Genomic DNA, 95,022 nt, shown 5'->3' with positions numbered 1-95,022 from the left:
TTATTAATTTAAATATTTAGACGATTGTGGGTTGTAAGGTTAAGTAAATAAGCGTATATGATGGATGCCTTGGCAGTCAGAGGCGATGAAGGACGTGTAAATCTGCGAAAAGCGTCGATAAGCTGATACAAAGCGTTATTAGTCGGCGATATCCGAATGGGGAAACCTAATATATGTAATTATATATTATCGTAATTTGAATACATAGAATTACGAAGTAAACCAGGGGAACTGAAACATCTAAGTATCCTGAGGAAAAGAAATCAACAGAGATTTCCTTAGTAGTGGCGAGCGAACAGGAAGAAGCCCGAGATGTATTTTATTTATCATGTTAGTAGAAATAACTGGAAAGTTATACGAAACAAGGTGATAGTCCTGTATATGAAAATATGATAATTATAGTCTCAATGAGTAGAACGAGACACGAGTAATCTTGTTTGAATGTAGGGGGATCATCCTCTAAGGCTAAATACTACTGACTGACCGATAGTGAACTAGTACCGTGAGGGAAAGGTGAAAAGAACCCCGGTTAGGGGAGTGAAATAGAACCTGAAATCATATACGTACAAGCAGTAGGAGCATTTTAAAAAAGTGTGACTGCGTACCTTTTGTATAATGGGTCAGCGAGTTATATTTTGTAGCAAGGTTAACTGTATAAGGAAGCCGTAGGGAAACCGAGTCTTAAAAGGGCGTTTAGTTGCAGGATATAGACCCGAAACCCGGTGATCTAACTATGAGCAGGTTGAAGGTTTGGTAATTCTTACTGGAGGACCGAACCGACTAATGTTGAAAAATTAGCGGATGACTTGTGGTTAGGGGTGAAAGGCCAATCAAACCGGGAGATAGCTGGTTCTCCCCGAAAGCTATTTAGGTAGCGCCTTGTGTAATTCATATTCGGGGGTAGAGCTCTGTTTCGGTTAGGGAATCTACCAGATTTACCAATCCGATGCAAACTACGAATACCGAATTTATGTTATCACAGGAGACACACAGCGGGTGCTAACGTCCGTTGTGGAGAGGGAAACAACCCAGATCGCTAGCTAAGGTCCCTAAGTTATAATTAAGTGGGAAACGAAGTGGAAAGGCATAAACAGCCAGGATGTTGGCTTAGAAGCAGCCATCATTTAAAGAAAGCGTAATAGCTCACTGGTCTAGTCATTCTGCGCGGAAGATTTAACGGGGCTAAATTATACACCGAAGCTGCGACAATAAGAAAGAATATTATTTTTATTGGGTAGGGGAGCGTTCTGTAAATCGTTGAAGATAAATTGTAAAGTTTATTGAAGATATCAGAAGTGCGAATGCTGACATGAGTAACGATAAAATAGGTGAAAAACCTATTCGCCGAAAGACTAAGGGTTCCTATCCAACGGTAATCGAGGTAGGGTAAGTCGACCCCTAAGATGAGGCTGAAAAGCGTAGTCGATGGATAACAGGTTAATATTCCTGTACTCATTATTATTGTGAAGGGGGGACGAAGAAGGTTAAATTATCCAAGTGATGGTTGTCTTGGTTTAAGCGTGTAGATGGATTATCTAGGAAAATCCGGATAATTATTAACATTAAGGCGTGATGACGAAGTACTTTATTGTATTGAAGTAATTGATACCATGCTTACAAGAAAATCCTCTAAACTTAAATAATATTGAATCGTACTCTAAACCGACACAGGTAGTCAGGTAGAGAATACTAAGGCGCTTGAGAGAACTCAGGTGAAGGAACTAGGCAAAATAGTGCCGTAACTTCGGGAGAAGGCACACTGATTGTAGGTAAGAAAATTTACTTTTTAAGCTGAAATCAGTCTAAGATAACAGCTGACTGCAACTGTTTATTAAAAACACAGCACTGTGCAAACACGTAAGTGGACGTATACGGTGTGACGCCTGCCCGGTGCCGGAAGGTTAATTGATAGAGTTATTATTTCATAAGAAGCTCTTGATCGAAGCCCCGGTAAACGGCGGCCGTAACTATAACGGTCCTAAGGTAGCGAAATTCCTTGTCGGGTAAGTTCCGACCTGCACGAATGGCGTAATGATGGTCAGACTGTCTCCACCTGAGACTCAGTGAAATTGAAATTGCTGTGAAGATGCAGTGTACCCGCGGCAAGACGGAAAGACCCCGTGAACCTTTACTATAGCTTGATATTGAATAATAAATATTAATGTGTAGGATAGGTGGGAGATAATGAAATATTGACGCTAGTCAGTATGGAATCAACCTTGAAATACCACCCTTTGATATTTATTATTCTAACCTAAATCCGTAATCCGGATTAGAGACAATGTCTGGTAGGTAGTTTGACTGGGGCGGTCTCCTCCTAAAGAGTAACGGAGGAGTACTAAGGTCAGCTAATCACGGTCGGAAATCGTGAGGTTAGTGCAAAGGTATAAGCTGGCTTAACTGTAAGAATGACAATTCGAACAGATGCGAAAGCAGGTCTTAGTGATCCGATGGTTCTGTATGATAAGGCCATCGCTCAACGAATAAAAGGTACTCCGGGGATAACAGGCTAATACCGCCCAAGAGTTCATATCGACGGCGGTGTTTGGCACCTCGATGTCGGCTCATCACATCCTGGGGCTGAAGTAGGTCCCAAGGGTATGGCTGTTCGCCATTTAAAGTGGTACGCGAGCTGGGTTTAGAACGTCGTGAGACAGTTCGGTCCCTATCTGCCGTGGGCGTTGGAAGATTGAAAGGATTTGCTCCTAGTACGAGAGGACCGGAGTGAACATATCTATGGTGTTCGGGTTGTCATGCCAATGGCATTGCCCGGTAGCTAAATATGGGAAAGATAAGCACTGAAAGCATATAAGTGCGAAACTTACCTTGAGATTAATCTTCCCAAAATTTTATTAATTATTTATAAAATTTTCTTAAGGGACGTTAAAGACTATAACGTTGATAGGCTGGGTGTGTAAGCATAGTAATATGTTAAGCTAACCAGTACTAATAAACACCCGTGAGTCTTAACCTTACAACACCAGAATCGTTTAAATTGATTATTAGATAGTACTTAATAAAGTAATCCTGGTATAAATAACGCAGTGGTACCACCTGAATCCATCCCGAACTCAGAAGTGAAACATTGTAGTGCCAATGGTAGTGTGAGGTCTCCTCATGTGAGAGTAGGTAAATACCAGGATAAGTTAAAGTTTATTTAATTTTTTTAAAATTATTATTTATAGAACATTTAAATAGATAAAATATGCCGGCTTAGCTCAAATGGCAGAGCAACTGACTTGTAATCAGTAGGTCACCAGTTCAACTCCGGTAGCCGGCATTTATGTGTTTTAATTATAAGTTTCTAAAATTTTTGTTAATATTAAAAAAAGGTGGGATACCCAAGTGGTTAACGGGAGCAGACTGTAAATCTGTCGTCATAGACTTCGAAGGTTCGAATCCTTCTCCCACCAAGATATTTTTATAAAAATATAATATTATAATTTAATATATAGCAGACATTGTATAATGGTATTACTTTAGCCTTCCAAGCTAAAAATACGGGTTCGATTCCCGTTGTCTGCTAAATAAATTTGTAAAATAAAAAAAATATGAATAAGATTTATATCTTTAGCTGATATAGCTTAGTTGGTAGAGCACATCCTTGGTAAGGATGAAGATCCCAGTTCAACCCTGGGTATCAGCATATATAAATATATATGTAATAAACATTTATTTATAAAATTTTTAAATAAAATTTTTTATTAATTTTATAAAACAAAAGATAGTAGAAGGATAATTACTAATGTTTCTTAAGTTACAAAAAAATTCTACTTTAGAATGGTTTCTTTCTTATTGTAAGATTAATAAATACCCTGCTAAAATGATTTTAATAAAACAAGGAGATATTTCTAAAAATTTATATTATATATTAAAAGGGAGTATAGTTGTTTCTATTAAAAATAGGAATGGCAAAGAAATAATACTTAATTATTTAAATGCAGGTAGTTTTGTTGGTGAAAATGGAATTTTTAAAAATTCTTATAAAGAAATTACATTAATTAAATTAAGAACAGAATGTGAATTAGCAAAAATCTCATATAAAAATTTTTTTAATTTAGTTAAAATCAATAATGATATTATCATGAAAATTTCTTTACAAATTGTAAATAAATTACAAATCACATTTAAAAAAATTAGTAATTTAGCTTTTTTAGATGTTACTCATAGAATTTCTAAAACATTATTAAATTTAGCTAAATCTCCAGATGCAATTACACATCCAGATGGAATGCAAATAAAAATAACTAGACAAGAAATAGGTAAAATAGTTGGATGCTCTAGAGAAACTGTTGGACGTACACTGAAAATTTTAAAAAATCGTAATTTAATTTACGCTCACGGTAAAACAATTGTTGTATATGGTACAAGGTAAGTTTATATTTTAAATTTTTTAAATATCTAATCCAATAGTATTATATACTTTTTCTAAAGTAATTTTAGCATATTTTTCTGCTTTTTGTGCGCCATCAATAATAATACTTTTTAGCAAAATTTCATTTTGTCTGTAAAAAAAAAATTTCTTTCTTAATTTATTTAAAAACAAACATAAATTATTAATAACAAATTCTTTTAAATCATAATAATTTTTATTATTAAAATTACATTCTAATTTTTGTATAGAAATTTCAGTTATATTAGATAATATAATAAGTAAATTAGAAATTCCTGGTTTATTTTTTAAATCAAATTTTATATTAGGTGGATTATCAGAATCAGTAATTGCATATTGAATTTTTTTTCTAATTGTTAAATCATTATCAAATAATGTAATTATATTATTTTTATTATTATCAGATTTAGACATTTTTTTTATAGGAGATAACAATGACATTATACATGAACCATAATTTTCATGTAATTTTTTTTTAGGGATTGTAAATATTTTTTTTCCGTAAATATTATTAAATCGATTCGCAATATCCCTAACTAATTCAATATGTTGAATTTGATCTTTTCCTACAGGTATTTTATATGTTTGATATAACAATATATCTGCAGCCATTAATATGGGATAATTAAATAATCCAACATTAATATTTTTATTCAAATAAATTTTTTCTTTAAATTGTGTCATTCTTCTTATTGCACCAAAATTAGTAAAACAATTTAAAATCCAATTTAATTGAGTATGTTGAGGAACATGAGATTGTATGAAAATAATACTTTTTTTAGGATTTATACCAGATGCTAAACATATAGATAAAACATCTAGTATATTGTTACTTAACATATTTTTTTTTTGAAAAATAGTTAAAGCATGTAAATCAGCTATACAGTAAATACAAAAATATTTTTTTTGTAATTTTTTCCATTGAGATAATGCCCCGATATAATTACCAATAGTTAATAAACCGGTTGGTTGAATACCACTAAATATTATTTTTTTTTTCATAATTATATTAATATAATTTATCCTTAATGTTTTAAAATTACATACGTAATTTTAATTTAATATTTTTAATAGTATCATAATATGATGATGAATTTTTAAATATAGTTGAACCTATTACAAGAATATCTGCCCCTGCAATAACAATTTTTTTTATATTGTTAATATTAATACCTCCATCTACTTCTAATAAAATATTTTTTTTTTTAATAATTTGTTTAATTTTAATAATTTTATTATAAATATGACTTAAAAATTTTTGCCCCTCAAAACCAGGATTAACAGACATAATTAAAATTATATCTAATTTATGAAAAAGATAATCTAAATAACACAAAGAAGTTGAAGGATTTAAAGCTAAACCAGCTTTACATCCATATTTCTTTATCAAAGAAATACTTTTATCTAAATGATAAGAACTTTCAGGATGTAAAGTAATAATATCAGCACCTGATTCTGCAAATTTAATTATTAAATCATCTACTGGTTTTGTCATTAAATGTACATCTATTATACATTTAATACCATAATTTCTTAAAGATTGTAAAACTAAAGGTCCAATAGTTAAATTAGGTACATAATGATTATCCATAACATCAAAATGGATTATATCAACTCCAGCTTTAAGTACATCTTTAATTTCTTTTCCTAAATATGCAAAATTAGCAGATAAAATAGATGCAGCAATTAAAACATTTTTCATTTTATAAAAAAAAATATAAACAAAATTTTATTATATACTAATAATTTAAAATAATAAATTTTTATTATTATTAATAGCATTAACAATAATTTTTTCAGAAATATTTTTATATATAATAACTTTACCAATTTTTATTGGTAAAACAATATTAATTTGTTTTTTTTTAATTTTTTTATCTCTATAAATATGTTTTAAAAATTTGTATATATTTATATTTAATGGTAATTTGATAGGTAATTTACATTGTTTTAATAAATTAATTATTTTTACTATATCTGAATCATTTAAAAAATTTAATTCTTTAGAAGTTAAAGCTGCAATAACAATACCTACTGCAACAGCTTCACCATGCAACCATTTACCATATCCTAATTCTGTTTCTATAGCATGAGCATATGTATGACCTAAATTTAATAATATTCTTTGATTATTTTCATATTCATCTTTATAAATAATTTTTGCTTTTAATTTACAACATTTATTAATACAATAAAATATTTTATCTTTATTTAAGTTAAATAACTCATTTATATTATTTTCTAACCAAGAAAAAAATTTTTTATCGAAAATAATACTATATTTTATAACTTCAGCTATCCCAGCTGAAAATTCTCTTTGAGATAAACTATATAAACAACTTAAATTAATCATTACAAGATTAGGTTGATAAAAACTACCAATCATATTTTTCCCTAAATCATGATTTACAGCTGTTTTGCCTCCAACAGAAGAATCTACTTGTGATAATAAGGTAGTAGGTATTTGTATATATTTTACACCTCTTTGGTATACAGAGGCAGCAAATCCAGTAATATCACCTATAACACCTCCTCCTAAAGCAACTAATGTTGTGTCTCTATTATGTAAATTTTTAAGTAATGTTGTAAAAATCATATTTACAGTCATTAATGTTTTATATTTTTCACCATCAGGAAGAACAATATAATCAATTTTAAGACCAATATTATTAAATTGATTAAATATTTTTTTAAAATATAAAGAAAAAACTTTTTGATTAGTAACAATCATAATACTATCGTTTTTCTTAAGAAAAGGGAAAAATATTTTTTTATCAAATAAATTAAAATTCATAATAATAGGATAATTATTTTTCTTTGTTGAAACTAAAATAGTTTTTTCCATATATAATATTATCCTTTTAATTTAAAAAATTAATTATATTAATTTTTTTCTAATAAGCTAATAAGCTGATTAGCAACAATTTTTGCACTTTGCTCATCTGTTTTAATTATAATATCAGCTATTTCATCATATAAATGATTTCTTTTTTTAGCTAAATTTTCTAAAATTTCTTTAGCTAATTTATTTTGTTTATTTTTTAATAAAGGACGTTTTTTATCTCTTTTAGTACGACTTAATTGTTTTTCTATAGTAGTTTTAAGATATACAACAATTCCTCTAGAAGAAAGAATTTTTCTAGTTTCTTTAGATTGAATAGAACCTCCACCTGTAGCTAAAATAATTCCTTGTTTTTTAGTAATTTCATCAATAATTTTTTTTTCACGTTTTCTGAACCCCTCTTCTCCTTCTACATCAAATACCCAATTTATATCTGCACCTGTGCGACGTTCAATTTCTTGATCAGAATCAAAAAAATCCATTTTTAATAAATTTGCTAGATGACGACCAATTGTACTTTTTCCTGCTCCCATAGGCCCTATTAAAAATATATTTCTTTTTTTTGCCATTTTTTTATTAATAATTATTATAATTGTGAATAAAATTCTTATTTTAAATAAAAATAAGACATACACTTTTATATAGAATTTTTTATATTCTAAATATTCTAATTAAATCATAAAAGTATTTTTTTATATAGTAAATAATTTATTTTAATAAAACAATATTTAAAATAATAAAATATTTTTTAAAAAAAAGATAAGATAATTATTTTTTATAATTATCTTATCTGTATCAAATTTAAATTTTAGATAAAAATTTATTTATAAGATTAATAAATTTATTTGGATTTTCTAATGTACCTTTTTCCGCTAAAATAGCTTCATCTAATAATAAATTAATAAATTCAGAAAAATATTCTTCATCTTTAATTATTAATATTTTTTTGATTAAAATATGATTAGGATTTAATTCAAAATTATATTTTATTTCTGGAGTTTTTTGTCCTGCAGCTGCAAATAATTTTGCCATTTGTGTACTCATTTCATTTAAATCAGTAGTAACAATAGCAGGAGTATTAATTAATCTACTTGTTAATTTTACTTTTTTTATTTTATTACCTAATAAATTTTGTATTTTTTGTAAAAAAGGTTTAAATTTTTCTTTTATTTTATCTTCTATAAGATTATTTTTATTTTTAATAAATTCATCTAATGAATCATCTTGTTTACTAATAGATTGAAATGTTTTACCTTTATATTCATTAATATAACTCATCATCCATTCATCAATATGATCTATTAATAATAATACTTCTATTCCTTTTTGAGAAAAAAATTCTAAATGAGGACTACTTTTAGCTGTAAGATAATTATCTGATGTTAAAAAATATATTTTTTTTTGTCCTTTTATCATTCTTTTAACATAATCATCTAAAGATATATCTTGTTCAGAATTATTATTAATTGTTGAAGCAAAACGTAATAATTTAATAATTATATTTTTATTTTTTATATCTTCTGCTGGACCTTCTTTAAAAATTAAACCATATTTTTTCCAAAAATCATTATATTTTTTTGGTTCTTTAGTAAGATTTATTAACATATGAAGAACTTTTTTTGTTAATGTAGCTTTCATATTACGAATAATACTATTTTTTTGTAAAATTTCTCTTGAAATATTTAAAGGTAAATCATTAGAATCAACTAAACCTCTTATAAATCTTAAATATTTAGGTAATAATTGTTCTGCATCCTCCATGATAAACACTCTTTGTACATATAATTTTAATCCGTTTTTATAATCACGATTACGAATATCCCATGGAATAGTAAAAGGAACGTACAATAAACTAATATATTCTTGTTTTCCTTCTACATGATTATGACTCCAAATAATTGGATCAGTACTATCATATGTTAATTGTTTATAAAATTCTTTATATTCATTTTTACTTATATCTGATTTATTACGTAACCAAAGAGCATGTGCTTTATTAACTTGTTCCCAATAATATTTTTTTTCTTTTTCATTATACATTTCTATTTCTATAGGCAAAGAAATGTGTTCTGAATATTTACTTATTATTGTTTTTATACGCCATGTATCTAAAAATTCATCATATTTAGGACGTATATGTAATATAATTTCAGTTCCTCTAAATTCTTTATTAATATTAGCTATATGATAATTTCCTTCTCCTGTAGATTCCCAAAAAACACCTTTATCTATAGATTTACCTGCAGCTCTAGTTTTTACTAAAACTTTATCAGCTACTATAAAAGCAGAATAAAATCCTACACCAAATTGACCTATTAATTGTGTATTTAATTCTGTTTTATTATTTGAAGATAATTTTAAAGCTTTAATAAAATCTTTAGTACCAGATTTAGCAATTGTACCTAAATTTTCAATAACTTCGTTGCGAGTCATCCCAATACCATTATCATTAATGGTAATTAATCTTTTTTCTTTATTGATAGAAATTTGTACTTTTAATATTGAATTATTTTCATATAAATCTGGTTTTGATAAAACTTCAAACTTTAATTTATCAACAGCATCAGAAGCATTAGATATTAATTCTCTTAAAAAAATTTCTTTATTTGAATAAAGTGAATGAATCATTAAATGTAATAATTGTTTTACTTCAGATTGAAAATTTAATGTTTCTTTTTTCATAATTATATTACTCTTTTTTATATAAATATTTAATAAATATATATATTTGTATTTTACAATATACAATATTAAAAAATAATTTTTATATATATCAAAATATTTAATTTAATACATAAAAATTTTTATATTTTATTTTTATTTTTAAAATAAATTATTATTTCTAATATAATCATTTCAAATCCTATTTTAGGATTTGGAGATAAATACAAATTTTTTTTTCCTGTATTTAAAATATTGTATAAAAATTTTAATTCAATTTCTGAAAATTCGTATAATATTTCTTTATAAAATAAAATTTCATTTTTTGTAAAATTAGAATTTATTAAAAAATTACCAAAATTGTTATTTAAAATTTTAATTTTTAAAATATGATGTAATAATGTCATTATTTCTGTTATAATATTATCCCAATTGACATTAAATGTAGATATTTTGTTAATTAAATTAAAAATTATATTATATTTTTGTGTTTTAAAACATTGTATTAATGAAAATAAATATTTTTTTTTTATCAATCCTAACATTAAATTAATATTTTCTATAGTTAATTTTCCCATAGATATTAATTGATCTGTTAAATTTAAAGCATCACGCATGCTACCATATGCAGCAATAGATAAAATTTTTAATGCTTTTTCATCATATTTAAAATTTTCTTTGTTTAAAATATTTTTTATTTGATTGAAAATTATATTTTCATTTATTAATTTTAAATGAAATTGAATACATCTAGATAATATTGTAGATGGTATTTTTTGTAATTCTGTTGTTGCAAATATAAATTTTATATATTTTGGAGGTTCTTCTATTATTTTTAATAATGCATTAAAACTATGTTTAGATAACATATGAAATTCATCAAAAATATATATTTTATATCTTCCTTTTATAGGAGGATAATAAATTATTTCTAATATTTCTCTAATATCTTCTACTTTTGTTTTAGATGCAGAATCTAATTCAATTAAATCTAAAAAAGAATTTTTTTTTATAGATATACAATTTTCACAATATCCGCATGGATTTGATGTTATATCTTGTAAACAACTTAAACCCATAGCAAATATTCTTGCTATTGTTGTTTTACCTACTCCTCTACTACCTGATAATATCCAAGCAGGATGAATTTTTTTAGTAAATAGACTATGTTTTATAGCTTGTATTACATGATCTTGACCGATAACGTCATTAAATGAATAAGGACGCCATTTAGATGCTAAAATATGAGAATTCATGTTTTGATTTTTTATAAAAATTAAACGATAAAACATGACTACCTATTTACACATATTATATTTACTACAGCTGCTTCTTTCCAGATCTGACTGGATTCATAAAATAATATTGTTTTAAATAGTCATGTTTACAGAAATTATACATAATTTTATTAATTAGTCAATATTTAATTAATTATTTATCACTTACTATACTAATTTGTTTTTCAATTAAAATTTTTGCATGAAATTGAAAAATTACAATATATTTTCCAATATATTTAAAACCTCCTTTAGGTAATTTTATTTCTTTTTTTAAAATATTAAACCCAATTTTTTTAAATTCTTTTAAAATATCATTTTTACCTATTGATCCAAATAATTTTCCATTTTTTCCTGTTTTAGCAGTAATTTTTATTTTATTTTTTATTAAATTAAATTTTTTTAATCGTAATTTTGCTTTATTTAAAATATCTAATAATTTAGATTGTTTTTCTAAAATTTTTTGTTTTAAAATAATAATATTACTTTTTGTAGCAATCATTACTTTATTTTTTGGTATTAAAAAATTACGTGCATATCCAGGTTTAACATCTACAATTTGAGATTTTTCTCCTATATTAGGAATAGAATCTAATAAAATTACTTTCATTATTTATACTCTTTACAAAAAAATTTTTATTTAAAATAATTATATAAATTATTTATGATGATCAGTATAAGATATTAAAGATAAATATCTTGCTAACTTTATAGCCCTAGTTAATTGACGTTGATATTTTGCTTTAGTGCCAGTAATCCGACTAGGAACAATTTTACCACTTTCAGTAATAAAATTTTTTAAAACTTGAATATCTTTATAATCAATTTCTTTAATACCTTCTGCAGTAAAACGACAAAATTTACGACGACGAAAATAACGTATCATTATATAACTCCAAATTTTTATAAAATAAATTATATTTTTTTTGTAAAAATTAATATTATATTGTTTTAATTATATCACTACGTTTCTCTTGATATTCATCTTTAGATTTTAAAATAAAAGATAAATTTTTTCTTTCTGTTTTTGTTTTAATAATAAGGTATCTTATAATATATTCATTAATTCTTAAATTATTTTCAATTTCTTTTATTATATTAATTTTTTTTAAAACAATATTAATTAAAATATAATGCGCTTTATGTAATTTTAATATAGGATATGCTAGTTGTCTTCTTCCCCAATCTTCAAATCTTGAAATATAACCATTATTTTTATGAATAAATTTTTTATAATATTCTATAATGTTATTTACTTGATCACTTTGATTAGGATTTATTATTAATACTATTTCATAGTAATTCATTTTTTTTCCTTATGGTTATAATTTTTAATATAAATTAAAAACAAGGATAAAATTTTATTTTTATATTAACATAATATAATATTTTTCAAAAATTTATATTTATTAATAAAATTAAACATTTTATGAAAGATAAAAATATTATATGGAAAGAATTTTTTCGAAAAGAAACAAAAAAAAAATATTTTATAAAATTAATACAAAAAATTTATAAAGATATTAATAATAAAAAAATTATTTGCCCTAAAAAAAAATATATTTTTAATGTTTTTAAAAAAATTAATTTTAATAATTTAAAAGTAGTTATCTTAGGCCAAGATCCGTATTATGGTATAAATCAAGCTAATGGTTTTGCATTTTCTGTTATGCCAAATATTAAAATACCTCCTACATTAAAAAATATTTATAAAGCAATAAAATTTGATATTCCTAATTTCATTATTCCTGATCATGGATACTTAATAAGTTGGGTTAATGAAGGAGTAATGTTATTAAACTCTATACTAACAGTAGAAAAAGGAAAACCACAATCTCATGCCAATTTTGGTTGGGAAATTTTTACAGATAATGTTATAAGAATAATTGATTCATATTATGAAAATATTGTTTTTTTATTATGGGGAATGTATGCAAAAAAAAAATATTTTTTAATAAAAAAAAAACATTTAATATTAACTACATCACATCCTTCACCTTTATCCTTTTATAAAGGATTTTATTTTTGCAAACACTTTTCTAAAACAAATAAATACTTAATTTTAAATAAAAAAGAACCAATAAATTGGAATATAAAATTAATAAAATAATATACATTATTATAATATAATTATTTTTAAATTTAAAGATAATTTAATAATAAATTTTAAAAATTAGTAATTAAAATATATTTTATATAAAATATATAAAAAATAATTTATAAGGTAAAATAATGAAAAATGTAGGATTTATTGGTTGGAGAGGAATGGTAGGTTCTGTTCTTATAAAAAGAATGATAAAAAAAAAAGATTTTAATAATATTAATGCTATTTTTTTTTCTACTTCACAATATGGTAAATTAATATCTAATTTTAATATAAATAACAAATTGCTGAAATTAGAAAATGCTTATAATTTTGAAAAATTATTTGAATTAGATATAATTTTAACATGTCAAGGAAGCGAATATACAGATAAAATTTATTTTAAATTACGTAAAATGGGTTGGAAAGGATATTGGATCGATGCTTCTTCTAATTTAAGAACTTCAGATGAATCTATCATTGTTTTAGATCCTATTAATTTACAATATATACAACAAAAATTAAATTCAGGTATAAAAACTTTTGTTGGTGGTAATTGTACTGTTAGTTTAATGTTAATGGCTTTAGGTGGTTTATTTAAAAATAATTTGATTAATTGGATTTCTGTTTCTACTTATCAAGCAGCATCTGGTGCTGGTTCAAAATTTATGAAAGAACTTATTTTACAAATGAAATATATATATCAAAATATATCTTCTTTAATCAATAATTCTTCAGTAAATATTCTAGATTTAGAACGAAAAATTTCAAAACAAATGTATTCTTCTAATTTTCCTAAACAAAATTTTAACGTTCCTTTAATTAATAGTTTAATCCCATGGATAGATAAAAAAATAAAAAATACTGATCAAACAAAAGAAGAATGGAAAGGACAATTTGAAACTAATAAAATTTTAAATACAAAGAAAGTTATCCCAATAAATAGCACATGTGTAAGAATACCTACTTTACGTTCACATAGTCAGTTATTTACAATAAAATTAAATAAAAATTTATCTATAAATAATATTAAAAGTATTATTAATGAAAATAATAATTGGGTTAAAATTATACCAAATAATTTTAATGACACTATTAATTTTCTTACACCTTCTTTTGTTAGTGGTAAATTAGATATTAATGTAGGAAGAATAAAAAAATTAAATATAGATAAAAATTGTTTTTCTATTTTTTCAGTAGGAGATCAATTATTATGGGGAGCTTCAGAACCTTTAAGAAGAATGTTAAAATTATTAATTTAATTTTTTTTGAAAAAAATTAACTTGTTTTTTTTTGTTAAAAGTAATAATTTATATAGAATAAAATAATCTAATTATTTTATTCTATATATAAAATTTTAATGTATTAAAATTATTAATATTATTAAAAAATTTTGGAGAAAAAATGAAATTTTTTACTAAAAAAAATTCAATATTTATTGTATTAATTTTAAGTATTGGTTTAAATATGTCTAATACAAATGCATCTACATTAAAAAATGTATCATGGTGGCAAAATAAAGAAAAAATTAAAAATATTACAAAAAAAAAAATAATAATTCAAAAAAAAAAACATAATATAAAAAACAAAAAACAAAAAAATTTTTTTAAAAATGACAATGATAAAATTGCATATTCTTTAGGAATAACAATAGGAAAATACTTAACACGTACATTCCAAATACAAAAAACATTAAAAATAGTATTAAATAGAAAATTTATACTTCAAGGTGTATCAGATGCATTAGATAAAAAATATAAACTTTCTAATAATGAAATTGATAGAGTACTTCAGTTATATGATGCTAATGTAAAAGCTTTTAGTCCTGATGAAATTCAAGAAGAAATACAAAATAATGGTAATATAGGTAAAAAATATATTCAAAAAATTTTAAAAAAAAAAGGTTTTAAAAAAACTAATACTGGATTAGTATATAAAATAAATAAAATTGGTAATGGTAAAAAAATTACTAATAATAATCAAATAATTGTTATAAAATATAAAGGAAAATTAATTGATGGTACTGAATTTGATAGTACTGAAAAAAATAAACCTTTATTTATATGTTTAAAACAAGTAATAACAGGTTGGAAAGAAGGTTTAAAGTATATAAAAAAAGGTGGCAAAATAACATTAATTATTCCTCCAAAACTAGCTTATGGTTTAGAAATTATTTCTGGTATACCATCTAATTCAACTTTAAGATTTGAAATAGAACTTCTAGATATAAAAAATTCAATATCTAATTAACTAATTAGAATAAATATTTGAATAAAATAAAAAAAATCTTTATAAATAAAAATTGTATATAAGTATAAATATATTTTATGAAAAAAATTTTAAGATCTTAGGTTTTAATATGACTTTTGTAATTTTTATAACAACAGCTCCATATAACACGCAAAATTCTTATTCTGCATATTTATTTACTAAAGCAGTAATAAAAGAAAAAAAAACAGTAAAAGATATATTTTTTTATCATGATGGAGTTTCTAACTCCAATAAAAATCTTCATTTTAATGAAAATGAATTCAATTTAATTAGTCATTGGAAAAAATTAAATATAAAATATCATATAAATTTATATTTATGTATTACCTCTGCTAAAAAAAGAGGTTTAATAATAAAAAATAATTCTTATAAAGATAATTTGTTAAATCATAAAAAAAAATATGATATTATTGATAATATATTTGAAGTAACTACTTTAAGTACATTTACAAAATCTATATTAACTTGTGATCGTTTAGTTCAATTTTAATGAATAAAATAGCATTTATATTTACAAAATCTCCATATGGAAATAGTATTGGAAAAGAGGGACTGGATTTAATTCTTTCTATATCCTCATTTACTGAGGATATAGCTTTATTTTTTATAGGAGATGGAATTTTGCAAATATATCATCAACAAAATACAAAAAATTTTTTATTAAACAATTATAATATTAGTTTTAATATCCTAAAACTTTGTAATGTTAATAATTATTACATTTACTCAAAATCTTTAAAAGATCTAGGAATAAAAAATAATAAAAAAAATAATTGGATCTTACCTATTAAAATTATAAATCCTTTAATGTGGAAAAAAAAAATTAATGATTATGATATAATTATCAATTTTTAATTAAATAAATATATTCTATATGTTATATACCTTGTTTAGTTCTCCAGCATCTTGTAATTTTTCTTTACTATTAAATTTCTTAAATAAGAATGATGAATTACTCCTTATACAAGATGGAGTATTAGCTGGATTAAAAAATAGTTTATATATTAAAAAAATTATTAAAATTAAACAAAAAATGAAATTATTAATTTTTGCTATAAATGATGATATATTAGCTAGAGGTTTAAATTTAGATATTTCAAATAAAATTACACGAATAAATTACAAAAAATTTGTTTATTTAATGATAAAACATAAAAAACAAATAGTATGGTAATTTTAAATTATAAAAAATTAAATTATTTTAGGTTAAGAAAACATGGCAACAATTAATCAATTAGTTCGTAAAAATAGATCTCGTAAAATTATAAAAACTAATGTCCCTGCTTTAAATTCCTGTCCACAAAAAAGAGGAGTATGCACAAAAGTTTATACTACAACTCCTAAAAAACCTAATTCTGCATTAAGAAAAGTATGTAGAGTAAGACTAACAAATGGTTTTGAAGTAACTTCTTATATTTCAGGTGAAGGACATAATTTACAAGAACATTCTGTAATTTTAATTAGAGGAGGAAGAGTTAAAGATCTTCCTGGAGTTAGATATCATACTATTAGAGGAACTTTAGATTGTACTGGTGTTAAAAATCGTAAAAAAGGAAGATCAAAATATGGTGTAAAAAAACCTAAATAATACTAATAAATATTATTTTTTTTAAATTAATTATATCAAATTTTATTAAATCATGGAGTAAATATTATGCCTCGCAGACGTATAGTTAGTCAACGAAAAATATCACCAGATCCTCAATTTGAATCAGATTTATTAGCTAAATTTATTAATATAGTTATGGTAAATGGTAAAAAGTCTATTGCAGAATTTATTGTTTATTCAACTCTAAATAAAATTACAAAAAAAATAGGAAAAAAAGAAATAGATATTTTTTTAAATGCATTAGAAAATATAAAACCTGTAGTAGAAGTAAAATCAAGAAGAGTAGGTGGTTCAACTTATCAAGTACCAGTAGAAATAAGACCTACTAGAAGAAATACTTTAGCTATACGTTGGTTAGTTAATTCTGCAAGAAAAAGACAAGAAAAATCTATGATTTTAAAATTAACTAATGAAATATTAGATGCTTTAGAAAATAAAGGAAATGCTGTTAAAAAACGAGAAGAAATACATAAAATGGCAGAAGCTAATAAAGCATTTGCTCATTATCGTTGGTAAAATAATTATAAAATTTAAATAATTTTAATTAAATAAAAATGAAACAATTAATTAATAATATATGTCGTGACTACATCAATATTTTTTATTAAAAATTATATTTAATATCATTTTAAAATTTTTATCTAATAAAATAAAGGAATAATATATGAATCGTATAACTCCTATAAAACGATATCGTAATATTGGTATTAGCGCACATATTGATGCTGGTAAAACTACTACAACTGAAAGAATTCTATTTTATACAGGAGTAAATCATAAAATAGGAGAAGTACATGATGGTGCAGCTACAATGGATTGGATGGAACAAGAACAAGAAAGAGGTATTACTATAACTTCTGCTGCTACTACAGCATTTTGGTCAGGAATGTTTAATCAATATAAATCACATAGAATAAATATTATCGACACTCCAGGACATGTAGATTTTACAATTGAAGTAGAACGTTCTATGAGAGTATTAGATGGTGTAGTTATGATTTATTGTGCTGTAGGTGGAGTACAACCTCAATCAGAAACAGTATGGCGACAAGCTAATAAATATAAAGTACCTAGAATTGCTTTTATAAATAAAATGGATAGAATGGGAGCTAACTTTATAAAAGTTATTAAACAAATACAAAATAATTTATTAACAGAAGCAATACCGTTACAATTACCTATAGGATCTGAAGATCAATTTACTGGTATAATTGATTTAATACAAATGAAAGCATTAAACTGGAGTGAAAAAGATCAAGGAATCAATTGTAATTATATTAATATACCTAAAAAAATGGAAAAAGAAGTTCAAATATGGCATCAAAAATTAATAGAAACGGCAGTAGAATCTAATGAAATATTATTAGAAAAATATTTAAATGGAAATAAAATATCTATAAAAGAAATAAAATCTGCCTTAAGAAAAAGAGTATTAAGTAATGAAATTACTTTAATTACATGTGGTTCTGCTTTTAAAAATAAAGGAGTACAAGCATTATTAGATGCGATAATTGACTATTTACCATCTCCTAAAGATATTCCCCCTATTCAAGGGATATCTGATGATAGTAAAAATATATTAACACGTAATACTAATGATAATGAATTATTTTCAGCACTAGCTTTTAAAATTGCTAATGATCCTTTTGTTGGTAATTTAACTTTTTTTAGAGTATATTCTGGAACTGTTAGTAGTGGAGAAATTATATATAATCCAATAAAAAAACAAAAAGAACGTATTGGTCGAATAGTTCAAATGCATGCTAATAAAAGAGAAGAAATAAAAAAAGTTTATGCAGGAGATATAGCAGCTGCTATTGGATTAAAAAATGTAACAACAGGAGATACATTATGTGATATGAATAAATGTATTATTCTTGAAACAATGGATTTCCCTGAACCTGTTATTTCTATTGCTATAGAACCTAAAACTAAAATAGATCAAGAAAAAATGAGTTTAGCTTTAAATCGTCTTGTTAAAGAAGATCCTTCCTTAAGGACATGGACTGATGAAGAAACTAATCAAACTATTATAGCAGGGATGGGTGAATTACATTTAGAAATAATTGTAGATAGAATGAAAAGAGAATTTAATGTATCTGCTAAAATTGGAAAACCTCAAGTTTCTTATCGTGAAACTATACAAAATAGTGTTTTTGATATGGAAGGTAAATATATAAAACAAACAGGTGGAAGAGGACAATATGGTCATGTTGTAATAGATATTTCTCCATTAAAATCACAAAAAAATAATACAGGTTACTTATTTACTAATGATATAAAAGGTGGTGTAATACCTAATGAATATATATCAGCTATAGATAAAAGTATTCAAGAACAATTAAAATCAGGTCCTATGGCAAATTATCCTGTAGTAAATATTGCTGTTAGACTTCATTATGGATCTTATCATGATGTAGATTCTTCTGAATTAGCTTTTAAATTAGCTGCAGCTATTGCATTTAAAAATGCTTTTAAAAAAGCTAATCCTATTTTACTTGAACCTATAATGAAAGTAGAAGTTGAAACACCTGAAGAATATATGGGAGATGTTATTGGTGATTTAAATCGTAGAAGAGGAATTATAGAAGGTATGGATAATATCTCTACCGGAAAAACTATAAGTGCTTGTGTGCCATTATCAGAAATGTTCGGTTATGCTACTGATTTACGTTCTTATAGTCAAGGAAGAGCATCTTATACTATGGAATTTTTAAAATATGCTGAAGCACCTAATAGTATTACAAAATTAATTATTGAATCTAGATCTAAACTATAAAATTAAAATAATAATTTTATATTTTAAAATTTATTAGAAGGATATTATCTTGTGTCTAAAAAAAAATTTGAACGTTCTAAACCTCATATTAATGTAGGTACTATAGGACATGTCGATCATGGAAAAACAACCTTAACAGCAGCTATAACAACTGTTTTGTCAAAAAAATATGGTGGTTCTGCAAAAGCTTTTGATCAAATTGACAATGCACCAGAAGAAAAAGCAAGAGGTATAACTATAAATACATCTCATGTTGAATATGATACAAAATATCGTCATTATGCTCATGTTGATTGTCCAGGACATGCAGATTATGTGAAAAACATGATTACAGGTGCCGCTCAAATGGATGGAGCAATATTAGTAGTTGCAGCAACAGATGGTCCTATGCCACAAACAAGAGAACATATTTTATTAGCTAGACAAGTAGGAGTACCTTATATTATAGTATTTCTTAATAAATGTGATTTAGTTAATGATAAAGAATTATTAGAATTAGTAGAAATGGAAGTACGTGATTTATTAACACAATATAATTTTCCTGGAGATACAACTCCTATTATTCAAGGTTCTGCTTTAAAAGCATTAGAAGGAGATAAAATATGGGAAAAAAAAATTATTGAATTAGCTCATTTATTAGATACTTATATACCTAATCCTATAAGAAAAATTGATAAACCTTTTTTATTACCAATAGAAGATGTTTTTTCTATTTCAGGTAGAGGCACAGTAGTAACTGGAAGAGTAGAAAAAGGTATAATAAAAGTAGGAGAAGAAGTAGAAATTATAGGTATTAGAAATACTATTAAATCTATTTGTACTGGGGTAGAGATGTTTCGTAAATTATTAGATGAAGGACGTGCTGGTGAAAATGTAGGTATTTTACTTAGAGGTATAAAAAGAGAAGATATAGAAAGAGGTCAAGTTCTAGCAAAACCAGGATCAATTACACCACATACAAAATTTGAAGCAGAAGTTTATATTTTATCAAAAGATGAAGGTGGAAGACATACAGCCTTTTTTAAAGGATATCGTCCTCAATTCTATTTTAGAACTACAGATGTTACAGGTACTATAGAATTACCATCTAATATTGAAATGGTTATGCCAGGAGATAATATTAATATGATTGTAACATTAATTCATCCTATAGCTATGTCTAATGGTTTACGTTTTGCTATTCGTGAAGGAGGTCGTACTGTAGGAGCAGGTGTAGTTACAAAAGTATTAAAATAAATATATTATAAAAGAAGATAAGGGAAAATTATATATTCCCTTTGATTCTTTTCTTTATATTAATGTTAATTATTAAATAAATTATTAGTAAAATTTATCTATATAATTTATATATATATTTTATATGAATATTCTTTGGTTAATATATAATGAATATTATAAAATCTAAAACAAATATAATAGATTTTATTAAATGGAGTATTAGTATAATTTTGTTAACTATTATTATAATATATAATATTATTTATCAAAATATACATTTATCTGTTCGTTTAATTTTATCTTTTTCTCTATTAATTTTTATTAGTTTTATTATTTTATCTACAAATAAAGGTAAAAATTTATTATCTTTTATATATGATGCACGTATAGAAACTTATAAAATTGTATGGCCTTCTTATAAAGAGACCTGGCATACAACATTAATTATAACTATTATTATTATAATAATGTCGTGTCTTCTTTATATATTAGATAATTTTTTAATTTATATTATATCATATTTAACTGGAACGAGGTTATGAAATGGATAAATCATTAAAAAAAAGATGGTATGTTATTCAAGCTCGTTCTGGTTTTGAACAACGTGTAGTAAAATCGTTAAAAGAATATATTAAAATACAGAATATGAAAGATTTATTTGGTAAAATTTTGATACCTACTGAAGCTATAATTGAAATACGTAAAGGACAAAAATATAGAAGTGATCGTAAATTTTTTCCTGGATATATATTAATACATATGATAATGAAAGAATTAAGTTGGTATTTAGTACGTAGTGTACCAAAGGTTTTAGGTTTTATTGGAGGAACATCTGATAATCCATCACCTATAAGTGATAAAGAAGTAAATATTATTATAGAACGTTTACAAAAAATTGGAGATAAACCTAGACCAAAAACAATATTTGAACCAGGAGAAATGATTAGAGTTAAAGATGGTCCTTTTTCTGATTTTAATGGAATAGTAGAAGAAGTAGATTATGAAAAAAATAGATTAAAAGTTTCAGTATCAATTTTTGGTAGATCAACACCTGTTGATTTAGATTTTAGACAAGTAGAAAAAGGATAAAATAATTTTATTAAAAATTATATGCTTTAAATATTTTTTATTGTAATTATTAATTAAATAGAGAAATTTTATGATTAAAAAAATTAAAACTTATGTGAAATTACAAGTTCCAGCTGGCAGTGCTAATCCTAGTCCTCCTATTGGCCCAGCATTAGGACAACATGGTATCAATATTATGAATTTTTGTAAAATTTTTAATTTAAAAACTAATAATTTAGAAAAAGGAATTCCTATACCAGTAATTATTACAATTTATGTTGATAAAACTTTTACATTTGTAACTAAAACTCCTCCAGTATCTGCATTAATAAAAAAAATTTTAGGAATAAAGAAAGGGGCTAATAAACCAAAAAAAGATCAAATAGGAGTAATTACACATGATCAAATTCGTAAAATTGCAGAAATAAAATATGTTGACATGAATGGAACTAATATTAAATCTATGATGTCTTCTATACAAGGAACTGCTATATCAATGGGTTTAACTATTAAGGATTAAAATATTATGATAAAATTAACAAAACGAATGAAATTCATGTATGAAAATATAAATGTTAAAAAACAATTTTCTATTGAAAAAGCTATTGATAAGTTAAAAACTTTAAGTAAAGTTAAATTTATTGAAAGTATTGATGTTGCTATTATTTTAGACATAGATCCTAAAAAAACTGAACAAAATATTAGAGGAATTATATCTCTACCTTATGGCACCGGAAAAAACATTAGAATAGCAGTTTTTGCCGATGGTAAAGAGGCAATACAAGCTAAAGAATTAGGAATAAAATTAGTTGGCATGAACGATTTATTAATAAAAATTACTAATGGAGAAAAAAATTTTGATATAGTTATTTCTACTCCAGAAGCTATGAATTTAGTTACTAAATTAGGACCTATTTTAGGACCTAAAGGATTAATGCCTAATCCTAAATTAGGTACAATTACAAATGATATAAACAAAACAATAAAAAAAATACGTGATGGACAAATTAATTTTCGTAATGATAAAAATGGTATTATTCATACTATTATAGGTAAAATTAATTTTGAAAATAAAAAAATTAAAGAAAATTTAAAAAGTTTATTAAAAATTTTAAAAAAATACAAACCAATACAATTAAAAAATAACTTTTTTAAAAAAATATATATATCTTCTACTATGGGTATATCTTTAAATATTACAAAAGATTGTATTGATTTGTTAAATTAACATTTTTCTTTACAATAAAAAATAAATATATTATAGTTATAGTTTTTAATAAAAAATTAAAATTTAATAATTTTATATTGTAGATTATAATAATTTTTGTTTTATAAAAATTTAGGAGTGCAATAATCTTATAATGTCATCAAATCTAAAAAAAAAAAAAATGATTGTTGCAAAAATAAGTAAAATAAATAAACGTGCTTTATCAGCTGTTATTGCTAATTTTTCTGGTGTTAATAATAACAATTTAAATAAATTAAGAAAAAAAAGTAAAGATAAAAATGTTATTATCAATATTATAAGAAATAAATTATTAAAATTAATTATCAAAGGTAGTAGTTTTGAATGTTTAAATCCTTTAATACATGGTCCTACACTAATAGCTTATTCATTTAAACATCCTGGTTCTGCTGCTCGTTTACTAAAAAAATTTAGTAAATTAGATGAAAATTTAATAATTAAAGCAGCATCATTTGATAATAAAATAATAAATAGTAAAAATATTAATTTTTTAGCTGAATTACCTACATATAAAGAAGCTATTGTACGTTTTTTACTAATTATAAAAGATATTTCTATAGGAAAATTTTATAGAATCTTAATTGCAGTTAAAAACATAAAATAAATTAATTTATTTATATACAAAATTCTTATTATTTTAGGAAAATAATATGGCTATAACTAAAGAACAAATAATAAAAGCTATAGAATCAATGTCTATTATGGATATAATGGATTTAATTAATTCTATGGAAAAAAAATTTGGTGTTTCTAGTATTATAACAAATAAACAAAATAATAATCAACAACAAGAAAAAAAAGAAGAACAAACTGAATTTAGCATATATCTTAAAGGTATAGGAAATAATAAAATTTCTGTTATAAAAACTGTTAGAAATATTATGAATTTAGGATTAAAAGAAGCTAAAGATTTAGTAGAATCAGCTCCTGTAGTATTAAAAGAATCTATTTCTAAACAAGAAGCATTAGATTTAGAATCTAAATTAAAAATTTCTGGAGCAGAAATAGAAATTAAATAATTTTATAAAAATTTTTTTATAAATATTTTTAAAATAAATATTAAATTAATTAAATTGTTTAATTTATCAGATAACTGAGGAACCATATGGTTTATTCTCAAACTGAAAAAAAACGTATTCGTAAAGATTTTGGAAAAAGACCTCAAGTTTTAAATATTCCATATTTGCTTTCTATTCAGATAGATTCATTTAAAAAATTTATAACAAAAGATCATACAGGACAAAGTGGTTTAGAAGCTGCATTTCAAAGTATTTTCCCTATTTTTAGTTATAGTAAACATGCTAAATTAGAATATGTAAATTATAGTTTAGGAAAATCACTTTTTACTATGAAAGAATGTCATTCTAGAGGCATGACATATGCGGTATCTATAAAAGTAAAATTAAAATTAATTATTTATGATAAAGAAAAATCTGAATTACCTATTAAAAATATAAAAGAACAAGAAGTATATATGGGAGAGATACCATTAATGACAAAAAATGGTACTTTTATAGTTAATGGTATTGAACGTGTAGTAGTTTCACAATTACATAGAAGTCCTGGAGTTTTTTTTGATAGTGATAAAGGAAAAACCCATTCATCAGGTAAAATATTATATAACGCTCGTATTATTCCTTATAGGGGTTCTTGGTTAGATTTCGAATTTGATTCTAAAGATAATATTTTTGTACGTATAGATAGAAGAAGAAAATTACCAGTTACAATCATTTTACGTGCTTTAGGTTATGATGTAGAAGAAATATTAAATATTTTTTTTAAAAAAAATATTTATAAAATACAAAATAAACATTTTATATTAAAATTAATACCAGATAGATTAAGAGGTGAAACAGCATTTTTTGATATTAAAAATAATAATATTACTTATGTAGAAAAAGGCAAAAGAATTACTTTACATCATATTAATCGTTTAAAAAATGATAATGTTAAATATATTAATATACCTATAGAATATATGGTAGGTAAAACTGTTATTAAAGATTATATAGATAAAATTACTGGTGAAGTAATTATTTCGGCAAATTATCCTCTAACAATAGATATTATCAATAAAATTTTTTGTAATCAAAATACTATTGAAACAATTTTTACTAATGATTTAGATCATGGATCTTATATTTCTGAAACATTAAAATTAGATAATACAACTAACCGTTTAGATGCTTTAGTAGAAATTTATAGGATAATGCGACCAGGAGAACCTCCTACAAAAGAAGCTGCTGAACTTTTACTTAAAAAATTATTTTTTGTTGAAGATCGTTATGATTTATCTCCTGTAGGAAGAATGAAATTTAATCGTTCATTATTACGTCAAAATATTATCGGTCCTGGAATTTTAAGTAAAAAAGATATTGTAGATGTTATTCAAAAATTAATTACCATTCGAAATGGTAATGGAAATATTGATGATATTGATCATTTAGGTAATAGAAGAATTCGTTCTATTGGGGAAATGGCAGAAAATCAATTTCGTATAGGTTTAATTCGTGTAGAAAGAGCTGTTAAAGAAAGATTGTCTTTAGGAGATTTAGAAACTTTAATGCCTCAAGATATGATAAATGCAAAACCTATTTCTGCAGCTCTTAAAGAGTTTTTTTGTTCTAGTCAATTATCACAATTTATGGATCAAAATAATCCATTATCAGAAATTACACATAAAAGACGTATTTCTGCTTTAGGTCCAGGAGGTTTAACTAGAGAAAGAGCAGGATTTGAAGTACGAGATGTTCATCCTACACACTATGGTAGAGTATGTCCAATAGAAACACCTGAAGGACCTAATATTGGTTTAATTAATTCATTATCAGTTTATGCAAGAACAAACGAATATGGATTTTTAGAAACACCTTATAGATTAGTTAAAAATGGATTTGTTACTAATAAAATTAATTATTTATCTTCTATAGAAGAAGGTAATTTTATTATCGCTCAAGCTAATACTAATATGGATAAAAATGGATATATCATTGATGATTTTATTACATGTCGTTATAAAGGAGAAGCAAGTTTTTTTAAAAAAAAACAAATTAATTATATGGATGTTTCTACACAACAAATTGTTTCTGTAGGTGCTTCTTTAATCCCTTTTTTAGAACATGATGATGCTAATCGAGCATTAATGGGTGCTAATATGCAGAGACAAGCAGTACCTACATTAAAAACTGAAAAACCATTAGTAGGAACTGGTATGGAACGCATTGTAGCTATAGATTCTGGTGTAACTATTATTGCTAAAAATTCTGGAATTGTAGAATATGTAGATTCTACACGTATTTTCATAAAAAATAATATTATGGATAATAACATAGATATTTATTATTTAGATAAATATATAAGATCAAATCAAAATACATGCATTAATCAAACACCATGTGTAAATTTAGGTGAATATGTAAAAAAAGGTGATGTATTAGCTGATGGACCTGCTACAGATTTAGGTGAATTAGCATTAGGTCAAAATATGAGAGTAGCTTTTATGCCATGGAATGGATATAATTTTGAGGATTCTATTTTACTATCTGAAAAAATTGTACAAAAAGATAAGTTTACTACTATACATATACAAGAATTATCTTGTATATCACGTGATACAAAATTAGGAGCAGAAGAAATTACATCTGATATACCAAATGTAAGTGAATCTTCTTTATCTAAATTAGATGAATGTGGAATAGTATATATTGGTGCGGAAGTAAAAAATGGAGATATTCTTGTAGGTAAAATAACTCCTAAAGGAGAAACTCAATTATCACCAGAAGAAAAATTATTACGTGCAATTTTTGGTGAAAAAGCTTCTGATGTGAAAGATACTTCTTTAAGGGTCCCTAACGGAATGCATGGAACTGTTATTGATATACAAATTTTTACAAGAGATGGAATAAAGAAAGATAAAAGAACTATAGAAATAGAAGAAATGCAATTTAAACAAATTCAAGAAAATTTATTAGCTGAACAAAAAATTTTTGAAAAAAATATACTTTTGAATATAAAAAATTTTTTATTAAAAAAAAATATTATTAGTGATAATATTAAAAATTTTGATATAAATTTTATTACTTCTATCCTTATTAGTGATGAAAAAAATCAAAAAAAAATTAATGATTTTATTAAAAAATATAGAGAAATAAAAAAAATTTTTAAAAAAAAAATAGAGTTAGAAAAAATTAAAATAACAAAAGGAAATGATTTAGCTCCTGGTATTTTAAAAATTATTAAAGTAAATTTAGCTGTTAAAAGACAAATACAACCAGGAGATAAAATAGCAGGAAGACATGGTAATAAAGGAGTTATTTCTAAAATTTGTCCTGTAGAAGATATGCCTTATGATGAAAATGGAATTCCCGTTGATATTGTATTAAACCCCTTAGGTGTTCCTTCTAGAATGAATATAGGACAAATTTTAGAAACTCATTTAGGTATGGCTGCAAAAGGCATCGGAAATAAAATTAATAATTTATTAAAAGAAAAAAAAAACATAGAAAAAATACGTATTTTTCTTAATAAAGCCTATAGTATAGGTAATAATATACGTCAAAATATAAATTTAAATAATTTTACTGATAACGAAATTCTTTTATTAGCAAACAATTTAAAAAAAGGTATGCCTATTGCTACACCAGTTTTTGATGGAGCTAATGAAAAAGAAATTAAAGAATTATTAAAATTATCTAATTTACCAATTTCTGGTCAAATAAAATTATATGATGGACGTACAGGAGAAATTTTTGAAAGATCAGTTACAGTCGGATATATGTATATGTTAAAACTAAATCATTTAGTAGATGATAAAATGCATGCTAGATCTACAGGTTCATATAGTCTTGTAACTCAACAACCATTAGGTGGAAAAGCCCAATTTGGAGGACAAAGATTTGGTGAAATGGAAGTATGGGCTTTAGAAGCATATGGAGCAGCATATACATTACAAGAAATGTTAACAATAAAATCTGATGATGTAAATGGTAGAACAAGAATGTATAAAAATATAGTTGACGGTAATCATAAAATGAATGCTGGCATTCCAGAATCTTTTAATGTATTACTTAAAGAAATACGTTCATTAGGTTTAAATATTAATTTAGAAAATAAATAATTAATACTTACTTTAAAGTATAACAAGTTACTTGTAATAATATAATTGAGGTAAGAAATTTGTGAAAGATTTATTTAATTTTTTAAAATCAAAAAATAAGATGGAAGTATTTGATTCAATAAAACTTTCTCTAGCTTCTTCTGATATGATAAAATCTTGGTCTTTTGGAGAAGTAAAAAAACCTGAAACAATTAATTATCGTACTTTTAAACCAGAAAGAGATGGATTATTTTGTGCTCGTATTTTTGGTCCTATTAAAGATTATGAATGTTTATGTGGTAAATATAAACGTTTAAAACATAGGGGGGTTGTTTGTGAAAAATGTGGAGTTGAAGTTACACAAACAAAAGTAAGAAGAGACAGGATGGGCCATATAGAATTAGCTTCTCCAATTGCACATATATGGTTTTTAAAATCATTACCTTCTAGAATAGGTTTATTACTCAATATGCCATTAAAAGATATAGAAAAAGTTTTATATTTTGAATCATATGTTGTTATAGAAGAAGGTATGTCATCTTTAGAAAGGAAACAAATTTTATCTGAAGAACAATATGTAAATTTATTAGAAGAATTTGGAAATGAATTTGAAGCAAAAATGGGAGCAGAAGCAATACAATATTTATTAAAAAATATTAATTTAAAAAAAGAATGTAAATTATTACGTAATGAATTATTGAATACTAATTCAGAAACTAAAAGAAAAAAAATAGCTAAAAGAATAAAATTATTAGAATCTTTTATATATTCAGGTAATAAACCAGAATGGATGATTATGAACATATTACCTGTATTACCTCCTGATTTAAGACCTTTAGTTCCATTAGATGGAGGTAGATTTGCAACATCAGATTTAAATGATTTATATAGAAGAGTTATAAATCGTAATAATAGATTAAAACGTTTATTAGAATTATCTGCTCCTGATATTATAATAAAAAATGAAAAAAGAATGTTACAAGAAGCAGTTGATGCATTATTAGATAATGGTAGAAGAGGTAAATCAATTATAGGATCTAATAAACGTCCATTAAAATCATTAGCAGATATGATCAAAGGAAAACAAGGAAGATTTAGACAAAATTTATTAGGTAAAAGAGTTGATTATTCAGGAAGATCTGTTATAACAGTTGGTCCTTATTTACATTTACACCAATGTGGTCTACCTAAAAAAATGGCACTAGAATTGTTTAAACCATTTATATATAGCAAATTAGAAATTAATGGATTTGCAACTACTATTAAATCTGCAAAAAAAATGGTAGAAAAAGAAGAACCAATAGTATGGGATATTTTAGATGAAGTAATTAAAGGGCATCCTGTTTTACTAAATAGAGCTCCTACTTTACATCGATTAGGTATACAAGCATTTGAACCACTTTTAATTGAAGGTAAGGCAATACAATTGCATCCTTTAGTATGTGCTGCCTATAATGCTGATTTTGATGGAGATCAAATGGCAGTACATGTTCCTTTAACATTGGAAGCACAATTAGAAGCAAGAATACTAATGATGTCTACTAATAATATTCTTTCCCCTGCAAATGGGGAACCAATTATCGTTCCTTCTCAGGATGTAGTATTAGGAATATATTATATGACTAAAGATAAAGTTAATGTAAATGGAGAAGGAATGATATTAACAGGTCCTAAAGAAGCTGAACGTGTTTATAATATTGGACAGGCAGATTTACATGCTTGTGTAAAAGTACGAATTAAAGAATATAATAAAGATTTAGTAACAAATAAATGGATTAAAAATAATATTATTGTAAATACTACTATTGGAAGAGCAATTTTTTGGAATCAAGTTCCTAAAGGCATACCATATTATATGGTAAATAAAACTTTAGGAAAAAAAGATATTTCTCAAATTTTAAATACATGTTATAGAATTTTAGGATTAAAATCTACAGTTATTTTTGCAGATCAAATTATGTATACTGGTTTTCATTATGCAGCTAAATCAGGTGCTTCTGTAGGTATCGATGATATCATTATACCTCATAATAAAGTTGAAATAATTAATGAAGCAGAATCTGAAGTTAATGAAATACAAGAACAATTTCAATCTGGTCTTGTTACTGCTGGTGAAAGATATAATAAAATTATCGATATTTGGGCTGCTGCTAATGAAAAAGTATCAAAATCCATGATGAAAAATTTATCTATTGAAAAAATAACTAATAAAAATGGTTCAACAATTAAACAAAGTTCTTTTAATAATATTTTTATGATGGCAGATTCTGGAGCTCGAGGTTCTGCTGCACAAATTAGACAATTAGCTGGCATGAGAGGTTTAATGGCAAAACCTGATGGTTCAATAATTGAAACTCCAATTATTGCTAATTTTAGAGAAGGGTTAAATGTTTTACAATATTTTATTTCTACTCATGGAGCTAGAAAAGGATTAGCTGACACTGCTTTAAAAACAGCAAATTCTGGATATTTAACTAGAAGATTAGTAGATGTAGCACAAGATTTAGTTATAACAGAAGATGATTGTTTAACTTTAAAAGGGATAAAAATTTCATCTATTATTACTGGGAAAGATATAAAAGAATCATTAAAAGAAAGAATTTTAGGTCGAGTAACAGCAGAAAATATTTATAAAAAAGATGGTAAAACAATTCTTATTTTTAGAAATACATTATTAAATGAAAAATATTGTGATATTCTAGAACATCATGCTATTGATAATATCAAAGTAAGATCTGTAGTTAGTTGTGAAACTATTTTTGGTGTATGTTCATATTGTTATGGACGTGATTTAGCTAGAGGACATATTATAAATAAAGGAGAAGCGATAGGAGTTATTGCTGCTCAATCAATAGGTGAACCAGGTACACAATTAACAATGCGCACATTCCATATTGGAGGTGCAGCATCACGATCAGCAGCAGAATCTAACATTCAAATCAAAAACAATGGAATTATAAAATTAGTAAATGTAAAATCAGTAATTAATTTTATTAAAAAATTAGTAGTTATTTCTAGAAATGCTGAATTAAAAATTATTAATAATTTAAATAAAATTATAGAAAGTTATAAAATACCATATGGAGCTATTATAACAAAAAAAAATGGATCTGATGTAAAATCAGGAGAAATAGTTTCATATTGGGATCCTCATACTATGCCAATTATTACAGAGGTAAGTGGTAAAGTAAAATTTATTGATATGTTAGAAGGACAAACAATTATAAAACAAACTGATGATTTAACTGGATTAACGTCTATTGTTGTATTAGATACTTCTGAAAGACCTTTTATAGGTAAAGATTTTAGACCTATGATTAAAATTATCAATAATAATAATGAAGATATAATAATATCTAGAAATGATATGCCAGCACATTATTTTTTACCTAATAAATCTATTATACATTTAGAAGATGGTAGTTACGTTAATGCTGGTGATATTTTAGCAAAAGTACCGCAAGATTCAGGTGGAACTAAAGATATTACAGGAGGACTTCCTAGAGTAGCAGATTTATTTGAAGCAAGAAAACCTAAAGATGCAGCTATTTTAGCTGAAATTAATGGTATTATTTCATTTGGAAAAGAGACAAAAGGGAAAAGAAGAATAATTATTACTCCTATTAATTCAAATATTAAACCACATGAAGAAATGATACCCAAATGGAGACAACTTAATGTTTTTGAAGGTGAATTAATAAATAAAGGAGATATTATTTCTGATGGTCCCGAATCTCCATACGATATTTTAAGATTAAAAGGTGTTAATGCTGTAACTAATTATATAATTAATGAAGTTCAAGATGTTTATAGATTACAAGGAGTCAAAATTAATGATAAACATATAGAAGTAATCATAAGACAAATGTTGCGTAAAGCAACAATAACTAAAATGGGAGATTCTGACTTTTTAGAAGGTGAACAATTAGAAATTTCTACAATTAGAAATATAAATAAAAAATTAAAAAAACAAGGAAAAAAAATAGTAGAATATAATCGAGATTTGTTAGGTATTACAAAAGCATCATTAGCAACTTCTTCTTTTATTTCAGCTGCTTCTTTTCAAGAAACAACTAGAGTTTTAACTGAATCTTCAGTTGCTGGAAAAAGTGATGAATTAAAAGGATTAAAAGAAAATGTAATTGTAGGAAGATTAATTCCTGCAGGTACTGGTTATACTTATCACATAAATCGTATTAATAAAAAGAAAATTAATAATAAATTAAATAACATTTCTTCTGCCGATTCTGCAGCTGCTAATTTAACTGAATTATTAAATGCTGATTCAAGTTAAAATAATTATAATATTATAAATAATATACATTATATATAATTTATTTATAATAAATTTTTATAATTTATACTAAATTAGTACTTTTGTTTTAATAAAAATATGCATATTATTAATAATTAATATCTTAATATTATACTAACTAAAGTTAGTAAATATTATTGATTTTTAAATATAAAAATTATTTAATAAATAATTTTATGATATATAAAAAAAATAAAAAATCTAAATTATGGTTAAAAAATAATTTTAAAGATTTTTATATAAAAAAAGTTAAAAATAATATTAATAAATTTAGATCAAGATCATGGTTTAAATTAGAACAAATAGAAAAAATAGATAAAATTTTTAAAAAAAATATGATATTAATTGATTTAGGTTCCTCACCTGGAGGTTGGTCAAGTTTTGCTTCATCACAAATTGGTAATAAAGGAAAAATTATTGCATTTGATATATTACCCATGCATTCTATTAAAAATGTTGATTTTTATCAAGGTAATATATATGATTCTATTTTTTTAAATAAAATTTTTAAAAAACTTAATAAAAAAAAAGTAGATATGATTATGTCTGATTTATCTCCTAATATTACTGGTATAAAAGAAATAGACATACCACATATTTTTCATTTAAATGAATCAGTATTAAATTTATGTTATTCTTATTTAAAAAATAATGGAATTCTTTTAGTAAAATTTTTTCAATGTAAGGAATTTAATAAATATTATAATAAAATTAATTCTATATTTAAAACAGTAAAAATTAGAAAACCTAATGCTTCAAGATCTCAATCTAGTGAAATTTATATTGTTGCAAAAGGATATAAAAATTAATATAAAATATATTATACATTTATAAGAGGTTACTCTTTGAAAGATATGGCAAAAAATTTAATTCTCTGGTTAGCAATTTCAGTTATATTCATATCAACTGTCCAGAGTATTAATTTAAATTCATTTAATAAAAAAGAAAAAATTTCATATACAACTTTTTTATCTGAAGTTAGAGAAAATAAAATACTTAAAATTAGTATTAACGGCAGGCAAATGCATGTCTTTAGAAAAGATAGAAGTAATTATATTACATATATACCAACATATGATCCATTTTTATTAAAGATTTTATTTTCAAAAAATGTTAAAATATTAGGAGAACCTTTACAAAAACCTAGTATATTATTATCTATTTTTATTTCATGGTTTCCAATGTTATTATTAATTGGAATTTGGATATTTTTTATACGTCAATTACAAAATAGTAGTAAAGGTGCTTTATCTTTTGGTAAAAGTAAAGCTCAAATGTTAACTCCAGATCAAATAAAAACTACATTTAATGATTTAGCTGGATGTGATGAAGCTAAAGATGAAGTTAAAGAAATAATTGATTATTTAAAAGAACCTATTAAATTTCAAAAATTAGGAGGTAGAATTCCTAAAGGAATTTTAATGATAGGTCCTCCTGGAACTGGAAAAACTTTATTAGCTAAAGCTATTGCTGGAGAATCACAAGTACCATTTTTTACTATTTCAGGTTCTGATTTTGTAGAAATGTTTGTAGGTGTAGGTGCTTCCAGAGTAAGAGACATGTTTAATCAAGCTAAAAAATCCTCTCCATGTATTATTTTTATTGATGAGATAGATGCAGTAGGAAGACAAAGAGGTGCAGGATTAGGAGGTGGACATGATGAAAGAGAACAAACATTAAATCAAATGTTAGTAGAAATGGATGGATTTAATAATAATGAAAATGTTATTGTAATTGCAGCTACTAATCGTCCAGATGTATTAGATCCTGCTCTTTTAAGACCAGGACGTTTTGATCGTCAAGTAATAGTAGGTTTACCTGATATTAGAGGGAGAGAACAAATATTAAAAATACATATAAAAAATGTTCCTATATCTAAAGAAGTAAATCTTAAAATTTTAGCAAGAGGAACACCAGGTTTTTCAGGAGCTGATTTAGCAAATTTAGTAAATGAAGCAGCATTATTAGCAGCCCGCCAAAATAATAATTTTGTTTCTATGTTAGAATTAGAAAAAGCTAAAGATAAAATTATGATGGGTACAGAAAGACGTTCTTTAGTAATGACAGAAAAACAAAAAGAAATAATTGCTTATCATGAAGCGGGACATGCGATTATAGGTAGGTTAGTTCCAGATCATGATCCTGTACATAAAGTAACTATTATTCCTCGAGGAAGAGCATTAGGCATAACATTTTTTTTACCTGAAATTGATATAATACATATTAGTCGCCAACAATTAGAAAGTAAAATTTCTACATTATATGGAGGAAGAATTGCTGAAGAAATTATTTATGGTGAAAAATATGTTTCAACAGGTTCAGCTAATGATATTAAAATTGCAACTAATATTGCAAAAAATATGGTAACACAATGGGGATTTTCTAAAAAATTAGGTCCTTTATTATATCTAGAAGAAGAAAGTGAAATTTTTTTAGGTAGATCAGTTACTAAAGCAAAACACATGTCTGATGAAACAGCTAAAATTATTGATCAAGAAGTAAAATATTTAATACAAGAAAATTATGATAGAGCTTTAAAAATTTTACAAAATAATATTGATATTTTACATGCAATGAAAGACACGCTGATAAAATATGAAACTATAGGATCAATACAAGTCGATGACTTAATGGCTAGAAAAGAAGTGAGACCTCCTGAATGGGATAAAAAAAAATAAAATATTTTTTAAAAATAAATAGTTTATGATATTTTATAAAATATAAATAGAAATAAAATATGAAATATCATAAATATTTTAATGTATTAAAAAAAACTTATCTAATTTTTTATTATTTTAAACTAAAGTTTAATATTGTTTTAGAAAATTTTTTTGTTAAAAACACAATAATAAAATAACATTATACATTTAATACCTTAGATTAAAAAATCTAGTATTATTAGATTAAATTTTGATTTAATCAAAAATTACATTTATTTAATACTTTACTTTGATAAGTATATAAATTTTTAAAATATTTAAAAATAATTTAAATATTATAATATTAAATGTTTATGAATATAAAATCTAAAAATTTTTATAAAGATAATACATAACTAAAAATATTATAGAAAATAAAAAAAAAATTGAATTTTGATTTTTTTACTTAAATATTACAAAATAATTTTTTATATTTTCCTAATTTAACTAAAAATCATATTAAATATAAAATATTTTAAATTTATTTTAAAATAAATAAAAATATAATTCTACTAATTGAATAATTTTTAAAAAAATTTTAATTAAAAAATTCCAAATTATATATTTTAAAATAAAAATAAATTAATAATATTAAATCATTTAGATAATAAATTATAAGATATAATCTATATTATAGTAAAATATCATTTATATAATTATAAAAAAATAAAATAATAAGAATTAAAATTTATATCATAATATTAATTTTTTTAATCAAAAATTATAAATTATTAATTTTTTAAAAATTAAAATTTAATCTCCATTAAAATAATAAAAATTTTTAAAAAAAAATTAAATTTAAACTAATTATTTTAATTATATATGAAATATTAAAAATTAATGTATTCAATATATAAAAAAATATTATAAAACTAAGATTATAAATTAAAATTTATATTGTAATTACTATAAATTAATATATAATTACATTTAGATAATATTTGATTAAAATATTTTTTTGGTTTTTTATGTATAAATTATTATTAATTTTATTTATTTTTGTATCAACTATGTTAATTAGCATTATCTTATTTCAAGATAATGATGAAATAGATATCAGTGCATCATCAAATGATATAAAATCTCCTTTTAATACAAATATGTCTAATAAAATATTAACAAGAAGTATTATTTTACTTGCATCTTTATTTTTTATTATTAGTTTAATAATAAACAATTTTAATGTAAAAAAATATGGAAAAAATAATATTACATCTTATAATATAAATAAGATATAAATAATATTTTACCGAGGTGGTGAAATTGGTAAACACGCTACTTTGAGGTGGTAGTGCCTTATTTTAGGCTTACGGGTTCAACTCCCGTCTTCGGTATTATTAAAATTAATATTGCATTATTTGTATTTTTATAATATGATATATTATCTTTTAAGACGCGGGATGGAGCAGTTTGGTAGCTCGTCGGGCTCATAACCCGAAGGTCGTTGGTTCAAATCCAACTCCCGCAACCAATATCAACGTTATATTAATTCCTTTATTAAATTTGTTTCATGTTTACTTTTTATATACAATAAAATAAATAATTTTTTTAAAAAAATTATATAAAATAATAAAGATACTTTTAGTAAAGTTATGTTATTTACATTATTTTAATATAATCTAGTTTTCTAATTTTAAGAATTTAATATTTAAGGATAACTAGGATGAATAAAGAAATATTAGCTGTTATTGAAGCTGTTGCTAATGAAAAATCTTTACCTCGTGAAAAAATATTTGAAGTAATGGAAAGTGCTTTAGCTAGTGCAACAAAAAAAAAATATGGACAAGATATAGAAATATTTGTTAATATTAATCGTAAAAATGGTAATTTTAGTACATTTAGAAAATGGTTAATAGTTAAAAAAGTAAACTATCCTACTAAAGAAATTACACTAGATGCAGCACGTATTGAGGATAATACTCTTAATTTAGGTGATTATATATATGATAAAATTAAGTCTATTAATTTTAACCGTATAACAACACAAACTGCTAAACAAGTTATTGTACATAAAGTAAGAGAAGCTAAAAAAGCTGTTACTATTGCTCAATTTAAAAAAAAAGAGGGAAAAATCTTAAATGGTATTGTAAAAAAAGTAAATAGAGGACATCTAAACTTAGATTTAGGGCATGGAGCTGATGCTATAATTTTGCGTTCTGATATGTTACCAAGAGAAAATTTTAGACTAGGTGATAGAATAAGAGGATTACTTTTTTATATTAAAGAAAATGTAAAAGAAACACAATTATTTATAAGTAGATCTAAAATACAAATGCTAATTGAATTATTTAATATTGAAGTTCCTGAAATAAGAGAAGGTTTAATTGAAATTAAAGCTGTAGCTAGAGACCCTGGTTCTAGATCTAAAATAGCTGTTAAAACAAATGACAAAAGAATAGATCCTGTAGGAGCTTGTGTTGGTATGAGAGGTGCTAGAGTTCAAGCTGTTTCTAATGAATTAAATGGAGAACGTATCGATATCATATTATGGGATTCTGATCCAAAAAAATTTGTTATTAATGCTATGTCACCTGCAGATATATCATCTATTATTTTAGATAAAAAAAAACATATGATAAATATTGCTGTAGAAAAAAATAATTTAGCTAAGGCTATAGGAAAAAATGGACAAAACATTCGTTTAGCATCTCAATTAAGTGGATGGGAATTAAATGTTATGACAAAAAATGATTTATATCATAAATATAAAAAAGAACAAAATAATCTTATAAAAATGTTTGTAACACATTTAAATATTAAATATGAACTATCAAAAATAATAGTTGAAAAAGGTAAAATATCTTCTATTAAAGAATTAATATTAATTCCCATAGATATGTTATCTGATATAACTAATAAATTTAATTTAAAAATTAATGATCTTAAAAAAATACAAGAATTAGCAAAAAAAATATATACTAATTTAAATTTAAAAAAAAAAGTATAAATAATGAATTTAAGAAAATTTATTAAAATTAAAAAAATAAACGATAAATTATTTAATTATCTAATAAATAAAAATATTTTAACTATTAAAAACTTAGCTAAATAAAGTATTAAAGATATATTCTAATAAAATAATTTATTTCAAATAAAAATAGAAAAAATAATTATGTTTACAAAAAATATTTGTTGGTTTAAAAAAAATAGTACGTAATTAATTTTAAAATAGAGGAGTAAGCAGCATGATAGATGCTGTTATAACTATAAAATCATTAGCTAATGAAATTAAAATTTCAGTTAAAAAAATAATTCAATATTTTTCTAATACAGGTATTTCTAAATTAGAAAATGATATAATTAATAAAGAAGAAAAAAAAAAACTTTTAACATATTTAAAAAATAAAAATTCTAATAAATTAGAATTTTTAAATATACAAAAAAATAATAATAATGTTACAAATTTAAAAAAAATTAAACAAAAAAAAATATTAATTAATAATAATAATAAAAATAAATTATTATTTTTAGATAAAAAAAATTACACTAAAGAACCATATAAAACTAAAACATTTAATGTTTTAAAAACAAAAAAAAAAAAATTTTTAATATCTTCTCATAAACATAATTATAAAAAAATAAATATTATTAAAAATAATATAGATTATAAAAAAAAAAAAAGTATAAAGTTAAATAAAAAAAAAATTTTTTATAATAAAAATTTAAATCATAAAAATACAGATAAAAATTTTTTTAAAAAAAATATATATAATAAAAAAAAATATAATAAAAATTATAAAAATTCTAAAGAAAATAATAAAAAAATTATCTTTAATAAATATAAAAAAAAAAAATTTAAATTATATCAAAATTTTAATAAACCAATTAAAAATATTAATCGTAATATTATTATTAATGAAACAATTAGTATAATTGAATTATCTAATAAAATGGCAGTTAAAAGTTCAGAATTGATAAAAGTTATGATAAATATGGGTGAAAAATATTCTGACATAAATCAATTATTAGATCAAGAAACAGCTCAGTTAATTGCAGAAGAAATGGGTCATAAAGTTATATTACATCATGAAAATGATATAGAACAATCACTAATCAATAATACTGATTTAAATAGTACACCTATTATTAGATCACCTATTGTAACAATTATAGGACATGTTGATCATGGAAAAACTTCATTATTAGATTATATTTGTTCAAGTAATGTTGCTGCTAAAGAAGCAGGTGGAATTACACAAAATATAGATGCATATGAAATAGTTTTTAATAATAAAAAAATAGTATTTTTTGATACTCCTGGCCATGAATCTTTTATCTCTATGAGATTAAGAGGAGTGCAAATTACAGATATCATATTATTAGTAATTGCTATTGATGATGGTGTTATGCCACAAACTATAGAAGCTATACAACATGCTAAAGCAATGAAAGTACCTATTATAGTTGCAATTAATAAAATTGATAAAAAGATTTCAAACTTTGAAAAAATAAAAAATGAATTAAGTCGATATAATATTATTTCTGAGGAATGGGGAGGAAGAAATATATTTGTTAAAATTTCTGCTAAAACAGGAGAAGGTATAAATAAATTATTAAAAATTATTTTATTACAAACAGAAATGTTAGAATTAAAAGCTATTAATAAAGGCATAGCGAGAGGAATAGTAATTGAATCCTTTTTAGAAAAAGGAAAAGGACCAATAGCTAATGTCTTAATAAAAGAAGGAATGTTAAAAAAAGGTGATATAGTATTATGTGGTTGTACTTATGGTAAAATAAAATGTTTAATAAATTATAAAGGATCAAAAAAATTATATGCTGGACCTTCGACTCCTATTAAAATTTTAGGTTTATCCGAATTACCATATGCTGGAGATAATTTTATAGTTGTAAATAATGAAAAACAAGCTAAAGAAATAGCACTATATAGAAAAAATAAATTACGTGAAGTAAAATTAGCCCATAAACAAAAACAATTTCAAAAATTATTTTTAAATTTAAATAAAAAAAATATTTACGAAATAATTTTACTAATTAAAAGTGATACTCAAGGATCTTTAGAAGCTATTAAAAATACATTATTAAATTTATCTAATGATAAAATTAATATAAAAGTTATTCATTGTGGTATTGGAGAAATAAATGAAACAGATATTTCATTAGTAATAACTAATTCTTCTAAACATATTATTATTATTGGATTCAATATAAAACAAAATAATATTATAAGAAATTTAACAAAAATAAAATATATTAAAGTTATGTTTTTTACAATAATTTATGATTTAATTAATTATATGAAAAAATATATACAAAATCTTTTAATGCCTAAATATAAAGAATTAATTTTAGGAAACGCAGAAGTTAGAAGTATTTTTACTATTCCTAAAATCGGTGTTATAGCCGGATGTATAGTAACATATGGATTAATTAAACGTAATAATCTAATAAAATTATTTAGAAATAATCAAATGATTCATGAAGGTATTATAGATTCTTTAAGAAGATTTAAAGAAAGTGTACATGAAGTACGTAATGGCATGGAATGTGGTATTAGTATTAAAAATTTTAATAATATATATATAGGAGATAAAATAGAAATTTTTGAAAAAACTGAAACCATAAAAAAATAATTTTTTAATTTTTAATTAAATTTATATAGGAGTTGTTTATTGTATCGCAATTTAAGAATTGCATATGAATTAAAAAAACAAATAGCAAAAATATTACAAAATGATCTCAATGATATAAGAATAAATAAATTTACTACTATTACTGATATAATATTATCTCGAGATTTTTCATATGCAAAAATTTTTGTAATTTTATCATATAAAGAAGAATTTCAAAATAAAAAAAAATCATTATTTATTTTAAATAAAATAACAGAATATATTAGATATATACTTCAAAAAAAAATAAAATTACGTAAAATACCTAAATTAAAATTTGTTTTAGATCATTCTTTAAAAGAAGGTAATTATATTAATAATATATTAAATAATATAAAATAAAAAATAAACTATAATAATTAATTAGTAATTATAATTTTTTGACAAAAAATGTTAAAAATAATAAAAAAACAAAATATAAATGGTTTATTATTACTTGATAAATCTATTGGTGTTACATCAAATAAAATTCTTCAATATGTTAAAATTATTTTTAATGCTAAAAAAGCTGGATATATTGGAACTTTAGATCCTTTAGCTAGTGGATTACTACCTATTTGTTTTGGAGAATATACTAAATTTAGTCAATATTTAGTAAATAAAAATAAAACATATTTAGTTACAGCTCTTTTAGGAGAAAAAACAAATACTGCAGATAAATATGGTTCTATTATAAAAAAAAAAAATGTTAATTTAACTATAGAAGAAATTTTAAAAAAAATCAATTTATTTAAAGGAGAAAGTAAACAAAAACCTCCTATGTATTCTGCAATTAAATATAAAGGTATTCCTTTATATAAATATGCTAGAGCAGGAATTAATATTACTAATTTAAAAAAAAAAACTATTAAAATATATCAAATTAAATTACTAAATTTTTATCAAAATAAAATAAAGTTACAAATTAATTGTTCAAAAGGAACATATATTCGTAGTATTATTGATGATTTAGGAGATCAACTAAATTGTGGAGCTCATGTAATTAAATTACGAAGAATAGCAATATCACATATTTCAATTTTACATAAAAATGTTATAACATTAGAACAATTAAAAATATTAATTATGAATTATAAAAATCATAAATTAAGTATTCTTTTAATAAAGAAATTATTATTACCTATTAATTATATTATATGTCATATACCTAAATTATATTTATCAAATTTATTAATAAAAAAAATAATAAATGGTAAAAAAATTAAATTAACATCTATAATAGATAAAACAAAATTTCAGATTTTTGAAAAAAAAATTCTTAATTTTATAGGCATATGTCAAATTAATAATAAAGGTTATATTATAAAATGTAAATTAATGAATTCTATAAAAAAATTTTATTAATTTATATATAAAATATAAATGGAGTTAATTATGTATTTAAATATAGAAAAAAAAATAAAAATCATACAAAAATATCAAATTAATATTAAGGATAAAGGATCTACACAAGTACAAATAGCTTTATTAACATCTAAAATTAATTATTTACAAAAACATTTTATTGTACACAAAAAAGATTACCATAGTCGTAGAGGCCTTCTACGTATGATATCACAACGTAGAAAATTATTAAATTATTTTAAAAGAAAAAAATTTAAAAGTTATAACATATTAATTGAAAATTTAGGGTTAAGAAAATAAATAAATTTTAATTATATCTATATACTTTATAAATTTATAATTAATTGATATTTTTAATATAAAAATTTATTGAAAGGATATTTATTTTGTTAAACCCGATTATTCATAGATTTCGTTATGGTAATAATACTGTAACTATAGAAACAGGAATGATAGCTAGACAAGCAACATCTGCTGTAATGGTAAGTATTGATGATACAGCTGTTTTCGTTACTTTAGTTGTAGATAATAAAATTAAACAAGAACAAAATTTTTTCCCTTTATCAGTGCATTATCAAGAAAAATCATATGCTGCTGGCCGTATTCCTGGAAATTTTTTTCGTAGAGAAGGCCGTCCTAGTGAAAATGAAATTTTAATTTCTCGTTTAATTGATCGTCCTATAAGACCTTTATTTAAAAAAGGGTTTTTAAATGAAATTCAAATTATAGCAACTGTTATGTCTGTAAATCCAGAAATTAATCCAGATATTGTTGCTATTATTGGTGCATCTGCTGTTTTAAATTTATCTGGTATTCCATTTAATGGAACATTTGGTACTGCACGTATAGGTTTTATTAAAAATAAATATATATTAAATCCTAATGTTAAAGAAATGAAAAATAGTTCATTAGATTTAATTATATCTAGTACTAAAAAAGCTATTTTAATGGTAGAAGCTAAATCTTATCTTTTAACTGAAGAACAAATATTAGATGCAATTATATTTGGTTATAATCAACAACAGATATTAATTGATAATATTGTTAAATTATCTTCTGAAGTAAAAAAAAAATCTTATGAATGGATTTTATCTCCTATAAATGAAAAGCTTAAACAAAAAATCATTTTTTTATCTAAAAAAAAATTAGTAAAAGCATATAATATTCAAGAAAAACAAAATAGAATTAACAAAATTGATTCTATAAAAATAGAAGTTTTTGAATTAATTAAAGAAGAAAAGAAATATGAAAATATTTCAATGCAATATTTAAATGAAATTTTTTATGAATTAGAAAAAAAAATAGTTCGTAAAAATATTATAAAAAATAATCTTAGAATTGATGGGCGTGAACATGATATGATACGCAGTTTAGATGTACGTATAGGTATTTTACCTAGGACACATGGTTCAGCTCTTTTTACAAGAGGAGAAACACAAGCATTAGTTACAGCTACATTAGGAACAACTCGAGATGCTCAATCATTAGATGATTTAATAAATAATAGAACAGATAATTTCTTATTTCATTATAATTTTCCTTCTTATTCTGTTGGTGAAATTGGAATATTAGGATCTCCTAAAAGACGTGAAATAGGTCATGGTAATTTAGCTAAAAAATCTTTAATACCAGTTATGCCTGATGTTAGCCAATTTCCTTATACTATTCGTATAGTATCTGAAATTACAGAATCTAATGGTTCATCTTCTATGGCTTCTGTTTGTGGAGCTTCTTTAGCTATGATGGATGCAGGTATTCCTATAAAAAATGCTGTAGCTGGTATAGCTATGGGATTAATTAAAGAAAATAATAATTTTATAATACTATCAGATATTTTAGGTGATGAGGATTATTTAGGTGATATGGATTTTAAAGTTGCAGGTACTAATAATGGAATTACAGCATTGCAAATGGATATGAAAATAGAAGGAATAACTTATAAAATTATAAAATTAGCTCTATTTCAAGCAAAATTAGCTAGATTACATATTTTAGAAGTAATGAAACAAGCTATTGCTAATCCAAGAAAAAATATTTCAGAATTTGCACCAAGAATTCACACATTAAAAATTAATCCGGAAAAAATTAAAGACATGATAGGAAAAGGTGGTTCTGTTATTAGAGCACTAACAGAAGAAACTGATACAATTATTGAAATAGAAGATAGTGGAATTGTTAAAATTGCAGCTAAAAATAATGAAAAAATAAAATTTGCAATTCGTAGAATAGAAGAAATTACAGCTGATATTATTGTTGGACAAATTTATAATGGTAAAGTAATACGTATTGTTGATTTTGGTGCTTTTATATCTATAGGTAATGGAAAAGAAGGATTAGTTCATATTTCTCAAATTACTAATAAACATGTTAGTAAAGTAAGTGATTACTTACAAGTTTTACAAAATGTATTTGTTAAGGTTATGGAAATTGATAAACATGGAAGAATAAGATTAAGTATAAAAGCTGCTATAAATAAAATTTAGTATATAAAAATATTTTTAAAAATTATATAAATTATTTTAATAAATTTGTTATTTTAAAAACAAGTTTTATAAATATAATAGTTTATAAAACTCAATTATTAAATTATAATTTACATTGAGTAATTTAAATATTTGTAATTATGTTTAATTACTATTAAAAACATAATTACAATTTAAATATTAATTTTCTAATCTATTAATTACTAATTTTAAAATTTTAAAATATATTTATAAGGAATGTATATTATATGACGAATATTACTTTTTCTAATTTTGGTTTAAATAAGTTTCTTTTAAAAGCTTTACATGATATAGGATATTTAAATCCTTCTCCTATACAAAAAAAATGTATTCCACATTTATTATTAAAAAAAGATGTTTTAGGAATAGCTCAAACTGGTAGTGGTAAAACTGCAGCTTTTATATTACCTTTATTAAATAATATAAATTTATCTGTAAAAAAAACACAAATATTAATCTTAACACCAACAAGAGAATTAGCAATACAAGTATCTGAAACAGTTTCTTTATTTTCAAAATATATAAAAGGTATTAATATTTTAGCATTATATGGGGGACAATCATATCAAATACAATTAAAAAATTTACGTTTAGGAACACAAATTATTATAGCTACTCCAGGTCGTCTATTAGATCATATTAAAAGAAAAACTGTTAATTTATCTCAATTAACTAGTTTAGTAATAGATGAAGCAGATGAAATGTTAAGAATGGGTTTCATTGAAGATGTTGAAAAAATATTAATAACAATACCAAAACACCATCAAACTTCATTATTTTCAGCAACAATGCCACAAAAAATCAAAAATATTACTAAAAATTTTATGATTCATCCATATGAAATTATTATAAAAACAAATATTAAAACTATACCAGATATAAAACAAACTTATTGGTTTATATATGGTAATAAAATAGAAGCTTTAATGAAATTTTTAGAAACTGAAAATTACGATGCAGTTTTAATTTTTGTTAAAACTAAAACTTCAACAATTGAAATTGCTGATATATTAAAACAATATGATTATAATAGTGCAGCATTAAATGGAGATATGAATCAACGTAATAGAGAACAAACATTAGAAAGATTTAGAAATGGTAATTTAGATATATTAATTGCTACTGATATCGCCGCAAGAGGATTAGATGTAGATAGAATTAATTTAGTTATAAACTATGATATACCAATGGATATTGAGTCTTATATTCATCGTATTGGGAGAACTGGACGTGCAGGAAGACAAGGTAAATCTTTAACATTTATTGAATATAGAGAAAAAAGATTTCTTAAAAATATTCAATTTAAAATAAAATGTAATATTAATGAAGTTTTTTTACCCAATTCTAACCTTTTATGCCAAAAAAGGTTAGAAAAATTTATTTTTAAAATAAAAAAAGAAATAAATTTTATAAAAAAAAAAGATTTGATTCAATATCAAAATATTATATCAACAATAATAACTAAAAATAAAATAGATCAAGAAATTTTAATAGCAATTTTATTAAAATTATCTCAATTTAAAAAACCTTTAGTATTACCTCCAGATCCTACTAAAACAAGTATAAGAAAAATATTTTATAAAAAAAACTTTATTGTTAAAAATAAATATTTTCAAAAACATAAAAAATATTCTAATAAAATGGATGTTTACCGTATAAATATAGGCAAAAAAGATAAAATTGAAATACGTCATATAGTTGGAGCTACTATTAATGAATTTCAAATCGATAGCAAAGATATAGGAAATATAAAATTATTTTCTGATTATTCTATTATTGAACTTTCTTCTTTAAGAAGAAAAAAATTTTTACAAAATTCTAAAAATATTCGAATTATCAATAAAAATATTAATTTTGAGTTAATAAATAAATCTAAAAAATTTTATAAAAATACTAAATTTAATTTTAAAAATAAATATAAATAAAATAATAACAAATTAAAAAATTAGTATTATAAGTAAATAAAATTTATAAATAAATATATATATTATAATCGTATAATATATACATTTATTGTTTAATAGAGAATTATTTAGATATAATTATTATAAAAATTTTAATTAAAATACTTATAAAAATTAATTAATCCTTTAGATGAATAATCATTTTTACTTATTGCATAATTATTTATTTTAATTTCTTTTATTAAAGAATGAGTAATTTTTTTCCCTAATTCTACACCCCATTGATCAAAAGAAAATATATTTAAAATTACTCCTTGTATAAAAATTTTATGTTCATAATATGCAATCAACATTCCTAAATTATAGGGATTAATTTTTTTTAAAAAAATAGAATTACTAGGTCTATTACCATAACAACAATAATATATATTTTTTTTACAATTATATTCTTTTATATTACCAAATGCTAATGCTTTTGTTTGTGCAATATAATTAGCAATAAGTTGAACATGATGATTTTTATAATTATTATAATTAGGTATAGCAGAAGCTATAAAATCACATGGTATTAATTTAGTTCCTTGATGTAACATTTGAAAAAATGAATGTTGTCCATTAGTTCCTACATCACCCCATATAATGGGGCTAGTTTGATATTTTATTTTTTCTCCATTTCTATCTATAGATTTACCATTAGATTCCATATTTAATTGTTGCAAATATAATGGTAAAAAACACATATTATCATTATAAGCTATTATAGCTTCTGTTTCTGTATCCCAAAAATTACTATACCAAATATTAATTAATGCCATAATAACAGGAATATTTTTATCTATAGGAGAATAAAAAAAGTGATTATCCATTTTATATGCTCCTTGTAATAATTGATAAAAATTATCAAATCCAATAGACAAAGATATTATTAATCCAATAGAAGACCATAGAGAAAAACGTCCACCTATTTCAGACAGTAATGATAAAATATTATTTTCATTTATACCGAATTTTATTGCCGCATTAATATTATTTGTAACAGCAATAAAATGTTTAGAAAAAATATCTTTATTAAAATTTATATTAATATTTTTAATAAACCATTTTTTTATACTTAAAGCATTAGTAATTGTTTCTAATGTATTAAAAGTTTTTGATGCAATAATAAATATACTTTCTTCTGGTTTAATTTTATTAATAATATTAATTAATTGATTAGCATCAACATTAGATAAAAAAAATAAATTTAATTTGTTTTTATAATTTTTTAATGATTCTGTAATCATTAATGGACCTAAGTGAGAACCACCTATTCCTATATTTACAATATTTTTAATTTTTTTATCAGTAAAACCTTTCCATTCTCCTGATATAATTTTATTAGAAATATTTTTTATTTTTTTTAAAGTTTTATTTATATTATTATAAATTTGATGATCTCTTAAAAAGAAATCAATGCTATTATTTCTTAAAGCTGTATGTAAAACAGACTTATTTTCTGTTATATTAATTTTTTCCCCATAAAACATTTCATGAATAGCATCAATACATTTAGTTTCTTTAGCTAAATTTAATAAATAATATATAGTTTTTTTATTAATAATATTTTTTGAATAATCAAAAAGAATAATATTTTCAAAATTAATAGAAAAATTTTCAAATCTATTATTATCTATTTGAAATAGATCATAAATAGTTATTTTTTTCATTTCTTTTACATGATTTTGTAATTTTTTCCAAGAAAAAGTTTTAGTAGGATTAATATTTTTCATATAATAAAACAATAATTTTTTAGGTAAAAAATTATATCATATTTTTTTATTTCTTTAAAAATTCAATTTTTATTTTATTTATGATAAAATATTTTTTTTAATAAATTTAGTTATATATGATTTTAAGTTATTTATTTATTTCTAATGAAAATATATTTATTAAAAATAAACATAATATTGTTATGTTACATGGATTATTTGGTAATAAAAAAAGTTTATATTTAATGGGTAAATTTTTATTTCATAAAACAAAATTTAAAGTTTTATTATTAGATATTAGAAATCATGGTTTATCTCCTCAAAATAAAAAAATGGATTATATATCTTTATCACAAGATGTATTGGATACATTGAATTTTTTAAATATTAAAAAAAATCTTATTTTTATTGGACATTCTATAGGAGGAAAAATAGCTATGAATCTTACTAAATTTATACCATTTAATTTTATTAAAACTATTATTATTTTAGATATAGCACCTGTTAAATATAAATTTAATAAAACAAATATTTTTTTTGCATTAGAAGAAGTATACAAAAAAAAAATATTTTTTAGAAAAGATGCGTTTAAATTACTAAAATCTTTCATTAACAATAAATTTATTATAAATTTATTGTTAAAAACATTTAAAAATGGAAAATGGGAATTTAATTTATCTATTATAAAAAATGAATATAATAATATATTAAATTGGAATCCACTTTTTTCTGTATGGAAAGGAAATATTTTTTTTTTAAAAGGAGAAAAATCAAATTACATAAATAAAATTAATTATACTAATATATTTTCTCAATTTCCTAATGCTAGAATATATAATATTCCTAATGTTGGTCATTTATTACATATTGAAAATATAAAATTAATATTTAATTTAATTAGAAAATTATGTTATAAATAATATTTTGAGATAAAAATAAAATGTCAAAGATAGGTATTTTTTTTGGTAGTGATACAGGAAATACTGAAAATGTTGCTTTTAATATACAAAAACAATTAGGTCATAATATTGCTTCAGTATTTGATATTGCTAAAATAGAAAAAAAAGATATTGAAAAATATAATATACTTATATTTGGAGTACCCACATGGTATTATGGTGAAGTTCAATGTGATTGGGATGATTTTTTACCAATTTTACAAAAAATTAGTTTTAAAAATAAAAATTTATGTTTATTTGGTTGTGGTGATCAAGAAGATTATGGAGAATATTTTTGTGATGCTATAAGTGTTATTTATAATATAGTTAAAACTAATAAAGGAAATATTGTAGGATATTGGCCAACAAAAAGTTATTATTTTTCGAATACTAAAAGTCTAAAAAATAAAGATTATTTTTTAGGATTAACTATAGATGAAGACAGACAATCAGAATTAACTAATTCACGTATCATAACTTGGACTAAACAAATTTCTAATGAATTAAATCTTTAATTATTTAAAATCAATTATATTATTTTTAATATAATTGATTTTAATCTAATTGTTATGATCTAAATGATAATATTTGATTAAAAATTATTTGTTTTTTATTAGAATTTTTTTTATCAAAATAAAAATATCCTTCTCTTTCAAATTGAAAATGTTTTTTTTTTTGTTCTTTTAATAAATTTTTTTCTATAAAACCATTATATATTAATAATGATTTCTTATTTATATAAGATAAAATATTATCTGTATTGTTAATACATTTTTTTTTTAATAAAGTTTTATATAAATAAAATAAAACTGGTTGAGAATTAAGACAAGATATCCAATGAATTATCCCTTTTATTTTTTGATCTTTTTTATCTATTTTAATTCCTAATGTATTTTGATAGTATGTACAATATACACAAATAATATTTCCATTACTGTTTTTAATAACTTTATTAGCTTTAATTACAAATGAATATCTTAATTTTACTTTTTTACCTAAAATTAATCTTTTATAATCTTTTTTTTCTTCTTCTGAAAAATCTAAAATATCTATATATATTTCTTTTGTAAAATAAATAATTCTATAACCCATATTTTTATTAAATGGATGATTAGGGATTAATAATTTTATTTTTTTATTAACAGGAAAATTATCAATAATAATTTTTAAAGGTCTAAGTATTGCCATTGCTCTTGGAGCGATTTGATTTAATTCTTTTTTTATACAAAATTCTAAATAAGATAATTGTATAATATTATTTTGTTTTGTTACTCCTATACGATAACAAAAATTTTTTAACGATAAAGCTGTATATCCTTTTCTGCGTAAACCAGAAATAGTTAATAAACGAGGATCATCCCATCCATCAACTATTTTATTTTTAATTAATAATCTAATATTTCTTTTTGAAGTTATTCCATATTCAATTTGTAATTTTGAAAATTCATATTGTTTAGGATAGTTTTTAACACTGATATTATTGAGTATCCAATTATATAATATTTTATTATCTTGAAATTCTAAAGTACATAAAGAGTGTGTTATTCCTTCAATTGAATCAGATATACAATGACAAAAATCATAAGTAGGATATATACACCATTTTTTACCAGTTTGGTGATGTTTTTGAAATTTAATTCTATACAAAACAGGATCTCTCATTATAATTATTTTTGATTTCATGTCTATTTTTGCACGTAAAGACATACTTCCTTCAGAAAAATTACCTAAACGCATATTATGAAATAATTTTAAATTTTCTTTTATTGAACGATTCCTATAAGGACTATCTTTACCAGGTACTGATAAAGTACCTCTATAAGATTTAATTTCTTGTATACTTAATTCATCAACATAAGCTAAATTTTTATTAATTAATTCTATTGCATATTTATATATCATATCAAAATAATCTGATGAATATTTAATTTTATGATCCCATTTAAATCCTAACCAAATCAAATCTTTTTTTATAGAATTAATATATTTAATATTTTCAGTTGTTGGATTAGTATCATCAATTCTCAAAAAACAATTTCCTCCATAAAATTTTGCTATAGAAAAATTTAAACATATAGATTTAATATGTCCTATATGTAAATAACCATTAGGTTCTGGAGGAAATCTAGTACATATAAAATTATATTTTTTATTTTTTAAATCATTGTGGATAATTTTAAAAATAAAATTTTTTTTATAAAAATTATTATTTCTACACATATTTATTTTACTCTTTTCACAAATTTAATTTAAATTTTATACTTAAATTAATAAATTTAAGTTGACGTTATACTTTATTATATTACATAATGTAAATATAATTATTGGCTACGTAGCTTAGTTTTGGTTAGAGCACAGCACTCATAACGCTGAGGTCATGGGTTCAATTCCCATCGTAGCTAAAAAATAATTAGCGAAAGCGGAAGTGGCGGAATTTGGTAGACGCACCAGATTTAGGTTCTGGCTATTTAGATAAAAATATAGTACGAGTTCAAGTCTCGTCTTCCGCATAAATAAAAAAATATGGGGTATAGCCAAGTGGTTAAGGCACCGGTTTTTGATACCGGCATCCCTGGTTCAAATCCAGGTACCCCAGGTAAAAATATACTTATTTTTTTCATTTTTCTAAAATTTAAAAATAAAAAAATTATTTAATTAATAAATTATGTTAAAAAATAAATTATATATTAAAACTTGGGGCTGTCAAATGAATGAATATGATTCTTCTAAGATAGCTGATATTATGAAAAATGAATTAAATTGTAAAATTACTACATCAGTAACAAATGCCAATATTTTAATATTAAATACTTGTTCTATTAGAGAAAAAGCACAAGAAAAACTTTTTCATCAATTAGGAAGATGGAAAAGTTTAAAAAAAAATAATCCTAATATCATTATAGGTGTAGGTGGATGTGTTGCTTCACAAGAAGGTAAAAAAATTTTAGAAAGAGCATATTATATAGATATTATTTTTGGACCTCAAACTTTTCATAGATTACCTAAAATGATATATAAGATACGTCAATTTAAAAAATATTTAATTGATATTAGTTTCCCTAAAATTGAAAAATTTAAATTTTTCCCTTTTAGTAAAACAAAAAAAGTAAGTTCTTTTATTACTATTATAGAAGGATGTAATAAATATTGTACTTATTGTATAGTGCCTTATACAAGAGGAAAAGAAATTAGTAGACCTTATAAAGATATTATTTTAGAAATTAAACATTTAGCTTCTCAAGGAGTGAAAGAAATATATTTATTAGGACAAAATGTTAATGCTTATAAATATTTCGATAAAAAATATAAAAAATATTATACATTTACAAAATTATTAAAATTAATTGCAGAAATAAAAAATATAAAAAGAATTAGATTTACTACAAATCATCCAAAATATTTTTCTGATGAACTAATAAATATATATAAAACAATTCCTCAATTAGTAAATTTTATACATTTACCAGTGCAAAGTGGTTCTGATAAAATCTTATATCTTATGAAGAGACAATATAATATTGAAGAATATACAAGAATTATAAATAAATTAAGAAATGTTAGACCATTAATACAGATTAGTTCAGATTTTATTGTTGGTTTCCCTGGAGAAAATGAAGAAGATTTTAATAATACTATTTCTTTAATATTAGATTTAGATTTAGATATGAGTTTTAGTTTTATTTATTCATCTAGACCTGGAACTCCAGCTAGTAAAATGAAAGATAATATTAGTATTATAGATAAAAAAAAAAGGTTACATTTACTTCAATATTATATTAAACAACAAACTAAAAAATTTAGTTTAAAAATGATTAATACTATTCAGATAATTTTAGTTGAAGGTTTTTCTTTTCAAAATCATAAATATTTTGGTAAAACTGAAAATAATAGAATAGTTTTTTTTACAAATTCTAAAAATTATATTGGTAAATTTGTTAAAATAAAAATTATTGATTCTAATATATATTCTTTATATGGAAAATTTATATCTATATATGATGATATATAGTATGTAATTATCTATGATTTATGAAATTAAGTATTATTTTAAATTATTATAATTTCTGTAAAAATAATGATCAAATACCATATAAAAATGATATTTTATATTGGTTAAAAATAATATTTATGAAAACTAATATAAAAAAAATTGAAATTACAATTTCTATTGTAGAAATAGATTATATTCAAAAACTTAATAAAAAATATTTTCAAATTTCTAAACCTACAAATGTTTTATCTTTTTTAGATAAAAATAATTTTTTAAAAAAAACATTATTAGGAGAAATAATTTTATGTAAGGAAATTATTGAACATGAATCTTTTTTACAAAAAAAGTTATTAAATGCTCATTGGGCTCACATGATTATACATGCATGTTTACATTTGTTAAAATATGATCATAAAAATATTCAAGAAACATGTATAATGCAAATAAAAGAAATTAATATACTTAATTTACTTGGTTATAAAAACCCATATGAATTATTATAATTAATATAAAATATTTTTTTTATAATAAAATGTTTTTAAAATATATTCAGGAATTTTTTTGATATGAAAAAAAAATATTCTCCTAAAAAAATAGAATCTTATGTACAAAAAAAATGGCATTTAGAAAAAACTTTTAAAGTAACTGAAGATTATAATAAACCTAAATTTTATTGTCTTTCTATGTTGCCTTATCCATCAGGTAAATTACATATGGGACATGTGCGTAACTATACAATAGGAGATGTTATAGCAAGATATCAACGTATGCAAGGAAAAAATGTTTTACATCCAATTGGTTGGGATTCTTTTGGTTTGCCAGCTGAAATAGCAGCAAATGAAAATAATATTTCTCCTTATGTATGGACTAAAAATAATATTTTAGATATGAAAAAACAATTAAAATTATTAGGATTTAGTTTTGATTGGGATAGAGAAATAACAACATGTGATCCTAATTATTATCATTGGGAACAATGGTTTTTTTTAAAATTATACAAATTAGGTTTAGCATATAAAAAAAATGCTTTAGTTAATTGGTGTAATATAGATAAAACAATTTTAGCAAATGAACAAGTTATTAATAATTGTTGTTGGAGATGTAATAGTATTGTACAAAAAAAATTAGTTAAACAATGGTTTTTAAAAATTACTCATTATGCTGAAGAATTACTTAATGATTTAAAAAAATTAAACGGATGGCCTAAAAAAGTAAAAGATATGCAAAAACATTGGATTGGTAAAAAAGAAGGTATAGATCTTTTTTTTAAAATTGAAAATATTAATTATCAATTTAATGTTTTTATAGAAACAAAATATATTAATTATATTAATGACATCGTTTTTATTAAAATTTTATATAATCATCCTATATGTAAAAATTTTATAAATGATATAAATATTAAAAATTTTATTACAAAATGTTCATTTAATAATCTTATTAAAAATAATAAATTTTCATCTATTAAAATAATAGATTTTAACAGTAATCTATTTGCATATAATATTTTGATAAAAAAAAAAATACCAATAATTATTGTTAATTATTTAACAAATATTACAACAATTAATGCAATAGCTGGTATACCGGCATATAATGAAAAAGATTTAATATTTTCTAAAAAATATAATTTTCTTTTTTTTAAAATGAAAAAATTATTACATGTTTCAAAAAATACTAAAAATAATAATGAATTAATTCATAATTTAATTACAAATAAATTTGCATGTTATAAAAAACATTATCATTTACAAGATTGGAGTATTTCTAGACAACGTTTATGGGGTACACCTATACCTATTATTATACAAAATAATAAAAAAATTTTACCTTTTAAAGAAAATGATTTACCTTTAGTTTTTCCTAAAAAATTTTTTAATGAAAATATAAATGAAAATTATAATCAAAAAATTAAAAAAAATTTAAAATGGTTTTCTTATAATAACAAAGGTATAAAGGGACAAATAGAAACTGACACATTTGATACTTTTATTGAATCTTCATGGTATTATGCAAGATATACTTGCAATAATGAAAAAAAAAGTATGATAAATAAAAAAAAAGCTAAATATTGGTTACCTGTTGATCAATATATTGGAGGTATAGAACATGCTATAATGCATTTGATGTATTTTCGTTTTTTTCATAAATTAATGAGAGATATTGGTTTATTATATATTGATGAACCAGTCAAAAATTTATTATGTCAAGGAATGGTTTTATCTGATTCTTATTATTATATAGATAATAAAAAAAAATATCATTGGGTTAAATTAAAAAATGTTATTTTTGATAAAAAAAATAATATTTTTATTAACAAAAAAGGTAAAAAATTAGTTTATCATGGCATGATAAAAATGTCAAAATCTAAAAATAATGGTATTAATCCTCAAGATATAATTGAAAAATATGGAGCTGATACCTTACGTATGTTTATTATGTTTGCAGCACCTCCAACTATGAATTTAGAATGGAAAGAATCGGGAATAAAAGGAATGTATAGATTTTTAAATAAATTATGGAAATTTATTTATAAATATAATCAAAAATATAAAAATTATCTAAAAATTAAAAAAAATCAAGAATTAATTCAATATAATAAACAACAACTTATTATTCAAGATTGTATAAATAAAACTATTATTAATGTAACAAATAATTTTGAAAAAGATCAGTCTTTTAATACTGTAATATCTTCTATAATAATTTTATTTAAAAAAATTACAAAATATAAAATAGATAATAATCTTGATTATATTATTATTTTTGATGGATTATTAATCATATTAAAAATGTTATATCCTTTTGCACCTCATATTTGTTTTGTATTATGGAAATATATGGGGAAAAATAATGATATAGATCATCAATTATGGCCAGTTATTAAAAACATTAACACAAAAATAAAACAAAATTTTAATATTATTATACAAATTAATGGAAAAAAAAAATATATTCTTTCAATTCCAAAAAAATATCATAATCAAGATAATAATATAAAAAAATATATATTATCTTATGATAAAATTTCTAAATTTTTAATCAATATTAAAATAATAAAAACAATATATGTACCACATAAGGTTTTTAATATAGTAACAAAAAAATAACAAAATTTATTTACGAAAAATAAAAAATGAATCAGAAATTATTTAATAATTTTTACAAAAATATTTATAATAAAAAGTATTTTTGCTATATTATGGCAGGTAATGAATTTTTTTTTTTAAAAAAAAATTTAAATTTATTATTTAATAAATTACTAGATTTAAATTATATTAAAAATAATGTTATTATTATAGATAATAATACAATTTGGAGTAATATTTTTTTTAAATTTACTATAAATGATTTTTTTTGTAAAAAAAAAATAATACATTTACTTTTTTTAAATAAAGATATTTTTTTAAATTTTAAAAATTATGTTTTACATTTATTAAAATATATAGACATTAATAATATTCTTATTTTAGAAATTCATGATTATATTAATTCTAATATAGAAAAAGTAATAAAAAATATTATTAACAATAATGGTTTTTTTTTAAAAAATAATAGATTAAGTAATAATCAATTATTAAATTGGATTAATTTTCGTTTTAAAAAATTAAATTTATCTATAGATAAAAATATAATTTTTATGTTAAAAAATTCTTATTCAAAAAATTTAACTTTATTAAATCAATTAATTAATAATATTTCTATACAAAAAAAAAAAAATCATAATTATATAAATAATTTTATTTATAAATATTATTTTAATAATCTAATTTTATTAAAAGAAGAAAAATTTATTGATTTTATTTTATTAGGTGATTTAAAAAATAGTTTTCAACTAATAATACAAATGAAAAATAATAAACAAAATATTTTTCTAATTTTAAATAAATTACAAAAAAATATTTTTCTAATTCTAGAATTATATAGAAATTATCAAAAAAATTCTACCAATTTAATTTTTAAAAAATTTTTAATACCTATATCAAAACAAAAAATTTTTATAAAAATATTAAATAGAATAAATTCTCAAAAATTATATTTAATAATTAAATTATTGCTAGAAATTGAAATAAATCTTAAAAGTTTTATAATACAAGATTATACAGAAAAACATTTTTGGATAGATTTAGAAAAATTAATTTTATTAATGTCATAAAATATTTTTAATTATATAGGTATAAGTAATTATGAATGTAAATTATAATTTTTTACACAATAATACAATAAAATTAAAAATTCTCACAAAAAGAATTAAAATATTAATTAAAATATTTTCAATATTTATAGTTGTTATAATATATAATTTATATTATTTACAAATAAAATCTTATAAAAAATATAAATTACAAGCAGAACAAAACTATATCGGATTTTTTTTTTTAAAACCTAATAGGGGATTAATTTATGATAGAAATGGTATTATTTTAGCTAAAAATAAAAATTTTTATCAAATTACAATTAAATATAATAATCTAAAAGATTTTTGTAAAAATTTTATTATTTTTCAAAAAATACTAAAATTAGATGTTAATCAATGTGATGTTCTAAATTTTATAAAAAAACAAAAAAAAAATAATCCTTTTAAATTAATTAAATTAAAAATTGATTTAGATAATATACAAATATCAAAATTTTTAGTAAATAAATTTAGATTTTCTAATATATCATTAAAAATTTATCAAAAACGTTTTTATCCTCAAAGTGATATTTTTGCTCACGTAGTAGGTTATATCAATTTAATAGACCATAAAAAAAAAAATATTTTTAAAAATAAAAATTCTGTAAAAAATTATAATGATATTTCTGATAAAGGTATTAATGGTATTGAAAAATATTATGAAAATACATTATATGGCATCCCTGGTTATCAAAAAATTGCAGTAAATAATAAAGGTATATATTCATATGATATATGTAAAAAAAAAGCATATACAGGTAGTGATATTTATTTAACTATTGATTATTATTTACAAAACTATATTCACTCATTAATGAGTGATAAAAAAGGTGCTGTTATTATTAGTGATACAAGAAATGGAGAAATTTTAGCTATGGTATCAACTCCTAGTTTTGATCCTAATATTTTTATAAATAATTTTAAAAAAAATAATATAACTTTTTTATTAAAAAGTAATGATGATATTTTAATTAATAGAACTATTCAAGGAATTTATCCTCCTGCTTCTACTGTAAAACCATATATTGCTTTAATAGCATTAAAATTAAATTTAATAGATGAACATACAATTTTATTTGATCCTGGATGGTGGAAAATTCCTAAATTAAATACAATATATAAAGATTGGAAAAAATTTGGTCATGGATATTTAAATGTTACTAAAGCATTACAAGAATCATCTGATTCTTTTTTTTATAAATTAGCTTATAACATAGGAATTAATAAAATTCATAAATGGATGATAAAATTCGGTTATGGTAAATTAACAAACATTGATCTTTTTAATGAAAAAATAGGTAATATGCCTACTAAAGAATGGAAACTTAAAAATATACAAATACCTTGGTATATAGGAGATACTATTTCCGTAGGTATTGGACAAAGTTACTGGAATTCTACTCCTATACAAATACATAATTCACTAACTATATTAGTTAATAATGGTGTCAGTATACCCTTACATCTTTTAAAAAAGAAAAAATTAAATAAGATTTTTTCTTATTATTTACCACCAAAATATAAAAGAGTAATTAATTTACCAATAAAATATTGGAATATAATAAAAAAAGGAATGTATAATGTAGTCAATAAAAAAAATGGTACTATTTATAATTATTTTTCTACAGTAAAAAATTATCAAGTAGCAGCTAAAACAGGAACTGCACAAGTTTTTAATCTTAAAAAGAAAAAAAATTATAATATTAATACAATAGAAAAAAAATTAAGAGATCATAAACTTCTAATATCTTTTGCTCCATTTAATAATCCTAAAATTGCTATGACTATAATTATAGAAAATAGTGATAATAGCATCTCAGTTGGAGATATTTCAAGAAAAATTTGGGATTATATTTTTATACATAAAGAAAAATTTTTAAATTAAAACATAAAATTATACATTTTAATTATGAAAAAAAAAAATAATAATTCTTTTCTTCCTTCTATATTACATATAGATTTAATCTTATTAATATTAATAACATTTATTTTAATAATTAGTTTATTTATAACATGGAGTTCAACTGGTATATATCGTCACATTTTTATAAAACATAAATTAATACAAATTTTTATAGGTTTTATAACTATGTTTATAGCAGCACAAATTCCTCCAGATATTTACGAAAAATATTCTTTTTTATTTTATTGGTTTTGTATTATTTTATTAATTGCTGTAGAATTTGGTGGACATATTACAAAAGGTGCACAAAGATGGTTAAATATATATTTTATTAAATTTCAACCTTCTGAAATAGCAAAAATAGCTGTTCCTTTAGTAATTGCTCATATAATTAATAAAAATAAATATCCTATTCATATAAAAACATTTTTAAAAATTATAATTCTTATATTAATACCTACAATATTAGTAGCAAAACAACCAGATTTAGGTACTGCAATATTAATTAGTTTATCTGGTATTATTATTTTGTTTTTATCTGGATTATCTTGGAAAATAATTATAAACAGTACTATTATATTCATTATTTTTCTTCCTTTTGCATGGATATTTTTATTACATGATTATCAAAGAGAAAGAATGTTAATGTTATTAAAATCACATTATGATGTATTAGGAATAGGATATCATATTTTTCAATCAAAAACTGCAATTAGTTCTGGAGGTATATTTGGTAAAGGATGGTTACAAGGAACACAAACACAATTAAATTTTTTACCAGAAAAACATACTGATTTTGTATTTTCTGTATTAGCAGAAGAATTTGGTTTTGTAGGCGCATTATTAATTATTTCTTTATATTTATTGTTAATAGGAAGAAGTTTATATTTATCTTTTCAATGTTATCATTTTTTTAATAAATTAATAATTAGTGGAATAACATGTATGTTATTTTTATCTGTATTTATTAATATTAGTATGGTAAGTGGATTATTACCGATAGTAGGTATTCCTTTGCCATTACTTAGTTATGGAGGGACATCTCTAGTAGTTATTATGGCTAATTTTGGAATTATTATGTCTATGTATACTTATAGTAGTAAAATTTGAATAAAAATTTTTTTAATAAATTAAAAATAAGGATTATAAATATGAAAAAAATATTTAATTTTAGTCCTGGACCTGCTACTTTACCTTATGAAGTTTTAAAACAAGCACAAGATGAATTAATAAATTGGAATAATCTAAATTTTTCAGTTATGGAAATTAGTCATCGTAGTAATGATTTTATCAATTTACTACAAAATATTAAACAAGATTTACGTGAGTTAATTAATATTCCATCACAATATGATATATTATTTTGTCAAGGAGGAGCTAGAACACAATTTGCAGCAATACCTATGAATTTATTATTTTATAATGAAACAGCTGATTATGCAAATATTGGTCATTGGTCTTTGCAAGCAATAAAAGAAGCAAAAAAGTATTGTGTACCTAATATTATTAATCCAGTAAAAAAAAAAAATGGTATATTTTATATAAAAAAAATGGAAGATTGGATTCTAAATAAAAATTCAAAATATATACATTATTGTCCTAACGAAACTATAGAAGGTATTGCAATTAATCAAGAACCTACATTAGAAAATAAAATTATTATAGCAGATTTATCATCTTCAATTCTTGCAAAAGAAATAGATATAAAGAATTATGGATTAATATATGCTAGTACACAAAAAAATCTTGGTACATCTGGATTAACTTTGATAATTATAAGAAAAGATCTAATATTTAATAATCGTAAAAAACGCCAAGAAATACCTTCGGTATTAGATTACCAAATAATTTCTAAATACAATTCAATGTTTAATACACCTCCTACATTTTCGTTATACTTATCTGGATTAATTTTAAAATGGTTAAAAAAAATAGGTGGAATAAAATATATTAGTCAAATAAATAAACAAAAATCAACATTACTTTATTCTGCTATAGATAATAGTAATTTTTATATAAATAAAATAGAACCTTGTAACAGATCTATAACAAATATTACTTTTTACTTAAAAGATAAAAAAAAAGAAAAAATTTTTTTACAAAAAGCTCAAGAAAATGGATTATTTTATTTAAAAGGACATAAAGTTGTAGGAGGTATAAGAGCATCTATATATAATGCTATGCCTATAGAAGGCGTAAAAATATTAATAGATTTTATGAATGATTTTGAAAAAAATTATGTATAAATGTTATTATTGTTTTAAAATTTAATTAGTTAATATATTATGAAAAATATTTTAATTTTAAAACCAGTACATAAAATTCAAGGTTCTATAACTTTACCTGGATCAAAAAGCATTTCAAATAGAGTTTTATTATTATCTGCTATAGCAAAAGGAAATACTAAATTAGTAAATTTATTAAATAGTGATGATGTAAAATACATGTTAAAAACATTACAACGATTAGGAATTAGTTATAATTTATCAAATAATAAAACAAATTGTTTTATTATAGGTAATAATGGATATTTTAAACCTAAAAAAAAAATAAAATTATTTTTAGGAAATGCAGGAACTGTAATAAGACCATTAACAGCATTATTATCATTAAATAATCAATGTGATGTTATTTTAACAGGGGAACCTCGGATGAAAGAACGACCTATTAAACATCTTGTAGATACATTAAAAAGTGGTGGTGCTAAAATTAAATATATAGAAAAAAAATATTTTCCACCTATACATTTAAAAGGAGGTTTCCAAAATTATTATAATAATAATCTTATAATAGATGGTTCTATTTCTAGTCAATTTTTAACTTCTTTATTAATTATAAGCCCATTATTAAATAATAATACATTAATTAATGTAAAAGGTAATTTAGTATCAAAACCATATATAGATATAACTATTAAATTAATGAAAATTTTTGGTATTAATGTACAAAATAATAATTATAAACAATTTAAAATTATTGGCAAACAAACATATATTTCTCCAAAAAAATATATTATAGAAGGGGATGCATCTTCTGCATCATATTTTTTAGCAGCAGCTGCAATTAAAGGAGGTACTGTATTATTAAAAAATTTAAATAAAAAAAGTATTCAAGGAGATATAAAATATGTTAATATTTTAAAAAAAATGGGAGCCATAATATCTTATGGCCCTAATTATATTAGTTGTACAAAAAATACTTTAAAATCTATTAATATGGATTTAAATGATATTCCAGATGTAGCTATGACATTAGCTATAGTTGGTTTATTTGCTAAAGGAACTACAATTATTAAAAATATATATAATTGGCGAGTAAAAGAAACTGATCGTCTTATAGCAATGTCTAATGAATTAAAAAAAACTGGAGCTAATATTATTACAGGTAAAGATTTTATTATAATAAAACCTCCTAAATATATAAAAAAAACTGTTATTGAAACTTATAATGATCATCGTATAGCTATGTGTTTTTCATTATTATCATTATCAAATAATTCTGTAAGTATTATTAATCCTAATTGTACTTCTAAGACATATCCAAAATTTTTTACAGAATTTAAAAAAATTAGTATTTATCATTAAATATTAATTTAATAATTAAACAATTTAAAACATTAAAAATAATAATATATTATATATAGTTGCAGAAAAAAATTATTAATGTTATATACATATATATTATGTATATAATATTTAATTTTCTCATAAAAGGAATATATGAGTTTTCTAATAAATAATACTTAAATGATTTAAGTTTATATTTATTTTTATATATTTAAAAGTTACTAATATGAATGAATGTTTTGCTAAATTATTTGAAAAATCACTAAAAAATAAAATTATTAATTTAGGATCAATTATTCCCGGAATCGTTATTGCTATTGAAAAAGATATTGTTTTAGTAGATGCAGGATTAAAATCAGAATCTTATATTCCAATTACACAATTTAAAAATATAAAAGGTGAACTTGAAATAAAAATAGGAGATATTGTAGATGTATCATTAGATTCAATAGAAGATGGGTTTGGTGAAACCATTTTATCTAGAGAAAAAGCAAAAAGACATGAAGCATGGTTATTTTTAGAACAAGCTAATATAAATAAAAATAATATTAAAGGTATTATTAATGGCAAAGTTAAGGGAGGATTTACAGTAGATCTTAATAGTATTAGAGCTTTTTTACCAGGTTCTTTAATTGATATTAGACCAATTAGAGATACTTCTCATCTAGAAGGTAAAGAATTAGATTTTAAAGTTATAAAATTAGATAAAAAAAGAAATAATGTAGTTATATCTAGAAAAGCAGTAATAGAATCAGAAAATAGTGTTGAAAGAAATTTATTGCTTAATACTATATATGAAGGAATGAAAATAAATGGATTAGTAAAAAATCTTACTGATTATGGAGCATTTGTTGATTTAGGTGGTGTTGATGGACTTTTACATATTACAGATATGGCATGGAAAAGAGTAAAACATCCTAGTGAAATTGTAAATATTGGAGATAATATTAAAGTTAAAATATTAAAATTTGATAAAGAAAAAGTACGAGTATCATTAGGGTTAAAACAATTAGGAGAAGATCCATGGAAATCTATATCTAAACGTTATCCAGAAAATAGCAAATTAATAGGTCGTGTAACTAATTTAACAGATTATGGATGTTTTGTAGAAATTGAAGAAGGTATTGAAGGATTAGTACATGTATCTGAAATGGACTGGACAAATAAAAATGTACATCCTACAAAAATAGTATCTATTAATAATAAAGTTGAAGTTATGGTGTTAGATATTGATGAAGAAAGAAGAAGAATTTCTTTAGGAATTAAACAATGTACTATTAATCCTTGGTTAGAATTTGCTAAAAATTATAAAAAAGGTGACCATGTTAATGGTAAAATTAAATCAATTACAGATTTTGGAATTTTTATTGGTTTAAATGGAGGTATAGATGGTTTAGTACATTTGTCTGATTTATCATGGATAAATAATGGAGAAAATGAAATACATAAATATAAAAAAAATGAAAATATTACTGCTATACTTTTACAAGTAGATCCAGAAAGAGAAAGAATTTCTTTAGGAATTAAACAATTAATAGAAGATCCTTTAAATTATTATTTTATAGAGTATAAGAAAAATAATTTAGTTACAGGTACTATTATAAATATAGATAATAAAAATATTAAATTAAAATTTAATAATGGTATATTCGGTAATGTTAAATTAAATGAATATAAAAATTATAAAATTGAAAACATTATAAAATATTTTAAAATAGGGCAAAAATTAGAAGGTAAAATCAATAATATTGATCGTAAAACTAGAATAGTTAATGTAATTATTAATATTAAATTAATAGAAAATAAAATCATAAAAAAAAATAATAATAATTTTTCTAATATTATGACAGAAGCTTTTAAAGCAGCAAAAAAATGTGAATAACTAATATGAAATATAAAATTATTCCTGTTACAAATTTTTATCAAAATTGTTATTTAATATGGTGTAAAAAAACATTTAATGCAGCACTTATTGATCCTGGAGGAGAATATAAAAAAATTTTAAATGTATTAAAAAAATATAAATTAAAAATAAAAAAAATTTTGATTACTCATTGCCATTTAGATCATATTGGTGCAGCTTATATTTTATCTAAAATATTAAATATACCTATTTTAGGTCCTCATAAAAATGATATTTTTTGGTTAAAAAATATAAAATTACAAAATAAACTTTTTAATCTTCCACATTGTATATTTATAAATAATATATGGTTAAAAAATAAACAAAATATTTTTATAGGTAAAATTAATTTTCAAGTATATCATTGTCCTGGTCATACTCCAGGTCATATAATTTTTTTTAATAAATCTAATAAAATTATGATTTCAGGTGATATTATTTTTAAAAATAGCGTGGGTAGAACAGATTTACCAAAAAGTAATTTTTATGTTTTAAAAAATTCTATAAAAAAGATGACGTTTTTATTAAAAAATAAAAAAGATATTATTATATTACCAGGTCATGGAGAAAAAACTTCTTTTTATAGAGAAATAAAAAATAATATGTATTTAAAATAAACTAATTAACTAACTATCTCTATGAATTTATTTTTTATAAAATTAAATTATTAAATTTAAGAAATAGCTAGTATTATTATAAATAAAAATATTTTAATTAAAATTTATAAATTAAACCAATTCCAAATAAATTATGATGAAAAATATGATTTGTATTTATATATCTATTATTTTTACTTAATAAATTAATACGATAACTTATATAAGCAGATAAATTTTTACTAAATTTATATATTGTATCAATAGATACATATTTAACAAAATTTACATTTCCTCCATCAAAATGTCTTCCCATAGGTATGTTATTTCCTTCTGATTGGACATAAGAAACGATAGTTTTTAATTCATTACTAAATTTATACTGACCAATAACTTCTAAATTTCTAATTTTATTAGCAAATAAATATTCATAATCAGCTAAATATATTAATGAATTCTGTGCTTCACTAAATACAGCAGCTAGATAAATATTATTTTTTTCATATTTAACTCCAATAGAAAAAGCTTTTATTGCATTACTTTTTTTATCATTTTCTTGTTCATGATTAATATTTTTTTCTTTTACAAAAATAATTTTATTAATTATATTACTTTTATTGTTTATTTTTAAAGCATTAAAATATGCACCTATAAAACTTATTCCAGAATCACCTAATTTATATTTAATAGAAGTTCCCCATCCTTGTCTATTTTTTTCTTTATCTATGAAAAGATTTTTTTCTAAGTTTTTATCATCATTATAATCATTATTTTCTTTGAAAAAAGATAATCCTTTATATTGTAAAGTAAAATCTAATCCTTTAATTAAATTAAAAAAATTTTTATTTCTATATGTTATAAGATTATTTGTTCTTCCAAACATAAATTTATCATTATTATTGTACATAAAATCATCTGTAAAAAATAAACTTTTTTTTGCATAAGAGGTTGCATCATATAATATTCCATAATTTCTTCCAAAATCTATAGAATTATTACCATTATTAAAACTTAAACCAATTAATCCTAATCGTATTGATGGAAAAACATTATTATCTATTTCTTTTTGATTTATTGGTAAACTATACTCAAATTGAGTATAACCGTAAATATTATTAAATATATTTGTTATTCCTTTGAATCCTAAAATAACATTTGATATAGTATTTTGATATTTTTTTAAAATATTTGCATTGTTATTAGCATAAGTTTTAGTAATTTCTAAAGATCCATATAAATCCATTTTTTGTCCATTTTTATTATAAATTTCGTTAGCATGAACAATACTAATTGAAAATAATAAAGGTATTAAAATTTTAAATATATTACATCTCATAATTTTTTATCCTTATTAATAATAATCATTTATTTTAAATTCAGTTAGTAATAAAATTTATAAAAAATTATCTTATATTTTATTAAAAATTTTAAAATTTTGCATTATATGGAGTTCTTGGAAATGGAATAACATCTTTTATATTATGTAAACCAGTCATATAAGATAATAATCTTTCAAAACCTAAACCAAATCCAGAATGAGGTACTGTGCCATATTTTCTCAAATCACGATACCACCAATAATAATCTTTATTTAATTTTAATTCTTTTAATCTTTTATCTAAAAAATGTATTCTACTTTCTCTTTGAGACCCCCCTATAACTTCACCTATGTCAGGTAATAATATATCCATAGATGCTACTGTTTTATTATCATTATTTAAATACATATAAAATGCTTTAATATTTTTAGGATAATTAAATATTATTACTGAATTATTAAAATATTTATTAGTTAAATATTTTTCATGTTCTAAAGAGAGATCATCACCCCATTTTATAAAATGAGAAAATTTTTCTTTACAATTTTTTAAAATTGCGATAGCTTCAGTATATTCGATTATATCAAATTTATTTAATAAAATTTTTTCAATTTTATTAAATAAACTTTTTTCTATTTTAGAAGACAATAAAATAATTTCATTTTCATGAGAATTAAGAAAATATTCAAAAATTTTTTTTAACATTTTTTCTGCAAACTTCATAAGAGATTTTAAACTAGTAAATGCTATTTCTAGTTCTAACATCCAAAATTCAGCTAAATGACGTTTAGTATTTGAATTTTCAGCTCTAAAAGTGGGTCCAAATGTATAAACTTTAGACATAGAGCAAGCATAAGCTTCTAAATTTAATTGTCCAGAAACAGTTAAAAAAGATTCTTTACCAAAAAAATCTTTTTTAAAAACATTTATATTTTTTTTGTATTTAAAATTTTTTAAATCTAAAATAGAAACTCTAAACATTTTACCTGATCCTTCAGTATCTAAAGTTGTAATTAATGGAGTACTAATCCAAAAAAAATTTTTTTTATGTAAAAAATTATGTATAAATAATGCTATATTATGTCTAATTCTTGTTATACAACTAATTATTGTTGTTCTAGAGCGCAAATGAGATACTTCTCTTAAATATTTTAAACTATGTTTTTTAGGAGAAATAGGATACTTTCCTGGATTTTTAACCCAACCTAAAATTTCTATTTTTGTAGCATATATTTCATAATTTTGTATATTTTTAAGTGAAATTTTTAATTGTCCTGTAACACTTAAAGAACATCCACTAGTAATAAATAAAATTTCATTTTTATAATTATTTAATGTATTTTTAGCAATAATTTGTATATCATTTACACATGACCCATCATATAAATTAATAAAAGAAATACCTAATTTAGAATGTCTTCTGTTGCGAACCCATCCTCCTATAGATATTATATTGTTAACCTTAATTTTTCCAGTTATTAAGTTTGATATACTAGAAATTAAACACATTATTATTTTCTCTTTACTTATTTTTATAAAAATTATTTTAAATATTAAAATATTTATTTAATATATTTTAATTTATAAAGATTAGAATTTCAATTATTTTTATTTAAATATAAAATATTTAATTTATTTATTTTTATATGAATATTTAATATTTTATAATTTTTTTTTGAAAATAAAAATTTTTTACAAAAAATTAAATAACAACGAAAATTTGTTTTTATTTTTAAATTATTTATTAATTAAATTAATATTTATTTTAAATAAATTATGTAATTTTATAAAAAATTATTTTAATTTTCATTTTTAAAATTATTATTAATTTTATTTACTACTTCAATACCTAAATTTTTGAAATTTTTAATTTGAGATATTATATTTCCCTTACCTATAAATAATTTTTTAATAGCTGAATTATAACTTATTTGTAATTTATCTAAATTTTTTTCTAAAACATACATATCATCTACAAATAATCTAATTTTATTATATAATTTTGTTGCTTTGTCAACAATTAATAAAGAATTTTTATTTTGTTTTTCTAAACGCCATAAATTTTCTATAGTTCTTAAAGAAATCATTAAAGTAGTAGGGCTAACTAACATAATATTTAATTTTAAAGCTTCATATAATAAAGATGGTTTATAATTTATAGCTAGTGATAATGCAGATTCAATAGGAATAAACATTATAATATAATCTAAGGTTTTTAAATTAGATAAATATTGATATTGTTTATTACTTAATAATTTTAAATGATTACGAATAGCTATGATATGATCACTTAATGCTTTTTTTTGTTTTATTTTATTATTGGTATTGAAATAACGTTCATATGCTATTAAAGTCATTTTAGAATCTATAATAATTTTTTTATTATAAGGTAGATTAATTATTACATCTGGTTGTATTTTTTCTGTATTGTTTAATTTAATTTTTTTTTGTACTTCATATTCATATCCATTTCTTAATCCAGAAGATTCTAAAATTTTCTTTAATACTAATTCCCCCCAAATTCCTTGAATTTTATTATTTCCTTTTAAGGCATTTGTTAAATTAATAGCTTCATTTGAAATATTTATGTTTAATTTTTGTAAATTTTTGATTTCATAAGTTAATATATTTCTTTCTAAAGATTCTTGATGTAAATTTTTTTGTAACTGATTTTGTAATGATTCTAATTTTTGATTTAAAGGATAAATAATATTTTTTAAACTTTGATTATTATATTGATTAATTCTATTTTCACTTTTTTCTAAAATTTCATTAGCTAAATTTTTAAATTCTATATTTAAATAATTATTATTTTTAATAATTATTTTTTCTTTTTTTTGAAAAAAAATGATATTATCATCTAACTTAACTTCTAATTCTTTAATTTTAATTTTTAAATTTAAAATTATTTCTAATTTATTTAAAATTATTTTATTTAAGTTTTTATTTTCAATTTTTAATTTTTGTAAAAATTCTATTTGTTCAATTTTTTTTATTAATTCAAATTCTAATTTTTTATTTTTTTTTATGATTTTGCCTAAATATTTTTTTTTTTTTTTTTGATTTTTTTTATATAAAAAAAATATTATTATAAATAAAAATAATATTAAAAAAAATATATAATTTTGATAAAAAAACATTTTTAATTATTAACTCCTGAAATAAAATTTCTATTTAATTTTTAAAAATTAATATTAATCTTTTAAAGAAAAAATATATTTTAATTGACTTTTATTTATAAATATGAATTAATTAAAATATATTTAATATAATTTATATACAGGCTTGTAGCTCAGACGGTTAGAGCACACCCCTGATAAGGGTGAGGTCAGTGGTTCAAATCCACTCAAGCCTATTATAATAAAATTATAGGGGCTATAGCTCAGATGGTAGAGCATCTGCTTTGCACGCAGAGGGTCAGCGGTTCGATCCCGCTTAGCTCCATAAAATATACAAAACTAAGATTTATTTAAAAATAGAAAATTAATCATTTCTTTTTTTAAAAAAGAAAAATGTTTTTTATTTGTCATATTTAATTTTTTTTCATTAATAATTTTAGTTTGATGTATTATCCATTTTTTCCAAGCATGTTTTGAAATATTATAATATATAATATCTCCTATATTACCTGGATATACTTTTTTATTTAATTGTTCTAATTTGTTTTTAAAATAAATACAAAATATTTTTTTTGTCATAAATTTTTCTTTACATTTTTAATGTTATTATATAATAATAAATTAATTAATAACTAATACCTATATAAATTATATGGATTTTTATATTAAAAGTTTTAATTGTCGTTTTAGAAAATTAAAAAAATCTAAACAAATATTTTTTGATGAATATTTTCATTTTTTTAATATTAATTATAAAAATAAATTAATAAATTTTAATAAAATATTTAATAATAAATTACCAATAATAATCGATATTGGTTTTGGTATGGATGATAATATTATTAATATTGTTATGAATAATATTCAATATAATTTTATTGGTATAGAAGTATATCTACCAGGAATTGTTAAATGTTTAAAAAAAATTATTCAATATAAAATTAAAAATTTAAAATTAATTTATTATGATGTTTTTTTTGTATTAAAAAATATGATACCAAATTATTCAATTAAAATAATTCAATTATATTTTCCTGACCCATGGCCGAAAATTAAACATCAAAAAAGAAGATTATTAAAAATAGATTTTATAAAAATAATTTATTCTAAATTAATCAATAATGGTATATTATACGTAATTACTGATTGTAATAATTATAAAAAAAGTATTATTTCTAATATAGAAAATTTAAATAAAAGTTATTTTTCTTTTAAAAAATCTAATTGTTATAAACATATATATGAAAATTTTAATTTATTATCATTAAATACTAATTTTTTAAATAAAGCAATAGAAAAAAAAAAAAATATTTATTATATAGAATATAAAAAATTAAATTATTTAAATAAATATTTCTAATAAATCATTTAAATATAAATGACCTTTGTTTGTTATATACCAAAAATTGGTATATTCTTTTAAATAACCTAATTTTAATGCTTTATCAATTAAAGATATAATATCTGTCATTTTTATACCTGTTAATTCAACAAATTCTTTTTTGTAAATTTTGTTATATAATCTAAAACGATTTAAAAAAAATTCAAATATTTTATCTTTATATAAAAGTGTGTGTATAGAAGTAATAAAATGTCCATTTATATATTGTTTAATATTATTATTTTTAATAATTCTAATAATTTTATTATTAAATAAAGTAATTTTACTATGTGCGTTACAGCCAATACCTAAATAATTACCAAAATACCAATAATTTAAATTATGTTTACATTTATATTTATAATTTTTTACAAAAGATGAAATTTCATATTGAAAATATTTATTTCGAGAAAAAAATTTTTTACCTTGTAAAAATATTTTCCATAAAACATCATCATTTAATAAATTTTTTGGTTTATATTTTTCAAAAATAGTATTTTTTTCAATAGTAAGTTGATACCATGAAATATGGTTAGGTTTAAAAGAAATAGCTTTACATAAATCTTGATACGAATCATTCAATGATTGTCCTGGTAAGCCATACATTATATCTATATTAAAATTAGAAATATTATTTTTTTTTAAAATATTAATAGCATTAATAGCTTCTTCTGAAGAATGTAATCTACCTAAATTTTTTAAATTTTTGTTATTAAAACTTTGAACTCCAATAGAAAAACGATTAATACCACTATCTATATAATTTATAATTTTATTTTCAGAAATAGAATTTGGATTTATTTCAATAGTAATTTCAGTTAATTTAGATATATAAACTTTTTTTTTTATTTCTTTTAAAAGAAAAGATATATATTTTTCATGTATTAAACTAGGTGTTCCTCCACCAAAAAAAATACTTTGAATATAAATTTTTTTTTTAAAAAAAGATAAAGTTTTTTCTAAATCTAATAATAAACAATTAATATATTGAAATTGTATTTTTTTATTTTTTTTTATTAAAATCTTAGAAAAAAAATCACAATAAGGACATTTTTTTAAACACCAAGGAATATGAATATATAAACTATAATATTTATTAAAATTTATCATATTTTTAAATTAAAAACCAAAATTGGGGAAATAAATCCATTAATAAATTATTTAATAAATATAAAATTATATTTATAATAAATAAAAAAACATTTAAATAATAAATATTAGGACATATTATTTTTATGAATAAATAAATTTGATTTATAAATATTTCTAAAATTTCGTTAAGATTTAAAAATCTTAAATTAATACAATTTAATATTAAATATATAGTAATTATATAGAATAATAAAGATCCAGTAACTTTAAGTAAAGTTAATAAACTAATAAGTATATAGATAATTATATTATAATTAAATAAATTTCCATGTTGTATTAATATTAATATTGGATATTTAAAAAATAAAAAAAAAGAAATAATTATTATAGTTAGTATTTTATTATTATTTTTTATAGGCAAAAATTTTTTAATATATTTTAAAAATATATCTGTAAATATTATAATAAATCTTATAAAAGTATTAAAATAATTATTTATAGAATAATAAATCCATAATCTTAATAAAAAAAATAATATTATGAATTCTATTAAATGTTTACATAAACATATAATTTTAACCATAAAAAAACTCCGAAATACATAAAGTATATTTATAAATAAATTTAATTTAATTAAAATTCTTATTTATTATTCTCAAACCAACTTTGTAAAATAATTGATGCTGATAAAGAATTTATATCACTTTTTTGTAATTTTTTCCAACCCCCTATAGAAAATAAAATACATTTAGCTTCAACTGTACTTAATCTTTCATCGTGGAATTCAATATTATTAATATTAAATTTTTTTTTTATATGAAAAGCAAATTTTTTAACTAATATGGTAGTATATTGTTGACTACCATCCATTTGTAATGGCAATCCAATTATAATTTTTTCTGGTTTCCATTGATTAAATAAATTACTAAATTTAAGCCAATTAATAGCTCCAGATCTTTTGTTTTTAATTACTTTTAATGTATGTGCTATACGTATAAAACTTTGACCTACTGCAACACCTATATTTTTAGTTCCATAATCAAAAGCTAATAATGTCATGTTATTAATTCTTTTTATTTATTAAGTATATAAATTTTATAAACAATATTATATTGTATAATTATTAAATTTTAAATCATATTTAAATAAAATTTTATTTTAAATAGTTTTTTTTGTTTTATAAATGAAAAATATTGCTTTATTTATACTTTATAAGTCATAATAATATAATTATTTTTTTAATAAATCATAATAGGTTCTCTCAATATATATATTTTTATAGAGAGTTATTTTAATTTTTAAAATAGGAGATTCTGGTCTAATGCAGAACCAAAGGATCCGTATTCGTCTTAAAGCTTTTGATCATCGTTTAATTGATCAATCAACAGCAGAAATTGTTGAAACTGCTAAGCGTACTGGTGCTCAAGTTCGTGGTCCTATACCTTTACCTACTCGTAAAGAAAAATTTACAATATTGATTTCTCCTCATGTAGATAAAGATGCTAGAGATCAATATGAAATTCGTACTCATAAACGTTTAGTCGATATTATAGAACCCACAGAAAAAACTGTAGATGCATTAATGAGATTAGATTTAGCAGCTGGAGTTGATGTACAAATTAGTTTAGGTTAATAAAATATTATTAAAACTATAATAGTGGAGTATATAATATATGATTGGATTAATGGGTAAAAAAATGGGAATGACTAGAATCTTTACTAAAGAAGGTACATCTATTCCAATAACTGTTATACAGTTTGAAAAAATACGTATAACTCAAATTAAAACTGTTCTAAATGATGGATATAATGCTATTCAAATGACTACAGGTTTTAAAAAAACTAGTCATATTAATAAACCTGAAAAAGGACATTTTTTAAAAGCAAAAACTGAAGCTGGTTCTATTTTATGGGAATATCGTATTCAAAATACGAATATAAATAAATTTTACGTAGGTCAAAAAATAAATATTGATATTTTTAAACAAATAGTTAAAGTAGATGTGACTGGCATATCAAAAGGAAAAGGATTTTCAGGTACTGTAAAAAGATGGAATTTTAAAACACAAGATTCTAGTCATGGAAATTCTCTTTCACATAGAGTTCCTGGATCGATAGGTCAAAATCAAACTCCAGGTAAAATATTTAAAGGAAAAAAAATGGCTGGGCAACTAGGTAATAAAAAAATTACTATACAAAATCTACATATTATAAAATTAGATTTTATTAAAAATTTATTACTTATAAAAGGTGCTGTACCTGGTTATACAGGTAGTAATGTAATTGTAAAACCAGCAATAAAGAATTTGACTAAATAATAAAATATATTAATTTCAGGATTAAAATGGAAATTATAACAGAAGATACAAAAGATACAGTTATAGTTTCAAATATTATTTTTAATAGGAATTATAACAAAACATTAATACATCAAGTTGTAGAATCTTATAGAACAATTGGAAGACAAGGTACTAAATCACAAAAAACAAAAGGAGAAGTTAAAGGATCTAATAAAAAACCATGGAAACAAAAAGGCACAGGTAAAGCTAGAGCAGGATCTGTAAAAAGTCCTATTTGGCGTTCTGGAGGTGTAACTTTTGCTGCAAAAAATAAGATTTATAATAAAAAAATTAATAAAAAAATGTTTCGTAATGCATTAAAAAGTATTTTTTCAAAATTAATTCAAGAAAATAGAATTATTTTAGTAAAAGATTTCATTATTAAAGAACCAAAAACTAAAATTTTAGTTACAAAATTAAAAAAATATTTATCAAAAAAAATAATGATTATTACAACATTAATTAATCAAAATTTATTTTTAGCATCTCGGAATTTATATAATATTAAAATTACAAATTCAATTAATATAAATCCTATTGATTTAATTAATTCTCATAAAATAATTATAACTGTTAATGCTATTAAACATATAGAAGAGATATTAAAATGAATTTAAAAGAATCTGATTTTAAAATCATTAAAGGTCCACATGTATCTGAAAAAGCTTCTTTTATTGCAGAAAAAACAAACACAATAATTATTAAAGTTTTAAAAAAAGCGAATAAAATAGATATTAAAAAAGTAATACAAAAAATGTTTAACATAAAAATAAAAAATATTAATACTTTAATTGTTAAAGGAAAAATTAAAAAAAATAAAAAATATACATTTAAAAAAAAAAATTGGAAAAAAGCATATATAATGTTAGAAAAAAATCAAAAAATTGATTTTAATATAAATAAAAATTTCTAAGGATTAAATTTATAAAAATGATAGTTAAAAAGTATAAACCTACATCTCCTGGTAGACGACATATGGTTAAAATAGTGAATAATCTTTTATATAAAGGAAAACCATTTTATCCTAAATTAGAAAAAAAACATAAATCAGGTGGAAGAAATAATAATGGTAGGATTACAACTCGTCATATTGGTGGGGGACATAAAAAATTATATCGTATTATAGATTTTAAAAGAAATAAAGATAACATCCCAGCTATAGTAGAACGTATAGAATACGATCCAAATCGTTCTGCTAATATTGCTTTAATCAAATATAAAGATGGAGTAAGAACATATATTTTATCTCCAAAAAATTTAAAAATTGGTGATATGGTAGAATCAGGAAAAAATGTTAATATTAAAATTGGTAATACTTTACCTATAAAAAATATCCCAGTTGGAACTTTTTTACATAATGTAGAAATAAAACCGGGAAAAGGTGGACAAATAGCTAGAGCAGCTGGTACATATGTACAATTAATAGCAAAAGAAATATCTTATATAACTTTAAGATTAAAATCTGGAGAAATTCGTAAAATTAAATCTGATTGTCGAGCTACATTAGGAGAAATTGGTAATAATGAACATATGTTAAAATCATTTGGTAAAGCTGGAGCAAAACGTTGGAAAGGAATAAGACCTACAGTTAGAGGAACAGCAATGAATCCTATAGATCATCCTCATGGGGGAGGTGAAGGTAAAAATTTTGGTAAACATCCTGTTACCCCTTGGGGTATTAAAACAAAAGGGAAAAAAACAAGAAAAAATAAAAGAACAAATAAATATATTATAAAACATCGTAATGTTTAATATAAAAAAGGTAATAAAAAATGTCTCGTTCATTAAAAAAAGGTCCTTTTATAGATCAACATTTATTTAAAAAAATTGAAAAAGCAATTTTAAATAAAGATAAAAAACCATTAAAGACATGGTCTAGACGTTCTACTATTTTCCCAAATATGATTGGATTAACTATAGCTGTACATAATGGTCGTCAACATATTCCAATATATATTACTAATGAAATGGTTGGTCATAAATTAGGTGAATTTTCACCAACACGTACATATAGAGGACATACAGCTGATAAAAAAATAAAAAAAACTTTAAAAAAATAAAATATTTTGTTCATAAAATGAGTAAAAAAAATGGAAATTTTATCAAAATATAAATATGCTCCTTCTTCTGCACAAAAATTAAGACTTATAGCTAATATTATTAGGGGAAAAAAAATATCTAAAGTTTTAGATATTTTAAATTTTTCAAATAAAAAATCTGCTATTTTAATAAAAAAAACATTAAATTCAGCTATATCTAATGCTGAACATAATTATGGTTTAGATATAGATAATTTATCTATAAAAAAAATCTATATAGATATAGGTACAAATATGAAACGTATTATGCCTAGAGCTAAAGGTCGATCAGATAGAATTTTAAAATATACGAGTCATATTACTATTGTTTTAACAGATAATCTATAATCGAGGAAAATATAAATGGGTCAAAAAACACATCCTATTGGTTTAAGATTAGGAATAACAAAGATATGGAATTCTATTTGGTTTGCTAATAAAAAAGATTATGCTAATTATTTATACAGTGATTTTCAAGTAAGAAAATTTTTAAAAAAAAAATTAGTAAAAGCGTCTGTTTCTAAAATCATAATAGAAAGACCTTCTAAAAGCATTAGAGTTAACATCCATACAGCACGTCCTGGAATAGTTATAGGAAAAAAAGGTGAAGATGTAGAAAAACTTAGAAAAATAATATCTAAAATTACAAAAGTACCTGCACAAGTAAATATAACAGAAATTAGAAAACCAGAATTAGAAGCAAAATTAGTAGCTGATATTATATCTACACAATTAGAAAAAAGAATTATGTTTCGAAGAGTAATTAAAAGAGCAGTGCAAAATTCTATGAGATTAGGAGCTAAAGGTGTAAAAGTTGAAGTTAGTGGTCGTTTAGGAGGGACAGAAATTGCACGTACAGAATGGTATAGAGAAGGTAGAGTACCATTACATACTTTAAGAGCAGATATTGATTTTAGTTTATCAGAAGCACATACTACTTATGGTATAATAGGAATAAAAGTTTGGATTTTTAAAGGAGAAATATTAAAAAATACTTTTAAAAAAAAAATAACTTTTACAAAAAATATTACACATCATTCATATAAAATGAAAAAAAATAAAGGACGCAAATAAAAGGAGATTAATATAATGTTACAACCAAAACGTACTAAATTTAGGAAAATGCAAAAAGGAAGAAATCGGGGAGTTATAATAGGTATGAATATTCATTTTGGTATTTATGCTTTAAAAGCTATAAAAAGAGGAAGAATTACTTCTAAACAAATAGAATCAGCAAGAAGAGCTATTAGTCATTCTATGAAAAGACAAGGAAAAATATGGATTAGAATTTTCCCAGATAAACCTATAACTAAAAAACCTTTAGAAGTTAGAATGGGCAAAGGAAAAGGAAATGTTGAATATTGGGTAGCTTTAATTCAACCAGGAAGAATTTTATATGAAATTGATGGAGTTTCAGAAGAAATTGCTCGTAAATCTTTAAAATTAGGTGCAGCAAAATTATCTGTTCAAACAATTTTTTTAAAAAAATAAAATGTATATTATATGAAAATAAGTGATTTTTTAAAACAAAAAAATAAAGAATTAGAAAATGAATTATTAAGTTTGTCTAGAGAACAATTTAACTTAAAAATTCAATTAGCATCCAAAAATTTAAAACATACTCATTTATTAAAAAAATCAAGAAAAAATATTGCAAGAATAAAAACAATTTTATTACAAAGAAAAAAAAAAGGATTGTAAATTTATGCAAAAAAAAATAAAAACTTTAAAAGGTAAAGTTATAAGTAATAAAATGCAAAAATCTATTGTTGTCCATATTAATAGATTAATAAAACATCCTATATATGGTAAGTATATTAATCGTACTACAAAATTACATGTACATGATGAAAAAAATATATGTAATATTGGAGATTTAATTGAAATTAAGGAATCTCGTCCGTTATCTAAAACCAAGTCTTGGATTTTAGTTAAAATTGTAAAAAAATCAATAATTTAATTATACATTCTATTTAAAATAAATTTTATAAAAATTAAACATAATATATATTATATTATAATAATTTTATGAAATTATTTACTCTAAAAAAGAGATAAAAATATATGATACAAGAACATACAATATTAAATATTGCAGATAATTCTGGTGCTAAAAATGTTATGTGTATTAAAGTATTAGGTGGGTCACGACGTCGTTATGCTAATATTGGAGATATCATTAAAGTTACTGTAAAAGATGCAATTCCTAGAGGAAAAGTAAAAAAGGGTGATGTATTAAAAGCTATAATTGTTAGAACTAAAAAAGGAATAAGACGTTTTGACGGTTCAATAATACGTTTTGATCATAATTCATGTGTATTATTAAATAATACTAATGAACAATTAATTGGTACAAGAATTTTTGGTCCTATTACTAGAGAATTAAGAAATGAAAAATTTATGAAAATTATTTCATTAGCTCCTGAAGTTATTTAAATTAATGAGATTTAAATATATGAAAAATAAATTACATTGTAATGATGAAGTAATCATTTTAACAGGCAAAGATAAAGGGAAAAAAGGTTTAATTAAATATTTTGTAAAAAAAGAATTTGTAGTAGTAAAAGGTATAAATATAATAAAAAAACATAGTAAACCTAATCCTACAATATCACATTCAGGAGGAATTATAGAAAAAGAAGCTGCAATTCATATTTCTAATATAGCTATTTTTAATATTGAAACAAATAAAGCAGATAAAATAAGGATTAAATATGAAAAAGGAATCAAAAAAAGATTTTTTAAATCTAACAATAAAAATTTAAAATAAATTAAAGATATATTAAATGTTAAAATTATATAATTTATACAAAAAACAAATAATCAGAAAATTAATGTTAAAATTCAAATACACTTCTATTATGCAAGTCCCTTGTATAAAAAAAATTACTTTAAATATGGGTGTAGGAAAAGTACTTCTTGATAAAAAATATTTAGATAATGCTGTTAATGATTTAACACTTATTAGTGGACAAAAGCCTATAATAACTAAATCACGTAAATCTATAGCTAGTTTTAAAATAAGAAAAGGATATCCTATTGGATGTAAAGTTACTTTAAGAAAAAAAAAAATGTGGAATTTTTTTGATCGTTTATTATTAATAGTACTTCCAAGAATTAGAGATTTTAGAGGTTTATCTAAAAAATCTTTTGATAAAAATGGTAATTATAATATTGGTATAAAAGAACAGATAATTTTTCCAGAAATCAATTTTGACAAAATAGATCATATTAGAGGGTTAAATATTACAATAACTACTAATAAAATTTCAAATAAAGAAAGTTATGCATTATTTAATGCATTTAATTTTCCATTTAAATAAAAATTAAGGATTTTAATATGACAAAAGAATCTATTAAAGCACGTGAATTAAAACGTATCAAATTAGGAAAAAAATTTTTTTTAAAAAGAAAAAAATTAAAAAAAATTATTTCTGATATAAATACATCTAATAAATCTCGTTTAAATGCTATTTTTAAATTACAATCTCTTCCTAGAGATTCTAGTTTAACAAGACAAAGGAATAGATGCAAACTCACTGGTCGTCCACATGCATTTTTAAGAAAATTTGGATTAAGTAGAATTAAACTAAGAGAAGCTGCAATGAAAGGAGATATTCCAGGATTAAAAAAATCTAGTTGGTAATTTTTATTATAAACAAATAATAAGGATAATATTAATATGAGTATACAAAATCCAATTGCAGATATGTTTACACGTATACGTAATGGACAGTTATCACATAAATCTAAAATTATTATGCAATATTCAAAATTTAAAAATTCTATTGCTAAAATTCTAAAAATAGAAGGATATATAAAAAATTTTAATATCATTAAAAATGATAATAATTTATTAGAAATTCATTTAAAATATTTCAAAGGAAAAGGTGTAATAGAAAAAATACATTGCATTAGTCGTCCAGGATTAAGAATTTATAAAAAAAAAAAATTTTTACCTAAAGTAATAGCTGGTTTAGGTATTGCGATTATTTCAACATCTAAAGGATTAATGACTGATTATTATGCAAGAAATTATGGATTAGGTGGAGAAATTATATGTTATGTGTCTTAAAAAGGTACATTAATAATGTCTAGAATAGCAAAAAAATTAATTATTATTCCAGATAATATAAAAGTTATTGTTAATGAACAAACAATAAGTATATTAAATAATAATAAAATATTAAAAAATACATTTAATAAAAATGTTAATATTATTTTGAATAATAATAAAATATTATTTGAACCAAAAATAAAATGTAAAAATGGATGGGCACAAGCAGGAACAGTTCGTTCATTAGTAAATTCAATGATTATTGGAATTACAAAAGGGTTTCAAAAAAAATTAATATTATTTGGAGTAGGTTATAAATTTTCTATTGAAAATAATATATTACATTTAATGATAGGTTTTTCACATACAATATTATATACCATACCTGATGGTATTGTTGGAAAATGTTTAAATCAAAATGAAATTATCTTAAAAGGAATAGATAAACAATTATTAGGCCAAGTAGCAGCAAAAATAAGATCCTATCGTCCTCCTGAACCATATAAAGGTAAAGGTATTCGTTATAGTTATGAAATAATAAAAATAAAAGAGATTAAAAAAAAATAATAGTTAAAATAAGGTTTTTAAAATATAATTATGAATATAAAAAAAATTGCTCGAATACGTAGAGCTACTAAATTTCGTAAAAATTTACAAAAATTTAAACATATACGTTTATCAATACATCGTACTTCACGACATATATATGCACAAATAATTTCTAGAGATAATAAAGTTTTAATAACAGCTTCAACATTAGAAAATAAGATAAAAAAAAAATTAACGTATACTGGAAATATTAAAGCTGCTATTTTAATAGGAATTAAAATAGCAAAAAGATCTATTAAAAAGGGTATTTTAAGTGTATCATTTGATCGATCTGGATTTAAATATCACGGACGTATTAAAGCATTAGCAAATTCTGCACGTGATACAGGTTTGGATTTTTAATTAATTTTGAAAAGAAAAATATTTATGAATCTTTATAATGATAAAAATCAAAATAATGAGTTAAAAGAAAAATTAATTACTGTTAATAGAGTATCTAAAACTGTTAAAGGTGGTCGTATTTTTTCTTTTACAGCACTAACAGTAGTAGGTAATGGTAAAGGACGAATTGGTTTCGGATATGGCAAAGCAAAAGAAGTACCTAGCGCAATACAAAAAGCTATGGAAAAAGCTAGAAAAAATATGATTAATATTTTTATAAAAAATAATACAATACAATATCCTATTAAAGGATCTCATACTGGTTCATTTGTTTTTATACAACCTGCATCAGAAGGAACTGGCATTATAGCAGGAGGTGCCATGAGAGCAGTGTTAGAAGTTGTAGGAATTTATAATGTTTTAGCTAAAGCATATGGATCTACTAACCCAATAAATATTGTTAAAGCAACTATAAAAGGTTTATCTAAAATACATTCATTAAAAATGATTGCAGCTAAAAGAAATAAAACGATAGAAGAAATAAAAAGGAATATAAATAATGTCAAAAACAATTAAAATTACACAAACTAAAAGTTCTATAGGTAGATTACCCAAACATAAAGCAATTTTACTTAGTTTAGGATTAAAACATATTGGACATACTATTATTAAAAATAATATACCTAGTATTTTAGGTATGATTAAAAAAATTTCTTATATGATTAAGGTTACATATTAATATGTATTTAAATAATTTATTTTCTAAAATTAAAAGTAATAAAAAAAGATTAGGAAGAGGAATCGGTTCAGGTAAAGGGAAAACTAGTGGTAGAGGTCATAAAGGACAAAAAGCTCGTTCAGGATATAATATTAATACATCATTTGAAGGTGGACAAACACCATTACATAGAAGACTACCTAAATTTGGTTTTAAATCAAAAAAAAAAATATTTTCTAAAGAAATTAGATTAAGTGATTTAAATAAAATAAATGGAAATTATATTGATTTAAATATTTTAAAATCTACTAAAATAATTAGTAAAAAAATTAAATATATTAAAATTATTAATAAAGGAAATTTAAATAATCCTAAAAAAATTATTAAATTAAATTGTACAAAAAATGCAAAGGTAATTATCAAAAAATTAGGTGGAATAATCGAGGAATAAAAAATAAATGATTAAATCATTTAATCAAATAAATTTTCAGAGTACTAAAAATGGTTTTATTGAATTAAAAAAAAGATTCATTTTTTTTATAAGTTCTATCATTATTTTTCGTATAGGTTCATTTATACCCATTCCAGGAATTAACACTAGTGTTTTACATGCGTTAATTCTGAAACAACATGGTACTATTATTGACATGTTTAATATGTTTTCTGGAGGTGCATTAAGTAGAGCTTCAATTTTTGCTTTAGGAGTTATGCCTTATATATCTACATCTATTATAATACAAATTTTAACATCAATTCATCCTTATTTTATATCTTTAAAAAAAGAAGGGGATGTTGGTAAAAAAAAAATTAACAAATATACCAAATATAGTACATTAATTTTATCTATAATTCAAGCAATTGGAATAATTATTGGATTATCTCATATTCCAGGTATGAGTAATTTAATAATACATCTGGATATTTATTTTTATATAATTTCTACTTTAAGTTTAATGACGGGTACTATATTTTTAATGTGGTTAGGTAGACAAATTACAAAAAGAGGAATTGGTAATGGAGTATCTACTATTATAGTAATAGGAATATTAGCTGCTTTACCTTCTACAGTAAATCAAACTATTTCGCAAATAAAATTAGGAAATTTAAATTTTTTTACTGTTTTTATATTATTATTGTTTATGCTTTTTATTACTTTATTTATTGTTTTTATAGAAAAAGGACAAAGAAAAATAGTAGTACAATATGCTAGAAGATATTATGGAAGAAAAATATATAATACACAACAAAATACTCATTTACCATTAAAAATTAATATGTCTGGAGTCATACCTGCAATATTTTCTTCTAGTATTATTTTATTAATTTCTACAATATTTACTTGGTTTAGTAATATTATTCATTATAATTGGATAAAAAATATTTCTATGTCTTTACAACCTAGACAACCAATTTATATTATATTATATATATCATTAATTATATTTTTCTGTTTTTTTTATACATTTTTAGTGTTTAATCCCGAAGAAACTTCAGATAATTTAAAAAAATCAGGAGCTTATATTTCTGGTATTCGTCCAGGAAAACAAACAGCTAAATATATAAAAAAAATACTTATGAAATTAACATTTATTGGAAGTTTATATATTACATTTATATGTCTTGTTCCTGAATTTTTACGTAATATTATTGTTATCCCATTTTATTTTAGTGGTACATCATTACTTATAGTAATAGTTGTAGTTATAGATTTTATTATACAAATTCAAACATTAATTATGTCTACTCAGTATGAGTCTATACTTAAAAAAATAAATTTTAAAAATTAATTTTATAAAAATTATATAATAATATTTTGGAGATATAATAACATGAAAGTTCGTACTTCAATTAAAAAAATATGTCGTAATTGTAAAATTATTCGTAGAAAAAGAATAATACATGTTTTTTGTAAAACAGATCCTAAACATAAACAACGTCAAGGATAACTAAATTAATTTTATATATTTATAATATTTTATTAAAATAAAGGATATAAAATGATTCGTATAGCTGGAATTAATATTCCTGATAATAAACGTATAATAATAGCTTTAAAACATATTTATGGTATTGGTACATCTAATGCTATTTATATATGTAAAAAAATAAATATTTCTCAAGATATTAAAATTAATACTCTTTCAGAAAAAAAAATAGATTTATTAAGAAATACTATATCTAAATTTAGAATAGAGGGAGATTTAAGAAGAAGTATTAATTTAAATATTAAAAGATTAATTGATTTAGGTTGTTATAGAGGATTACGTCATAGAAAAGGTTTACCTGTTAGAGGACAACGTACTAAAACTAATGCACGTACTAGAAAAAAATTACATAAATATTTTAAAAAATAAAATTTTATTAGGTATATATAATGAAAAAAAAATCTTTAAATTTAAAAAAAAAATTTAAAAAACAAATATTAGATGGTATAGCACACATACATGCTTCTTTTAATAATACGATTGTTACTATTACAGATAGACAAGGTAATTCTTTAGGATGTGCTACTGCTGGAGGATCTGGTTTTAGAGGATCTCGAAAATCTACTCCTTTTGCAGCACAAGTAGCTGCAGAAAAATGTGCTGAAATTGTTAAAAATTATGGTATTAAAAATTTAGAAATTGTAGTAAAAGGTCCTGGTCCAGGAAGAGAATCTACTATTAGAGCATTAAATAATGCTGGTTTTAAAATTACAAATATTACAGATGTTACACCTATACCACATAATGGATGTAGGCCTCCAAAAAAAAGAAGAGTATAAAATAAATAATTTATTATTTTATTACAATAATTAAAAATTAATTTAAATATTTTAGGGAAATATAATGGCTAAATATTTAGGACCAAAATTAAAATTATGTAGAAGAGAAGGAACTGATTTATTTTTAAAATCTAATGTACGTTCTATTGATACTAAATGTAAATTAGAACAAGTTCCAGGACAACATGGTTTAAAAAAATCTAGATTATCTGATTATGGAATACAATTAAGGGAAAAACAAAAATTACGTAGATTATATGGTATATTAGAACGCCAATTTCATAATTATTATAAAAAAGCATCACGTATAAAAGGAAATACTGGATTTAATTTATTATGTCTACTAGAAAAAAGATTAGATAATGTTGTTTATAGAATGGGTTTCGGAGTAACAAGAGCTGAATCTAGACAATTAATTTCTCATAAAGCTATAAAAATTAATAATAATATTGTTAATATAGCTTCTTATCAAGTATCTATAAATGATAAAATTTCTATATGTGAAAAATCTAAAAAACAATTAAGAATTAACGCATCACTAGATTTATATTCTCAAAGAGAAAAATCTAATTGGTTAGAAGTTAATAATAAAAAAATGGAAGGAATTTTTAAACGTCTTCCTGAACGTTCTGATTTACCTGCAGATATCAATGAACATTTAATTATTGAGTTATATTCAAAATAATTTTTAATAAGAGAGTATATAAATGGATCAAAATTCCGTAACAGAATTTTTAAAACCTAAATTAGTAAATATACAACATATTAATAAATCTACTGTAAGAGTTATTTTAGAACCCTTAGAACGTGGTTTTGGTCATACATTAGGAAATGCATTAAGACGTATTCTACTATCTTCTATGCCAGGATATGCAATTACAGAAGTAGAAATAAAAGGAATATTACATGAATATAGTACTAAAGAAGGGATTAAAGAAGATATTATTGAAATATTATTAAATTTAAAACAATTAGCTATAAAAATAGAACATAATAAAAAAGAAGTAATTTTAACTTTAAATAAAAAAGGTATTGGTGTAGTTAAAGCATCTGATATTGATCATGGTAGTAATATCAAAATTATTAATCAAAATCTTATTATTTGTCATATTACTAATATAAATACATCTATTAATATAACCATGAAAATAGAATTAGGTAGAGGATATGTAGCTGCTCATACAAGAATGAATAATGATATTCAAAATAATGTTAAAATAGGTAAATTATTGTTAGATGCATCTTTTAGTCCTGTTAAAAGAATAATATATAATGTAGAATCAGCAAGAGTAAAACAAAGAACAGATTTAGATAAATTAATAATAGAAATAGAAACAAATGGAACTATTGATCCTGAACAAGCTATCAGAAAAGCAGCTACAATTTTAACTAAACAATTAGAATCATTTGTAAATCTAGAAGATATTAAAAAAGAAAAAAAAATAAAAGAAGAAAAACCTAAATTTGATCCTATTTTACTACGATCAGTAGATGATTTAGAATTAACAGTACGTTCTGCAAATTGTTTAAAAACTGAATTTATTCATTTAATTGGTGATTTAGTACAAAAAACAGAAGTAGAATTATTAAAAACTCCAAATTTAGGTAAAAAATCTTTAACAGAAATAAAAGATATATTAGCCTCTAGAGGTTTATCATTAGGAATGAGATTAGATAATTGGCCTCCAGAAAACATAAATAATAGTAAAAATAATAAATAATCAATTTAATTGGATAAAAATATGCGTCATCGTAAAACAGGTCGTTATTTTAATAGAAGTGGTACTCATCGTTTTGCAATGTTATATAATATGGCTAATTCATTAATTTACTATGAAATTATTAAAACAACTTTAACTAAAGCTAAAGAACTTAGAAAAATAATAGAACCAATTATTACTATTGCAAAAAAAAATAATCTTACTAGCCGAAGATTAGTACGTTCTAAATTAAATAATAAAAATAACATCAATAAACTTTTTAAAATTATTGTTCCAAAATTTCAAAATACGTTAGGAGGTTATACTCGTATCATAAAATGTGGTTTTCGCAACGGAGATAAAGCACCTATGGCTTACATAGAATTAATAGGAAGAAAAATAATTATAAAAAATAAAAAAATTAAGTAATTATATTATTTTTTATAAATAAATTTTTATATTGATTAAAATTTAAAAAATTTTGAATATTCATTTGTTTTTTACCACTAGGTTGAATAATTTGAATATTTAAAATTCCGTTTATAGTATTTATTTGTATACCGTATCTATTTATTGATAAAATTGTTCCAGGTATTTTATCAGTATAATTATTATTAAAGTTAGTAATAACTTCTGCTTGCCACACTTTAAATCTTTTATCTTTTATAAAAAAATAAGTTCCTGGACAAGGATTAAATGCACGAATCATACATTCTAATTTTTTAGCTGGTAATAACCAATTTAATTTACATTCTTTCTTCGATATTTTTTTTGCATATGTAGGTTTTATTAAATTAATATTTTGAGATTTAAATTTTATTTGTATACCTTTTGTAATTTTATTTAAAATAAACAATAACCCTTGTAGTCCTAGTATTGCTAATTTTTTATATAATGATCCATATGTATCATATAATAAAATATTATATTCTATCTGATAGATAATATCTCCTTGATCTAAAAAATCATTCATTTTTATAATGCTAATACCTGTTTTTAAATCATTAGCTAATAATGCTCTTTGTATAGGTGCTGCTCCCCTCCATCTAGGTAATAATGAAGCATGTACATTCATACAAAATAATTTAGGAATATTTAATATTAAATTAGGGATTAATAATCCATAATCTACAACAATAATAATATCACATTTATAATTCTTAATTTTTTTAATTAAAGTGACAGAATCTAAAGATTCTGGTTGTAAAATATTAATTTTATATTTTAGTGCTATTTTTTTTATAGGGTTAAAAATTAAATTATATCCTCTATTAGCATAAGTGTCTGGTTTTGTAATAATACAAGATATTGTATAAATATTATTTATTAAACCCTTTAAATGATAAGCAGCAAATTTTGAAGTACCTATAAAAATAATTTTAATTTTTTTTTTATTCATTTTATATAATCATGTTTTTTTATAAATATTATTTTTTTATTAAGTTTTTTTATTTTATCATAAATTCTTTGGTATTTTAAATTTGATAAATAATCAATAAATAAAATTCCATTTAAGTGATCCATTTCATGTTGTATGCAAGAAGACAATAAATATTTTGCTTCTAATTCAATATTTTCATTCATTAAATTTTTAGCTCTAATTTTTATTTTTTTATATCTTAAAATAAAATATTGTTGTTTAATAGGTATAGAAAGACAACCTTCTTTACTACTAACTTTAGATTTATCAAATGCTATAATTGTTGGATTAATTAATATTAAAGGATTATTTTTTTTTATAGTTATATCAATAACTATAATTTTTTTATTTATTCCTATTTGTGTAGCAGCTAATCCAATACCATTATAAAAATACATTGTCTTAAGCATATTATTAACTAATAATTTAATATTGTCATCTATTTTTTCTATAGATTTTGCTATTTTTCTTAATTTTTTATTAGGAAAATATAATAATTTCATTATAGACATAATAATAATTTTTTTATTATAAAATAATTATTTTTATAATATAACAGAAATTTTAAAATTTTAAAAAATAGATATATTAATATATAATTAATTTATAATTCTATAAAAAATTTTTACAACAAAATTATGGATATTAAAATTTTTATTAATGCATTAAAAATGGGTAAAATTATAGCATATCCTACTGAATCTGTATTTGGTTTGGGATGTGATCCAGATAATAAAAAAGCAGTATATAAATTATTAATTATAAAAAAACGTAGTATAAAAAAAGGATTAATTTTAATTGCTTCTAAATATAGTCAATTATTAAAATATATAAATGAAACAAAAATTATAAAATATAGAAAAAAAGAAATTTTATCTAGTTGGCCAGGTATGATTACATGGATTATGCCTGTATCTATTAATACTCCATATTGGTTAACTGGAAATTTTAATTCTATTGCTGTACGTGTAACTAATCATTATTTAATACAAAAAATTTGTAATTATTTTGGCAAACCAATTATTTCTACTAGTGCAAATATTTCAGGAATGAAACCATGTTTAACTTCTAAAGAAGTAGAAAATCATTTTTATGATGTAAAAAAACATATTGTAATTTTACATGGTAAAACAGGAGGATGTTTAAAACCTTCTGAAATTAGAGATAGTTTTACTAATTTAGTTATTCGTAAAGGTTAAATATGAAATTATTTGCAGTATTTGGCAATCCTATAAAACATAGTAAATCTCCAATTATACATAAATTATTTGCAAAACAAACAGGAATATCACAAAATTATATAAAAATAAACGTACCAATAAATTTTTTTTCTAAATCAATTATAAATTTTTTTAAAAATGGAGGTTTAGGAGCTAATATTACTATTCCCTTTAAAAGGGAAGCATATAAAATATGTGACACTTTAACAAATAGAGCTAAATATTCTGGAGTTGTTAATACAATTAAAATTACAAGTTGTAAAAAAATTTTAGGTGATAATACAGACGGAATAGGTTTATTAAAAGATTTAAATAATTTAAATTTTATTATACCTAAAAGTAATATACTATTATTAGGTGCTGGAGGTGCCGCACAAGGAATTATATATTCATTAATTCAATTTGGTTGTAACATTACGATTATAAATCGTACTTATCAACATGCTAAAAATATTGCTGAATATTTTAAAAATATAAAAAAAATAAATTATTTAAGAATTGAAAATTTATTACATCATTCATTTAATCAAATACATTATGATTTAATTATTAATGCTACTTCTAGTAGTATGAACGGGAATATTCCTAATATTCCTTTATCAATTCTTAAACCAGATATTTTTTGTTACGATCTTTTTTATGATAAAGAAAACACACCATTTTTAAAATGGTGTGTTTTCCATGGAGTTAAAAATATATCAGATGGTATTGGAATGTTAATTGAACAAGCTGCATATGCTTTTTATTTATGGCATGGTATTATGCCAAATACAAAAAAAATTATTAGAAAATATAAAAAAAATATATTTAATATTAGTAATATATCTGATTAAAGAGGTTAATTATATGGGTTATAAATTACCAAAATTATTATATAAATATTCTGATTTAGAACCATTTTTTGACACAAAAACAATGGAGATACACCATACTAAACATCATCAAAATTATATTAATAATACTAATTTAGTACTTAAAAAAAATAATCTTGAAAATTTAAAAATAAATAAATTAATATCTAACTTAGATAATCTTGCAATTCCTATATCACAAAAAATATTTTTACGTAATAATGCAGGAGGTCATGCTAATCATAATTTTTTTTGGAAAATTTTAAAAAAAAATACAAAACCTAATAATATTATATTAAATATTTTGAAAGATAAATTTATAAATCTTGAAAATTTTAAAAAAATTTTTGAAGAAAAAGCTTTAAAATTCTTTGGATCAGGATGGATATGGTTAATAAAAAAACAAAACTCTTTAAAAATAATTACTACAGTTAATCAAGATAATCCACTTATGTTTTTAACAACTAAAAAAGAACCTTTAGGTTTTCCTTTAATAGGATTAGATTTATGGGAACATGCATATTATTTAAAATATCAAAATAATAAAAATTTATATATTCAATCTTTTTGGCATGTTTTAAATTGGGATAAAGTATTACAATTATTTTTAAATAAATAAAAATATGATGTATTTTATTTATTTAAATAAAATACATCATCCATATTTAAGATATAAATAAACATAAAATATCTTAAAAAGAATATTTTATTATTTTTAATTTCATGAGAATAATATTATTATGCCTTATGCATTGGAAATCAAAAATTTATCTAAAAATTATTTGAATAATTTTAAAATTTTTAAAAATTTTAATTTAAATATAAAAAAAGGAGATTTTTATGCTTTATTAGGTCCTAATGGAGCTGGTAAAACAACTATTATTAATATAATTACTTCTTTAATGGATAAATTTTCTGGAAAAATTAAAATTTTTGGATTAAATATTAAAACAAATAAATTACAGGTAAAAAAAATAATAGGATTAGTACCACAAGAATTTAATTTTAATCCATTTGAAACAGTATTACAAATATTATTTAATCAAGCAGGATATTATGGTTTTAAAAAAAAAGAAGTTGTAAATAAAATTGAAGAATATTTAAAAATATTAGAATTATGGAAAGTAAAAAACCAAAAAGCTAAAAATCTATCAGGTGGTATGAAACGACGTTTAATGATTATTAGATCATTAATTCATAATCCTAAATTATTAATTTTAGATGAACCTACTACGGGTATCGATATTGAATTACGTTATAATATATGGAATTTTTTAAAAAAATTAAATAATAAAAAAAAAATAACTATTATTTTAACAACTCATTATTTAGAAGAAGCTGAATTTTTATGTAATCATATTGGCATTATCAATAATGGTAAATTAATAGAAAACTGTACTATAAATAAATTATTAAATAAATTAAAATATGAGACATTTATATTAAATTATATAAATCCAAATAAGATCTTACCTAAACTTAATGGATATAAATATAAAATTATTAATAATTCTAAACTAGAAATTTTAGTTTTTCAAAATCAAAATATAAATAATATTTTTATACAATTAACAAAACAAAAAATTCAAGTTATTAGTTTAAAAAATAAATATAATAGATTAGAAAAATTATTTATAGATTTTACTTCTAAGTAAATTTTAATTTAAAAGGATTATAACAATGATAAAATATCTATATTTAGTGGCACTATATACCCTTATAAAAAAAGAAATAAATAGATTTACTCGTATTTGGATACAAACTTTAATACCTCCTATTATAACAATATCGTTATATTTTATAATATTTGGTAATTTTATTAGTATAAATATTAATAAAATATCTGGTTTTAGTTATATACAATTTATTACACCTGGATTAATTATGATGAGTATTATTAATAATTCATATTCTAATGTTGCATCATCTTTATTTAGTGCTAAATTTAATCGTTCTATAGAAGAATTATTAATAGCCCCAGTACCTACTAATATTATTATTTTAGGATATATTAGTGGAGGTGTTTTAAGAAGTATAATTATTTGTATATTTTTAACTATTATTTCTACTTTTTTTATTTCTTTACATGTATATTCATGGTTATTTTTTATAATTTTTATATTTTTAACATCTGTTTTATTTTCTTTATTTGGTTTATTAAATGCAATTTTTGCTAAAAATTTTGATGATATTAATTTTATTCCTACATTTATATTAACTCCTTTAACATATTTAGGTGGTGTTTTTTATACTACTACTATTTTATCTTCGTTTTGGCAAAAAATATTAAAAATTAATCCTATATATTATATTATATCTGGTTTTCGTTATAGTTTTTTAGGTATATATACAATACCTTTATTTTTAACTATAAAAATTTTAATTTTTTTTATTATCATTTTATATTTATTAACTTTTATTTTAATTGAAAAAAAAATAGGTTTACAATTTTAATAAATATTAATTTTAAATAATATTTTTTATCTTGCAATTTGTTTAGCACGTATTTCTGCTAAAGTTTTACAATCAATACATAAATTTGCAATAGGTTGTGCTTCTAATCTTTTTAATCCAATTTCAATTGCACAACAATCACAATAACCAAAATTTTTATTATCAAGTTTTTTTAATGTCATTTCAATTTTTTTTATTAATTTTCTTTCTCTATCTCTATTACGTAATTCTAAATTAAATTCTTCTTCTTGCGTTGCTCTATCTACAGGATCAGGAAAATTAGATGTTTCATCTTTAGTATAAATAACTGTATTATCAATTTTTTTATTTATTTTATTTTTCCATGACTCTAATATTTTTTGAAAATGTAATAATTGTTTTTTATTCATATATTTTTCGTTAGGTTTTAATTTATATGGAGATACTCCAGCAAAAGATAAAATATTTAAAGATGATAAAAAATTATTATTTTTTTTCATTAGTTTTCCAGTATTTTATTAAGTAAATAATTTTTATTTGAAAATTAAAATTTAATAATTATATGTAAAATAAATTATCAAATTATAAAATTTTATAAATTATTAGTTATAATAATAACATTCTTTATTTTTGTATATATTTTTATTAATTTCAAACATATTTATTTTCTTGTAAAAAAAATATATTTACTATATAATGGTAAAAATAAAAACATAGTTAAATAAGTTTTTTATTAAATTTATTAAAATAATTAAAAATAATATTTATTTATATAGGAATCTTAAATTTATGCAATATAAAACTAATATTATAATAAATTTAAACGATAAAAATTTTCAACAAGAAATAAATAAAACTAATTTAGTTTTAGTTGATTTTTGGGCTGAATGGTGTAATCCATGTAAAATTTTTTCTAAAGTTTTAGAAGAAGTATCACTTGAATATAAAAATATTATTTTTACTAAATTAAATATTGAAAATTATAAAGTTATAACAGAAAAATATAATATTCGTAGTGTACCTACAATTTTATTATTTAAAAATGGGAATATTATTGATAAAATAATTGGTTCTATAACTAAAATACAATTAAAAAATTTTTTAAATAAAAATTTAAAATAATATTTTGAATAAAATATAAAATTTTTTAAAGGAGATGGTTGATTATGAGTATTTTATTAATGAATAATGAAGTAATAAAATTTTAATTAAAATATATAAATATTATTATGATAATAATCATTTAATTAAAAATTATTAGTATAAGTATTTTATAAATAAATTTCATATAAAAGTATTTAAGACCTCACCATTATGAATCTTACCGAATTAAAAAACAAACCTATATCTGATTTAATAGATTTGGGTGAAAGTATTTATCTAGAAAATTTAGCTAGAATGCGTAAACAAGATATTATTTTTACTATATTAAAACAACATTCCAAAAGTGGTGAAGATATTTTTGGTGATGGAGTATTAGAAATATTACAAGATGGTTTTGGATTTTTACGTTCTTCTGATAGTTCTTATTTAGCGGGTCCTGATGATATATATGTATCTCCAAGCCAAATTAGACGTTTTAATTTACGTACAGGAGATACTATTTCGGGTAAAATTCGTCCTCCTAAAGAAGGAGAAAGATATTTTGCTTTATTAAAAGTTAATCAAGTAAATTTTGATAAACCTGAAAATGCTAGAAGTAAAATTCTATTTGAAAATTTAACACCATTACATGCGAACTCTAGATTAAGTATGGAAAGAGGTAATGGTTCTACAGAAGATTTAACTGCTCGTGTATTAGATTTAGCTTCACCTATAGGACGAGGACAAAGAGGTTT

At 21.5% G+C, this 95,022-nt stretch carries 96 protein-coding genes, 11 tRNA genes, 2 rRNA genes, 1 other RNA gene and 2 pseudogenes; 90 read left to right on the top strand and 22 right to left on the bottom strand.

The annotated features are described in order from the left end of the window. The first annotated feature begins 37 nt into the window (after window positions 1-37). The 7 genes from GJT95_RS01745 (at window position 38) to crp (ending at window position 4,375) form a co-directional block, all read left to right on the top strand. Window positions 38-2,974, top strand: a 23S ribosomal RNA gene (locus tag GJT95_RS01745). Between the two features lie 52 nt (window positions 2,975-3,026). Next, window positions 3,027-3,142: ribosomal RNA gene (gene rrf / locus GJT95_RS01740) — 5S ribosomal RNA — on the top strand. 65 nt (window positions 3,143-3,207) lie between these two features. Beyond that, window positions 3,208-3,280: transfer RNA gene (locus GJT95_RS01735), tRNA-Thr, on the top strand. A gap of 51 nt (window positions 3,281-3,331) precedes the next feature. After that, a tRNA-Tyr gene (locus GJT95_RS01730) sits at window positions 3,332-3,413 on the top strand. A 41-nt stretch (window positions 3,414-3,454) separates the two neighbouring features. Continuing rightward, window positions 3,455-3,525: transfer RNA gene (locus GJT95_RS01725), tRNA-Gly, on the top strand. Window positions 3,526-3,573: 48 nt separating this feature from the next. Next, a tRNA-Thr gene (locus GJT95_RS01720) sits at window positions 3,574-3,646 on the top strand. 99 nt (window positions 3,647-3,745) lie between these two features. Continuing rightward, window positions 3,746-4,375, top strand: a complete 630-nt coding sequence (gene crp, locus GJT95_RS01715) for a cAMP-activated global transcriptional regulator CRP (RefSeq protein WP_169786051.1) — start codon at window positions 3,746-3,748, stop codon at window positions 4,373-4,375. Between the two features lie 18 nt (window positions 4,376-4,393). On the opposite strand, the gene trpS is transcribed toward crp, so the two are convergent. From trpS to rpsF, 10 genes are all read right to left on the bottom strand, one after another. Next, a complete protein-coding gene (gene trpS, locus GJT95_RS01710; protein WP_169786050.1) occupies window positions 4,394-5,395 on the bottom strand; it encodes a tryptophan--tRNA ligase in 1,002 nt (333 codons plus the stop codon). 37 nt (window positions 5,396-5,432) lie between these two features. Continuing rightward, entirely contained in the window at window positions 5,433-6,095 is a 663-nt protein-coding gene (gene rpe, locus GJT95_RS01705; RefSeq protein WP_169786049.1) for a ribulose-phosphate 3-epimerase, read from the bottom strand. Between the two features lie 45 nt (window positions 6,096-6,140). After that, window positions 6,141-7,238: a 3-dehydroquinate synthase gene (gene aroB, locus GJT95_RS01700; RefSeq protein WP_169786048.1), complete on the bottom strand. Its 1,098-nt coding sequence runs from the start codon at window positions 7,236-7,238 to the stop codon at window positions 6,141-6,143. A gap of 38 nt (window positions 7,239-7,276) precedes the next feature. Next, a complete protein-coding gene (gene aroK / locus GJT95_RS01695; RefSeq protein WP_169786047.1) occupies window positions 7,277-7,804 on the bottom strand; it encodes a shikimate kinase AroK in 528 nt (175 codons plus the stop codon). A gap of 232 nt (window positions 7,805-8,036) precedes the next feature. Beyond that, entirely contained in the window at window positions 8,037-9,917 is a 1,881-nt protein-coding gene (gene htpG, locus GJT95_RS01690; protein WP_425482516.1) for a molecular chaperone HtpG, read from the bottom strand. A gap of 122 nt (window positions 9,918-10,039) precedes the next feature. Then, a complete protein-coding gene (gene dnaX, locus GJT95_RS01685) occupies window positions 10,040-11,188 on the bottom strand; it encodes a DNA polymerase III subunit gamma/tau (RefSeq protein ID WP_246225716.1) in 1,149 nt (382 codons plus the stop codon). Then, an RNA gene (gene ffs / locus GJT95_RS01680) (signal recognition particle sRNA small type) lies at window positions 11,189-11,277 on the bottom strand. 50 nt (window positions 11,278-11,327) lie between these two features. Further along, complete coding sequence (rplI, locus tag GJT95_RS01675) at window positions 11,328-11,783, bottom strand: 50S ribosomal protein L9 (RefSeq protein ID WP_169786046.1); 456 nt, start codon at window positions 11,781-11,783, stop codon at window positions 11,328-11,330. A 48-nt stretch (window positions 11,784-11,831) separates the two neighbouring features. Then, the gene (rpsR, locus tag GJT95_RS01670) at window positions 11,832-12,059 is read right to left on the bottom strand and encodes a 30S ribosomal protein S18 (protein WP_169786045.1); all 228 of its coding nucleotides are present in this window, start codon (window positions 12,057-12,059) and stop codon (window positions 11,832-11,834) included. 55 nt (window positions 12,060-12,114) lie between these two features. Then, the gene (gene rpsF / locus GJT95_RS01665) at window positions 12,115-12,480 is read right to left on the bottom strand and encodes a 30S ribosomal protein S6 (protein ID WP_169786044.1); all 366 of its coding nucleotides are present in this window, start codon (window positions 12,478-12,480) and stop codon (window positions 12,115-12,117) included. A gap of 122 nt (window positions 12,481-12,602) precedes the next feature. Here rpsF and ung point away from each other — a divergent pair, with 122 nt between their 5' ends. The 30 genes and pseudogenes from ung (at window position 12,603) to GJT95_RS01515 (ending at window position 46,962) form a co-directional block, all read left to right on the top strand. Then, complete coding sequence (gene ung, locus GJT95_RS01660; RefSeq protein ID WP_169786043.1) at window positions 12,603-13,283, top strand: uracil-DNA glycosylase; 681 nt, start codon at window positions 12,603-12,605, stop codon at window positions 13,281-13,283. A 119-nt stretch (window positions 13,284-13,402) separates the two neighbouring features. Beyond that, window positions 13,403-14,518: an aspartate-semialdehyde dehydrogenase gene (gene asd / locus GJT95_RS01655; protein ID WP_211080547.1), complete on the top strand. Its 1,116-nt coding sequence runs from the start codon at window positions 13,403-13,405 to the stop codon at window positions 14,516-14,518. Window positions 14,519-14,660: 142 nt separating this feature from the next. Then, window positions 14,661-15,506, top strand: coding sequence for an FKBP-type peptidyl-prolyl cis-trans isomerase (gene fkpA, locus GJT95_RS01650; RefSeq protein ID WP_169786041.1), 846 nt, complete (start codon window positions 14,661-14,663; stop codon window positions 15,504-15,506). Window positions 15,507-15,615: 109 nt separating this feature from the next. Continuing rightward, window positions 15,616-16,017: a sulfurtransferase complex subunit TusD gene (tusD, locus tag GJT95_RS01645; RefSeq protein WP_169786040.1), complete on the top strand. Its 402-nt coding sequence runs from the start codon at window positions 15,616-15,618 to the stop codon at window positions 16,015-16,017. Then, window positions 16,017-16,382: a sulfurtransferase complex subunit TusC gene (gene tusC / locus GJT95_RS01640; RefSeq protein ID WP_169786039.1), complete on the top strand. Its 366-nt coding sequence runs from the start codon at window positions 16,017-16,019 to the stop codon at window positions 16,380-16,382. The genes tusD and tusC overlap by 1 nt, the downstream gene beginning before the upstream one ends. A 19-nt stretch (window positions 16,383-16,401) precedes the next feature. After that, complete coding sequence (gene tusB, locus GJT95_RS01635; RefSeq protein ID WP_169786038.1) at window positions 16,402-16,701, top strand: sulfurtransferase complex subunit TusB; 300 nt, start codon at window positions 16,402-16,404, stop codon at window positions 16,699-16,701. Between the two features lie 42 nt (window positions 16,702-16,743). Further along, window positions 16,744-17,115: a 30S ribosomal protein S12 gene (gene rpsL / locus GJT95_RS01630; protein WP_169786037.1), complete on the top strand. Its 372-nt coding sequence runs from the start codon at window positions 16,744-16,746 to the stop codon at window positions 17,113-17,115. Between the two features lie 66 nt (window positions 17,116-17,181). Further along, a complete protein-coding gene (gene rpsG / locus GJT95_RS01625) occupies window positions 17,182-17,652 on the top strand; it encodes a 30S ribosomal protein S7 (RefSeq protein WP_169786036.1) in 471 nt (156 codons plus the stop codon). Window positions 17,653-17,800: 148 nt separating this feature from the next. Then, window positions 17,801-19,915 (top strand): elongation factor G, encoded by a 2,115-nt coding sequence (gene fusA / locus GJT95_RS01620; protein ID WP_169786035.1) that lies wholly within the window; start codon window positions 17,801-17,803, stop codon window positions 19,913-19,915. A gap of 51 nt (window positions 19,916-19,966) precedes the next feature. Beyond that, entirely contained in the window at window positions 19,967-21,151 is a 1,185-nt protein-coding gene (gene tuf / locus GJT95_RS01615; RefSeq protein WP_169786034.1) for an elongation factor Tu, read from the top strand. A gap of 149 nt (window positions 21,152-21,300) precedes the next feature. Next, window positions 21,301-21,675, top strand: a complete 375-nt coding sequence (gene secE / locus GJT95_RS01610; RefSeq protein WP_169786033.1) for a preprotein translocase subunit SecE — start codon at window positions 21,301-21,303, stop codon at window positions 21,673-21,675. Between the two features lies 1 nt (window position 21,676). Next, window positions 21,677-22,222, top strand: coding sequence for a transcription termination/antitermination protein NusG (gene nusG / locus GJT95_RS01605; protein WP_169786032.1), 546 nt, complete (start codon window positions 21,677-21,679; stop codon window positions 22,220-22,222). A gap of 70 nt (window positions 22,223-22,292) precedes the next feature. Further along, window positions 22,293-22,721: a 50S ribosomal protein L11 gene (gene rplK, locus GJT95_RS01600; RefSeq protein ID WP_169786031.1), complete on the top strand. Its 429-nt coding sequence runs from the start codon at window positions 22,293-22,295 to the stop codon at window positions 22,719-22,721. A gap of 6 nt (window positions 22,722-22,727) precedes the next feature. Next, entirely contained in the window at window positions 22,728-23,429 is a 702-nt protein-coding gene (rplA, locus tag GJT95_RS01595; protein WP_169786030.1) for a 50S ribosomal protein L1, read from the top strand. A gap of 133 nt (window positions 23,430-23,562) precedes the next feature. Then, a complete protein-coding gene (gene rplJ, locus GJT95_RS01590; protein ID WP_169786029.1) occupies window positions 23,563-24,051 on the top strand; it encodes a 50S ribosomal protein L10 in 489 nt (162 codons plus the stop codon). Window positions 24,052-24,097: 46 nt separating this feature from the next. Further along, window positions 24,098-24,466: a 50S ribosomal protein L7/L12 gene (gene rplL, locus GJT95_RS01585; protein WP_169786028.1), complete on the top strand. Its 369-nt coding sequence runs from the start codon at window positions 24,098-24,100 to the stop codon at window positions 24,464-24,466. Window positions 24,467-24,552: 86 nt separating this feature from the next. Next, window positions 24,553-28,563, top strand: coding sequence for a DNA-directed RNA polymerase subunit beta (rpoB, locus tag GJT95_RS01580; protein ID WP_169786027.1), 4,011 nt, complete (start codon window positions 24,553-24,555; stop codon window positions 28,561-28,563). Window positions 28,564-28,624: 61 nt separating this feature from the next. Next, window positions 28,625-32,836, top strand: a complete 4,212-nt coding sequence (gene rpoC / locus GJT95_RS01575; RefSeq protein ID WP_169786026.1) for a DNA-directed RNA polymerase subunit beta' — start codon at window positions 28,625-28,627, stop codon at window positions 32,834-32,836. Between the two features lie 197 nt (window positions 32,837-33,033). Next, window positions 33,034-33,666 carry an RlmE family RNA methyltransferase gene (locus GJT95_RS01570; RefSeq protein ID WP_169786025.1) on the top strand — a complete coding sequence of 211 codons (633 nt, stop codon included), beginning with the start codon at window positions 33,034-33,036 and terminating at the stop codon, window positions 33,664-33,666. A 36-nt stretch (window positions 33,667-33,702) separates the two neighbouring features. Then, window positions 33,703-35,526, top strand: a pseudogene (ftsH, locus tag GJT95_RS01565) (ATP-dependent zinc metalloprotease FtsH); the annotation flags it as partial. A gap of 998 nt (window positions 35,527-36,524) precedes the next feature. Further along, the gene (gene secG / locus GJT95_RS01560) at window positions 36,525-36,794 is read left to right on the top strand and encodes a preprotein translocase subunit SecG (protein WP_169786023.1); all 270 of its coding nucleotides are present in this window, start codon (window positions 36,525-36,527) and stop codon (window positions 36,792-36,794) included. 10 nt (window positions 36,795-36,804) lie between these two features. Continuing rightward, window positions 36,805-36,890: transfer RNA gene (locus GJT95_RS01555), tRNA-Leu, on the top strand. 60 nt (window positions 36,891-36,950) lie between these two features. Continuing rightward, window positions 36,951-37,027: transfer RNA gene (locus GJT95_RS01550), tRNA-Met, on the top strand. Between the two features lie 192 nt (window positions 37,028-37,219). After that, window positions 37,220-38,497, top strand: a pseudogene (gene nusA / locus GJT95_RS01545) (transcription termination factor NusA); the annotation flags it as partial. Window positions 38,498-38,741: 244 nt separating this feature from the next. Further along, complete coding sequence (gene infB / locus GJT95_RS01540) at window positions 38,742-41,150, top strand: translation initiation factor IF-2 (RefSeq protein WP_169786021.1); 2,409 nt, start codon at window positions 38,742-38,744, stop codon at window positions 41,148-41,150. 39 nt (window positions 41,151-41,189) lie between these two features. Next, window positions 41,190-41,531, top strand: a complete 342-nt coding sequence (gene rbfA / locus GJT95_RS01535; protein WP_169786020.1) for a 30S ribosome-binding factor RbfA — start codon at window positions 41,190-41,192, stop codon at window positions 41,529-41,531. A 48-nt stretch (window positions 41,532-41,579) separates the two neighbouring features. Next, a complete protein-coding gene (truB, locus tag GJT95_RS01530) occupies window positions 41,580-42,533 on the top strand; it encodes a tRNA pseudouridine(55) synthase TruB (protein WP_169786019.1) in 954 nt (317 codons plus the stop codon). 30 nt (window positions 42,534-42,563) lie between these two features. After that, complete coding sequence (gene rpsO / locus GJT95_RS01525) at window positions 42,564-42,833, top strand: 30S ribosomal protein S15 (RefSeq protein ID WP_169786018.1); 270 nt, start codon at window positions 42,564-42,566, stop codon at window positions 42,831-42,833. 86 nt (window positions 42,834-42,919) lie between these two features. Then, window positions 42,920-45,016, top strand: coding sequence for a polyribonucleotide nucleotidyltransferase (gene pnp, locus GJT95_RS01520; protein ID WP_169786017.1), 2,097 nt, complete (start codon window positions 42,920-42,922; stop codon window positions 45,014-45,016). A gap of 248 nt (window positions 45,017-45,264) precedes the next feature. After that, window positions 45,265-46,962 carry a DEAD/DEAH box helicase gene (locus GJT95_RS01515; RefSeq protein WP_169786016.1) on the top strand — a complete coding sequence of 566 codons (1,698 nt, stop codon included), beginning with the start codon at window positions 45,265-45,267 and terminating at the stop codon, window positions 46,960-46,962. A 131-nt stretch (window positions 46,963-47,093) separates the two neighbouring features. Here GJT95_RS01515 and pgi read toward each other — a convergent pair whose 3' ends face one another. Continuing rightward, the gene (gene pgi, locus GJT95_RS01510) at window positions 47,094-48,710 is read right to left on the bottom strand and encodes a glucose-6-phosphate isomerase (RefSeq protein ID WP_169786015.1); all 1,617 of its coding nucleotides are present in this window, start codon (window positions 48,708-48,710) and stop codon (window positions 47,094-47,096) included. 116 nt (window positions 48,711-48,826) lie between these two features. Here pgi and GJT95_RS01505 point away from each other — a divergent pair, with 116 nt between their 5' ends. Continuing rightward, window positions 48,827-49,609, top strand: a complete 783-nt coding sequence (locus GJT95_RS01505; RefSeq protein WP_169786014.1) for an alpha/beta fold hydrolase — start codon at window positions 48,827-48,829, stop codon at window positions 49,607-49,609. A gap of 20 nt (window positions 49,610-49,629) precedes the next feature. Further along, complete coding sequence (gene fldA, locus GJT95_RS01500; RefSeq protein ID WP_169786013.1) at window positions 49,630-50,142, top strand: flavodoxin FldA; 513 nt, start codon at window positions 49,630-49,632, stop codon at window positions 50,140-50,142. A 52-nt stretch (window positions 50,143-50,194) separates the two neighbouring features. On the opposite strand, the gene glnS is transcribed toward fldA, so the two are convergent. Continuing rightward, complete coding sequence (gene glnS, locus GJT95_RS01495; protein WP_169786012.1) at window positions 50,195-51,847, bottom strand: glutamine--tRNA ligase; 1,653 nt, start codon at window positions 51,845-51,847, stop codon at window positions 50,195-50,197. Window positions 51,848-51,953: 106 nt separating this feature from the next. On the opposite strand from glnS, the gene GJT95_RS01490 reads away from it, so the two are divergent. The 13 genes from GJT95_RS01490 (at window position 51,954) to GJT95_RS01430 (ending at window position 65,784) form a co-directional block, all read left to right on the top strand. Beyond that, window positions 51,954-52,029: transfer RNA gene (locus GJT95_RS01490), tRNA-Met, on the top strand. A 17-nt stretch (window positions 52,030-52,046) separates the two neighbouring features. Next, a tRNA-Leu gene (locus tag GJT95_RS01485) sits at window positions 52,047-52,137 on the top strand. 14 nt (window positions 52,138-52,151) lie between these two features. Then, window positions 52,152-52,223 (top strand) — tRNA-Gln (locus tag GJT95_RS01480). A gap of 69 nt (window positions 52,224-52,292) precedes the next feature. Next, window positions 52,293-53,636: a tRNA (N6-isopentenyl adenosine(37)-C2)-methylthiotransferase MiaB gene (gene miaB / locus GJT95_RS01475; RefSeq protein ID WP_169786011.1), complete on the top strand. Its 1,344-nt coding sequence runs from the start codon at window positions 52,293-52,295 to the stop codon at window positions 53,634-53,636. 20 nt (window positions 53,637-53,656) lie between these two features. Further along, window positions 53,657-54,121 carry an rRNA maturation RNase YbeY gene (gene ybeY, locus GJT95_RS01470; protein WP_169786010.1) on the top strand — a complete coding sequence of 155 codons (465 nt, stop codon included), beginning with the start codon at window positions 53,657-53,659 and terminating at the stop codon, window positions 54,119-54,121. A 63-nt stretch (window positions 54,122-54,184) separates the two neighbouring features. Then, complete coding sequence (gene leuS / locus GJT95_RS01465; RefSeq protein ID WP_169786009.1) at window positions 54,185-56,728, top strand: leucine--tRNA ligase; 2,544 nt, start codon at window positions 54,185-54,187, stop codon at window positions 56,726-56,728. A gap of 92 nt (window positions 56,729-56,820) precedes the next feature. Further along, window positions 56,821-57,774 (top strand): DNA polymerase III subunit delta, encoded by a 954-nt coding sequence (gene holA, locus GJT95_RS01460; protein WP_169786008.1) that lies wholly within the window; start codon window positions 56,821-56,823, stop codon window positions 57,772-57,774. Window positions 57,775-57,805: 31 nt separating this feature from the next. Further along, window positions 57,806-59,680, top strand: coding sequence for a penicillin-binding protein 2 (gene mrdA / locus GJT95_RS01455; protein WP_169786007.1), 1,875 nt, complete (start codon window positions 57,806-57,808; stop codon window positions 59,678-59,680). A gap of 24 nt (window positions 59,681-59,704) precedes the next feature. Then, entirely contained in the window at window positions 59,705-60,808 is a 1,104-nt protein-coding gene (gene rodA / locus GJT95_RS01450) for a rod shape-determining protein RodA (RefSeq protein WP_169786006.1), read from the top strand. A 41-nt stretch (window positions 60,809-60,849) separates the two neighbouring features. Further along, complete coding sequence (gene serC / locus GJT95_RS01445; protein ID WP_169786005.1) at window positions 60,850-61,944, top strand: 3-phosphoserine/phosphohydroxythreonine transaminase; 1,095 nt, start codon at window positions 60,850-60,852, stop codon at window positions 61,942-61,944. Between the two features lie 39 nt (window positions 61,945-61,983). Next, entirely contained in the window at window positions 61,984-63,282 is a 1,299-nt protein-coding gene (gene aroA / locus GJT95_RS01440; protein ID WP_169786004.1) for a 3-phosphoshikimate 1-carboxyvinyltransferase, read from the top strand. 208 nt (window positions 63,283-63,490) lie between these two features. Beyond that, window positions 63,491-65,146, top strand: a complete 1,656-nt coding sequence (gene rpsA, locus GJT95_RS01435) for a 30S ribosomal protein S1 (protein ID WP_169786003.1) — start codon at window positions 63,491-63,493, stop codon at window positions 65,144-65,146. Window positions 65,147-65,151: 5 nt separating this feature from the next. After that, window positions 65,152-65,784, top strand: coding sequence for an MBL fold metallo-hydrolase (locus tag GJT95_RS01430; protein WP_169786002.1), 633 nt, complete (start codon window positions 65,152-65,154; stop codon window positions 65,782-65,784). Between the two features lie 97 nt (window positions 65,785-65,881). On the opposite strand, the gene GJT95_RS01425 is transcribed toward GJT95_RS01430, so the two are convergent. The 3 genes from GJT95_RS01425 to rmuC all read right to left on the bottom strand — a co-directional run bounded on the left by GJT95_RS01425 (window position 65,882) and on the right by rmuC (window position 70,222). Beyond that, the gene (locus GJT95_RS01425) at window positions 65,882-67,099 is read right to left on the bottom strand and encodes a porin (protein WP_169786001.1); all 1,218 of its coding nucleotides are present in this window, start codon (window positions 67,097-67,099) and stop codon (window positions 65,882-65,884) included. A 91-nt stretch (window positions 67,100-67,190) separates the two neighbouring features. After that, on the bottom strand, window positions 67,191-68,591 hold the full coding sequence (gene asnS / locus GJT95_RS01420) for an asparagine--tRNA ligase (protein WP_169786000.1): 1,401 nt from the start codon (window positions 68,589-68,591) through the stop codon (window positions 67,191-67,193). A 290-nt stretch (window positions 68,592-68,881) separates the two neighbouring features. Then, the gene (gene rmuC / locus GJT95_RS01415) at window positions 68,882-70,222 is read right to left on the bottom strand and encodes a DNA recombination protein RmuC (RefSeq protein ID WP_169785999.1); all 1,341 of its coding nucleotides are present in this window, start codon (window positions 70,220-70,222) and stop codon (window positions 68,882-68,884) included. 141 nt (window positions 70,223-70,363) lie between these two features. Here rmuC and GJT95_RS01410 point away from each other — a divergent pair. Further along, window positions 70,364-70,437: transfer RNA gene (locus tag GJT95_RS01410), tRNA-Ile, on the top strand. A 16-nt stretch (window positions 70,438-70,453) separates the two neighbouring features. After that, window positions 70,454-70,526: transfer RNA gene (locus GJT95_RS01405), tRNA-Ala, on the top strand. 14 nt (window positions 70,527-70,540) lie between these two features. Here GJT95_RS01405 and GJT95_RS01400 read toward each other — a convergent pair. Further along, window positions 70,541-70,780, bottom strand: a complete 240-nt coding sequence (locus tag GJT95_RS01400; protein WP_169785998.1) for an oxidative damage protection protein — start codon at window positions 70,778-70,780, stop codon at window positions 70,541-70,543. Window positions 70,781-70,853: 73 nt separating this feature from the next. Between GJT95_RS01400 and trmB the strand changes: the two genes are divergently transcribed. Further along, the gene (trmB, locus tag GJT95_RS01395; protein ID WP_169785997.1) at window positions 70,854-71,561 is read left to right on the top strand and encodes a tRNA (guanosine(46)-N7)-methyltransferase TrmB; all 708 of its coding nucleotides are present in this window, start codon (window positions 70,854-70,856) and stop codon (window positions 71,559-71,561) included. Here trmB and hemW read toward each other — a convergent pair. The 3 genes from hemW to ruvX are packed head-to-tail and all read right to left on the bottom strand — an operon-like array spanning window position 71,544 to window position 73,733. Next, on the bottom strand, window positions 71,544-72,692 hold the full coding sequence (hemW, locus tag GJT95_RS01390; RefSeq protein WP_169785996.1) for a radical SAM family heme chaperone HemW: 1,149 nt from the start codon (window positions 72,690-72,692) through the stop codon (window positions 71,544-71,546). The genes trmB and hemW overlap by 18 nt on opposite strands. A gap of 4 nt (window positions 72,693-72,696) precedes the next feature. Continuing rightward, window positions 72,697-73,257 carry a hypothetical protein gene (locus GJT95_RS01385; protein WP_169785995.1) on the bottom strand — a complete coding sequence of 187 codons (561 nt, stop codon included), beginning with the start codon at window positions 73,255-73,257 and terminating at the stop codon, window positions 72,697-72,699. A gap of 59 nt (window positions 73,258-73,316) precedes the next feature. Next, entirely contained in the window at window positions 73,317-73,733 is a 417-nt protein-coding gene (gene ruvX, locus GJT95_RS01380) for a Holliday junction resolvase RuvX (protein ID WP_246225714.1), read from the bottom strand. Between the two features lie 262 nt (window positions 73,734-73,995). Here ruvX and rpsJ point away from each other — a divergent pair, with 262 nt between their 5' ends. From rpsJ to rplQ, 28 genes are all read left to right on the top strand, one after another. Continuing rightward, a complete protein-coding gene (gene rpsJ, locus GJT95_RS01375; protein WP_168821827.1) occupies window positions 73,996-74,307 on the top strand; it encodes a 30S ribosomal protein S10 in 312 nt (103 codons plus the stop codon). A gap of 40 nt (window positions 74,308-74,347) precedes the next feature. Continuing rightward, on the top strand, window positions 74,348-74,992 hold the full coding sequence (gene rplC, locus GJT95_RS01370) for a 50S ribosomal protein L3 (protein ID WP_169785994.1): 645 nt from the start codon (window positions 74,348-74,350) through the stop codon (window positions 74,990-74,992). 26 nt (window positions 74,993-75,018) lie between these two features. Continuing rightward, entirely contained in the window at window positions 75,019-75,624 is a 606-nt protein-coding gene (gene rplD / locus GJT95_RS01365) for a 50S ribosomal protein L4 (protein WP_169785993.1), read from the top strand. Then, on the top strand, window positions 75,621-75,926 hold the full coding sequence (gene rplW / locus GJT95_RS01360) for a 50S ribosomal protein L23 (RefSeq protein ID WP_169785992.1): 306 nt from the start codon (window positions 75,621-75,623) through the stop codon (window positions 75,924-75,926). Before rplD ends, rplW begins: the two co-directional genes overlap by 4 nt. Window positions 75,927-75,943: 17 nt before the next feature. Beyond that, a complete protein-coding gene (gene rplB, locus GJT95_RS01355) occupies window positions 75,944-76,765 on the top strand; it encodes a 50S ribosomal protein L2 (protein WP_169785991.1) in 822 nt (273 codons plus the stop codon). 20 nt (window positions 76,766-76,785) lie between these two features. Further along, complete coding sequence (gene rpsS, locus GJT95_RS01350) at window positions 76,786-77,073, top strand: 30S ribosomal protein S19 (protein ID WP_169785990.1); 288 nt, start codon at window positions 76,786-76,788, stop codon at window positions 77,071-77,073. A 30-nt stretch (window positions 77,074-77,103) separates the two neighbouring features. Further along, a complete protein-coding gene (rplV, locus tag GJT95_RS01345; RefSeq protein WP_169785989.1) occupies window positions 77,104-77,439 on the top strand; it encodes a 50S ribosomal protein L22 in 336 nt (111 codons plus the stop codon). Window positions 77,440-77,454: 15 nt separating this feature from the next. Further along, window positions 77,455-78,165 (top strand): 30S ribosomal protein S3, encoded by a 711-nt coding sequence (gene rpsC / locus GJT95_RS01340; protein ID WP_169785988.1) that lies wholly within the window; start codon window positions 77,455-77,457, stop codon window positions 78,163-78,165. A gap of 15 nt (window positions 78,166-78,180) precedes the next feature. Further along, complete coding sequence (gene rplP, locus GJT95_RS01335; RefSeq protein ID WP_169785987.1) at window positions 78,181-78,582, top strand: 50S ribosomal protein L16; 402 nt, start codon at window positions 78,181-78,183, stop codon at window positions 78,580-78,582. 12 nt (window positions 78,583-78,594) lie between these two features. Further along, entirely contained in the window at window positions 78,595-78,792 is a 198-nt protein-coding gene (rpmC, locus tag GJT95_RS01330; RefSeq protein ID WP_169785986.1) for a 50S ribosomal protein L29, read from the top strand. Window positions 78,793-78,796: 4 nt separating this feature from the next. Continuing rightward, a complete protein-coding gene (gene rpsQ / locus GJT95_RS01325; RefSeq protein WP_169785985.1) occupies window positions 78,797-79,051 on the top strand; it encodes a 30S ribosomal protein S17 in 255 nt (84 codons plus the stop codon). Window positions 79,052-79,155: 104 nt separating this feature from the next. After that, a complete protein-coding gene (gene rplN, locus GJT95_RS01320) occupies window positions 79,156-79,527 on the top strand; it encodes a 50S ribosomal protein L14 (RefSeq protein WP_169785984.1) in 372 nt (123 codons plus the stop codon). Window positions 79,528-79,546: 19 nt separating this feature from the next. Beyond that, the gene (gene rplX / locus GJT95_RS01315) at window positions 79,547-79,861 is read left to right on the top strand and encodes a 50S ribosomal protein L24 (protein WP_169785983.1); all 315 of its coding nucleotides are present in this window, start codon (window positions 79,547-79,549) and stop codon (window positions 79,859-79,861) included. 16 nt (window positions 79,862-79,877) lie between these two features. Then, the gene (rplE, locus tag GJT95_RS01310; protein ID WP_169785982.1) at window positions 79,878-80,414 is read left to right on the top strand and encodes a 50S ribosomal protein L5; all 537 of its coding nucleotides are present in this window, start codon (window positions 79,878-79,880) and stop codon (window positions 80,412-80,414) included. 17 nt (window positions 80,415-80,431) lie between these two features. Beyond that, window positions 80,432-80,737, top strand: coding sequence for a 30S ribosomal protein S14 (gene rpsN, locus GJT95_RS01305; RefSeq protein WP_169785981.1), 306 nt, complete (start codon window positions 80,432-80,434; stop codon window positions 80,735-80,737). Between the two features lie 36 nt (window positions 80,738-80,773). Continuing rightward, on the top strand, window positions 80,774-81,166 hold the full coding sequence (gene rpsH, locus GJT95_RS01300; protein WP_169785980.1) for a 30S ribosomal protein S8: 393 nt from the start codon (window positions 80,774-80,776) through the stop codon (window positions 81,164-81,166). 15 nt (window positions 81,167-81,181) lie between these two features. Continuing rightward, window positions 81,182-81,715 (top strand): 50S ribosomal protein L6, encoded by a 534-nt coding sequence (gene rplF / locus GJT95_RS01295; RefSeq protein WP_169785979.1) that lies wholly within the window; start codon window positions 81,182-81,184, stop codon window positions 81,713-81,715. A gap of 30 nt (window positions 81,716-81,745) precedes the next feature. Continuing rightward, window positions 81,746-82,099: a 50S ribosomal protein L18 gene (gene rplR / locus GJT95_RS01290; protein ID WP_169785978.1), complete on the top strand. Its 354-nt coding sequence runs from the start codon at window positions 81,746-81,748 to the stop codon at window positions 82,097-82,099. A gap of 24 nt (window positions 82,100-82,123) precedes the next feature. Next, a complete protein-coding gene (rpsE, locus tag GJT95_RS01285; protein WP_169785977.1) occupies window positions 82,124-82,654 on the top strand; it encodes a 30S ribosomal protein S5 in 531 nt (176 codons plus the stop codon). Beyond that, window positions 82,638-82,817 carry a 50S ribosomal protein L30 gene (rpmD, locus tag GJT95_RS01280; RefSeq protein ID WP_169785976.1) on the top strand — a complete coding sequence of 60 codons (180 nt, stop codon included), beginning with the start codon at window positions 82,638-82,640 and terminating at the stop codon, window positions 82,815-82,817. The genes rpsE and rpmD overlap by 17 nt, the downstream gene beginning before the upstream one ends. A gap of 1 nt (window position 82,818) precedes the next feature. Continuing rightward, complete coding sequence (gene rplO / locus GJT95_RS01275; protein ID WP_169785975.1) at window positions 82,819-83,247, top strand: 50S ribosomal protein L15; 429 nt, start codon at window positions 82,819-82,821, stop codon at window positions 83,245-83,247. Window positions 83,248-83,254: 7 nt separating this feature from the next. After that, window positions 83,255-84,583, top strand: a complete 1,329-nt coding sequence (gene secY / locus GJT95_RS01270; RefSeq protein WP_169785974.1) for a preprotein translocase subunit SecY — start codon at window positions 83,255-83,257, stop codon at window positions 84,581-84,583. Between the two features lie 42 nt (window positions 84,584-84,625). After that, window positions 84,626-84,742 (top strand): 50S ribosomal protein L36, encoded by a 117-nt coding sequence (gene rpmJ, locus GJT95_RS01265; RefSeq protein WP_168893910.1) that lies wholly within the window; start codon window positions 84,626-84,628, stop codon window positions 84,740-84,742. 51 nt (window positions 84,743-84,793) lie between these two features. Further along, complete coding sequence (gene rpsM, locus GJT95_RS01260; RefSeq protein ID WP_169785973.1) at window positions 84,794-85,150, top strand: 30S ribosomal protein S13; 357 nt, start codon at window positions 84,794-84,796, stop codon at window positions 85,148-85,150. Between the two features lie 20 nt (window positions 85,151-85,170). Further along, the gene (gene rpsK / locus GJT95_RS01255) at window positions 85,171-85,560 is read left to right on the top strand and encodes a 30S ribosomal protein S11 (RefSeq protein WP_169785972.1); all 390 of its coding nucleotides are present in this window, start codon (window positions 85,171-85,173) and stop codon (window positions 85,558-85,560) included. Window positions 85,561-85,624: 64 nt separating this feature from the next. After that, entirely contained in the window at window positions 85,625-86,245 is a 621-nt protein-coding gene (gene rpsD, locus GJT95_RS01250; protein ID WP_169785971.1) for a 30S ribosomal protein S4, read from the top strand. A gap of 22 nt (window positions 86,246-86,267) precedes the next feature. Continuing rightward, window positions 86,268-87,281, top strand: coding sequence for a DNA-directed RNA polymerase subunit alpha (locus GJT95_RS01245; RefSeq protein ID WP_169785970.1), 1,014 nt, complete (start codon window positions 86,268-86,270; stop codon window positions 87,279-87,281). 21 nt (window positions 87,282-87,302) lie between these two features. After that, window positions 87,303-87,689 (top strand): 50S ribosomal protein L17, encoded by a 387-nt coding sequence (gene rplQ / locus GJT95_RS01240; RefSeq protein WP_169785969.1) that lies wholly within the window; start codon window positions 87,303-87,305, stop codon window positions 87,687-87,689. Here the strand turns inward: rplQ and fmt are convergent. Further along, on the bottom strand, window positions 87,682-88,659 hold the full coding sequence (gene fmt / locus GJT95_RS01235) for a methionyl-tRNA formyltransferase (protein ID WP_169785968.1): 978 nt from the start codon (window positions 88,657-88,659) through the stop codon (window positions 87,682-87,684). The genes rplQ and fmt overlap by 8 nt on opposite strands. Then, window positions 88,656-89,192 (bottom strand): peptide deformylase, encoded by a 537-nt coding sequence (gene def, locus GJT95_RS01230; RefSeq protein ID WP_169785967.1) that lies wholly within the window; start codon window positions 89,190-89,192, stop codon window positions 88,656-88,658. The genes fmt and def overlap by 4 nt, the downstream gene beginning before the upstream one ends. Before the next feature lie 126 nt (window positions 89,193-89,318). Here def and tsaC point away from each other — a divergent pair, with 126 nt between their 5' ends. The 5 genes from tsaC to GJT95_RS01205 all read left to right on the top strand — a co-directional run bounded on the left by tsaC (window position 89,319) and on the right by GJT95_RS01205 (window position 93,205). Further along, the gene (tsaC, locus tag GJT95_RS01225; protein WP_169785966.1) at window positions 89,319-89,879 is read left to right on the top strand and encodes an L-threonylcarbamoyladenylate synthase type 1 TsaC; all 561 of its coding nucleotides are present in this window, start codon (window positions 89,319-89,321) and stop codon (window positions 89,877-89,879) included. Between the two features lie 2 nt (window positions 89,880-89,881). Then, window positions 89,882-90,733, top strand: coding sequence for a shikimate dehydrogenase (gene aroE / locus GJT95_RS01220; protein WP_169785965.1), 852 nt, complete (start codon window positions 89,882-89,884; stop codon window positions 90,731-90,733). A gap of 13 nt (window positions 90,734-90,746) precedes the next feature. Continuing rightward, entirely contained in the window at window positions 90,747-91,370 is a 624-nt protein-coding gene (locus tag GJT95_RS01215; protein ID WP_169785964.1) for a Fe-Mn family superoxide dismutase, read from the top strand. 121 nt (window positions 91,371-91,491) lie between these two features. Next, a complete protein-coding gene (locus tag GJT95_RS01210; protein WP_169785963.1) occupies window positions 91,492-92,406 on the top strand; it encodes an ABC transporter ATP-binding protein in 915 nt (304 codons plus the stop codon). Between the two features lie 28 nt (window positions 92,407-92,434). Beyond that, window positions 92,435-93,205, top strand: coding sequence for an ABC transporter permease (locus tag GJT95_RS01205; protein WP_169786145.1), 771 nt, complete (start codon window positions 92,435-92,437; stop codon window positions 93,203-93,205). A gap of 26 nt (window positions 93,206-93,231) precedes the next feature. Here the strand turns inward: GJT95_RS01205 and dksA are convergent, their stop codons facing one another. After that, window positions 93,232-93,684 (bottom strand): RNA polymerase-binding protein DksA, encoded by a 453-nt coding sequence (gene dksA, locus GJT95_RS01200; protein WP_169785962.1) that lies wholly within the window; start codon window positions 93,682-93,684, stop codon window positions 93,232-93,234. Between the two features lie 289 nt (window positions 93,685-93,973). Here dksA and trxA point away from each other — a divergent pair, with 289 nt between their 5' ends. Both trxA and GJT95_RS01190 read left to right on the top strand, forming a co-directional pair. Then, the gene (gene trxA / locus GJT95_RS01195; protein ID WP_169785961.1) at window positions 93,974-94,306 is read left to right on the top strand and encodes a thioredoxin; all 333 of its coding nucleotides are present in this window, start codon (window positions 93,974-93,976) and stop codon (window positions 94,304-94,306) included. Window positions 94,307-94,498: 192 nt separating this feature from the next. After that, window positions 94,499-95,022: Rho termination factor N-terminal domain-containing protein (locus GJT95_RS01190; protein WP_211080543.1), on the top strand; the 524-nt coding region annotated here is incomplete at its 3' end.

The organism is Enterobacteriaceae endosymbiont of Donacia crassipes, from assembly GCF_012569785.1.
Taxonomy (GTDB): Bacteria; Pseudomonadota; Gammaproteobacteria; order Enterobacterales; family Enterobacteriaceae.
Note: the sequence above shows the minus strand (reverse complement) of the source record. Positions and strands in the feature narration are given on the sequence as shown.

Coding starts and splice junctions, on each gene's coding strand:
- serC (WP_169786005.1), top strand. CDS start 60,850: ATGAAAAAAATATTTAATTTTAGTCCTGGACCTGCTACTTTACCTTAT.
- rpsS (WP_169785990.1), top strand. CDS start 76,786: ATGTCTCGTTCATTAAAAAAAGGTCCTTTTATAGATCAACATTTATTT.
- secG (WP_169786023.1), top strand. CDS start 36,525: ATGTATAAATTATTATTAATTTTATTTATTTTTGTATCAACTATGTTA.
- rmuC (WP_169785999.1), bottom strand. CDS start 70,222: ATGTTTTTTTATCAAAATTATATATTTTTTTTAATATTATTTTTATTT.
- secE (WP_169786033.1), top strand. CDS start 21,301: ATGAATATTATAAAATCTAAAACAAATATAATAGATTTTATTAAATGG.
- rplN (WP_169785984.1), top strand. CDS start 79,156: ATGATACAAGAACATACAATATTAAATATTGCAGATAATTCTGGTGCT.
- rplB (WP_169785991.1), top strand. CDS start 75,944: ATGATAGTTAAAAAGTATAAACCTACATCTCCTGGTAGACGACATATG.
- trxA (WP_169785961.1), top strand. CDS start 93,974: ATGCAATATAAAACTAATATTATAATAAATTTAAACGATAAAAATTTT.
- def (WP_169785967.1), bottom strand. CDS start 89,192: ATGTCTATAATGAAATTATTATATTTTCCTAATAAAAAATTAAGAAAA.
- rpmD (WP_169785976.1), top strand. CDS start 82,638: ATGTCAAAAACAATTAAAATTACACAAACTAAAAGTTCTATAGGTAGA.
- leuS (WP_169786009.1), top strand. CDS start 54,185: ATGAAAAAAAAATATTCTCCTAAAAAAATAGAATCTTATGTACAAAAA.
- nusG (WP_169786032.1), top strand. CDS start 21,677: ATGGATAAATCATTAAAAAAAAGATGGTATGTTATTCAAGCTCGTTCT.
- aroA (WP_169786004.1), top strand. CDS start 61,984: ATGAAAAATATTTTAATTTTAAAACCAGTACATAAAATTCAAGGTTCT.
- rpsD (WP_169785971.1), top strand. CDS start 85,625: ATGGCTAAATATTTAGGACCAAAATTAAAATTATGTAGAAGAGAAGGA.
- fldA (WP_169786013.1), top strand. CDS start 49,630: ATGTCAAAGATAGGTATTTTTTTTGGTAGTGATACAGGAAATACTGAA.
- rpsO (WP_169786018.1), top strand. CDS start 42,564: ATGTATTTAAATATAGAAAAAAAAATAAAAATCATACAAAAATATCAA.
- rplA (WP_169786030.1), top strand. CDS start 22,728: ATGATAAAATTAACAAAACGAATGAAATTCATGTATGAAAATATAAAT.
- rplO (WP_169785975.1), top strand. CDS start 82,819: ATGTATTTAAATAATTTATTTTCTAAAATTAAAAGTAATAAAAAAAGA.
- crp (WP_169786051.1), top strand. CDS start 3,746: ATGTTTCTTAAGTTACAAAAAAATTCTACTTTAGAATGGTTTCTTTCT.
- rpsF (WP_169786044.1), bottom strand. CDS start 12,480: ATGAATTACTATGAAATAGTATTAATAATAAATCCTAATCAAAGTGAT.
- tusD (WP_169786040.1), top strand. CDS start 15,616: ATGACTTTTGTAATTTTTATAACAACAGCTCCATATAACACGCAAAAT.
- rpsL (WP_169786037.1), top strand. CDS start 16,744: ATGGCAACAATTAATCAATTAGTTCGTAAAAATAGATCTCGTAAAATT.
- rplI (WP_169786046.1), bottom strand. CDS start 11,783: ATGAAAGTAATTTTATTAGATTCTATTCCTAATATAGGAGAAAAATCT.
- rpsK (WP_169785972.1), top strand. CDS start 85,171: ATGAAAAAAAAATCTTTAAATTTAAAAAAAAAATTTAAAAAACAAATA.
- rplF (WP_169785979.1), top strand. CDS start 81,182: ATGTCTAGAATAGCAAAAAAATTAATTATTATTCCAGATAATATAAAA.
- truB (WP_169786019.1), top strand. CDS start 41,580: ATGTTAAAAATAATAAAAAAACAAAATATAAATGGTTTATTATTACTT.
- rpsG (WP_169786036.1), top strand. CDS start 17,182: ATGCCTCGCAGACGTATAGTTAGTCAACGAAAAATATCACCAGATCCT.
- rpsA (WP_169786003.1), top strand. CDS start 63,491: ATGAATGAATGTTTTGCTAAATTATTTGAAAAATCACTAAAAAATAAA.
- GJT95_RS01210 (WP_169785963.1), top strand. CDS start 91,492: ATGCCTTATGCATTGGAAATCAAAAATTTATCTAAAAATTATTTGAAT.
- rplW (WP_169785992.1), top strand. CDS start 75,621: ATGAATTTAAAAGAATCTGATTTTAAAATCATTAAAGGTCCACATGTA.
- rpsQ (WP_169785985.1), top strand. CDS start 78,797: ATGCAAAAAAAAATAAAAACTTTAAAAGGTAAAGTTATAAGTAATAAA.
- htpG (WP_425482516.1), bottom strand. CDS start 9,917: ATGAAAAAAGAAACATTAAATTTTCAATCTGAAGTAAAACAATTATTA.
- glnS (WP_169786012.1), bottom strand. CDS start 51,847: ATGTGTAGAAATAATAATTTTTATAAAAAAAATTTTATTTTTAAAATT.
- GJT95_RS01425 (WP_169786001.1), bottom strand. CDS start 67,099: ATGAGATGTAATATATTTAAAATTTTAATACCTTTATTATTTTCAATT.
- secY (WP_169785974.1), top strand. CDS start 83,255: ATGATTAAATCATTTAATCAAATAAATTTTCAGAGTACTAAAAATGGT.
- rplV (WP_169785989.1), top strand. CDS start 77,104: ATGGAAATTTTATCAAAATATAAATATGCTCCTTCTTCTGCACAAAAA.
- dnaX (WP_246225716.1), bottom strand. CDS start 11,188: ATGTTTTATCGTTTAATTTTTATAAAAAATCAAAACATGAATTCTCAT.
- rpe (WP_169786049.1), bottom strand. CDS start 6,095: ATGAAAAATGTTTTAATTGCTGCATCTATTTTATCTGCTAATTTTGCA.
- rpsM (WP_169785973.1), top strand. CDS start 84,794: ATGATTCGTATAGCTGGAATTAATATTCCTGATAATAAACGTATAATA.
- fusA (WP_169786035.1), top strand. CDS start 17,801: ATGAATCGTATAACTCCTATAAAACGATATCGTAATATTGGTATTAGC.
- rplC (WP_169785994.1), top strand. CDS start 74,348: ATGATTGGATTAATGGGTAAAAAAATGGGAATGACTAGAATCTTTACT.
- trpS (WP_169786050.1), bottom strand. CDS start 5,395: ATGAAAAAAAAAATAATATTTAGTGGTATTCAACCAACCGGTTTATTA.
- dksA (WP_169785962.1), bottom strand. CDS start 93,684: ATGAAAAAAAATAATAATTTTTTATCATCTTTAAATATTTTATCTTTT.
- rpoB (WP_169786027.1), top strand. CDS start 24,553: ATGGTTTATTCTCAAACTGAAAAAAAACGTATTCGTAAAGATTTTGGA.
- holA (WP_169786008.1), top strand. CDS start 56,821: ATGGCAGGTAATGAATTTTTTTTTTTAAAAAAAAATTTAAATTTATTA.
- rplD (WP_169785993.1), top strand. CDS start 75,019: ATGGAAATTATAACAGAAGATACAAAAGATACAGTTATAGTTTCAAAT.
- rpsR (WP_169786045.1), bottom strand. CDS start 12,059: ATGATACGTTATTTTCGTCGTCGTAAATTTTGTCGTTTTACTGCAGAA.
- rpsC (WP_169785988.1), top strand. CDS start 77,455: ATGGGTCAAAAAACACATCCTATTGGTTTAAGATTAGGAATAACAAAG.
- hemW (WP_169785996.1), bottom strand. CDS start 72,692: ATGATAAATTTTAATAAATATTATAGTTTATATATTCATATTCCTTGG.
- ybeY (WP_169786010.1), top strand. CDS start 53,657: ATGAAATTAAGTATTATTTTAAATTATTATAATTTCTGTAAAAATAAT.
- rplR (WP_169785978.1), top strand. CDS start 81,746: ATGAATATAAAAAAAATTGCTCGAATACGTAGAGCTACTAAATTTCGT.
- rplX (WP_169785983.1), top strand. CDS start 79,547: ATGAAAAATAAATTACATTGTAATGATGAAGTAATCATTTTAACAGGC.
- rplJ (WP_169786029.1), top strand. CDS start 23,563: ATGTCATCAAATCTAAAAAAAAAAAAAATGATTGTTGCAAAAATAAGT.
- ruvX (WP_246225714.1), bottom strand. CDS start 73,733: ATGACATTATTAGCTTTTGATTATGGAACTAAAAATATAGGTGTTGCA.
- GJT95_RS01385 (WP_169785995.1), bottom strand. CDS start 73,257: ATGGTTAAAATTATATGTTTATGTAAACATTTAATAGAATTCATAATA.
- GJT95_RS01570 (WP_169786025.1), top strand. CDS start 33,034: ATGATATATAAAAAAAATAAAAAATCTAAATTATGGTTAAAAAATAAT.
- rplQ (WP_169785969.1), top strand. CDS start 87,303: ATGCGTCATCGTAAAACAGGTCGTTATTTTAATAGAAGTGGTACTCAT.
- miaB (WP_169786011.1), top strand. CDS start 52,293: ATGTTAAAAAATAAATTATATATTAAAACTTGGGGCTGTCAAATGAAT.
- GJT95_RS01505 (WP_169786014.1), top strand. CDS start 48,827: ATGATTTTAAGTTATTTATTTATTTCTAATGAAAATATATTTATTAAA.
- aroE (WP_169785965.1), top strand. CDS start 89,882: ATGAAATTATTTGCAGTATTTGGCAATCCTATAAAACATAGTAAATCT.
- ung (WP_169786043.1), top strand. CDS start 12,603: ATGAAAGATAAAAATATTATATGGAAAGAATTTTTTCGAAAAGAAACA.
- rplL (WP_169786028.1), top strand. CDS start 24,098: ATGGCTATAACTAAAGAACAAATAATAAAAGCTATAGAATCAATGTCT.
- trmB (WP_169785997.1), top strand. CDS start 70,854: ATGGATTTTTATATTAAAAGTTTTAATTGTCGTTTTAGAAAATTAAAA.
- fmt (WP_169785968.1), bottom strand. CDS start 88,659: ATGAATAAAAAAAAAATTAAAATTATTTTTATAGGTACTTCAAAATTT.
- tsaC (WP_169785966.1), top strand. CDS start 89,319: ATGGATATTAAAATTTTTATTAATGCATTAAAAATGGGTAAAATTATA.
- GJT95_RS01515 (WP_169786016.1), top strand. CDS start 45,265: ATGACGAATATTACTTTTTCTAATTTTGGTTTAAATAAGTTTCTTTTA.
- aroB (WP_169786048.1), bottom strand. CDS start 7,238: ATGGAAAAAACTATTTTAGTTTCAACAAAGAAAAATAATTATCCTATT.
- asnS (WP_169786000.1), bottom strand. CDS start 68,591: ATGTGTTTAATTTCTAGTATATCAAACTTAATAACTGGAAAAATTAAG.
- pgi (WP_169786015.1), bottom strand. CDS start 48,710: ATGAAAAATATTAATCCTACTAAAACTTTTTCTTGGAAAAAATTACAA.
- rpmJ (WP_168893910.1), top strand. CDS start 84,626: ATGAAAGTTCGTACTTCAATTAAAAAAATATGTCGTAATTGTAAAATT.
- rodA (WP_169786006.1), top strand. CDS start 59,705: ATGAAAAAAAAAAATAATAATTCTTTTCTTCCTTCTATATTACATATA.
- tusB (WP_169786038.1), top strand. CDS start 16,402: ATGTTATATACCTTGTTTAGTTCTCCAGCATCTTGTAATTTTTCTTTA.
- rplP (WP_169785987.1), top strand. CDS start 78,181: ATGTTACAACCAAAACGTACTAAATTTAGGAAAATGCAAAAAGGAAGA.
- GJT95_RS01215 (WP_169785964.1), top strand. CDS start 90,747: ATGGGTTATAAATTACCAAAATTATTATATAAATATTCTGATTTAGAA.
- aroK (WP_169786047.1), bottom strand. CDS start 7,804: ATGGCAAAAAAAAGAAATATATTTTTAATAGGGCCTATGGGAGCAGGA.
- GJT95_RS01430 (WP_169786002.1), top strand. CDS start 65,152: ATGAAATATAAAATTATTCCTGTTACAAATTTTTATCAAAATTGTTAT.
- rplE (WP_169785982.1), top strand. CDS start 79,878: ATGTTAAAATTATATAATTTATACAAAAAACAAATAATCAGAAAATTA.
- rpmC (WP_169785986.1), top strand. CDS start 78,595: ATGAAAATAAGTGATTTTTTAAAACAAAAAAATAAAGAATTAGAAAAT.
- fkpA (WP_169786041.1), top strand. CDS start 14,661: ATGAAATTTTTTACTAAAAAAAATTCAATATTTATTGTATTAATTTTA.
- rpsE (WP_169785977.1), top strand. CDS start 82,124: ATGAATCTTTATAATGATAAAAATCAAAATAATGAGTTAAAAGAAAAA.
- rpsH (WP_169785980.1), top strand. CDS start 80,774: ATGAGTATACAAAATCCAATTGCAGATATGTTTACACGTATACGTAAT.
- rpsJ (WP_168821827.1), top strand. CDS start 73,996: ATGCAGAACCAAAGGATCCGTATTCGTCTTAAAGCTTTTGATCATCGT.
- infB (WP_169786021.1), top strand. CDS start 38,742: ATGATAGATGCTGTTATAACTATAAAATCATTAGCTAATGAAATTAAA.
- GJT95_RS01400 (WP_169785998.1), bottom strand. CDS start 70,780: ATGACAAAAAAAATATTTTGTATTTATTTTAAAAACAAATTAGAACAA.
- rplK (WP_169786031.1), top strand. CDS start 22,293: ATGATTAAAAAAATTAAAACTTATGTGAAATTACAAGTTCCAGCTGGC.
- rpsN (WP_169785981.1), top strand. CDS start 80,432: ATGACAAAAGAATCTATTAAAGCACGTGAATTAAAACGTATCAAATTA.
- mrdA (WP_169786007.1), top strand. CDS start 57,806: ATGAATGTAAATTATAATTTTTTACACAATAATACAATAAAATTAAAA.
- GJT95_RS01245 (WP_169785970.1), top strand. CDS start 86,268: ATGGATCAAAATTCCGTAACAGAATTTTTAAAACCTAAATTAGTAAAT.
- tusC (WP_169786039.1), top strand. CDS start 16,017: ATGAATAAAATAGCATTTATATTTACAAAATCTCCATATGGAAATAGT.